This window comes from Veillonella tobetsuensis (assembly GCF_002959935.1).
GTDB classification, from domain to species: Bacteria; Bacillota; Negativicutes; order Veillonellales; family Veillonellaceae; genus Veillonella; species Veillonella tobetsuensis.
In genome coordinates this window covers 1-115,343 of record NZ_PPDF01000004.1, presented here as the reverse complement: position 1 = coordinate 115,343, position 115,343 = coordinate 1, and the positions used below count along the sequence as shown (strand labels likewise).

The 115,343-nt window shown below is 38.8% G+C and carries 103 protein-coding genes, 1 rRNA gene and 1 pseudogene (1 of these 105 running past the window's edge); 6 read left to right on the top strand and 99 right to left on the bottom strand.

The window, feature by feature from the left end:
- Both ffh and ylxM read right to left on the bottom strand, forming a co-directional pair.
- Positions 1–624: the start of a signal recognition particle protein gene (gene ffh / locus VTHSUH11_RS01725; RefSeq protein ID WP_105092415.1), read on the bottom strand. It extends 729 nt beyond the left edge of the window; the window shows 624 of its 1,353 coding nt (coding positions 1–624); the start codon lies at positions 622–624; the stop codon falls past the left edge of the window.
- 1 nt (position 625) lies between these two features.
- Positions 626–949: a YlxM family DNA-binding protein gene (ylxM, locus tag VTHSUH11_RS01720; protein WP_105092414.1), complete on the bottom strand. Its 324-nt coding sequence runs from the start codon at positions 947–949 to the stop codon at positions 626–628.
- Positions 950–1,231: 282 nt separating this feature from the next.
- On the opposite strand from ylxM, the gene VTHSUH11_RS01715 reads away from it, so the two are divergent.
- Complete coding sequence (locus tag VTHSUH11_RS01715) at positions 1,232–2,557, top strand: FAD-containing oxidoreductase (RefSeq protein WP_105092413.1); 1,326 nt, start codon at positions 1,232–1,234, stop codon at positions 2,555–2,557.
- 229 nt (positions 2,558–2,786) lie between these two features.
- Here VTHSUH11_RS01715 and VTHSUH11_RS01705 read toward each other — a convergent pair whose 3' ends face one another.
- Both VTHSUH11_RS01705 and VTHSUH11_RS01700 read right to left on the bottom strand, forming a co-directional pair.
- Positions 2,787–3,314, bottom strand: coding sequence for an ECF transporter S component (locus VTHSUH11_RS01705; protein WP_105092412.1), 528 nt, complete (start codon positions 3,312–3,314; stop codon positions 2,787–2,789).
- 169 nt (positions 3,315–3,483) lie between these two features.
- Positions 3,484–5,658, bottom strand: coding sequence for a heavy metal translocating P-type ATPase (locus VTHSUH11_RS01700; RefSeq protein ID WP_105092411.1), 2,175 nt, complete (start codon positions 5,656–5,658; stop codon positions 3,484–3,486).
- Between the two features lie 371 nt (positions 5,659–6,029).
- Between VTHSUH11_RS01700 and VTHSUH11_RS01695 the strand changes: the two genes are divergently transcribed.
- Positions 6,030–6,680, top strand: a complete 651-nt coding sequence (locus VTHSUH11_RS01695; protein ID WP_105092410.1) for a YigZ family protein — start codon at positions 6,030–6,032, stop codon at positions 6,678–6,680.
- 28 nt (positions 6,681–6,708) lie between these two features.
- Here VTHSUH11_RS01695 and VTHSUH11_RS01690 read toward each other — a convergent pair whose 3' ends face one another.
- Positions 6,709–6,897 (bottom strand): hypothetical protein, encoded by a 189-nt coding sequence (locus VTHSUH11_RS01690; RefSeq protein WP_005377902.1) that lies wholly within the window; start codon positions 6,895–6,897, stop codon positions 6,709–6,711.
- Positions 6,898–7,088: 191 nt separating this feature from the next.
- Here VTHSUH11_RS01690 and VTHSUH11_RS01685 point away from each other — a divergent pair, with 191 nt between their 5' ends.
- Positions 7,089–7,979, top strand: a complete 891-nt coding sequence (locus tag VTHSUH11_RS01685; RefSeq protein WP_059361741.1) for a LysR family transcriptional regulator — start codon at positions 7,089–7,091, stop codon at positions 7,977–7,979.
- A 93-nt stretch (positions 7,980–8,072) separates the two neighbouring features.
- Here the strand turns inward: VTHSUH11_RS01685 and VTHSUH11_RS01680 are convergent, their stop codons facing one another.
- The 61 genes from VTHSUH11_RS01680 to VTHSUH11_RS01380 form a co-directional block, all read right to left on the bottom strand.
- Entirely contained in the window at positions 8,073–9,020 is a 948-nt protein-coding gene (locus VTHSUH11_RS01680) for a dihydroorotate dehydrogenase (protein WP_105092409.1), read from the bottom strand.
- Entirely contained in the window at positions 9,020–9,787 is a 768-nt protein-coding gene (locus tag VTHSUH11_RS01675) for a dihydroorotate dehydrogenase electron transfer subunit (protein ID WP_059361737.1), read from the bottom strand. The genes VTHSUH11_RS01680 and VTHSUH11_RS01675 overlap by 1 nt, the downstream gene beginning before the upstream one ends.
- 4 nt (positions 9,788–9,791) lie before the next feature.
- Complete coding sequence (carB, locus tag VTHSUH11_RS01670; RefSeq protein WP_105092408.1) at positions 9,792–12,992, bottom strand: carbamoyl-phosphate synthase large subunit; 3,201 nt, start codon at positions 12,990–12,992, stop codon at positions 9,792–9,794.
- Between the two features lies 1 nt (position 12,993).
- Complete coding sequence (gene carA, locus VTHSUH11_RS01665) at positions 12,994–14,061, bottom strand: glutamine-hydrolyzing carbamoyl-phosphate synthase small subunit (RefSeq protein ID WP_105092407.1); 1,068 nt, start codon at positions 14,059–14,061, stop codon at positions 12,994–12,996.
- On the bottom strand, positions 14,061–15,347 hold the full coding sequence (locus VTHSUH11_RS01660) for a dihydroorotase (RefSeq protein ID WP_059361734.1): 1,287 nt from the start codon (positions 15,345–15,347) through the stop codon (positions 14,061–14,063). Before VTHSUH11_RS01660 ends, carA begins: the two co-directional genes overlap by 1 nt.
- Positions 15,331–16,281 carry an aspartate carbamoyltransferase catalytic subunit gene (locus tag VTHSUH11_RS01655; protein WP_059361733.1) on the bottom strand — a complete coding sequence of 317 codons (951 nt, stop codon included), beginning with the start codon at positions 16,279–16,281 and terminating at the stop codon, positions 15,331–15,333. Before VTHSUH11_RS01655 ends, VTHSUH11_RS01660 begins: the two co-directional genes overlap by 17 nt.
- A gap of 291 nt (positions 16,282–16,572) precedes the next feature.
- Positions 16,573–19,266: an ATPase gene (locus tag VTHSUH11_RS01650; protein WP_105092406.1), complete on the bottom strand. Its 2,694-nt coding sequence runs from the start codon at positions 19,264–19,266 to the stop codon at positions 16,573–16,575.
- Between the two features lie 2 nt (positions 19,267–19,268).
- Positions 19,269–20,216, bottom strand: coding sequence for a DNA-binding protein WhiA (gene whiA / locus VTHSUH11_RS01645; RefSeq protein ID WP_105092405.1), 948 nt, complete (start codon positions 20,214–20,216; stop codon positions 19,269–19,271).
- Positions 20,217–20,288: 72 nt separating this feature from the next.
- Positions 20,289–21,638 carry a gluconeogenesis factor YvcK family protein gene (locus VTHSUH11_RS01640; protein WP_059361729.1) on the bottom strand — a complete coding sequence of 450 codons (1,350 nt, stop codon included), beginning with the start codon at positions 21,636–21,638 and terminating at the stop codon, positions 20,289–20,291.
- 10 nt (positions 21,639–21,648) lie between these two features.
- The gene (gene rapZ / locus VTHSUH11_RS01635) at positions 21,649–22,560 is read right to left on the bottom strand and encodes an RNase adapter RapZ (protein ID WP_105092404.1); all 912 of its coding nucleotides are present in this window, start codon (positions 22,558–22,560) and stop codon (positions 21,649–21,651) included.
- 11 nt (positions 22,561–22,571) lie between these two features.
- Complete coding sequence (locus tag VTHSUH11_RS01630) at positions 22,572–23,384, bottom strand: Cof-type HAD-IIB family hydrolase (RefSeq protein WP_105092403.1); 813 nt, start codon at positions 23,382–23,384, stop codon at positions 22,572–22,574.
- Between the two features lie 120 nt (positions 23,385–23,504).
- Positions 23,505–24,794: an S-layer homology domain-containing protein gene (locus VTHSUH11_RS01625; protein ID WP_105092402.1), complete on the bottom strand. Its 1,290-nt coding sequence runs from the start codon at positions 24,792–24,794 to the stop codon at positions 23,505–23,507.
- Between the two features lie 318 nt (positions 24,795–25,112).
- Positions 25,113–26,345, bottom strand: a complete 1,233-nt coding sequence (locus VTHSUH11_RS01620) for an ISL3 family transposase (RefSeq protein ID WP_105092401.1) — start codon at positions 26,343–26,345, stop codon at positions 25,113–25,115.
- 186 nt (positions 26,346–26,531) lie between these two features.
- The gene (locus tag VTHSUH11_RS01615; protein WP_105092400.1) at positions 26,532–27,752 is read right to left on the bottom strand and encodes a putative porin; all 1,221 of its coding nucleotides are present in this window, start codon (positions 27,750–27,752) and stop codon (positions 26,532–26,534) included.
- 567 nt (positions 27,753–28,319) lie between these two features.
- A complete protein-coding gene (locus tag VTHSUH11_RS01610) occupies positions 28,320–29,582 on the bottom strand; it encodes an S-layer homology domain-containing protein (RefSeq protein WP_105092399.1) in 1,263 nt (420 codons plus the stop codon).
- 464 nt (positions 29,583–30,046) lie between these two features.
- A complete protein-coding gene (lepB, locus tag VTHSUH11_RS01605; RefSeq protein ID WP_059361720.1) occupies positions 30,047–30,619 on the bottom strand; it encodes a signal peptidase I in 573 nt (190 codons plus the stop codon).
- A 10-nt stretch (positions 30,620–30,629) separates the two neighbouring features.
- Positions 30,630–31,499 (bottom strand): YitT family protein, encoded by an 870-nt coding sequence (locus tag VTHSUH11_RS01600; RefSeq protein ID WP_105092398.1) that lies wholly within the window; start codon positions 31,497–31,499, stop codon positions 30,630–30,632.
- Entirely contained in the window at positions 31,492–32,016 is a 525-nt protein-coding gene (locus VTHSUH11_RS01595) for a RuvC family protein (RefSeq protein WP_105092397.1), read from the bottom strand. The genes VTHSUH11_RS01600 and VTHSUH11_RS01595 overlap by 8 nt, the downstream gene beginning before the upstream one ends.
- Before the next feature lie 97 nt (positions 32,017–32,113).
- Positions 32,114–33,322, bottom strand: a complete 1,209-nt coding sequence (locus VTHSUH11_RS01590) for a DUF3084 domain-containing protein (protein WP_105092396.1) — start codon at positions 33,320–33,322, stop codon at positions 32,114–32,116.
- A 47-nt stretch (positions 33,323–33,369) separates the two neighbouring features.
- Complete coding sequence (locus VTHSUH11_RS01585) at positions 33,370–34,461, bottom strand: LptF/LptG family permease (protein WP_059361716.1); 1,092 nt, start codon at positions 34,459–34,461, stop codon at positions 33,370–33,372.
- Between the two features lie 8 nt (positions 34,462–34,469).
- Positions 34,470–35,189 (bottom strand): LPS export ABC transporter ATP-binding protein, encoded by a 720-nt coding sequence (gene lptB, locus VTHSUH11_RS01580; RefSeq protein ID WP_105092395.1) that lies wholly within the window; start codon positions 35,187–35,189, stop codon positions 34,470–34,472.
- A gap of 13 nt (positions 35,190–35,202) precedes the next feature.
- Positions 35,203–35,922 carry an LptA/OstA family protein gene (locus VTHSUH11_RS01575; RefSeq protein ID WP_105092394.1) on the bottom strand — a complete coding sequence of 240 codons (720 nt, stop codon included), beginning with the start codon at positions 35,920–35,922 and terminating at the stop codon, positions 35,203–35,205.
- A gap of 15 nt (positions 35,923–35,937) precedes the next feature.
- The gene (gene lptC / locus VTHSUH11_RS01570; protein WP_059361713.1) at positions 35,938–36,477 is read right to left on the bottom strand and encodes an LPS export ABC transporter periplasmic protein LptC; all 540 of its coding nucleotides are present in this window, start codon (positions 36,475–36,477) and stop codon (positions 35,938–35,940) included.
- Positions 36,464–37,396, bottom strand: coding sequence for a lysophospholipid acyltransferase family protein (locus VTHSUH11_RS01565; RefSeq protein WP_105092393.1), 933 nt, complete (start codon positions 37,394–37,396; stop codon positions 36,464–36,466). Before VTHSUH11_RS01565 ends, lptC begins: the two co-directional genes overlap by 14 nt.
- A 14-nt stretch (positions 37,397–37,410) precedes the next feature.
- Positions 37,411–37,932: a KdsC family phosphatase gene (locus tag VTHSUH11_RS01560; protein WP_105092392.1), complete on the bottom strand. Its 522-nt coding sequence runs from the start codon at positions 37,930–37,932 to the stop codon at positions 37,411–37,413.
- Positions 37,932–38,903, bottom strand: coding sequence for a KpsF/GutQ family sugar-phosphate isomerase (locus VTHSUH11_RS01555; protein WP_105092391.1), 972 nt, complete (start codon positions 38,901–38,903; stop codon positions 37,932–37,934). Before VTHSUH11_RS01555 ends, VTHSUH11_RS01560 begins: the two co-directional genes overlap by 1 nt.
- Positions 38,904–38,915: 12 nt before the next feature.
- Positions 38,916–39,734 (bottom strand): 3-deoxy-8-phosphooctulonate synthase, encoded by an 819-nt coding sequence (gene kdsA, locus VTHSUH11_RS01550; protein WP_105092390.1) that lies wholly within the window; start codon positions 39,732–39,734, stop codon positions 38,916–38,918.
- Positions 39,735–40,466, bottom strand: a complete 732-nt coding sequence (gene kdsB, locus VTHSUH11_RS01545) for a 3-deoxy-manno-octulosonate cytidylyltransferase (RefSeq protein ID WP_105092389.1) — start codon at positions 40,464–40,466, stop codon at positions 39,735–39,737.
- 44 nt (positions 40,467–40,510) lie between these two features.
- Positions 40,511–41,623 carry a tetraacyldisaccharide 4'-kinase gene (gene lpxK / locus VTHSUH11_RS01540; protein WP_105092388.1) on the bottom strand — a complete coding sequence of 371 codons (1,113 nt, stop codon included), beginning with the start codon at positions 41,621–41,623 and terminating at the stop codon, positions 40,511–40,513.
- Positions 41,624–41,663: 40 nt separating this feature from the next.
- Positions 41,664–42,968 (bottom strand): 3-deoxy-D-manno-octulosonic acid transferase, encoded by a 1,305-nt coding sequence (locus VTHSUH11_RS01535; RefSeq protein ID WP_059361706.1) that lies wholly within the window; start codon positions 42,966–42,968, stop codon positions 41,664–41,666.
- Between the two features lie 2 nt (positions 42,969–42,970).
- Positions 42,971–44,701 carry an ABC transporter ATP-binding protein gene (locus VTHSUH11_RS01530; protein WP_059361705.1) on the bottom strand — a complete coding sequence of 577 codons (1,731 nt, stop codon included), beginning with the start codon at positions 44,699–44,701 and terminating at the stop codon, positions 42,971–42,973.
- Positions 44,694–45,836 (bottom strand): lipid-A-disaccharide synthase, encoded by a 1,143-nt coding sequence (gene lpxB / locus VTHSUH11_RS01525; RefSeq protein WP_105092387.1) that lies wholly within the window; start codon positions 45,834–45,836, stop codon positions 44,694–44,696. The genes VTHSUH11_RS01530 and lpxB overlap by 8 nt, the downstream gene beginning before the upstream one ends.
- The gene (locus VTHSUH11_RS01520) at positions 45,836–46,672 is read right to left on the bottom strand and encodes an LpxI family protein (protein ID WP_105092386.1); all 837 of its coding nucleotides are present in this window, start codon (positions 46,670–46,672) and stop codon (positions 45,836–45,838) included. Before VTHSUH11_RS01520 ends, lpxB begins: the two co-directional genes overlap by 1 nt.
- A 257-nt stretch (positions 46,673–46,929) precedes the next feature.
- Positions 46,930–47,742, bottom strand: a complete 813-nt coding sequence (gene lpxA / locus VTHSUH11_RS01515; RefSeq protein WP_082161450.1) for an acyl-ACP--UDP-N-acetylglucosamine O-acyltransferase — start codon at positions 47,740–47,742, stop codon at positions 46,930–46,932.
- A 21-nt stretch (positions 47,743–47,763) separates the two neighbouring features.
- Positions 47,764–48,189 carry a 3-hydroxyacyl-ACP dehydratase FabZ gene (gene fabZ / locus VTHSUH11_RS01510; protein WP_005376579.1) on the bottom strand — a complete coding sequence of 142 codons (426 nt, stop codon included), beginning with the start codon at positions 48,187–48,189 and terminating at the stop codon, positions 47,764–47,766.
- Positions 48,186–49,025, bottom strand: a complete 840-nt coding sequence (gene lpxC / locus VTHSUH11_RS01505) for a UDP-3-O-acyl-N-acetylglucosamine deacetylase (protein ID WP_105092385.1) — start codon at positions 49,023–49,025, stop codon at positions 48,186–48,188. The genes fabZ and lpxC overlap by 4 nt, the downstream gene beginning before the upstream one ends.
- A gap of 179 nt (positions 49,026–49,204) precedes the next feature.
- On the bottom strand, positions 49,205–50,107 hold the full coding sequence (locus VTHSUH11_RS01500) for a lysophospholipid acyltransferase family protein (protein ID WP_105092384.1): 903 nt from the start codon (positions 50,105–50,107) through the stop codon (positions 49,205–49,207).
- 7 nt (positions 50,108–50,114) lie between these two features.
- Positions 50,115–51,146, bottom strand: a complete 1,032-nt coding sequence (lpxD, locus tag VTHSUH11_RS01495; RefSeq protein ID WP_059361700.1) for a UDP-3-O-(3-hydroxymyristoyl)glucosamine N-acyltransferase — start codon at positions 51,144–51,146, stop codon at positions 50,115–50,117.
- Between the two features lie 26 nt (positions 51,147–51,172).
- Positions 51,173–51,685 carry an OmpH/Skp family outer membrane protein gene (locus tag VTHSUH11_RS01490; RefSeq protein WP_059361699.1) on the bottom strand — a complete coding sequence of 171 codons (513 nt, stop codon included), beginning with the start codon at positions 51,683–51,685 and terminating at the stop codon, positions 51,173–51,175.
- A gap of 10 nt (positions 51,686–51,695) precedes the next feature.
- Positions 51,696–52,664, bottom strand: coding sequence for a coiled-coil domain-containing protein (locus VTHSUH11_RS01485; protein ID WP_105092383.1), 969 nt, complete (start codon positions 52,662–52,664; stop codon positions 51,696–51,698).
- 36 nt (positions 52,665–52,700) lie between these two features.
- Entirely contained in the window at positions 52,701–53,183 is a 483-nt protein-coding gene (locus VTHSUH11_RS01480; RefSeq protein WP_059361697.1) for an OmpH/Skp family outer membrane protein, read from the bottom strand.
- A gap of 108 nt (positions 53,184–53,291) precedes the next feature.
- Positions 53,292–55,460 (bottom strand): BamA/OMP85 family outer membrane protein, encoded by a 2,169-nt coding sequence (locus VTHSUH11_RS01475; protein ID WP_105092382.1) that lies wholly within the window; start codon positions 55,458–55,460, stop codon positions 53,292–53,294.
- Between the two features lie 154 nt (positions 55,461–55,614).
- The gene (locus tag VTHSUH11_RS01470; protein ID WP_105092381.1) at positions 55,615–59,904 is read right to left on the bottom strand and encodes a translocation/assembly module TamB domain-containing protein; all 4,290 of its coding nucleotides are present in this window, start codon (positions 59,902–59,904) and stop codon (positions 55,615–55,617) included.
- Between the two features lie 167 nt (positions 59,905–60,071).
- The gene (locus tag VTHSUH11_RS01465; protein WP_105092380.1) at positions 60,072–61,538 is read right to left on the bottom strand and encodes a TolC family protein; all 1,467 of its coding nucleotides are present in this window, start codon (positions 61,536–61,538) and stop codon (positions 60,072–60,074) included.
- 26 nt (positions 61,539–61,564) lie between these two features.
- On the bottom strand, positions 61,565–62,824 hold the full coding sequence (locus VTHSUH11_RS01460; RefSeq protein ID WP_105092379.1) for an MlaD family protein: 1,260 nt from the start codon (positions 62,822–62,824) through the stop codon (positions 61,565–61,567).
- Entirely contained in the window at positions 62,824–63,582 is a 759-nt protein-coding gene (locus VTHSUH11_RS01455) for an ABC transporter ATP-binding protein (RefSeq protein ID WP_059361692.1), read from the bottom strand. The genes VTHSUH11_RS01460 and VTHSUH11_RS01455 overlap by 1 nt, the downstream gene beginning before the upstream one ends.
- A gap of 24 nt (positions 63,583–63,606) precedes the next feature.
- On the bottom strand, positions 63,607–64,368 hold the full coding sequence (locus VTHSUH11_RS01450) for an MlaE family ABC transporter permease (protein ID WP_105092378.1): 762 nt from the start codon (positions 64,366–64,368) through the stop codon (positions 63,607–63,609).
- A gap of 28 nt (positions 64,369–64,396) precedes the next feature.
- Positions 64,397–66,397, bottom strand: coding sequence for a SpoIVB peptidase S55 domain-containing protein (locus VTHSUH11_RS01445; protein ID WP_105092377.1), 2,001 nt, complete (start codon positions 66,395–66,397; stop codon positions 64,397–64,399).
- Positions 66,398–66,408: 11 nt separating this feature from the next.
- The gene (locus tag VTHSUH11_RS01440) at positions 66,409–66,693 is read right to left on the bottom strand and encodes a biotin/lipoyl-containing protein (RefSeq protein ID WP_059361689.1); all 285 of its coding nucleotides are present in this window, start codon (positions 66,691–66,693) and stop codon (positions 66,409–66,411) included.
- 85 nt (positions 66,694–66,778) lie between these two features.
- Entirely contained in the window at positions 66,779–68,119 is a 1,341-nt protein-coding gene (locus VTHSUH11_RS01435; protein ID WP_105092376.1) for a phosphodiester glycosidase family protein, read from the bottom strand.
- 182 nt (positions 68,120–68,301) lie between these two features.
- Complete coding sequence (mreB, locus tag VTHSUH11_RS01430) at positions 68,302–69,531, bottom strand: rod shape-determining protein (protein WP_105092375.1); 1,230 nt, start codon at positions 69,529–69,531, stop codon at positions 68,302–68,304.
- A 49-nt stretch (positions 69,532–69,580) separates the two neighbouring features.
- A complete protein-coding gene (murA, locus tag VTHSUH11_RS01425; RefSeq protein ID WP_105092374.1) occupies positions 69,581–70,846 on the bottom strand; it encodes a UDP-N-acetylglucosamine 1-carboxyvinyltransferase in 1,266 nt (421 codons plus the stop codon).
- Positions 70,847–71,029: 183 nt separating this feature from the next.
- Complete coding sequence (gene glpX, locus VTHSUH11_RS01420; protein ID WP_059361685.1) at positions 71,030–71,992, bottom strand: class II fructose-bisphosphatase; 963 nt, start codon at positions 71,990–71,992, stop codon at positions 71,030–71,032.
- A gap of 33 nt (positions 71,993–72,025) precedes the next feature.
- Positions 72,026–72,670: a fructose-6-phosphate aldolase gene (fsa, locus tag VTHSUH11_RS01415; protein WP_105092373.1), complete on the bottom strand. Its 645-nt coding sequence runs from the start codon at positions 72,668–72,670 to the stop codon at positions 72,026–72,028.
- A gap of 9 nt (positions 72,671–72,679) precedes the next feature.
- Complete coding sequence (gene serS / locus VTHSUH11_RS01410; RefSeq protein ID WP_059361683.1) at positions 72,680–73,960, bottom strand: serine--tRNA ligase; 1,281 nt, start codon at positions 73,958–73,960, stop codon at positions 72,680–72,682.
- Positions 73,961–74,032: 72 nt separating this feature from the next.
- Positions 74,033–74,986, bottom strand: coding sequence for a cation diffusion facilitator family transporter (locus tag VTHSUH11_RS01405; protein ID WP_059361682.1), 954 nt, complete (start codon positions 74,984–74,986; stop codon positions 74,033–74,035).
- 253 nt (positions 74,987–75,239) lie between these two features.
- Positions 75,240–76,757: a lysine--tRNA ligase gene (gene lysS, locus VTHSUH11_RS01400; protein ID WP_059361681.1), complete on the bottom strand. Its 1,518-nt coding sequence runs from the start codon at positions 76,755–76,757 to the stop codon at positions 75,240–75,242.
- A gap of 28 nt (positions 76,758–76,785) precedes the next feature.
- Positions 76,786–77,259: a transcription elongation factor GreA gene (gene greA, locus VTHSUH11_RS01395; protein WP_059361680.1), complete on the bottom strand. Its 474-nt coding sequence runs from the start codon at positions 77,257–77,259 to the stop codon at positions 76,786–76,788.
- Positions 77,260–77,354: 95 nt separating this feature from the next.
- A complete protein-coding gene (dusB, locus tag VTHSUH11_RS01390) occupies positions 77,355–78,365 on the bottom strand; it encodes a tRNA dihydrouridine synthase DusB (RefSeq protein WP_059361679.1) in 1,011 nt (336 codons plus the stop codon).
- A gap of 84 nt (positions 78,366–78,449) precedes the next feature.
- Positions 78,450–79,217 (bottom strand): type III pantothenate kinase, encoded by a 768-nt coding sequence (locus VTHSUH11_RS01385; protein ID WP_059361678.1) that lies wholly within the window; start codon positions 79,215–79,217, stop codon positions 78,450–78,452.
- Between the two features lie 9 nt (positions 79,218–79,226).
- Positions 79,227–80,201, bottom strand: coding sequence for a biotin--[acetyl-CoA-carboxylase] ligase (locus VTHSUH11_RS01380; protein WP_059361677.1), 975 nt, complete (start codon positions 80,199–80,201; stop codon positions 79,227–79,229).
- 226 nt (positions 80,202–80,427) lie between these two features.
- Here VTHSUH11_RS01380 and VTHSUH11_RS01375 point away from each other — a divergent pair, with 226 nt between their 5' ends.
- Positions 80,428–81,771: a threonine/serine exporter family protein gene (locus VTHSUH11_RS01375; RefSeq protein ID WP_059361676.1), complete on the top strand. Its 1,344-nt coding sequence runs from the start codon at positions 80,428–80,430 to the stop codon at positions 81,769–81,771.
- Positions 81,772–81,820: 49 nt separating this feature from the next.
- On the opposite strand, the gene ftsH is transcribed toward VTHSUH11_RS01375, so the two are convergent.
- The 22 genes from ftsH to VTHSUH11_RS01265 all read right to left on the bottom strand — a co-directional run bounded on the left by ftsH (position 81,821) and on the right by VTHSUH11_RS01265 (position 101,737).
- Positions 81,821–83,731, bottom strand: coding sequence for an ATP-dependent zinc metalloprotease FtsH (ftsH, locus tag VTHSUH11_RS01370; protein ID WP_105092372.1), 1,911 nt, complete (start codon positions 83,729–83,731; stop codon positions 81,821–81,823).
- A gap of 129 nt (positions 83,732–83,860) precedes the next feature.
- The gene (gene hpt / locus VTHSUH11_RS01365) at positions 83,861–84,403 is read right to left on the bottom strand and encodes a hypoxanthine phosphoribosyltransferase (RefSeq protein ID WP_059361674.1); all 543 of its coding nucleotides are present in this window, start codon (positions 84,401–84,403) and stop codon (positions 83,861–83,863) included.
- Positions 84,404–84,427: 24 nt separating this feature from the next.
- Positions 84,428–85,444: a tRNA lysidine(34) synthetase TilS gene (gene tilS / locus VTHSUH11_RS01360; protein WP_105092371.1), complete on the bottom strand. Its 1,017-nt coding sequence runs from the start codon at positions 85,442–85,444 to the stop codon at positions 84,428–84,430.
- Positions 85,425–86,327, bottom strand: a complete 903-nt coding sequence (locus VTHSUH11_RS01355) for a Ppx/GppA phosphatase family protein (protein WP_105092370.1) — start codon at positions 86,325–86,327, stop codon at positions 85,425–85,427. Before VTHSUH11_RS01355 ends, tilS begins: the two co-directional genes overlap by 20 nt.
- Positions 86,328–86,422: 95 nt before the next feature.
- Positions 86,423–86,824, bottom strand: a complete 402-nt coding sequence (locus tag VTHSUH11_RS01350; protein ID WP_005379830.1) for a S1 domain-containing RNA-binding protein — start codon at positions 86,822–86,824, stop codon at positions 86,423–86,425.
- 57 nt (positions 86,825–86,881) lie between these two features.
- Positions 86,882–87,208, bottom strand: coding sequence for an FtsB family cell division protein (locus VTHSUH11_RS01345; protein WP_005379832.1), 327 nt, complete (start codon positions 87,206–87,208; stop codon positions 86,882–86,884).
- Between the two features lie 124 nt (positions 87,209–87,332).
- Complete coding sequence (locus VTHSUH11_RS01340; protein ID WP_105092369.1) at positions 87,333–88,280, bottom strand: L-lactate dehydrogenase; 948 nt, start codon at positions 88,278–88,280, stop codon at positions 87,333–87,335.
- A gap of 88 nt (positions 88,281–88,368) precedes the next feature.
- Entirely contained in the window at positions 88,369–88,605 is a 237-nt protein-coding gene (locus tag VTHSUH11_RS01335; RefSeq protein WP_016476584.1) for a GlsB/YeaQ/YmgE family stress response membrane protein, read from the bottom strand.
- A 9-nt stretch (positions 88,606–88,614) separates the two neighbouring features.
- Positions 88,615–89,424 carry a hypothetical protein gene (locus VTHSUH11_RS01330; protein ID WP_105092368.1) on the bottom strand — a complete coding sequence of 270 codons (810 nt, stop codon included), beginning with the start codon at positions 89,422–89,424 and terminating at the stop codon, positions 88,615–88,617.
- Between the two features lie 29 nt (positions 89,425–89,453).
- Positions 89,454–89,924, bottom strand: a complete 471-nt coding sequence (folK, locus tag VTHSUH11_RS01325; RefSeq protein ID WP_105092367.1) for a 2-amino-4-hydroxy-6-hydroxymethyldihydropteridine diphosphokinase — start codon at positions 89,922–89,924, stop codon at positions 89,454–89,456.
- The gene (gene folB, locus VTHSUH11_RS01320) at positions 89,924–90,286 is read right to left on the bottom strand and encodes a dihydroneopterin aldolase (RefSeq protein WP_059361668.1); all 363 of its coding nucleotides are present in this window, start codon (positions 90,284–90,286) and stop codon (positions 89,924–89,926) included. The genes folK and folB overlap by 1 nt, the downstream gene beginning before the upstream one ends.
- 10 nt (positions 90,287–90,296) lie before the next feature.
- On the bottom strand, positions 90,297–91,130 hold the full coding sequence (gene folP, locus VTHSUH11_RS01315; protein WP_105092366.1) for a dihydropteroate synthase: 834 nt from the start codon (positions 91,128–91,130) through the stop codon (positions 90,297–90,299).
- Entirely contained in the window at positions 91,123–91,686 is a 564-nt protein-coding gene (gene folE, locus VTHSUH11_RS01310; protein WP_105092365.1) for a GTP cyclohydrolase I, read from the bottom strand. The genes folP and folE overlap by 8 nt, the downstream gene beginning before the upstream one ends.
- Before the next feature lie 8 nt (positions 91,687–91,694).
- Positions 91,695–93,251: an ABC-F family ATP-binding cassette domain-containing protein gene (locus tag VTHSUH11_RS01305; protein ID WP_105092364.1), complete on the bottom strand. Its 1,557-nt coding sequence runs from the start codon at positions 93,249–93,251 to the stop codon at positions 91,695–91,697.
- 101 nt (positions 93,252–93,352) lie between these two features.
- Positions 93,353–94,501 (bottom strand): amidohydrolase, encoded by a 1,149-nt coding sequence (locus tag VTHSUH11_RS01300; RefSeq protein WP_105092363.1) that lies wholly within the window; start codon positions 94,499–94,501, stop codon positions 93,353–93,355.
- A 31-nt stretch (positions 94,502–94,532) separates the two neighbouring features.
- The gene (locus VTHSUH11_RS01295; RefSeq protein WP_105092362.1) at positions 94,533–95,471 is read right to left on the bottom strand and encodes a S66 peptidase family protein; all 939 of its coding nucleotides are present in this window, start codon (positions 95,469–95,471) and stop codon (positions 94,533–94,535) included.
- A gap of 85 nt (positions 95,472–95,556) precedes the next feature.
- Positions 95,557–97,158, bottom strand: a complete 1,602-nt coding sequence (locus tag VTHSUH11_RS01290) for a peptide ABC transporter substrate-binding protein (protein ID WP_105092361.1) — start codon at positions 97,156–97,158, stop codon at positions 95,557–95,559.
- The gene (locus VTHSUH11_RS01285) at positions 97,155–97,973 is read right to left on the bottom strand and encodes a serine hydrolase (protein ID WP_244899960.1); all 819 of its coding nucleotides are present in this window, start codon (positions 97,971–97,973) and stop codon (positions 97,155–97,157) included. Before VTHSUH11_RS01285 ends, VTHSUH11_RS01290 begins: the two co-directional genes overlap by 4 nt.
- A gap of 8 nt (positions 97,974–97,981) precedes the next feature.
- Positions 97,982–98,929 carry an oligopeptide/dipeptide ABC transporter ATP-binding protein gene (locus tag VTHSUH11_RS01280; protein ID WP_105092359.1) on the bottom strand — a complete coding sequence of 316 codons (948 nt, stop codon included), beginning with the start codon at positions 98,927–98,929 and terminating at the stop codon, positions 97,982–97,984.
- A complete protein-coding gene (locus VTHSUH11_RS01275; protein WP_105092358.1) occupies positions 98,929–99,912 on the bottom strand; it encodes an ABC transporter ATP-binding protein in 984 nt (327 codons plus the stop codon). The genes VTHSUH11_RS01280 and VTHSUH11_RS01275 overlap by 1 nt, the downstream gene beginning before the upstream one ends.
- Complete coding sequence (locus VTHSUH11_RS01270; RefSeq protein ID WP_059361659.1) at positions 99,909–100,808, bottom strand: ABC transporter permease; 900 nt, start codon at positions 100,806–100,808, stop codon at positions 99,909–99,911. Before VTHSUH11_RS01270 ends, VTHSUH11_RS01275 begins: the two co-directional genes overlap by 4 nt.
- Positions 100,808–101,737 (bottom strand): ABC transporter permease, encoded by a 930-nt coding sequence (locus tag VTHSUH11_RS01265; RefSeq protein WP_059361658.1) that lies wholly within the window; start codon positions 101,735–101,737, stop codon positions 100,808–100,810. The genes VTHSUH11_RS01270 and VTHSUH11_RS01265 overlap by 1 nt, the downstream gene beginning before the upstream one ends.
- Before the next feature lie 248 nt (positions 101,738–101,985).
- On the opposite strand from VTHSUH11_RS01265, the gene VTHSUH11_RS01260 reads away from it, so the two are divergent.
- Both VTHSUH11_RS01260 and VTHSUH11_RS01255 read left to right on the top strand, forming a co-directional pair.
- Complete coding sequence (locus tag VTHSUH11_RS01260) at positions 101,986–102,822, top strand: pyridoxamine kinase (protein WP_105092357.1); 837 nt, start codon at positions 101,986–101,988, stop codon at positions 102,820–102,822.
- 66 nt (positions 102,823–102,888) lie between these two features.
- A complete protein-coding gene (locus VTHSUH11_RS01255; protein WP_105092356.1) occupies positions 102,889–103,479 on the top strand; it encodes a DUF805 domain-containing protein in 591 nt (196 codons plus the stop codon).
- Between the two features lie 50 nt (positions 103,480–103,529).
- Here VTHSUH11_RS01255 and VTHSUH11_RS01250 read toward each other — a convergent pair whose 3' ends face one another.
- The 11 genes and pseudogenes from VTHSUH11_RS01250 to rrf all read right to left on the bottom strand — a co-directional run bounded on the left by VTHSUH11_RS01250 (position 103,530) and on the right by rrf (position 115,334).
- Positions 103,530–104,699 (bottom strand): hypothetical protein, encoded by a 1,170-nt coding sequence (locus VTHSUH11_RS01250; protein ID WP_059361655.1) that lies wholly within the window; start codon positions 104,697–104,699, stop codon positions 103,530–103,532.
- Between the two features lie 124 nt (positions 104,700–104,823).
- Positions 104,824–108,366 (bottom strand): thiol reductant ABC exporter subunit CydD, encoded by a 3,543-nt coding sequence (gene cydD / locus VTHSUH11_RS01245; protein WP_105092355.1) that lies wholly within the window; start codon positions 108,364–108,366, stop codon positions 104,824–104,826.
- Between the two features lie 123 nt (positions 108,367–108,489).
- Positions 108,490–109,509: a cytochrome d ubiquinol oxidase subunit II gene (cydB, locus tag VTHSUH11_RS01240; protein ID WP_105092354.1), complete on the bottom strand. Its 1,020-nt coding sequence runs from the start codon at positions 109,507–109,509 to the stop codon at positions 108,490–108,492.
- Positions 109,500–110,888 (bottom strand): cytochrome ubiquinol oxidase subunit I, encoded by a 1,389-nt coding sequence (locus VTHSUH11_RS01235; protein ID WP_105092353.1) that lies wholly within the window; start codon positions 110,886–110,888, stop codon positions 109,500–109,502. Before VTHSUH11_RS01235 ends, cydB begins: the two co-directional genes overlap by 10 nt.
- A gap of 57 nt (positions 110,889–110,945) precedes the next feature.
- Positions 110,946–111,398, bottom strand: coding sequence for an RrF2 family transcriptional regulator (locus VTHSUH11_RS01230; protein ID WP_059361651.1), 453 nt, complete (start codon positions 111,396–111,398; stop codon positions 110,946–110,948).
- Positions 111,399–111,565: 167 nt separating this feature from the next.
- Positions 111,566–112,564: an inorganic phosphate transporter gene (locus tag VTHSUH11_RS01225; RefSeq protein ID WP_059361650.1), complete on the bottom strand. Its 999-nt coding sequence runs from the start codon at positions 112,562–112,564 to the stop codon at positions 111,566–111,568.
- Positions 112,557–113,186, bottom strand: a complete 630-nt coding sequence (locus VTHSUH11_RS01220; RefSeq protein ID WP_059361649.1) for a DUF47 domain-containing protein — start codon at positions 113,184–113,186, stop codon at positions 112,557–112,559. The genes VTHSUH11_RS01225 and VTHSUH11_RS01220 overlap by 8 nt, the downstream gene beginning before the upstream one ends.
- Before the next feature lie 78 nt (positions 113,187–113,264).
- Positions 113,265–113,759, bottom strand: coding sequence for a MogA/MoaB family molybdenum cofactor biosynthesis protein (locus VTHSUH11_RS01215; RefSeq protein ID WP_105092352.1), 495 nt, complete (start codon positions 113,757–113,759; stop codon positions 113,265–113,267).
- A gap of 8 nt (positions 113,760–113,767) precedes the next feature.
- Complete coding sequence (locus VTHSUH11_RS01210) at positions 113,768–114,619, bottom strand: polysaccharide deacetylase family protein (protein WP_059361647.1); 852 nt, start codon at positions 114,617–114,619, stop codon at positions 113,768–113,770.
- Positions 114,620–114,758: 139 nt separating this feature from the next.
- Positions 114,759–115,076, bottom strand: a pseudogene (locus VTHSUH11_RS01205) (ATP-binding cassette domain-containing protein); the annotation flags it as partial.
- Between the two features lie 141 nt (positions 115,077–115,217).
- Positions 115,218–115,334: ribosomal RNA gene (rrf, locus tag VTHSUH11_RS01200) — 5S ribosomal RNA — on the bottom strand.
- Between the last annotated feature and the right edge of the window lie 9 nt (positions 115,335–115,343).

Genomic DNA, 115,343 nt, shown 5'->3' with positions numbered 1-115,343 from the left:
GTTGGACAACTCGTCCATGAGGACTTCGTCTATAGCCAAACGACCTGCTGTATCGATGATAACTACATCCTTCAACATATGCGTGCTTTGCTCTACAGCGCGACGCGCAATATCTACTGGATTTGCACCAGGTGTTTCATCAGCAAATACAGGGATATCAATTTGTTTACCTACAACTTGCAATTGCTTAATCGCTGCTGGACGATATACGTCGGCGGCTACGAGCATCGGATGTTTACCTTGTTTACGAAGGTATACAGCCAATTTACCAGCCGTAGTCGTTTTACCAGCACCTTGTAAACCAACAAGCATAATAATTGTTGGAGGCTTACTGGAAATCATGATACGGCTTTGCGTACCACCTAGGAGCGCTGTCAACTCATCATTAACGATTTTAATAACCGTTTGAGCTGGGTTCAAGGATCCGAACACCTCTTCACCAAGGGCCTTTTCTTTAATGGATTTAACGAAATCCTTCGCCACCATAAAGTTTACGTCCGCTTCTAAGAGAGCAGTTCGTACCTGACGCAACGCAAGATTGACATCTTCTTCTGTAATTTTGCCTTTCCCTTTCAAGGATTTAAAGGCGTCTTGCAGTTTTTCTGACAAACTATCGAATGCCATATTATCCCTCCATTTGCGTCAATAATTGTTGTACCCGCGATTGTGAAAGCACATCCGCCGGCAACGTATCTTTTAATTCACTTATCACTTGTTCACGTGCCTCGTACTGAGCCACCAAGTGTAATTTAGATTCATAGTCATTCAAAATATGACGTGCACGCTGTAAATTATCATGTACAGCTTGCCTAGATACGCCAAGCTCCTCAGCAATTTCTCCAAGGGACATATCATCTTCGTGGTGAAATTGTAATGACATCCGTTGCTTATCCGTCAACAATGGCCCATAGAAATCAAGGAGTAAACTGATAAGTACTCGTTCTTCCATTTCGCCACCTCCATCACTGTCAAGTCATATTACTTTACATATACTACATCATATAAAAAGATGTGTCAAGCAGAAATACTTAACACTTCTTTTGATTGTTATATTCCATCTAACATATAACTCCATCTGCTATATAAAGGCATTAGTTAGTTATAAATACTGCTATATAAGATTTTATACACAAAAATGATAATAGTTTTTATATTTTAACTTTTATATCTGCTATAATGTGCTATAATGTAAATATCTAATATTTTCAATATAAATGATAGGAGGTATTTTATGAATACCAAACAATATGATCTTATCGTCCTAGGTTTCGGCAAAGCCGGTAAAACATTAGCAGCTAAATTTGGCTCCATGGGCAAAGCCGTAGCTATGATTGAAGAAAACCCACTTATGTATGGTGGCACATGTATTAATATTGCATGTATCCCAACTAAAACGATGATTATAGCCGCATCAAAAGGCTTATCTTACGATCAAGTATTAAACCAACGCGAGGTAGTTACATCTCGTTTACGCAATAAAAACTTCGGTATGTTAGATAACAATGAACATGTCGATGTATATACTGGACATGGTGAATTCATTAGTAATAAAGAAATCGCTGTCACAGCTGGAGAAGATAAAATCATCTTATCTGGTGAAATAATTATTATTAACACTGGTGCTGTAGCGATTAAGCCTAACATTGATGGCATCAGCACAGCAACAGGCTTCTATAACAGCACAGAAATCCAACAATTATCCCCTCAACCAAGTACACTAGGCGTTATCGGTGCTGGTCCTATCGGCCTTGAATTTGCCAGCCTATATGCTAAACTAGGTACAAAGGTAACAGTATTTAATATTGAATCTGGCATCTTAAAACGGGAGGAACCAATCGTACAAGAATTAGCTAACGAGTACTTGACTGAGCAAGGTATTACTATTCTTAACGATGTAACATTAAACTCTGTATCTAATGATGGCAATAAACCTGTTATTACTGCAAATGGTCAAAACTATACATTTGATGCTGTTTTATATGCTACAGGTCGCAAACCAAATACAGCTAACATCGGTTTAGAACATACAGATATCACTACTAACGAACATGGTGCTATCGTAGTGAATGATACGTGTGAAAGCTCCGTTTCTGGCGTATATGCAGTAGGCGATGTAAACGGTGGTCCTCAATTTACCTACATTTCTCTCGATGACTTCCGCATTGTATTTAGTGCACTTACAGGTAATGGCCAATACACATTAAAAGATCGCAAAAATATTCCTTACACAACATTCTTAACACCTCCACTCGCTCGTGTAGGTCTTACAGAAGAAGATGCTATCAACAAAGGCTATACAGTTAAAACTAAAGAAATGCTCGTAGCTACCATGCCAAGAGCTCATGTAAACGACTATTTAAAAGGTGCTTTTAAAATTGTAGTAAATGAAGAAAACAATTTAATCCTTGGTGCTACACTTTATTCTCAAGGTGCTGAAGAGTTGATTAATCTCATTAAAATGGCTATGGACAACAACATTCCATATACATACTTCAAAAATCAAATCTTCACACATCCTACCATGGCAGAAAACCTAAACGACCTTTGTAACTTTTAATGGTATAAACAAACTCAATAACAATTGATATATACTGAAAAATAAAAGGGCGCTCATTAGCTAATATATATGCTAATGAGCGCCCTTTAACTACAAGACAAATATCTAAACTGCCATAGGTAGGTTTTTCTGCGGCCGGAAGAAATTCTGCAGGCTTCGTATGAATATTAAACTTTTGAGCACCTATTATTAAGATAGTTCCATATAGCATCTGCAATTATTCTCTCTATTAGTTTTTTGTAAATAATCTACGTACTATCTTTTGTAGTTTTGGTGTTAACACAATAGCTACAATGATACCAGCCGCACTGGTAATCAAGGAGTATTGGATTTTGCTAGCTGCTACAGCCGCGCTGTTAAGAACAAACCACCAAGCAATGAAGTAACCAAAGGCAGTCCAAATAGCACCGATGATGAGAGCTACTAAAATACGACTAAAAGATGCTATCGGTTTATTGATAGATGGAGGCAAGTAACCTGCTGTCATACCACCTACAATAAGACCTGCAATACCTTTAATAAAGAAAGAAAATACAATATATTGCGTATGTCCACCAAAAAGATCAAATAATGCGGAACCAATAGCCGCACCTAAACCACCATATAAACCACCAAAGAGAATAGATGTGGTAAAGAGAGCAGCGGAACCTAAATGAACCATGGCCCCACCTGGTATTTCAATGCGAATCGTTGTCGCTACGGCACACAACGCAGCAATAAAACCGATATATACAATATCGCGAGTCTTTAATTTCATAATAAACTCCTTCCCGTTTCTTAAGAACTATACTCAGTATATCAGATGATAAGTACTATAAAAATACCGAATTTATAGGAATTAAAATATTAGCAATAAAAATGAAGAAATACAAAACAGCACCTATACCATGCTATAGGTGCTGTTCTATATTTTATCTCATATATAATTAGAGTTTAGCTCGTTTCAAGCGAAGGGAGTTACCCACAACTGTAACGGAACTGAATGCCATTGCTGTACCTGCAATCATAGGATTTAATGCACCAATGGCAGCCAATGGAATACCAATGCAGTTAAAGATCAATGCCCAGAATAGATTTTGTTTTATGTTGGTCATGGTCTTACGACTGAGGCGTACTGCTTGTACTAGTGTGTGTAAATCATTTCTTACAAGAACAATATCTGCGGCCTCTACGGCAATATCTGTACCACTACCGATAGCAAAACCAATATCTGCCGTTACAAGAGCTGGTGCATCATTGATACCATCACCAACCATGCCCACTACTAGACCTTTATCTTGCAATTCTTTTACCTTACTAGCTTTATCTTGAGGTAACACTTCAGCAATTACATGAGTAATGCCTGCTTGTTTTGCAATATATTGAGCTGTACGGCGATTATCACCAGTAAGCATCCACACATCGATACCTTGAGACTGTAATTCTTTTACCACCTCAATAGTTTCTGGACGTAATTCATCCTCTACAGCCCACAATGCACTGATGACGCCATCTACAGCGAGAACAGACACGGAAGCACCTTGTTCTTCAAAATGTTGAATATCATCTTGCACTTTAGATAAATCATAACCGAGTTCACTCATCCAACGGCTATGACCAAGTTGTACAGATACACCTTGATAAGCACCTTGCAAGCCTTTACCAGGCACATCACCAAAGCTTTCAAGTTCTACAGCTTTACCTTTATAACCATGATCTTCGCCATAATAAACCATGGCCTTTGCAATTGGATGCGATGTACCGCTTTCAAGGGCCATCATAAGGGACATATTTCTACTTTCATCACCATTATAGTTTTTGAAAGCCGTTACATCGAGAACACCTTGTGTAAGAGTGCCAGTTTTATCCATAACGATAGCATCGAGTTTACCGGCTTTTTCAAGATATTCCGCACTCTTAATAAGAACACCATGCTCCGCACCTAAGCCAGAGCCTACCATAATAGATGTTGGTGTAGCGAGGCCAAGCGCACAAGGACAAGCGATAACTAGAACAGCAGTCGCATTAATAAGGGCTACATTAATAGAATCTCCTACAATAAAGTACCACACGAGACCAGTTAGTACTGCAAGGCCAATAACAGTTGGTACAAAGTATTGAGCTACAATATCCGCAACACGTTGAATACTTGCTTTAGAAGTTTGCGCCTCTTCTACTACCTTGATGATTTGGGACAGCATTGTATCGGACCCAATACGCTTTGCTTCCATTGTGAAAGCACCGCTCAAGTTAATAGTCGCACCGATAACATCAGATCCCACTTGTTTTTCTACAGGCAAGCTTTCACCAGTAAGCATAGCCTCATCTACTGTAGAATAGCCGTCAGTAATTGTACCATCGACTGGGATTTTTTCGCCTGCTCGAACTTGTAAAATATCGCCGGCTACTACTTTAGAAGTAGGAATATCTACAAACTCACCGTCACGCAACACATGAGCCGTTGCAGGTTGTAAGGCAATCAACTTTTGAAGTGCTTCAGAGGTACGCCCTTTTGCAATTTCTTCTAAGAGTTTACCAAGAAGGATAAATGTAATAAGCCATGCAGAGGTTTCAAAGTAAATACCATGAGGACCAAGCTCTGGATGGAACTGCCAATTATAAATACTGAATAGATAAGCAACAGTCGTGCCCATTACAACGAGAACATCCATGGTAAGGGCACCATTCTTCACCGCACTCCACGCACTCTTATAGAACATAAGGCCCGGACCGAACTGAGCAATGGTAGCAAGAATGAACTCTACCCATACTGGCAAGGCTTGAATACCAAAGCGATGTAATGTCATGTTAATCATCATCGGTACAGCCATACAAGCTGCAATGATAAGACGCGTAATATGAGGTCTTAAATTAACCTTTTCTATTTCTTTCTTGGTTTCATCTGCTTCCGCAGCACCAAAGCCAATATTTGTAATGGCATCAATAATTTGTTGTGGTTGAACAGTGGAACCATCTTTAAATTCAACGCTGCCCTTACGTGTTAATAGATTCACCTTTACAGAGGCTACTCCATCAACTTTAGATACAACGTTCTCAACACGTTTTACACAGGCCGCGCAATGCATGCCTGTAATATCAAATTCTTGTTTTTTAGCGCTCATATATATACTTCTTTCTATATTATTTTAAAGACATCTCAATCAATACATTTATATAGGATAAAACATTATCAAAAGTATTCTTATATGTAACAATATATGAACACCTTTACATGAGTACCTATTCATGTATCTACACTCTATAGTAACATAAATTCTCAATACGTCAATATCCTACTAAAAATACAGGGTTATTTCTTTAAAACAAGGGAATTAATAAATTCATCATTTTCTTTATAAAGTCTATATTGGTTATGCATATATTATTAAACATTATTGCTCATAATCTATACATTACGTTTATAAATAGCTTATAATAAAGTGATGATGATGAATAAATAAAATAGTAGTAAAAAGAAAAAGGAGGTGAGAAAATGCCTGAAACACCTAGCCCTACTGTGGAATTCATATCTATTGCCAATGAATTTCGCCATGAGTACGTCGTAGAGAAATCTAGATTTATTACCACTGTATATCCATGTAGTACTGAAGAAGAAGCACAAGCTTTTATTGGCCGCATTAACAAAGAATTTTGGGATGCACGCCATAATTGTACGGCTTTTGCTTTGGGTCCAAAACAAGAGCAACAACGATCCTCTGATAATGGAGAACCATCGGGAACCGCTGGCAAGCCTATGCTTGAAGTGTTAAAAAAGACGGGAATTACCAATATTGCTGTTGTTGTAACACGCTATTTTGGCGGTATTAAATTAGGGGCTGGTGGATTAATCCGTGCATATTCTCACTCCGTTGCAGAAACATTGCGTCTTGCACCCAAGGAATTGCATACTATCCGGACAGAATTACAAACCACCATTGACTATGCATTATATGGTGCCGTAGAACGGCATCTACAAGATGCTCAACTACATTATGAGGCTTCATTTGGAGAACAAATTACGCTAACAATATTAGTAGTACCAAACGATGTGGAACGCATACAAAAAGAGCTCCAAGACATGAGTCATGGAGCTGCTACTTGTAATGTATTAGATGCTATCGAAGTGGTATTACCACTAGATTAAGTGTTCAATCACTTCGTACACTAACTAATTAGTTGCCATTATGAACTAAACCAGTAATGCCTTGGTTCATTTCATGACGTTTTTCAGTTGTCAATGGATGTGGCCATACGCGTTCTAATTGTTTTTTACGACTAACACCAGCATTATGTGCTGTCATTAATCTACGTGCTTCCCAATTACGAATTGCTTTACTTAATGTTCTTTTTACTACGCCCATAGTAGTACCTACACTTTCTTAGTCACTGATGCTATATCAAAAAATTTGATGAGATTATTAAAACTAATTTCAATCGTTTTACATCTCTTGATGTGTTTAGTATATATGACTTTTTACCAATAGTGAAATAACCATTCTTTTGATAGTTATAAATTTTAATTATCTTAATTTGTGTATAATAGGGAGATTTTATGGACACATCGTACTATCACAATTTTATAACTCTAGTTCAAACGGGTAATATGACACAAGCTGCTGAAATTCTCCACATTACACAACCAGCTTTAAGTAAGCAGCTAAAATATTTAGAAGCAGAGTTCGGTGCTCAGCTAATCAATATTAAGCGGGGACAACGTGGTTCCAATTTACAATTAACTGATGCGGGCAAGATTTTCTACGAGAAAGCACAGCAATTATGCTCTATTGAAGAATCTACCTACAATGCGGTACAGCAATTAAATTCACGAATTGAAGGTACATTACGTATTGCCACATCCGCCTCCCGTTCTACACCAATCGTACAGCAATATTTACCAGCATTCTCCATGAAGTATCCATCTGTACATTTTGAAATTTATGAAGGACTTATGACAAATGTGGTAAATCAACTCATTAATGGTAGTGCGGAAATCGGTATCGCTAATATTCAAATGGTAGATACAGATAAATTTGATATTCTATTAACTCAAGAGGAACATTTATATGCCCTATTTAGACGTGACGTATTCTGGACTGATCGTGAACATGATACAATCACTTGGGAAGATATCAAACAATGCCCTCTATCTTTATCTGGTGGCTCTGTAAGGATGATTATGCAATCCTCTTTAACTAATATGGAGTATCTCAATGTTACTGCTATTACAACCACAAAAACATCAGCTATCGAATGGGCATCTTCTGGTCGCACCGTTGCACTCGTTCCAATGGACGCTAAGGAAATGGTAAACCACAGAAAAATGTCACGTATTAAATTACCTGAGTTCTCTGGAGACTTTAAAAAAGCATTTATCACCCTAAAAGGACATGCACTCTCCCCTGTGGCTCAACAGTTTATAGATTTCTATAAAGCCTATGTGTAATACATTTACCAATAATAAAAACTTAACAATAGCATATACAAGAAAAAGAAGGAAATTGGCCACGCCAATTTCCTTCTTTTTCTATTTAGATATTTATTGATGCACTGCACCAACAATATCAATAATACTATTAAGATTGTGTGTTTCTACATATTCGCCCATTTCACGAGCAATACGAGAAATAGCTGTTGGATCTACCATTGTAGCAGTCCCAACTTGTACTGCTTGTGCACCAGCCATCATAAATTCGATAGCATCAATGCCACTCATGATACCACCAAGGCCAATAATAGGAATAGTAACCCCTTTATAGACTTGATGAACCATTCGTAATGCTACAGGTTTTACAGCTGGACCAGATAAGCCTCCGTACGTGTTCCCCAATAGAGGTTTACGACGATGGATATCGATAGCCATCCCTAACAAGGTGTTGATAAGACTTACCCCATTACCACCACCTGCTTCTACAGCCTTTGCGATTTCCACAATATCTGTTACATTTGGTGATAATTTTACGATAACAGGTTTATCAGTTACTTTACGAACCGCTTTAGTTACTTGTTCAACAACCTTTGGGTCTACGCCAAACGCCATGCCTTCACACTCCACATTTGGACAAGATACATTGACTTCAAGGCCTGCAATACCATCCACAGATAGTGTTTCTGCCATCCAAGCAAATTCCTCTACTGTACCAGCAGACATATTAGCTAGTAGCGGTACATCATATTTCTTAAGTTCTGGCAAAATATCCGTAACAAAATGCTCTGCCCCTGGATTCTCAAGACCAATACAGTTCAATACACCAGATGGCGTTTCTGCAATACGAGGGCCAGGATTACCATGGCGGCCCTTTGGTGTTAAGCCTTTTACGGAAATAGCACCTACTTCATTGCTAAGGTCTAAGTACCCCGCATATTCCGGACCATTACCAAAGGTGCCAGATGCAGCAATAATAGGATTTTTCATCTTAATGCCGCAGTAATCAACGGCAAGCTTTGGATTAGGAGTAACGGTGTTATTTAAATCGCGTTCACTCATTAAAAGAACACCTCCTCAGCAGGGAATACAGGACCATCCTTACAAATTTTATAGCGTTTACCCTCAGTACCATCACAAGCACAGCCTAAACAACCACCAGTACCACAGCCCATGCGTTCCTCTAAGGATACTTGGCAAGGTACATTGAGCTCTTTAGCAACTTGTGCAACCCCCTTCATCATAGGTGTTGGACCACAAGTCATAACGGAGGTAAACGTATTAGCATTAATTAGATTAGGCATAATAGCCGTAGGGAAGCCTTTTGTACCAACACTACCATCATCAGTAGTGATATGAACCTGTACAGGCGTATCTTTGAATAAATCTGCCCAGAAGGTTTCACTTTCATTTCTAAAACCTAGAATAACTTGCGCTTCTTCTCCATCTTGTAAATGAGAGGCAATACATAACATCGGTGCAATACCGACACCACCTCCAACGAGAAGCATGTTCCTAGATGTTACAAATGGTTCACCTAAAGGACCTAGACAATCTAATGTATCACCAGGTACGAGACGAGTCATAATCTCAGTCCCTTGACCTACGACACGATACAAAAGGGTAATAATACCCTTTCGAGCATCAAATCCAGCATAGCTGATAGGGCGACGCAATAGTGGAGACGTAGAGTCCGATACGCGAACATTACAAAACTGCCCTACCTTTGCTTCTGCTGATTGTTTTGGTGCGTGAACATCCATGATCCACACATCTGAGCCTATTTGCTCATTGCGAACGACTTCGCCCTGTTCTACATAGCCACTCATGGTATTACTCCAATTCAAAATCTTGTAATGCTTCTACACTGTAGTTTGCATTATTTTTACGATTTGCTACAACGCGCAATACTTCACGTGCTGTATCAAGGCTTGTTAAGCATGGTGTACCCATTTCAACAGCAAGACGACGCAATTGGAAACCTTCACGTTCAGGACGTTTACCAGCAGTCAATGTGTTGAGTACAAGGTCCACTTTATCTTGACGAATGTGATCAGCACAGTTGTCATCACCTTCAGAAATTTTGTTAACCACCTTGCAGTCAACGCCATGTTCTTTGAAGTATTTACCTGTACCACCAGTCGCTTCGATGTGATACCCCAATTCGATGAAGCCTTTTGCCAATTGGCTAGCTTCCTCTTTATCGCGGTCTGCCACAGTCATAAGGATTGTGCCATCTTCTGGGATACGCATGTTGGCACCGTTAATAGCTTTGAACAATGCTTCCGAGTATGTACGACCAATACCCATAACTTCACCAGTAGACTTCATTTCAGGTCCAAGAGCGATTTCTACAAGACCCATTTTAGAGAATGAGAATACAGGTGCTTTTACGGCTACATATGATTTATTAGGTACAAGACCTAATGGCAAGCCTAAATCTTTTAAGCTTTCACCAAGAGCAATGCGTGTGGCACATTCTACCATGTTAATGCCTGTAACCTTAGAAATGAATGGAACAGTACGACTAGAACGAGGGTTAACTTCGATTACATTAAGTTCACCATCAGCCACGATATATTGAATGTTAAGTACACCTTTTACATTGAGGCCAATTGCAATACGACGTGTATAATCTACGATTTGATCGATAATTTCTTGGCTTAAATGTTGTGCTGGATAAACCGCCATGGAGTCACCAGAGTGAACACCAGCGCGTTCGATTTGCTCCATGATGCCAGGGATACATACATCGGTACCATCGGAAATAGCATCAACCTCTACCTCCATACCAACCATGTATCTGTCGATAAGAACAGGATGTTCCTTGGATGCAACTACGGCTTCCTTCATATATACATCAAGTTCTTTATCATTATATACGATTTCCATCGCACGCCCCCCCAATACGTAGGAAGGGCGAACAATCAATGGATATTTCAAGGTTTTAGCGGCTTCTTGTGCTTCTTCATCAGAGGTTACAAGCGCACCTACTGGACGAGGGATACCAAGTTTTGCCAATAATTCGTCAAAGCGTTCACGGTCTTCTGCCATATCGATGCTATCTACAGAAGTACCGAGGATTTTTACGCCTCGCTCTGCTAATGGGCCCGCCAAGTTGATAGCTGTTTGACCACCAAATTGAGCAATAACGCCAGCTGGTTTTTCTTTATCAATGATTTCCATTACATCGTCCACTGTTAATGGTTCGAAGTACAAGGAATCTGAAATATCGAAGTCTGTGGACACTGTTTCTGGGTTATTATTGATCATAATGGATTGGTAACCCGCTTTGCGAAGAGCCCAAGAGGAATGTACGGAGCAGTAATCGAATTCAACGCCTTGACCGATACGGATAGGGCCAGAACCGAGTACGACAACAGATTTTTCACCGAGCGGTTTAACTTCATCTTCTTGCGCATACGCACTGTAGTAATACGGAGTTTTAGATTCGAATTCGGCAGCACACGTATCTACATATTTATATGTAGGAACAATATTCCATTCCTTGCGTTTTGCACGAACTTCTTCTACGGTTGTGTTTGCATAACGAGCAATAACAGAATCAGTAATAGAGTAGCGTTTTGCTTTACGTAATACTTCTTCAGTAATACCTTCTTCTGCCAATGCTTTCTCCACATTGATAATATTCTTGATTTTTTCAATAAAGAATTTGTCAATTTTTGTAATGTAGTGAATCTTCTCTACACTGATATCTTTACGAAGTGCTTCGGCTACAACATAAATACGTTCATCATCTACAAGATGTAAGCGTTCAATCAACTGCTCCATGGACTCATGAGCGATTTTCTTAAGTTCAATATGATCTAAACCAATTTCCAAAGAACGAATGGCTTTTAACAAAGAACCTTCCAAAGAACGGTCAATGGCCATAACTTCACCAGTCGCCTTCATTTGAGTGCCCAATGTGCGGTCCGCCAAATTGAATTTTTCGAATGGCCAGCGTGGGAACTTAGTTACCACATAATCAAGAGTAGGCTCGAAACATGCTTTAGTTTCGCCTGTTACAGCATTAGTAATTTGATCCAATGTCATGCCTACTGCGATTTTTGCCGCTACCTTCGCAATTGGATAACCAGTTGCTTTAGATGCCAATGCAGAAGAACGAGATACACGAGGGTTTACCTCGATAACGATATATTCATTGCTATCTGGATTCAATGCGTATTGTACGTTACAACCACCTTCAATTTTCAAATAGCGAATGATGTCCACAGATGCAGTACGCAGCATTTGGTATTGAATATCGTTCAATGTTTGACTTGGTGCCACTACGATGGAGTCCCCTGTATGTACGCCAACAGGATCGATATTTTCCATGTTACATACGATGATGCAGTTATCTGCACTATCGCGCATTACTTCATATTCAATTTCTTTCCAACCTGCCACAGAACGTTCCGCTAGGATTTGGTGAATTGGTGAAAGTTTCAAACCACGACGCGTGATTTCATACATTTCATCTTCGTTATGTGCAATACCACCACCAGTACCGCCCAATGTATAAGCAGGACGGATGATGATAGGATAGCCGATGCGATTTGCAAAGGCTACGGCTTCTTCAAGGTCATTGAAGATGTCAGATTCAGGAACTGGTTGATTGATTTCTTTCATCGCTTCCTTGAATAGTTCGCGGTCTTCTGCTTGTTTAATGGCTTCAAGAGTTGTACCAAGCAATTGAACGCCGTATTCCTCTAATACGCCTGCTTCGGACAATTGAACAGCCATATTAAGACCTACTTGACCTCCTAATGTCGCCAATAAACCCCAAGGGCGTTCTTTTTTGATTACTTCTGTTACGAATTCAAGGCTAATAGGTTCTACATATACGCGGTCTGCAATATCTGTATCAGTCATGATAGTAGCAGGATTAGAGTTAACCAATACTACCTTATAGCCTTCTTCACGAAGGGAACGGCACGCTTGTGTACCAGCATAGTCGAACTCTGCTGCTTGGCCGATAATAATTGGACCAGAACCAATTACGAGTACTTTTTTTGCTTCTGTGGTCATATTATTTTCCCTTTCTCATCAAGTCTTCAAATTCGTCGAATAAATATAAATTATCAGTAGGTCCAGGGGACGCTTCTGGGTGATATTGTACGGAGAAGATAGGCAATTCTTTATGGCGCATTCCTTCTACAGTGCCATCATTTACACTACGATGTGTAATTTCAATATAATCAGGCAAAGTAGTATCATCTACTGCAAAGCCATGATTTTGAGACGTAATGTATACGCGGCCTGTGCGAAGATCTTGTACAGGATGGTTAGAACCACGGTGACCAAACTTCAATTTAAACGTAGAACCACCGTACGCTTGTGCCAATACTTGGTGACCCATGCAGATACCAAAGATTGGTTTTTTACCAAACATTTTCTTCACTTCTTCTACAGCATAGCCAAGATCTTGAGGATCTCCAGGGCCATTAGATAAGAAGATACCATCAGGATTTACCGCTAATACCTCTTCAGCCTTAGAATCTGCTGGAAATACAGTCAAACGGCAACCTGCCGCTTCTAAGGAGCGAAGAATATTTTCTTTTACACCATAATCCATTACAGCAACGTGGAACTCTGCATTTTTATCGCCACGCATACCTTGCCATTTTGTAGTGACGCGCATAACTTGGTCTGTTGGCAAATCTTGTTTAAACAGTTTTTGAATATCTTCCATTGGATAATCAGCACGCACAAGTACGCCTTTCATAACACCATGGTTACGAAGGGTACGCGTAATGGCACGCGTATCTACATCATAGAGACATGGAATGCCGTGTAAACGAAGATATTCGCTAAATAAACCTTCATTTTGCCAGTTCGATGGGAAATCGCACAGTTCGCCTACGATAAAGCCCTTACAATAAGGTTTAGGACCTTGTGTAATAGCATTTAATGTACCATAGTTACCAACGAGTGGATATGTTAATGTAATAATTTGATCCGCATAGGATGGGTCAGTCAAGATTTCTTGATAGCCAGTCATGCCCGTGTTAAACACGACCTCACCCACCGTTGGAGCGCCGCCTAATAAGGAACCTTCAAATACGGAACCGTCTTCTAGTACTAATTTGCCTTTCATTATAGGACTACGCCCTCCTTCATAACGATGTTACCATCTACAACGGTAAGTTTTGCTTTACCAGTAACAGTCATACCATCAAATGGGCTAACTTTACCTTTTGTATAGAATTTATTTCTGTCTACAGTCCATTGTTCTGTAGTAGAGAATACTGTAATATCCGCAGCTTTACCTACTTCTAAAACACCTGCATCTAGACGCATTAGTTCAGCTGGACGAGTACTCATATAGTACACAACTTGGTCGATGCTGAGTTTATCTGGACCATAAGCATTTGTGATTACAGCTGCCAAGGATGTTTCAAGGCCACTAAAACCATTTGGTGCACAGCAGAACTCATGGTCTTTTTCTTCAAATGCATGAGGTGCATGGTCTGTAATAATCGCATCAATGGTGCCATCTTTCAAACCTTCTAACAATGCTTGGCGATGATCTTCGGAGCGAATTGGCGGCGCCATTTTAAAAGCTGGATTATAATCGCGTAAGTATTCATCAGTAAAAGATAAATGTTGACTTGTTACCTCACAAGTTACATTAAGGCCTTTCGCTTTTGCACGACGAACCATATCCACCGTATTTTTACTGCTTACGTGAGCAATATGGATATGACCACCTGTCATTTCAGCTAACATAATATCACGGGCTACCGCAACATCTTCCGCTACTGCTGGACGGCCGATAACACCCATTTCATAAGATACAAAGCCTTCATGCATATGACCATTTTTAGTTAAGCTAATATCTTCGGCATGATCGATAACCATTTTGTTGAACATGGACGAGTATTCCAAGGCACGGCGCATGAAAGCAGCACTTTCTACATAGTGCCCATCATCAGAGTAAGCCACAACACCTGCTTCCGCCATATCGCCAAGCTCTGCTAATTCTTTACCTTCCAAGTTCTTTGAAACGGCACCGATAAATTCAACCTTAACTACGCCAGTAAGTTCAGCTTGTTTTTTCAAACCTCTTACAAGAGCTGCATTATCTACAACGGGATTTGTATTGGCCATTGTTACAACGCGCGTAAAACCACCAGCAGCAGCCGCTTGTGTACCAGAATGAAAATCTTCTTTAGCCTCTTGACCGGGTTCACGTAAATGTGTGTGAATATCGATAAGACCAGGCGCTACGATAAGACCTGTAGCATCATATACTTCAGCACCATCTGCACTTAAATTTTGACCGATGGCTGCAATTTTACCATCTTTCACGAGAACGTCTGCTACTTCATGTTGTTGTTTTGCCGGATTGACTACCGTACCATTTTTAATAAGCAAGCTCACTACCGTCACCTCCATGAATTGTTAAGTACAATACAGCCATACGAACGGATACGCCATTGCGTACTTGTTCTTGAATTACAGATTGATCCCAATAGGCTACATCTGGTGAAATTTCAAGACCGCGGTTCATTGGACCTGGATGCATAACCATAACATCGTCTTTTGCAAGACTTAATACGTCTTTATTGATACCAAAAATGCGTGCATATTCACGATTTGTTGGATATAGTGCGGAATGAATACGTTCTAATTGAATGCGAAGCACATTGACAACATCTGCATCTTTCACAGCTTCACGCACATCGTGATGAATGGTAACACCCATTTTTTCAAGCTCAGGATAGAGCATGGTACGTGGACCTGCTAAATGTACATCAGCCCCCATTTTAGTAAGACCATAAATATCGGATCGAGCTACACGACTATGCATAATATCGCCAACGATTACAACCTTTTTACCTTCTAAAGAGCCTTTGCGTTCAATAATGGAGAACATGTCGAGCAATGCTTGTGTTGGATGTTCATGGGCACCATCGCCAGCATTGATAATGATAGGGTCAACGGCTTTTGTCGCATAGAGTGGCGCACCTTCTGCACTACTACGCATAACAATCGCATCAGTTCCCATATAGGATAATGTTAATAGTGTATCGCGGAAGCTTTCACCCTTACCCATAGAAGATCCACTTGGAGTAATGTTGATTACATCAGCCCCTAAATATTTACCTGCTAGTTCAAAAGAACTACGCGTACGTGTACTAGGTTCCATGAATAGATTGATGATTGCCTTACCTTTTAAGTAAGGGATTTTTTTGTCGTCAGACAAAACAACCTTTTTCATCTTCTTCGCTACATCGAGAATCAATTTAATTTCTTCTGGTGTAGCATGTTGTAACCCTAACAAATGTTTGCCATGCAAGCTCACTTGTCCCATGATTGCCTCCTAACTCACTTAACAAAAAAGACCTTCTGCCCAGGGCAAAAGGTCGAATAGTTTGCACAAAGAAGCCCTTGAGGGCGCTTCAACTATATGTCCTTTATTAGCCTCTCTGGACCAATTTAAAAGGTGTTTTGTAATGCTACAGTATCTCGTACTGCTCAATGCATTTATCTCTTATCATTGTACTGAAATTACCGACGAAAGTCAATGTAATTCCAATGAAGAAACACAAATAGGATGTGCCGAGGGACATCCTATTTATATAGTAAAACTAGTTGCGCACTCTTAGTTTCGTCTTCTTGTCAATTGCTCGATAGATACTGCGTCTTGTGCATTATCTTGCTCTTGATCAACATTTGTATTTACATCATCTAGCTCTGAAAAACTACGACGTTTACCACCTTGTGCAGCAATACGTGCTGCTTCTCGCTCTTCTGCAATTTTTTGGCGAGCAATTTCCGCATTGCGCTTAGCGATAATTTGTCGTTGTGCTGCTAAGCGAATTTCTTCAGCTCGTTGTGCTGCCTTCTTCTGAGCTTCTCGTTGAATTTCAGCACGACGGCGCGCTTCTTTAGCTTGAGCTTGCGCGATTTCATATTCACGATATCGTTTTTCTGCCAACTGACGAGCTTCTTCCGCTTTTCTTGCTGCTTCCGCTTGTTCCTTAGCAATGCGTTCCCGTTCAGCTTTACGTGCCGCTTCTGCGATACGATTTTCTTCACGGATACGCGCTTCCTCAGCAAGTCTAGCTGCTTCTGCGATACGTTCTGCTTCAGCACGTCTTGCAGCCTCTGCCTTACGTATTTCTTCTGCAATTCTAGCGTCTTCTGCTTTACGCATTTCTTCTGCACGTTTCGCCTCTGCCGCAATACGACGTTCTTCAGCCTTACGCGACTCTTCTTGCGCTTTGGCAATAGCTGCTAGGCGCTCTTCCTCAGCTTTACGGGCTGCTTCTTGACGTGCCATTTCAACTTTACGCAATGCTTCTTGACGAGCTTCCTCTGCTTTTCTAGCCTCTTCTGCACGTTTAACCTCTGCAGCAATACGCTCTGCTTCTGCTTTTGCTTCTGCTGCTTTCCGTTTTTCTTCCGCTTTACGAGCCGCCTCTTGTCGAGCTGCTTCGGCTTTACGAGCAGCTTCTTGTCGCTCTGCTTCAGTCTTAGCCGCCTGTTCTGCAGCTTTACGTTCTGCTTCAATACGTGCAGCTTCTGCTCGTTGTTCTGCTGCAATGCGCTCTTCTTCAGCCTTACGCTGCGCTTCTAAGCGTTGTGCTTCTAGTTTTGCTGCATATTCTTGTGCTTTCTTCTCCGCTGCTTCTCGAGCCGCTTGTTCTCGCTGAGCCTTTTCTCGAGCTGCTTGTTCTGCAGCAATACGTTGTTGTTCCGCTTTGGCTGCCGCAATACGAGCATCCTCTTTAGCCTTTGCCTCTGCTGCCAAGCGTGCTGCTTCAGCTCTAGCCGCATCATCCTTAGCCTTTTGCTCTGCTGCTATGCGTGCAGCTTCGGCTTTATCAGCATCATCCTTCGCTTTTTGTTCAGCTAACTGGCGTTCTGCTTCTGCTTTAGCTCTTGCTTTTTCAGCAGCTGCATCAGCCTTAGCTTTAATTTTAGCTTGCTCCTCAGCCTCACGTTTATCCAGTTCTGCTTGTCTTGCTTGTGCGGCCTTATGAGCTGCTGCGGCTTTTTCAGCAGCCAATTTAGCTTGTTCTGCCAATTGGTGCGCTTGTTCTTCTTTTTGAGCTTTTGCAGCTACATATTTTTCTTCTATAGCCACTTTTTTAGCTGCTTCCGCTGCTTCTTTTTGAGCTTCCGCCTCTAATGCACGTTGACCCGCTTCATTAGTAGCTAGTACACGTGCATATTGCGGATTGGCTAACGCTTCAGGCACGAGTAAAAAACGAACTGGTAAATTCGATGCCCCAGCAGGCATGAATTCAATGGTTAATGTATCACCACCATAATAGTTACCCATGTAACGAGAATCCATTACCGTATTGTGTCCTAATGCCATCAATCCATCATCACCACCAACGTGATAGGTCATGCTTTCACTAGGCACCTTTTGCCAACGTCGTTGTGCTTTCACCGTAAAGGAACCAGAATAGCCGCCACCTAAAGGGTTAAAGTACAGACGGAATGGATCTTCTCCACTCGTAGGGATTTTTACAGTATAGGAAATGCCGTAGTTACCAGAATCCTTTACATAAGCCTTATTATCCATTTCATCGACGCCTTCTACGAAGCGGTCTTCTCTATCATTACCCAATTCCACATACGCGCCGCCTAAGGTCGTGTTGTATTCTTTAGAAACAGCCATTTTTCTTTCAGCACCGGTGAAAGTACCACGCAATCGCACATGGTCAATAGGCAAATTGTTTACCCAGTATGACGCTTCAATAGAGTTAAGACTCATAGGAATCATCATAACCCGTGCAAATACAGGCGCACTAGTCTGCAAATCTACAATACCTGTAAATAGTGCATCCTTTGGAATTGGTGTATGCTCCAAATCGGTAAACACCAATTGACGACTCTTTGGAGGCATTACAAAAGAGTAGAGTTGTCTATCCGATAAAGGTTGCTCTAACTCCTTCCGCGATAAATCACGCCCGGCCGCAAAATAGTCAGGTGTAGCAATGGATTTCAATTCACGAAAAATAGCAATACCATTCGGCGCATCACCTGTATTCTCCAGTACGATAGCAATCTTATGAGGCTCTGCCATTTCATTTACATGATAGAAATAGATACGTCCTTTACCATTTATACTGCCCGCGCTAAGGACACCACCTACAGGCCCAACGTACTCAGGACTATCAGATAACAGTAACGTATCCTTCTGAGCCTCAAGCTGCGCAGGTAACGGTGTAAACGAGAAATATCCTATGGAGTTAAAATCTATATCGCTTGCAGCATGACCTGTCAATGCGCCCATAACGGCTAACATAGTCGCTAGCTTGTATGTTTTCTTACATAACATAATTAAACCTCTTCCAGCCCCATAGGATCATATGTAAGGGCCAATGCTTCTAACTTTTTTAAACGATGGCCAATACCCGATTTTGACAAGGAACCATTCATCATTTCTTCTAATTCTTTTAAACTAGCTTCTGGGTTTTCCCAACGTAATCTAGCAACAACTTTTAATTTATCTGGCAATGCATCGATACCAATATGTTCATCTAAAATACGGATAGCCTTTACTTGACGCACAGCCGCATCAACTGTTTTCTGTAAATTTGCCGTTTCACAGTTTACTTGCCGATTAATCTGATTGCGCACAGTTTTCATAATACGTACATTTTCAAATTCCATCAATGCCGATTGAGCACCCATGATTTGCAAACAATTTGTAACAGCATCTCCTTCTTTCAGGTATACCACATACTCCTCTTTACGCTCCGTCAGCCCTGCATGAATATGAAATAATCTTAAAACATATATAATTTCTCGCGCAAAGGACTCATTGCCGGTCATAAATTCAAGATGATAATCACTTTGCGGTTTATTAACAGACCCACCACCTAAAAAAGCGCCACGTAAAAACGCTCGACGTGCCTCCATCGAGTTTAGCCACTTTCGCGGTAACTGTTCTGTAACGGGCCACAAAGCCAAATCCTCTAAAGCACTACGCCCCTCTTGAGATGGGTCGACCGTTAATGTATACATATTCTTCTTACGCAAATTTAGACCTTGTCGAACTAAAACATGTGTAGGCAATTCATATTGTCGTTTTAAAATACCAAGCAAACGTCTAGCCACCGCATTATTAGCAGTGGCTAGGCGTACACCAATCGCTCCATTCATACCGAGTAATAAGGAACCACCCATGCGCAATAAACAAGATGCTTCTATTTTCATGGCCACATCGGTATCCGTTTCAGGCTCATAGGCACATAATTCATTTTTCACATCTTCTGCAAAAGACATAGAGACTCCTTTCCTTAACTTATGGAACTAATATTTTGTAATCTTATATAATGACAAACTACAACAGTAGACCTAGTGATCGGCACGACGCAAGTAATATTCTAATACTCTTGGTTCCATATCAGATTTCATAGCATAGATGATATCCATAAGAACCTTACCCAAACGCTCAGGATCATGAACAGCAGGTTTTTCTTGGCTGATTAATGTAGCACGAACCGTACGTATCCCCATTTCTTGCAATCGCTTAGAATCAATTGCCATTGGTTCAGAACCCACGGCGCTATATTGTTCTACCATTTGAATTGGCAGCGGACCATCATTAGCAAGAACGGTATCTACAATACCAACTCCACTATGGTCAATAATAGCTTGTACATGATCGGCCAAGGAATAGCCCGACGTTTCACCAGGTTGTGTCATAACATTAGCAATATAAATTTTATTGGCTTTACTAGCACGTACATGGTCCGCAATCTTATCAGTCAATAGATTTGGTATGATACTCGTATAGAGACTGCCAGGCCCCAAGATAATAACATCAGCCTCATCAATGGCTTGTAGCGCTGCACCTTCTGGTTTTGGCAAGGCCGGTGTACTAAACACGCGCTTGATTGGTTGTCCTGAATGAGGAATATTACTTTCACCATTAACGATAGTACCATCTACCAATTCAGCACTTAATTGAATAAATTCTGTGGAGGACGGAATAACGCGACCACGAACGCGCAACAATTTACTTGCCGCTTCGAGGGCCTCCTCTACATCGCCATCATAAACCTGTGCCAAAGCGGTAATAAAGAGATTACCAAAGCTATGACCAGATAACTCATTATCCCCATCAAATCGATAGCGGAACAAATTTTCCATTACACCTTCTTGTTCAGCAAGAGCTACAAGACAGTTGCGCAAGTCTCCAGGAGCAATCATTTTAAAATCTTCGCGTAAACGACCAGATGAACCACCATCATCGGCAACTGTAACGATGGCGGACAAATTAGATGTATGATCTTTCAACCCACGCAACAAATTAGATAAACCGGTACCACCGCCTATTACAACAATTTTAGGACCTTTATCGAGGCGAATATTTTGAAAAATAATATCCGACACCTTGCTAGACGGATCTGGTAAAACGGCACGAATAATAGTTTTAATAACCTTACTTGTACCAAGTAGTATCAATAAGGCTGCGATAACAATTAAAATAGTACCTACCAAAATTAGTACATTGTAATTATAATATCCCGTTAAGGAATAGGAATAGGCAAGAACTATATCCTCTATATAGGATAACCATTGATAGTTAAACAATAGTGAAATGCCTATGATTAATAAGCCTACCCCTAAGCTATAGAGAGCAAGCCAACGCTTAATATTAAGGCCCGGAATTAGCCACCGGAACCAACGTTTTCGTAACATAAAAACCCCTTTAATCCCCTAGATCTGCTTGATGTGGATTAAAATCTTCTTCCACATTGTTTTTCATCATATCTCGATGTTCAACAGTGACACGATAGCCTTTTTCTAATAAATGAGCATACAAAGCCTCTGCCATTGCTACGGAACGGTGCATCCCCCCAGTGCAGCCTACAGCAACAATAAACTGAGCCTTTCCTTCTTTTTCATAATTAGGAACCAGGAAATCTAAGGTATCAAAATAGTGTTTCTTAAATTCATCCGTCACTTTAAAAGAATGAATATAATCATTTACAACTTGTACACGCCCTGTTTTATGACGGAATTCTGGAATGTAGAATGGGTTCGGCAAAAAACGAACATCCCAAATCATGTCTGCATCTAAAGGCAATCCATATTTAAAACCAAAGCTTACCACCGTTACAGTCATGCCATGTTTTTCTGCAACTTGAGTAAATCGTTTTTTCAAATACTCCTTTAGATTTGCCGTTTTCATATCTGTCGTATCGATAATATAATCTGCTTTATGGCGCACAGAATCGAGGATTTGCCGTTCCTTTTTTAGGCCCGTTGTGAGACGGCCGCTAGGTGCCAATGGATGACTGCGACGAGATTCTTTATAACGGCGAATCAATGTTTCATCGCTAGCATCCATGAATACGATTTCATAATCAACCTTCATCTCTTTCAAGTTATCTAGAGATGTAGACAAGGCTTCAAAAAATTCTCCGCCCCGAATATCTACTACGAGGGCCACGCGATTTGTACGATCCCCCCCTTGGCGACAAATTTCACTCAATTTAGGAATCAATACAGGCGGAATATTATCTATGCAGAGATATCCCATATCTTCTAATGCCTGTAATACCTGTGTTTTTCCAGCACCAGACATACCAGTTACGATTAATAAACGAAATGCTTCCATACCTTACTCCATTATAATAAATGTTCTTCAATCCAACGAGCCACACCATCATCATTATGATGACCACATACCTCACGAGACACTAATTTCGCATGCTCCACTGCATTATTAACAGCAACCGCATAACCAGTCTTCGATAACATAGATATATCATTTTCTGCATTACCAAAAGAAACGATATGCTCCATACCAATGCCATATTGGCGCGCTAACTGTTCTAGTGCATCACCTTTAGACACATGGCGGGCAATGATTTCTAGAAAATCCTTTTGACTGCGAACCAAGGTAACCTCATCGCCAACAAGAGGTGTTAAAGAAGCTATGATTTTATCAATATTTTCTACCCTATCAATGGCAATTAATTTATTCGGTTCCTGTGAAAGTTCATACAAGGAATCACCTAGGAACTCAGCCTTTGCACCAGTTTGAGCCTCATACAAATCCGATTGCCAATTCCGATGATGACACAACAATCTATCATCTATATAAGATTGAATATGCCAATCATATTCTCGAGCTAATTGTAAAATACGCTGTACCGCTGCTCGAGGTACAGTGCGTTCAAACACCTTGTGTGCCGTTTCTAATTCCTGTATTAGCCCACCAGAAAATAATATCATCGGTACATTCCCCAGATTAAGAGACATACCTACTGGTTTTGCCGTTTGATACATGCGCCCTGTGGCAAGGGTTATACGAATACCTTTCTCTTGCAGTCGATGCAGTACATCCTTTGTGTACTCTGACACAGTATTATCACTGCGTAGTAAGGTCTCATCACAATCGATAGCCACCATTTGAATATGAGAAAAAGAAGGATCCATAGTTACCTCCTTTAAATAGAAATTATAATACTCTTTATTATACCATTTATCATAGAAATATATAAATTTTACACAAAAAAGAGACTCCAAAAGGAATCTCTTTTTATATTGACTATCAAATTAGAATTGGTAATTAAGATCAACACGGTAGAAATTAGGTTGATCTTTACCATTATCTTTATATTCTTTCCAATTGAAACCGTAGTAAGCAGTTAAGCCCACATTGTCTTGTAATGCATAGTCAGCAGTTGCCATCCAACCTTTATAACCAGCAGTATAAATATGATCCCAAGTAGTATCTAGGATTGGAGCATCTTCTTTTTGATTAAAGTATTGAGCTTTTACATCCCAAGTACCTTGTTTAGCTTGGTCATAATTACCATAACCAATTCCTGCAACCCATGCTTGAGAGTTTTTAATGTTGGATGTTCTCAACCATTCACCACCGACCCAAACTTTGTGGAGCTTAACATCTGCATTAAAACCGTAGATGTTTTTGTAAGCTACGCCAATGCCACCAGGAGCAAATGGAGTAGTAGAATGGTCTCCACCATTTATACGAGTGTAGAAACCACCTAAGTTAACGTGCTTATTAGGTTGACTATTCAAATTCAATACAACAAGTGGAGGGTTTCCTTTAGTGTCTTTACCTTCTAATTTACCAGAAACACCATAACCATAAGCTGCTTGAAGATTAATTTTTTCATTGCCTGCATTAAATTGAACACCGTCAAAGGTACCATCAAATGCCAAACCAGCACCCATCATTTGACCAAAACGACCGGCTTTAATGGATACGCGTTCTCCAAATTTGTGGTTAACATATGCACGATCAAAATTAACACCTGTATAACTATAAGTATCAGCATCACCAAATTCATAGTCTCCAGTAACTACACGGACTACTGCATCTGTGCAATCATTCACTTTTGCATTGAATTGTAAGCGTGCACGACCATCGAATTGGGATGATTTACTATAGTCACCATAATAATTAGCATAGATACCATCTTTATTTTGAGATCCTAAAAAACGAAGGCGCATATCACCAGTAACTTTTACATTACCAACGCGATCTTCCAAACGAGCTACACGAACGCCCAAGTTATTCAATTCGTTGGAGAATTCGTCAGCCAAACGGTTAATCATAGCTTGTTGTTCAGCGTTAGCACGGTCTTGGTTAGCCATAGCTTTAGCGATCATTTGAGCCATTTCAAAGCGAGTGATATCGTTTTGGCCTTTGAAAGTGCCATCTGGATAACCATTAACGATACCAGATGCTGCCAATTGTGATACTGCTTGGTATGCCCAAGAGTCAGGAGTTACATCGGAGAATGGGTTAGCTGCGAAAGCTGTAGTTACACCCAATACTGCTGTTGCTGCAAAGATTGCGGCGAATTGTTTTTTCATAGTTAAATACCTTTCTCTAACAATAAAATTATTTTCAAAACGCGATGTACAATTCACTCCTTATTCTAGAATTGGAATTCTTTGAGAGTTTCCTTGTTTCCTTCCCATAATCCTTAGCTAGCTTTAAGTTTATTTCATACATCAAAACTCACTATTGTGACAGTAACATGAAGTAACTATTGTGATAGTAACATGAAGTAGCTATCATGTAAACTCTTTTTCTTACTTTATATAGATTATTTCAAATGTTTAACAAAGATAGATTATACCAATGAATTCTAGAGACAAAAAAGGGCTCTCTGTCAAATGTTGGGGTGTTCACCCTACGAGCCTTCTTTGGCACCAATCATATGTATGGTTGGTGCCATTCTTTTTGCTCAAAAGTAGAATACGTACTCTAAATCTACCAAAGTGGCGAAGTCCATAGCTTATTCGTTTTAATACCTTAATCTTGTTGTTAGTTCCTTCTGTGTATCCATTAGAATATGGAAGTAAGAATGCATTAGTTAATTGAGTCATCCATGCAGGAAACGATGTAAAGAAGTTATTAAATTCTTTCAAACCAGATGCTTTCACTAATTCTAACCAATGCTTTAAATGTGTAGCTATCCCTTGTTTACCATAGGTTGAAAAGATTTTTCTAAAAGATAGTTTTAAAGCATATGCTTTTCGTAAATCTTCAGAAATTCGAAGTATTTCACAGAGCTTAATGTGTTCAACTTCCGTTAAATGATCTGGATGTTTCATTAGCACACGTCGATTCTGTTTTAACATACGTGAATAAGCAGCCAGTTTATGTTGCTCACGTTTTCTAACTCGCTCTACCGCCCAATCCACAAGTCGACACACATGGTATCGATCACAGATAATATGCGCATGTGGAAATAGCGCCTCCATGATGCGTTTAAACTGTATGGACATATCCATTACAATAAACTTAACTTGTACGCGATCTTTATGTTTAAATGATGCAAAATAGCGGATTAATGCTTGCGTATCACGTTTCGGTAAAATGTCTAATATTTCATGTGTATCTGGATTGGTTAAATTGACTTGGTATTGATGACCTTCCGCATTTCCTTTGAATTCATCAATACCAATAACAGTAGGTAATGTTTTAGGCTTAGGTATAGTAATCATAGAGCAATAGCGTAATACTGTAGTAATAGATGTATCACACTCGTTAGCGATAGCAGTATAGGTTACACTTTCAGTAAGTTTATCAAATAACAAATTAATATTGGTTATACTTAGTTGCATATGTTTTCGTACAAATGGATTGTTCTCGGAAAAAGAGTGCTTACAATAAGGGCAAATATATCGACGTTGTCTGTATTTTCCAATTAATGGTCCTCGTTGTACTTTTCCAAATTTTACCGTACGTATACGGTAATCTTTAATACGCTCTGTAGTTTCTCCGCATTTTGGGCAAATATGTGGTGTTACCGGTAATTCTATGTCAAAAATAAATGTTCCGTCCAATTCGTAGCTGTTTGTAATAAACTCTTGTTTTACATTATGTAAAAATTCAGTATAATCAGTAGTAGGCATATAAGCTCACATCCTTTCTTTAGGACTTTGACACTTTTATTGTAAAGTATGTGAGTCTTGTATGCTTATTTTTTGCAAAAAAAATAATGTTGGAAGTGACACCGTAGTGGTGTCACCCCAACATTTATTATAGAGCCAAAAAAAGAGACCCCCGAAGGAGTCTCTTTCATATGAGTAACTATCAAATTAGAATTTGTAGTTAAGGTCTGCACGGTAGAAGTCGTGTTTATCAGTACCGTTTTGAGTTTTCCAGTCGAAACCGTAGTAAGCAGTTAAACCAACATTGTTTTGCAATGCATAGTCAACAGTTGCTAACCAACCTTTGGAATCAGCTTTGTATTTTTGAGTCCAAGTTGTGTCAAAAATTGGAGCATTTTCTTTTTGGTTGAAGTATTGAGCTTTTACGTCCCAAGTACCTTGTTTTTTGATGTTGTAGTTGCCAAAGCCAACGCCTGCAGTCCAAGCTTGGGATTTTTCTACGTTAGAAGCTTTCAACCATTCGCCACCAACCCAAACTTTGTCGAAGTTAGCATCAGCGTTGAAACCGTAGATATTTTTGTATTGGTGACCATTGATTGCATCTTCACCGTTTACACGAGTGTAGAAACCACCAGCGTTAACGTGTTTACCAACTTTGCCATTCAAGTTCAATACAACTAATTCAGGATTTTTGTTAGTTGCTTGATCGAACGCACCGGATACACCATAGCCATAAGCTGCTTGGAAGTTGATTTTTTCGTTACCAGCGTTGAATTGAGCACCATCGAAATCGCCATCAAATGCTAAACCAGCACCGAATGCTTGACCGAAACGACCAGCTTTAACGGATACGCGTTCACCGAATTTATGGTTAACATATGCACGGTCGAATTTAACTGTTGTATCAGCTGTATTAGCATCAGCATTACCGAATTGGAAGTTGTCAGTAGTCAAACGAACAACTGCATCAGTACGATCGTTTACTTTTGCGTTGAATTGCAAACGTGCACGAGCGTCGAATGTAGAGGATTCATGTTCAGCATCACGGTAACGAAGACGAGCATCACCAGTAACTTTTACGTTACCAACGCGGTCTTCCAAACGAGCTACACGAACGCCCAAGTTGTTCAATTCGTTGGAGAATTCATCAGCCAAACGGTTGATCATAGCTTGTTGTTCAGCGTTAGCACGGTCTTGGTTAGCCATAGCTTTAGCTACCATTTGAGCCATTTCGTAACGAGTGATGTCATTTTGGCCTTTGAAAGTGCCATCTGGGTAACCGTTAACGATACCAGATGCTGCCAATTGGGATACTGCTTGGTATGCCCAAGAATCAGGAGTTACGTCGGAGAATGGGTTAGCTGCGAAAGCTGTAGTTACACCCAATACTGCTGTTGCTGCAAAGATTGCTGCGAATTGTTTTTTCATAGTTGAATTCCTTCTTTCTGAAAAATAAGAATAAAATTGTTTTTCAAGTTACGATTCACAATTCATTCTAATTTCTAGATTTAGAATTCTCTTGGGAGTGTCCACGTTTCCTCGCCATAATTCTTCATCGAGATTTCAGTATGTCTTGCTCATCGCCTCTTGTTGCCATGATATTAGCACGAAGTATTTTTGATGTAAACCCTTTTTTCTCACTTACATTCTCATTTATCATAAATTTATTTTCATACCCATAAAAAACTTAGATTTTATCTATACATTTTGTATATTCTAAAAATCAATTTTTTTTACACTTTTATTCAATTTTTATTCTAATGAGATTTATTCTCATCGGAACTATTAATTTTTACTAATTAATTATATAGTTATTAATCTTTTTATCTAATCATATCTGTCTATTGCGTCATTTTATCCTCATACTACATATAGCATTTCTCTAATTTTACATACAAAAAGAGCCCTCTCAAGGAGGGCTCCCTTTATATATACTATTATATGTTCTTTAAGAGAGGGTTTTCAAAATAGTGTTATATATTTTTTTACTACTCATTAGAATTTGTAGTTAAGTTCTGCACGGTAGAAGTCGGATAAATCGTTACCGCTTTGGTCTTTAGAATTGAAACCATAACCAGCGCTTAAACCAACATTATCTTGTACAGCATAGTCAACTGTTGCCATGTAACCTTTGTAGCCATTGTTTGTGTTAGTCAAGTCATATGCTTGATCCCAAGTGGAGCTTACGATAGGTGCATTAGCTTTTTGGTTGAAGTATTGACCTTTCACATCCCAAGTCCCTTTTTTAGCGATGTCGTAATTACCATAACCTACACCAGCTGTCCAAGCTTGAGAGTTAGAAACATCGGAAGCTTTCAACCATTCACCGCCAACCCATACTTTATCTTTATGGAAGTCCGCATTGAAGCCATATACGTTTTGGTGATCATTTGCTACGGTAGCACCATTGTGATTTAAGTTGCCACTAGATAATCTGGAGTAGAAACCACCAACGGAGGATTCTTGACCAATTTTACCTTTAACACCTACATAGGATACAGATGGGTTATCAGATTTAGCATTGTCTGCTGCAGCACCTTCCATCATATAACCATAAGCACCTTGTACTTGGATTTTATCGTTACCAACATTCAATTGAGCACCATCGAATGTATCATCGTACATTAAGCCGCCACCAATTGTTTGATTGAAACGACCAGCTTTAGCGGATACGCTTTGACCAAATTTGTGATCTACATAAGCACGATCGATTTTTGCAGTTGTACCGTTTGTGGAATCACCAAATTCATAGCCACCTTTAACACGAACTACCGCTTCAGTCTTATCATTTACCTTAGCGTTGAATTGAACACGAGCTCGACCATCGGTTAAGGATTTGCTACCGTCCTTATATACGCCTTTATCTTCAGAGCCTTGGTAACGGATACGAGCATCACCAGTAACTTTTACATTACCTACACGGTCTTCTAATTTAGAAACGCGAACGCCCAAGTTGTTTAATTCGTTGGAGAATTCATCAGCCAAACGATTGATCATCGCTTGTTGTTCTGCATTTGCACGATCTTGGTTAGCCATTGCTTTAGCTACCATTTGTGCCATTTCGTAACGAGTAATATCATTTTGACCTTTGAAAGTACCATCTGGGTAACCATTAACGATGCCAGCAGATGCTAATTGAGATACTGCTTGGTATGCCCAAGAATCAGGAGTTACATCGGAGAAAGGGTTTGCAGCGAATGCTGTAGTTACACCTAAAACTGCTGTTGCTGCTAATACTGTTGCAAATTGTTTTTTCATAATAGATTCCTTCTTTCTGATAATGTCTTTTTATTAAGACTTAGAAAAAATATATATTATCAGAAGACTTTACATCTTGTTATGATTTATATAAGAACATCATGTAGAGTATCCACGTTTCCTCTTCTTCTATTCTTGTATATCACCACAACTTGTTGTGTTGTCTTTCTGTGATGTCAATATACAACTCTCTCCAAAATTTGTAAAGCATTTTATACAATTAAATATGATGAAATTTCTTTCATGAAATATTTTAACTAATAAAACCCAGCATTTATCTATATTTCTTAAAATTATATTGTATGAAATTTCATTTTATATATCTAAAAAAGAATTTATTTAACCACTAATTCTCTTGACAATTAATTATTTTTACTTATTTATAACGAATAGTTTAATTATAAAATAAAATAAGACCTATTCCATGAATAGATCTTATTGTTGGATTTATGTTTTATATAACATTAAAGAGCATACTCTACAAAGCCTAGCACATGATCCACAGGTACGGAACCAATGAATCGACTATCACTAGAATGGTTTCGGTTATCCCCCATGACAAACACATGACCTTCCGGTACCACTACAGGTGTAGAACGACTATAATTCATAGTTGTATCCTTTGTATATGGCTCTTGTAATTGCTCACCATTACGCCATACATGGCCGTCTTTAAATTCTAATGTATCACCAGGTCTACCAATGACGCGTTTTACCCATACGTCATTAGTTTGAGCTGATTTATCGATTACACTTACATAGTTCATTAATGGCTCTTTTACATCATCAACCCATGTGCGTTCACGGTTAACACGGCTATCGATGATAACAATTTGACCATAATCAGGCATATCACGCATAATATGTTGCCATTTAGTAACGATTAAGTATTGACCATTATGAAGTGTATCATCCATCGATTCGCCAGATACACGTGTTGGTTGTACGAGAAAAATATGGATTACCATGGCAATAACCAAAGCCAACACAATAGCATATATCCAGTCTAACGTTTCTTTTACAAATTTATTATTCATTAGAACCCCCTTAATGACCATTCTTATTAAAACGGCCACCAAATACATCATGCACGTCTTGAATCGTTATAAAAGCCGATGGATCGACTTCATATACGGTATCCTTTAATCGTGTGATTTCTAAACGCGTTACTACGGAATAGAGAACGTGCTTAGGTGTTTTTAAATAGCCACCCTCACCATATAAAATCGTTACCCCTCTGTTCAATTTAGCATTCAATGCATCTGTAATTTTTTTAGAATTATCTGCATCTGTAATAATCATAACACCCTTGGATTCCTCAAGGCCTGTAATCGTTACATCAATCATTTTATATGCAATAAAATAGGCCACCAAAGAATACATAGCACTATCCCAACTATATACGAAACCTGCTGCACCTAAGATAACTAAATTCATGGCCATTACGATTTCACCAACAGAAAAGGTGGTGCGTTTATCAAATATAATGGCTACAATTTCAGAGCCATCAAGACAGCCACCATTTCGTATAATTAGGCCCACACCAATACCGAGAATTATCCCCCCAAAGATGGCCCCCAGAAAAGGATTTGTCGTTATCGGTGTAAAATCATGGGCAAATTTTGAAAATATAGCCATCCAGACGATGGAAAACAGTGTAGATATAGTAAAGGTCTTGCCATTAATACGATAGCCTACATACAGAAATGGTATATTAAGCAAAACTACAAATATACTAAATGATATACCAGAAAGCTCAGCTGCCATCAAGGATATACCAACCACACCACCATCGATAATATTATTAGGTACTAAAAACAGATCAAGACCAATTGTATAAATCAATGCCCCTATGATCATCCAAACACATCTCAGCAGTATACTAGACCAATGTGTTTTTTTTACGACATCACTCATTCGTATCTCCTTCATTATATAATTTTTTAAAAGCTGCTAATCGTTTAGCCTCTAATTCTTGCAAATTTTCTTCCTTTTTAACCTCTAGTACAGGCTGCTCTTTAAGCTGCTTTGTATAACGCATGCCGATGACATAGGCCGTTAAATCATCAACTGGTTCAGGAGGAAATTGCATCCCTTTTGGTACGAATCTACGCCAACCAGTAGGTGGATTATATTGCCAATACAATTTACGTGCATCTTCCGTACTATGCGATTCATCAATTAAGCTGGTTGTAATTTTGTGGTTGCGACCAATTTGTTGGATTGATGGATACAAATGCTTATGATTAGTCCCATTGCCACATACGATATGATTGATGCCACGATATGTGCTTACTAAACTTTCAAAAGAGCTATTAAACGTTTTAGTTTCAATAATCGTGCGATGTATTAATTCACCGGCTTGTGAAAGTATAGCCACACCTGTCTTTTCATTCCCTGGATCGATAGCGGCTATATACGATATATTATTCATACTATTGTCCTCATTCCTCAATACAATAGTTATATTTTATCACAAAATAAAAGACCTATGTATTAAATATTAATACATAGATCTTTTCATATAGAAACTAATTTGATTTTATGAGTTTACCTGTATCTGTAACTTGAGTAATGCGCAGTTTAATGTGTACTGGACCTGATGAATAGGTATCACCATCTGCATAAGCCTCTACATGCACTTTGCCATGCATCATGCTGATACGTCGAATAGCAGTAAATAACTCATCACCAGGTATCGTCCCTATATCTCCTGATAAGGAATCAGGAATTACCCCTTTCATCTTAGCTTGTTCATTAACTTGCTTTAGGAATCTAAGCATATTAACTTGAGCATTACTACCACCATCAATAACGGCTGTAGAAATTACATCACCTGATTTATAGATAAATTGTTGCGGATATACCTGGATTGTAGCAACGGCAGACTCACCAGAAATAATATTACCAGCAGCAACTACTTGAATAACCATAGGGGTTTTAGCCTCTTCCACTTTAGAGATGGCTACCTCAACATTTTGACGATCCACATAGACAACAGTTTCACCGTGATCTTCAACGCCTAGTCGACGTAATACTAGCTTATTGGTGTCTTCAATAATATTATTAACCGCCTCACGTGCATCGTTATGATTCAAACCATTGCGAACAACAGCTTGCGTCAATAATTGATCTACTTGGAATAAAATAGTACCTTCACGTAGATGAATAATACCAGTTTTCAACTCTTCTTGTGTTTTTTGCAATTCAGCAATATGTTTTTCCATGCTAGCACGAGTAGCCTCTAAAGCAGCTAGTTTTTTAGATGCTGCATCATAGGAAGCTTGCAACGCAGATAATTCTGCTTCTGTAGCATATTTAGCGGCTTCTGCATCGGCTAATTCTTGACGGCTTTGCTCTACCTCTTTACGAATCTCTTCGATTTCGGCCATACGATCAGCTAATTCCTTCTTATTAGCTTCTAATAAGGCTTTACCACGCTCAAGCTCCGCATTTTTAGCAGCCACCTCTGCAGTTAAACGATTCATATCGGCTCGCAACTGATCCATCCCAAAAAGGGCAGTTCGCACACTTTGCGATGTAATCGTAAGAACCCCAACCGTAGTAGCCGCAACAAGAAGCCCCGTCACAATAGTTACGATAATTGAAGTATGCTTAGGTCTCAATCCAAAGAGGGACATCTTGCGTTTGCCAACTTTTGTTCCTAATTTATCCCCCATATAGGCAATGAGTCCGCCCATAATAGCTATAATAAAGAGAATTTTTAAACCTACAAGCATGACGCCCTCCTTTCTTTATTGATTAACACCCTAATGACATATAATCTTTATCGAGATACACGCCAATTCAAATATAAACCTGCGACAATCCCCAATACATCAGGAATCATGGCTGCCATCCAAGTCGGTAAAGCACCACCCTTACCAAGCGCGCCAGCAAAGGTCATGACACCATAGTAAATGAAGATAATCAAAATACTGATACCAAAACCAATGGATGAGCTAGACCTTTGTTTTTGCAATCCCAATGGGGCCCCTACAAGAGCAAACACAAAGCTGGCCAATGGAATTGTAAAGCGTTGATACATTTCCATTTCTAATTTGCTGGTATTTGTATATGCCGCTTTGTACGCCTTAATTTGATGACGCAACTCCTTAATAGTTAGTTCTTCTGGTTTACGACGATCTTGTTGTACTTCACTAGGGCTAGACTTAATTGGCAAAACTTGCTCTTTAAATCGCATAGTCCGCTCTACACCTTCACCAGCAGATACATCATAGATAATACCATTATGCATTACCCACACTTGACCATTCCACTCAGCATTTTCAGCATTCTCTACTTGTTGCAATTCGCCTTTATCATTGAATTGCTGTACTGTAATCATGCTAAGTTGTTTGCTTTCACTATCGTAGTGTTTAGCATACATTAAGGTGCTAAGATTATCACCATTCATAGATTTTAACACAATATGGCTTTGTGTTTGTGGTGTCGCATTTTTCATGATTTCTTCGCGTACTATGGTTTGATACATATTATTTGTACGAGGTACTACAAATTCATTAAATGCAACGGCCCCAATAGAAATAACCAATGCCAAAATATATACGGGCATAGCTAATCGCAAGAAACTAAGACCACCAGCACGCATAACGACGATTTCACTAGTGCTACTTAGTCTGCTGAAAGCCATTAATGAACCTAGTAATACAGACATAGGAAATGTCAATAAAATAATACTCGGCATCGCCAAGAAGAACGCCTTCATAACGAGCAATAACGGTGCACCGTATTCTGTTATATATTGAGCAATACGAAATAGTGTGCCTGTACCAACAAAAATACTGGTAAAGGCAAATACCCCGAATAGGAATGGACCTACAAAGGCTTTTAAAATATATCTATCTAATAAGCGCATGGTCCCTCCTATAATTTAAAATTGTTACCCAAATAATGTTCACGAGCGATTGGATCATTAGCAATTTCTTCAGGAGTACCTTCCAAAAGAATCTTACCACTGCTAAGGATATACGCCTTATCAACAATGCCCAATGTTTCACGCACATTATGGTCTGTAATCAGAATCCCAATTCCTCGTTTTTTTACATGCAAAATAATTTGCTGAATATCGGCTACCGCAATTGGGTCTACACCCGCAAAAGGTTCATCGAGTAAGATAAAATTAGGCTCTAATGCTAAGCAACGGGCGATTTCAACACGACGACGCTCACCACCGGACAACTGCATGCCTTTTCGTTCACGAACATGACCAATATTAAATTCATCAATTAGGGAATTTACAATCGTATCAATTTCATCACTTGTTTTAGTTGTCATTTCCAACATGGCACGAATATTTTCCTCTACCGTCATAGCTCTAAAAATAGATGCCTCTTGTGGTAAATAGCCAATACCTTCCGCTGCACGTTTATACATTGGCAACATAGTGATGTCTTTGCCATCAACTGTAATAATACCTGATGTCGGTTTTTCGATGCCTACAATCATATAGAACGATGTAGTCTTACCTGCCCCATTAGGACCGAGCAAACCTACGACTTGCCCTTTTTCAACATGAAGACTAACACCGTCTACCACATTTCGGCCATCGAATGTTTTGACTAGGTTTTTAGTTTCTATATACATATATTAATCCTTATTAGTTAGGTGAGATAACTAATGTACTACGTCCGCCTAATGTTTCCGCAGAGTTATCATTCAAGTACAATTTCAACTCAGGTGCATTCAACACATTGCCATTTTGTACAGCATGTGCAGAACCAGTAAGCAATACAACACCGTCATTTTGATTAGGTGTTTGAGTGTAAGTAGCACGATCAGCAGAGCCAGATACATTACGATTTGGATTATTAAATGTTACATCACCTTGTGCTACAGCGCGGATTTCTTTCAACCAACCTTCTACTTGATTACCTGTTAATGTAGTGCCTTCTGCAATTAATCTTGCATTACCTAGCACTTTACCATATTCAGTATCAGAGTTGTATTCAACAGAATCACCAAAAATTTGACGATCATCCCGTTGCAAATGAACATCACCGGTAGCACTAAATTGATTATCATTGATACTGTGTACAGATTGGGCGGACATAGCCATATTACTGCCAATCAAGGAAACACCCCCATCGAGAGATGCTTCTCTAGTTTTAGTATTATACCAACCATTTGCGCCAGTTATCGTTTTATCTTGTTGTGTAATAACAACATTGCCGGATGCTTCAGCACGGCCCGTATTACCATCATAAGATAATGTATCTGCACTAATTGTTAAAGGCCCTTCATTAGCAGCCCAAGCTGTAACAGATAATAACATCATCGCTGAAATAACAGCTAAGCCCATATATTGTTTCTTATTCATCGCAATTCCTCAACTTTACTTTTTCGTTAATTTAGCATGGCCAGTTGCTTTGATTTGTTTTAAAGACATATTGCCTTCTAGCTTGTCACCAACCAATGTAATATCTTTTGAGTCATATGTAAAAGCAGTTTTTGAAGTAAGTAACTTTGTCTTATTATCAAAATGTAATGCATCAGTTTTAAAGCTAGCGCCTTCAGTATTAGATGCTGTAACACCACCATCAACATCTAGCGAGTTGTGATCCCCAGATAATACAGCATGAGGTGCTGTAATTGTTGTCGTCACATCATCCTGATAGAAAAGGCCCTTTAAATTAGTAAGTACAATTGATTTTGAACGCGGGTCATACTCTATTTTTTCAGCAGATAAGGCCCACACCAACTTACCATCCTTCTCCTCTTGTAGCTCTGCCCCTTGGAAGTTAACCAATTGACCTGTAGCCGTTGTTTTCGGAGAATTTGAATCGCCAGAATCATGTAAAATATACGCGATAAGACCAATGAGAGCAATGACGATAGCTGCGACAATAGCAATCATTTTTTTATTGTTTTTCATGCGCCCTCTCCCTTATCTCTAATTTCTTATCGTAATCAACGATCTCGCTCATCTTAGTCATCCAACGATGCTGGAACCAAATCCATTCATCTGGATGTTCACGGATAAAGTCCTCTGTAACACGTACACATTCTTCTGTAAGAGTGTACATATCTACATCATCATCACCGCTATGTTTGTAATGTAATGGTGGCAATATATGAACTATATGCCCACCTTCGGGTTTACGGGAAGCAAAAATTGGAACCACTGGAGAGTCAAATTTTTTTGCAAATGTAGCAGGCCCTACAACAGCCGATGAGGGTTGTCCTAGGAACGGTACTGGTAAACCATGAATATAGCCATCTTGGTCAGCCAAAAAGCCTAAAAGCTTTTTCCTTTTCAAGGCTTTAGCAGCTGATACAATTTCATTACCACCACTGGCAAAGACATCAAGCCCCACCATTTCACGATACTCATTCATAAAACGCGTGAATTGTGCATTAGGTTGTTTCTTTACGATAGTCGTAGAGGGATACCCATAAGACGCTAAAGCCGCTCCCATCCATTCCCAGTTACCTACATGACCTGTAAGAACAATAACGCCTTTATCTTCTTTAATAGCATTATCTAAATACTCTATACCACGCATTTCAATATGCTCATTAATAAATTTCTTTGTTAAGTTTGGCATGTATAAAATTTCCATGACGCTACGGCCAAGGTTCTTAAAGAGTTTTTCAATTAAAGCCTCAGCCTGCTCATCATTCATATTCATACCAATTTTAATATTTTTAATGCCTCTTAGCTTTTGCTTCTTCGCAATGATTCCATACAATGGACCTAAGCTAGCACCTATGAGCAAAATGAGCTTATACGGCAAACGACATACGAGCCAACTAATACCCTTTACTACGTGGTATTGCCATTCATTATTCATTCTGCTCACCTCCTTTATTGCCCATGATTATGAGCCTCCACAGTATAGTCTTGTACAACTGAATCCCACATATTTTGTGATTTTAAGATATATTCAACGGCATCTCGTACAGCACCAGAGCCGCCATTATAGTTCGATACAAATTGAGCAACTCGCTTTACCTCAGGTGCCGCATTTTGTGGTGCCATTGGTAATCCCACAAGAGATAGAGCCCCTAAGTCATTCAAGTCATCACCCATATAGGCAATGTTTTCTAATTCAATGTGATGGCTTTCACAAAGAGAGCGCAATGCGTTCGTTTTATTGGCATGCCCCATCAACAAGGCATCGAATTTCAATTCTTTAGCACGTCGTTCTACCATAGGAGATACACGAGCAGTGATAATAGCAAGAGAAAGGCCTGCTTTATGGGCAGCCGCTAATCCTAACCCATCCTTTGCAGAAAATTCTTTGACCTCTTCCCCATTTGATGTATAGATTAGTTTTCCATCAGTCAATACGCCATCTACATCGAGAATAATCCACTTAATATCCATTACACAATGCCTCTACGAAGTAAATCTGTAATATGAACGATGCCTAAAGCATGACCGCCTGCATCCACTACAGGCAATACGGTAATTGGACGTGGTTGATTCTTTTCCATTACATGAAGAGCTTCAGCAGCTAATTTATCCTTCGTAATGGTGCGTGGCATATTAGTCATCATATCTTCCACAGGCCATTCAAGGAAATTACTACCAGAATCAAGGCCACGACGTACATCACCATCAGTTACAAGGCCGATTAAGTGACCTTCTTCATCCACAACACTTGTAGCACCAAGACCTTTTTCAGTCATGACAAATAGAGCATCACGAACTGTTGCCCCTTTATGCACAACCGGATTATCATCGCCACCATGCATGATATTTTCTACAGTCAATAGCAAACGTCTACCAAGAGAACCACCTGGATGGAAAACAGCAAAGTTTTCCGGAGTAAAATGATGACGTTCTAATAAGCATACAGCCAAAGCATCGCCTAATGCTAATGCTACAGTCGTACTTGTAGTTGGTGCCAATCCAAGTGGACACGCTTCACGCTCAACTTGAGCCAATAAAACCACATCAGAATTTTTAGCCAATGTGGATTCTGGTTTTCCTACGACGCAAATTAATTTAGCACCGATGCGGCGTAAGGACGGTAAAATACTAATAATTTCACCGGTTTCTCCGCTATTAGAAAAGGCTAGTACCACATCATCTTCAGTAATCATACCTAGATCACCGTGAACCCCTTCCCCTGGGTGCATAAATAATGCAGGTGTACCGGTACTTGCTAATGTAGCTGCAATCTTGCGTCCAATATGACCAGATTTGCCCATACCAGTACATACCACACGACCTTTACATGCAAGAATCATATTAACAGCATTTACAAAACTTTGATCTAATGTTGTTATTAACTGTTCGATCGCTTGTGCTTCCTCATGAAGCACTTGAGCTGCCTGTTCTAAAATTTCCAATACAATCGCCCCTTATCGTTTTACGATTTTATCAATAGCTACTAAATCTTTTAGTAAACCTTCAAATTGATTTAAGTACACCATATTTGGACCATCAGAAAGAGCTTCCTCTGGATTATCGTGCACTTCAAAGAATAAACCGTCTACCCCACTAGCAACAGCTGCTCGCGCTAAATTTGGCACGAACTCACGATTACCACTAGATTTCGTACCAGCCCCACCTGGTAATTGAACGCTATGTGTAGCATCAAAAATCACTGGATAATCAAAGGATCGCATAATAGGGAATGATCTCATATCTACAACAAGATTATTATAGCCAAAGCTAAAGCCACGTTCTGTAAGCATGAGATTTTCATTGCCGGACTCCTTCATTTTATTAAGGACATTTTCCATATCCTTTGGAGCCATAAATTGGCCTTTTTTAACATTCACACATTTTCCTGTTTTAGCAGCACCATATACTAAATCTGTTTGGCGGCATAAGAATGCAGGAATTTGTAAAATATCTAATACCTCAGCAGCAGGTTCAATTTGTTCAATAGAGTGAATATCGCTAACGACCGGAACATTTAACTCTTTTTTGATAGATGCTAAAATTTTTAGACCTTCTTCTAAGCCTGGACCACGGAAAGAATTGAAGCTAGAGCGATTAGCTTTGTCAAAAGAAGCCTTAAATACATATGGAACACCAAGGCGTTCGCAGATAGCCTTAGCCTCTTTACCGATGGCTAAGGTACGGTCATAATCTTCGATTACACAAGGACCGGCTAATACAAACAGACCTTTACCGCCACCAATTGTCATATTGCCAACTTGTACTGTTTTCATTTATTTCTCCTCTTGCTCGAATATAGCATTTACACGAGCCAAGTCTTCTGGTGTATCAACACCGACAAATCGTTTATCTGTAGTAATAACGCGAATAGCAAATCCATTTTCTAACGCTCTTAATTGTTCTAACGATTCTGTTTGTTCCGCTGCAGTTGGTTCCATTTTTGCATAGTCTAATAAAAACTGACGACGATATGCATATATGCCAATATGTTTTAACGGAGTATTTACAAAATCATGTCGTGGATACGGAATCAAGGAGCGCGAAAAATACATTGCATCATTTCGCTTATTTAAAATAACCTTAACAGCAGAAGGTTCATCATATTCTTCTTCTAATAAAGGGGTGGCTACTGTAGCCATTTGGAGTACGTCATCAGATTCAAAGAGTTCTGCCAATTGATCGATTAAATTAGCATCGATCATTGGTTCATCACCTTGTACGTTAATGATAACATCTAAATCTGTATATTGTTGTGCTACCTCAGCTAGTCGATCAGTTCCTGTTGGATGATTAGCATCCGTCATAACCACTGTACCACCAAAGGATTGCACCGCATCATACACACGTTGATCATCGGTAGCTACAATGAATACCTCTGGTTTTTTAGCATTTGTTACGCGTTCATATACACGTTGAATCATAGGTTTACCTGCGATATCTGCCAATGGTTTACCTGGCAATCGCGTCGAGCCAAACCGAGCTGGAATCACGCAACCAATCTTCACAATAAAACCCCTTTTCTTTTATTTGCGTATCTTATTATTATACACTAAATCTCTAAATTTTCTATGAATTCTTGCTTTCCGGAAAGGAACTCAATCCCTATAGATAGCACGAATACAGGCATTTTTAAGTCTTCAATTGCATGCAATTGACTTAATTTAACCGCATCTTTTTCGGTTATCATGATAGCCTGAGCCTTATGCGCAAAAGCTTGCGTCCAAATATCAACAATATCATCATCTGTAAAGTCATGATGATCACCAAAACCCATGGTATGAACTACATTATAGCCACAACCTTCCAATGTTTTGGTAAATGATTGAGGATTGCCAATACCACTTACAGCCATAATAGAAAGATCATTATAATTATCGACCGGACTTCCTTCAGCACCATTAGCCCATTCATCAAGTGTATAGACAGCACATGGTTTGTGCACCGTCTCATACACAGGCTTTTGAGGTGTTATCTTAGCCAAACGTTTTTTCAGAGCGGATACCATTCCTGGATCTACTTGATCTACCTTTGTGAGAACGATGATACTAGCCCGTTCAAGGCCTTGTAAAGGTTCTCTTAGTAAACCTCTAGGCAATACATGCTCGTATCCAAATGGATTAGATGCATCGATTAAAACGATATCCTTATCCCGATAAAGAGCACGATGTTGAAAGCCATCATCCATCACGAGATAATCAGCACCTAATTCATCAATCGCTATATGTGCAGAATCTACGCGTTTACGCCCAATGATAACACTCGATTTTGGTAACACCTTAGCCAATAACCAAGCCTCATCGCCACTTTCTTCTGGCTCTACTAAAATGGAACCATGTTTAGAAATGATTATATTTTGGCTATTATCTTTAGCTCTATAGCCGCGACTCAATACGGTTGGATGAAAACCTTTCTGACCTAAAATATCACATATAAGTCTAACCATTGGGGTTTTACCAGTACCACCAGCCGTTATATTGCCTACACTAATTACAGGTACTGATACCTTTTCAACGCCTTTATGAGCATCAAATTTCGAATTCCGCATGGTAACAGCTTTTTCGTAGCCTTTACTGAGCAAGGCCAACCCAGATCTAGCTATATCACCAAGAATTGATTGATCTTCTCCACACATAATTTTCTTAAACATATCTTCACAATTCATAGTAGGCACCTCCCTCCGTATAGATTATTATAAATTCCTATTACGGAATAATATGATGTGATTCAAATAATTGACGTAGTTCCTGTGTATTACGACGTGTAGCCCCACGATTTTCACTAATTATATCAAGACAATTTTGTCCCATTTCTTCCGCTAACTCAGGATGTTTACAAAGATGCAAAATCATTTTAGTCAAACCTTTTTGATTCTTAACCTGCTTACATGCATTTCTCGAACTTAGGAGATTGAATATTTCCTTAAAGTTAAACATATGAGGACCAACAATAATTGGTTTGCCATGAGCAGCTGGTTCAAGAATATTATGACCACCTGTTTTTACAAGTGAACCACCTACGAAAATGATGTCCCCTAAGCTATATAAACGACCTAATTCACCAATCGTATCGAGTACAACAACAGGAATTTCCTTATGAACAGGTTCTGTCATATCACTTCGACAAATCGATTCTAAACCATAGCGTTTTGCTAATGATTGTACATCATGACCTCTATATATCTCACGAGGTGCAATTAACAATCTTGCATGAGGATACTCCACTAACACTTGTTTAAATGAATCAAACAGTGCTTCCTCTTCACCCTTATGTGTACTACCAGCAACAATAATCGGATGATTATGACCAAAACCAAACTCATCTAGTAAAACTTGTTTTTCCTCAGCAGATACAGTTGCATAGGTTTGATCATATTTCATATTACCTGTAACGGTAATCTCATCAGGATTGGCGCCGAGCCGAGATATATATTCCGCATCGAAGCTAGACTGCATGCAGAATCGTTCAATAGAACTCAACATTTCACGGGTGAAAGCACTAATATAGCGGTAGCGCTTCATACTGCGGTCGGAAATACGTCCATTCACCATCATAACAGGAATCTTTTCAGACTCAGCGATGCGCAAGAAGTTTGGCCATATCTCGGTTTCCACCAACAGTATAGTAATAGGTTTTATGATATGCAAAATTTTTCGTGTTAAATACGGTAGATCTAAAGGGAAGAAAATAATACCTTCAGCCTCCGGAATAATCCGATGTGCCATCGCATGACCTGTAGCAGTAACAACAGATACAACTACAACAGCTTCTGGAAATTCTCGTTTAACCTCTTTTACCAATGGACTTGTCGCAACAATTTCTCCTACAGATGCAGCATGAATCCATATAGCACGACGCCCTTCTATTTTTTTCAATAGTGTTGCAGGCATATATCCTGCACTTTGTTTTATACGCTCATAAAAGCCTTCTTCAAAAGCAAGGCGATATAAGATGACCGGTATAAGGCCAATCCAATAGAATATGAGCAATACGTTATATATCCAGTACATGTTTATCCTTTATTAGAGAACTGAACGGAATAAAGATGGTTATATAAACCACCTTCCAAGGCTAACAATTCTTGGTGTGTCCCTTTTTCTACCAATTTGCCTTGATTTAACACAACGATTTGATGCGCATTTTGTACAGTGCTTAGGCGATGAGCAATTACGAATGCTGTACGCCCTTCCATTAAGCGATCCAGTGCTTCTTGTACAAGTTTTTCACTTTCTGTATCAAGTGCCGATGTGGCTTCATCGAGAATCAGAATCTTAGGATTTTTCAAAATAGCTCGTGCAATAGCAACGCGTTGACGTTGACCACCAGATAGAGAGCTTCCTCGTTCACCTACGATAGTATCTAGACCATCTGGCATCTTATCAACAAATTCTAAGACATTTGCTGCTTTAGCTGCTTCATAAACTTCTTCTTCAGTGGCATCTAAGCGGCCATACAAGATATTTTCTTTTATGGATGCGTTAAATAAAACGGTTTCTTGCGGTACTAAACCAATTTGGTTACGCAATGAAGCAAAGGTTACATCTTTAATATCCGTACCATCGATGGTAATAGAGCCGCCAGTAACATCATAGAATCGAGGCAACAAATTGGCTAATGTTGTTTTACCAGCACCAGATGGGCCTACCAAGGCAACACTTTCACCAGCCTTAACGGATAAATTAAAATCACATAACGCCATTTTTTCACCATCATAGGAAAAATCGACATGTTGAAATTCCACATCCCCTTTAATATCTGGTAAAGTAATTGCATTTTCTTTTTCTACTACATCAGCCTTTGTATCGAGAATATCAAATACGCGATCAGCTGCAGCCAATGCTTTTTGAATGTTTCCATACACTTGACTCAAACGCTTAACAGGGTTTGATAAATTAATAGCATAAATTAAGAACGCAATCAAAGAACCTGCTGTAATCGTGCCTGTAACTACGGAATAGCCACCATACCAAAGAATTACAGCCACTGCAATCGCTGCAGAGAACTCAACCATTGGACTTAATAAACTCGTCAATTTAGTAGCTTTAATTACAGCATCAAAGTTACGCTGATTTTCAACTTCAAAACGATTAATCTCAAAGCCTTCACGAGCAAATGATTTCACAACGCGAATAGCAGAAATAACCTCTTGTAGGAGAGCTGTAATATCAGCTATACGTCCTTGCACATCATGTCCTGCTAAACGTAATCTTTTACCAAATACATTGATTATAATCAATACCATTGGAACTGTTATAAATGTAACCAAAGTCAATTTCCAATCGATTAACAACATGGAAACCAAAGAACCAATTAAGGTTACAGATTCCGTGATGAGAGAAATCAAATTATCTACCACAGCCGATTGCAATGCAGCTACGTCATTTGTGAGATTACTCATGATAACGCCCGTTTTACGACGGTCGAAATATGACAAAGACAATCGTTGTAGATGTTTAAAGATTGCTTCACGCACATCGATAATAACCCGTTGGCCAATATAAGACATATTGTAGGTTTGACCATATGTAGCAAAGCCACGAATTAAAAATATCAAAATGATGGCCCCTACGATGAGATTTAGCATAAACATATTTTTATCTTGCAATACTTGGTCCACCACATTTTTAATGAGCCAAGGTACTACTAAATATGCTGCAGCAGCCACAATCATGCAAAAGACAGCAAATATCATTCGCTTATAATAGGGTCTCACAAAGTACAACAAACGTGAGTAACTATTCATTAATTCTCTCCTTACCTAAGTCGTAAATCAATTGAGCCACGCGATTGACAGCTCCCGACTCACCTAGTTTTTCCTTTACGCCACGCAATTCTGTGCGCATACTTTGGTTTATATGTAAATCATCTAACAAAGGTAACACTGTGTTTACTATAGCATCGACAGAAACATCGCCTTGTAGTAGTTCAGGTATGACTTCCTTCCCTGCCACAATATTTGGTAAACCTACATGTGTAATATTTACGACCATTTTACCAATACCATATGTAATAGGTGACACCTTATACAACAATACTGTAGGCAACTCCATCATAGCCGTTTCTAAAGTAGCCGTCCCCGATGCAGCTAAACATACATCACAGATTTGCATTAAATCATAAGTATGATTCTCTGTGATTGTTACAGGAACCTTTCGTTCCTTGATAAAAGCCTCTAATTCACTACGGTCAATCGTATGTGCACGAGGTAAAAAGAACTGAACATCTTCATGGGACTGCATTAAGCATTCTCCACTTTCAAGCATCACATCTAATAGTGATAGCACCTCTTGTTTACGACTACCAGGCATCAATAAAATACGTTTAGCTTCAGGTCGAGCCCCAAAATATTCCATGGCTTCTGCTTTAGTCATTGTAGGATGCACAATATCTACTAATGGATGACCTACAAATTCTACATCACAATTAAACTTGCGGTATGCTTCAGCTTCAAAAGGAAAAATTGAAGCTACCTTTGTAACAAACTTCTTAATTGTCTTACCACGACTACTGTGCCATGCCCAAATTGTAGGAGCTATATAGTATAGCACAGGGATTCCCAATTGATGAGCTACCTCGGCCAACTTCATATTAAAACCCGGATAATCAATACAAACCAGAACATCTGGTTTTTCTTTTATCATGATTTCCTTTAAAAAGCTCCGTAATTTAAAGAACTTTGGTAATGATTTTATGATTTCTACAATACCAATAACGCCAAGATTTTTAATATCATAAACGATACGAACACCGGCTTGTTCCATCAAGGTGCCGCCCATACCGAACATTTCGACACTGGAATCGAGTTGTGAAAGCGCTTTGGCTACGCTAGCGCCGTGGGTATCACCGGACGCTTCGCCAGCAGAAAACATAATTTTCATCATTGATCCTTTCTAGCATCTACAAATGCTTGGTCTACAGCACAAATTACAATGTTATGGCGATTTGCCATATCGAGTACGTTTGATTGTTGTACAAATATCGTTTTTTCAGCCTCTACGGCAAGAACCTTACACCCACTGTCAATCATAGACATCAATGTTTTAATACCAACAGCAGGAACATCGAAACGAACATCTTGATTTGGTTTTTCTGTTTTCACAACAACAGCCTCTCCTCTACCAAGTTCTCCACCTCTAAGGATGCATTTATCTGTCCCCTCTATTGCTTCAATAGCCATGGCTGCCTTATTCTTTACTACAACGGTTTGCCCAATATCAAGAGCCCCCATATGCTTTGCTAATTCAAAACCAAAGCATATATCTTGCCACTGTTCTTCTGTTGGTTGTTGTTTTGTTAATACCCCCACCTTTGGCATAAAAGGTTTCATATATACCGTTTGATCTAGTACGGTAAATCCTTCCCGCTCAATCTCATCAACAATGGCGAGCATAATCGTATCATCTTTACGATTTTTCAACCGTTTAAGTACGCCTAATGTTTTTAAATCTGGAAATGTTAAACCTTTATATAAAATTTCCTTTGTTACCTTGCCAAGCATGGTTATTTCCGTAACACCCTCTTTTTTTAGGGTCTTAAAGATCTTACCCAGCTTAGCTACGCCAATATGGTAAAAGACATCTGCTTCTTGTTCTAATATTGGATCAGTATCCGGCACAACACCGATGACTACTACTTGATGCCCCAACATATGAGCAGCACGCATGAACTCAACAGGTAAAACGCCAATACCTGCAATTAAACCTACCTTTGCCACGACTATACCTCCTATGTGAAGCCGCAAACGGTCCACAACAATTCTCTAAATCATTTATTGTAAGTATATTTTTTAAGACACACTCATATACAATATATTGTACTATAAATCACGTATTTTTACTATAATTTCAGTGTATTTCTAGCTTTTAAAATACAGTATTTTCCTATCTTTCCCCCTTAAAACCGACCTTTAAAAAGAGTATAAAATAACACAAAAAAACTCTACATTATATAATCATAATGTAGAGTTTCTTATTAATCGCGTCGCGTACGCATGATGCCACGATCAGCATTGCGCAAGAAACGTAATAGATTTTCAATTTCCACAGAGGAATCGAGCTGCATTTCCATTTCTTCGATTGCTCTAGACAAACTAAATCCAGAGCGATAAATGATACGGAATGCTTGTTTCAAGTTACGACGCACCTCTTCTGAAATACCTGCACGAGATAGCCCCACAGAATTCAAGCCAATAACGCGAGCTGGCTGACCATCTGCAATGACATAAGGCGGAATATCTTGTACAACTTTAGCCATACCACCAACCATTGCATTACGCCCAATTTTAACAAATTGATGAACACCAGCAAGACCACCTATAACAACGCGGTCTTCAACGATAGCATGACCTGCTAAACCTGCACAGTTACTCATAATTACATTGTTCCCCACAATACAATTATGGGCTACATGCGTACATGCTTGTAATAAACAATTATTGCCTACGCGAGTTTCTTCGCCTTCTCCAGTCGCACGACTAATCGTAACACATTCACGGATAACCGTTTCATCACCAATATAGCAATAACTCTTTTCGCCTTTAAATTTTAAATCTTGCGGTTCTAAACCAATAGATGCGCCCGGATAAATCTCACAGCGTTTACCTATAGTCGTCCAACCACCAATAACAACATTCGCACCAATCTGAGTGCCATCCCCTATTTCTACATTTTCCCCAATGACGGCACCAGGACCAATGATAACATCTTTACCCAGTTTAGCATTCGGATGCACTATGGCAGTGTTATGAATGTTGGATTCCGCATTTTCCATGCCTACAACTATCACTATAATCACTCCTTAAGTCTATTATACGAGGGCAAACATGTATTCACCGCTAGCACAAAGTTTATCGCCTACATAAGCGCGACCTTCAACCTTACCCATACGGCCTTTAATCTTTACGATGTCAACTTCCATACGTACAACATCACCAGGTTTTACAGGATGACGGAAACGAACCTTATCAATACCTGTAAACATAGGTGTTAATCCACGATTTTCTTCCGGATACAATAGTGCAATCCCACCCACTTGAGCAATTGCTTCAGTTAGCAATACGCCTGGCATAACCGGATTGCCTGGGAAATGACCTTGAAAGAATAATTCATTAAATGTAGCATTTTTAATACCCACAGCACGTTTCATCGGTTCTAATTCGATAATACGATCCACCAAAAGCATAGGATAACGATGTGGTAAAATTTCTAAAATATCTTCGTGGTTAAGAATCATTGCTGTGTCTCCCTTATTTCTTCCATTATACTACGAGCCAAACGAGAATTAAGCTCATGGCTCGATTTCAACGCAATTACATGCCCCTCAATAGGACCTAACAAGTATAAGTCTCCTATGACATCAAGAGCTTTATGACGTACCAATTCATCATCAAAACGAGGCACTGATAAGCAAGTTTCATCATCATACACAAGTGCATTATCAGTACTACCACCCTTAGCTAATCCCATCGCCTTCAATTGATCTAATTCCTTTAGAAAACCTATGGTTCTAGCTGAACCAATATGTTCTTTGAAGTAATCAGGTGTTACATCAAAATCACAATGTTGTGTTCCTAGTAATGGATGTGGATTAATAGATGTAAAGGTAACTCGATATCCATCATAAGGTACAATAAGAATAAACCTATCCCCATCATACACTGAGTGACTCCGCATAACCTTATACACACGACGCTCAGCTTGTTGCTGCTCAATCCCCGCTTGAAGAATTAAATCAACAAATACTGCACTACTCCCGTCACCTACAGGAGGTTCTGGTGAGTCCATTTCAATAAAACAGTTATCAATATTCATAGCACTGAATGCGGCCATTACATGCTCAACGGTAAAAACCTTTGCTTCCCCATTTTCCAAAGTAGTAGCGCGCATAGTGTTCGTCACATTATTAATGTGTGCTCGTACAGAAGGGTTTCCCTCAATATCAGAGCGCACAAACACAATTCCTGTATTTTCAGGTGCTGGTTTAAAAACCATGGTTACAGGCTCTCCGCTATGAAGGCCAATTCCCTTATATGAAACAGCCTGTTTAATTGTTTGTTGTGGCTTACTCATAAGATTGTCCTTTCATAATCTAATTCCATGTTTACTATACACCATACTGTATTATACCCTATTTGCATAGCTGTTACAAGAATATAAGACCACTTATCAACTAAGAGAGCACAAAAATTCGGCGTTGCAAATCTTTATTAAAAAACATCTGCAACGCCGATTATACTTTTTATATTTTTTTAATGAAATACATCTGGAGGAGTTTCTATTTTTTCACCATAATATCGGCGAGTCCATTTCCAACGATTGTGTAACCAGAACCAATCTTCCGGATAACGTCGAATGTAATCCTCAATAAATTCATTGAGCATAATCGTTGTAACTGCAATATCTCGCTTTTTATCATCTGTTTTTTCAACATATAAAGGTTGATGCACTTCGATTTCATGCTTACCAGAATATGGACTATAATGCATGGTAACAAAAATGATAGGCACCTCCTGCATGCGCCCTAAAACAGCGGGGCCATCTGCAGTAAGTGTTTCATACCCAAAAAACGGTACCAACACACCGTCTTCACCGGGATCCTGATCCATAATCAACCCTAAGAAGGCTCCATTTTTTAAAGCTTTCACCATATCGCGTACACTAGTTTTGTACATCACATGTTGATGCATAATTTCGCGATATTCATTGATAAACTTATCCGCATCACCATTCTGCTTCATAGCCACCGAAATAAGAGGATACCCTTCAGACGCTAATACGCCACCAAGTAGCTCCCAGTTGCCACTATGAACAGCTGCCAAAATAGCACCTTTGCCATCAGCCAAAGCTTCATCGAGTATTTCACGATTTATAAAAGTAACCATATCTCGATAATCGCCATCTTTGATTTCAGGGTAGCGTAATACGTCTATAATCATACGACCAAAACGTGTCGTACTTGCCTTGGCAATACGTTTTGCTTCTACTGGATCATCAGTGATTTTACAAAATAAAATCTGACCGATAGCTAACCGCTTTCGCTTTGGTGGAACAACAAGCCATGCAATTTCACCAAGTAATGCACCTATAGCATATTGTATACTATGCGGCAACATACAAATAAATGCACTGAATAACTTCATAAACCTATACATAGATGTATTAGCTCTCCTTAAGCTGCGCTTTTAAAGCATCGATTTCTTTCTGCAACTGTTTTACAGTTTTTACCATCTCTGGCAAACGATGTTCATATGCAGACAGTTTTAACCATTCCTTATGAGGACGCATTGGATAGCCAGCCATAACTGCATCCGCTGGTACATTACCAGTAATGCCAGTTTTACCAGCAAATTTTGCATTATCACCAATTGTAATATGACCTGTACAACCAGTTTGTCCTGCAAAAATTACATTATTACCACATTTTGTACTACCTGCAATGCCAACTTGTGCAATGAGGAAACAGTTTTCACCAATTTCAACATTATGACCTAAGTGAACTAAATTATCGATTTTAGTACCTTTACGAACAAGTGTAGATCCCATTGTAGCATTATCAATAGTCGTACAAGAGCCAATCTCTACATCGTCTTCTAAAATAACATTTCCCACTTGTGGAATATGTGTATGAACACCATTTTCAGTAGCAAATCCAAAGCCTTCACCACCGATTACAGCTTTCGCGCGTAATACAACGCGATTGCCTAGCACACAATTTTCATGAACGATGGCACCGGCATAAATATCACAATCATTACCAATACGAGTATTATGACCAATATAAACGTACGGACGAATTGTTACATTATCACCAATTACAGCATTATCATTGATTACACAATAAGCACCTATAGCAACATTATTCCCCAATGTAACATTTTCTCCAATAATCGCTGTAGGATGTACCTCACGAGGCACTATTACAGGTGGATGGAATAATTGTAACACCTGCGCAAATGCGGCTTTTGCATTATCTACAATGATTTGTGGCATCGGTGCATTAGTCACTTCGGCTTCGAGAATGATAGCACCCGCCTTACATAAATGAATATGTTCTACGTATTCGCCAATAGCAAAGGTAATAGATTGTGGAGCAGCTTGTTCAAAACCACGAGTTTCTGTAATAACAACAGAATCATCACCGATTACCTTACCACCGATCAATTGTGCTAGCTCTCGTATAGTCTTTTCCACGATTAAGTCCCCCCAAGTATTAATGACTATTGTGCTGTTGCTGCTTCAGCTGGTTGAGCTTGTTGAGTTTCACCTTGCTGAGCGTCTTGTGCGTTCACTTCTGCTTCAGCGGCTTTAATATCCTCATCAGATGCTTTCCCCATTTTATTAATTAAATCATCGGTTACATCTACGCCACCACCAATAACTGCACCTTTAAGTAGTACTACATCTAATTTTTTTTCTTTTGCTAATTCATTGACTTGTTGATCCACATATTGTTTCAACTCTTGAGTTTTAGATGCACTGAAAGCATCAAAATCTTGCTTTGCTTCAGTCATAACTTGCAATTTAGCTTCTGCATCAGCAGCATCAACCTTAGCTTGTAGTTCTTTGCCTTTTGCATTGATTTCTTTATTAATTTCAATAGACTTAGATGTTTGCGTCATAATTTTTTGAGAATCTACATAGCCGATGTTGTTGCCACCACAGCCACCGATAATTGGTAGTGCCATAATCATTGTAGCACCTAAAATTAAAGATTTTACTTTTTTATTCATCATATACTCCTTACTGAACCCGATACGATGCTTTGACAGCATCCGTTATATCAAGTCCCTTGATATTTCCACCATGATCAATCAAAACGAGATCTAAATGACGTTCCTGAGCAATAATAGCAACACGCATACGCACATCCTCTAAAATCGCTTCATGCAGTGCATTTACTTCTGCCTCTTTATCTGACAATTTTTTAGCCCAACTATCATTCCACTCTTGAGGAACTGGCAATTTATTAGATGACACAATAGCCTTTGCTTGATTTTGCATCATTGTATCACGTTTTTTAGCTAATTCAGCCTGTACAGACTCTGCATACTGCTTTAATTCTCGTTCCCCCGCATCACGGATAGGTTTTAATTCTGCATCTACTTTAGATCGTATCGAATCTAGATCAAAATTTGACGGTTTGCGTTGAGCCAATAACTCTTGAAGACGGTTTTCTATTTTAGCTTTTTGACTTAGTGCAGCCTCTTTTTGAGCCTCATCAATAAAAATCCGACTTTCAAAAGCATATAACTGCAATTGCAAGTTTACGATTTCCAAGTCATAACCCTTGTTAGAATACTTAAGTTCTTCCATATATTTCTTAACTAACTCAGCCCGTTTTGCATCGAGCTGTGCATTAAGTTGATTTTGTTTCGTTGCAATACGTGTTTGCAATTCCACATTCAATGCGTCCGACAAAGTTGTATCTAGAGACAATGATTTTAGTTGTTCTTCCTGCATCTCAGATTTAGTGTTTAATGCCTCTTGTTCCAAAGCATATTGAGTCCTTAATTGTTCTAACTCTTGCTTTGCAAGCTTATAATCTTCATAAGACGGATTAAACTCTAATACATCTTCAATTTGTACCACCCCAATAGACGGTCCATTCGAAGATTGTCGATTAGTAATAAATCCATAGGCTCCATACATTGCAATCAGTGCAGCTACTAAAAACAGAAATAATCCTATGTACCGTTTTTTTAGCCCCATACTGCTCACCCTTATCCGATTACTACTGTATCGTTATTATTTTGCATCTGATGCAAGTTTCTTAAGTACTTGATCTGTAATATCTACGCCACCATAAAGAACAGCTTCTTTAGGAAGAACAACGGATAAACCTTTAGCATCACCAACAGATTTAGCAGCTTCCATTGTTTTATTAGCCATCTGTTTATTCATTTCTTCCATTTTCTTTTCTACATTAGCTTGTGCTTCTTGTTTGATTTTTGCTTTAGTCGCATCATCTTGAGCGGCATCTACCTTTGCTTGCATATCAGCTGCTACTTGACTGCGATAATCAGTAAATTCCTTTGCGGCCTTCACATATACAGGATTTTCCGGATTATCTAATCGACTCATGTCGATAATACCAACATTACTAGCAGCGCTGCTGCCTGGTGTGGCCATTTGTGTATACGCCAATGCACCAATACCAATAATAAAAACTGCAGCAATAACAATAGAGAATATTTTCACATTCGTCTTGTTATTCATCATTCTCATCATAATGAACATTCCTCATTTCTGTTAATGTAAGCACTACGAGTGCCATAATAGAGATATTGGTGAAAGCCCCCTCTAAGGAAGGTGCTTTCACCATAATATGTCTCAATATTAGAATTGTGTACCAAAACTGAAGTGGAATTTCTTCTTATCTTTACCAACACCATAGTCAAGTTTAACTGGACCGATTGGTGTAGTAATACGAACACCGGCACCAACGCCATAGTTGAAGCTCTTAGTGTTTTTATACCATGGAACATTTGGTGCATCCCATGCATCACCGATATCTGTAAATAATGCGCCACTTACCTTTTTAACGATAGGGAAGCGGAATTCCAATGTCGCATTATACATATTCTTACCGCGGAATTGATCATCTTCATAACCACGTAATGTATCTGCGCCACCTAATGTGAATAATTGGCTATAAGGTGCATCACCTTGGATAAAGCCACCACGTGCGCGGAATGCTAATACATTTTTGGAACCGATTTTTTTGTATGCACGCATTTCAGCTGTGAATTTATAGAAATCAAAGTCACCGCCTAAGCCATGACCAGCCCATTGTGCAGTGTAGGAAATACGACGACCACGAGTTGGTTCATAAATGTTATCACGGGAATCGTATACCTTTTGCCATGTAATGGAGTTAATAGTACCAAAGTTTTTACCAACATAATTCATACCTTTGAAATCAATACCATTATTTGGTACATAAGTACCATCCATATCATAGCGATACAAGCTGTTAGAATTTTCATCAGGATCAAATCTATAAGTATCCTTGCGAGATTCTAATGTTAAGTAATCACGTGTATATTCACCTGTTTGACGACCAAAGGAGATATTGAAGCCTCTAGATTTTTTATTGTATTCTGCAACTTCACTACCATCACTGTTGTAATCAGTATATTCGTCTTCACGGTTGAAGAAGGAGAAACCAAGAGATGTGCCTCTATGGTCAATCCAAGGTTTCAAGTAAGAAACTTGATAGTTTTTATATTTTTTCTTACCACCGATTTCCCAATGAACTTTGAATTTGTCTCCAGTACCACGAAGGTTTTCTTCACCAAACTCAATGATACCCATCAAGCCATCAGCTTTAGAGTAACCAGCACCTAATGTAATAGTACCAGTTTTATGTTCTAATACGTCGATTTCGATGATTACATTGTTAGGATTTTTATCACCTGGCAACATACGTACGTTTACATCATCAAAGAAACCTAAGTTATATACGCGTTCTACGGAACGACGCACCAAGAATTTATTGAATGGTTTACCAGTTTTTTGTACGAATTCACGAGTAATAACCTTATCGCGAGTTTTTTTGTTACCTGCTGGTACAATCGCTTCAACAATGCCTTCTACGATATGAACATGAATCATGCCATTATCATCTACAGCAATGCCATCTACATGAGCTAACATATAGCCATCACGAGCATAAGCTGCATTAATACCTTGAATTTTTTGACCTACATATACGGAGTTCATGATTTGACCTTCAGGAATCGCCATATAGTTAGTCAATACTTGAGATGTATAAACGGAATTACCTTCGAATACAACGCCGCTTACTACAGGATTAGTTACAACAGCAAAGTCGATTTTTACGCCTTCTGGAACCGTTGTGAAGATAGGATTAACTTCAGAAAGATAACCACTATTACCCAAGCTTTGTATATCTTTAAAAACGCCATCAACAGAAACAGCATCGCCTACTCTTTCAGAAAGCAAGGTCATTAATTGAGCAGCATACTCAGGAGATACGCCAGAAACAGAAAGCCCTGTAATTGTTTTACCTACATATGGATTTACAGTTTCTGCACTAGCAGATGAAACAAATTGTGCTTCAATAGATGTCACAGCTTGTGCTTGACCATTTTCAGCAACCTTATCCAAATCTGTACCGGCTGTTGTTTTGGATATCATTTTAACTTGTTTATCATCAGTCTTTAACGCTGCATTATTAACAGTTACAGTACCATCGGAACCTTGTACTACGGTACCATCAGAAGATAATGTAGTATCACCACGAGCTGCTAAAATAGCCGCATCAGTATCATCTTGTGTATTAGCACCTTTTTCAGTACCTGCATTATATACAGCTGCTTTTGTTGTTGTATCTTCAGTAGTCGCTGCATCTGCAGTAGTGGATGCATTCATAACTGGTGTATAGCCCGTTTGCACTTCCGCAGCAAAAACACTGCCAGTACCCATAACGGCAGTCAACACGGATGCTGCGAGCATACGTTTATAGGCTTTGCTTGTTAACATAAAATCCTCCTAAACTATCCCTCTTAAAGAGTATTAAATCTTTATTATTATATCATATAATACTGGGAATTAGTACTACTATAATTCAATTTTATGAAATTAAAATGACTATAATGAAGGCCCTTATTAAGTTTCTCCATTATAGTCATCATTGTTAAAACTCGCGTGTCCAACGACCACCAATGTATGTACTACCCTGTGATGTATGCCAAGCATTAAATTTAACACTTCGTCTTAACGAATATTCAATACCATATTTGTTTTGCTTATTATTGATTCCCTGTGTATAGGTAATCATCGTTCTTGGCAATACATACTTGCCAATTTCAATGTTATAATTTCCCGCAGTTTCCTTACTAGTCGGTTCATTAGGATCAATCGATCCTGTTGTAATATTCACACGATCTAGGCCCAATACATTTTGCACTGCATCTTGTACATAGCCAAAAGCAAACATTTGCGCACTAGCCACAGCCAAAGCATTCGCATCTTCATTTGTAATAGTACTACTATTCGAAGGCTCGCCACGACCAAAGGTTAACATGGAAATGATTTGTTTCCGTGATAGTGCTGGTTCTGACTTAAGCGTTAAGTCCATATGGTCCACAGTGCCTTTTACACCCAGGCTAATATTATAGTTCCCCACATTTGTATCGGCTTCAATTTGAAGCATCGGCAAGTAAGACCCTGTTGCAAAGGTAGCGGTCCCCTTATTAATATCAAAAGTATGACTTAGATATTTAAAGGTACCACTCACTACATTAAACTGACCACTAGCAGAAGGTTCGAAAACAGAGCCTCCAAAATGAACATCTCCTTTAATTTGCATATTATACAAGGTTTTGTCATAGAGACGCACATTTTTACCAGCGTGAACATTAACATCAATCCCTATATTACGAGTACTTTCACTAGACTCAAGAGCCAATGGAATCTTAAATTTAATATTCTCTAAATTTAAATTCCCCATAAGTGTTGGAATTCCATCTTTTTCTGATATGTAGAGTTCACCGTTTAAAGGTCCATCAACATATTCATTCGCTATATTAAGTCCTTCTAACTGAGCCGCCATACGATAGCTAGTCATCGTATGTCCTGTCCAGTTAATCTTAGCCGCTAACCCTGCAGAACCTTTCCCCATAGATATACGAGACTGGAAGTCACCTTGTTGACCTGAGAAAATCAAATCGCCATCAATATTTTTAATATCATTGCCAAGGCTCTTAATCTTCATGGTACCGTTTCGAACAGATACAGTACCATACGCCTGTGGTTGGTCTAGAGTTCCGGTTATATGAACGACACCTTTCAGCGCACCTGTTGCATCTTGAACAGTATCAGTAACGAGTGGGATAACAGCCATACCTGCTTCATTAAAATCAACAGTCATATCCATAGCTTTAGAATCATTAGCATCAAGATATCCTGTAGTATATAAAGCAGCTAGCGGGATTCTTCCATAAACACTTAGCTTATAATCCCCTTTTGCACCTTGAATACGTTGGACATTGATAACATGATCTTGCATGGTAGCCAATACAAAGCCTTGATCTATGTCAATCCCATTATAAGATCCGTTCGCTAAACTTGCAGAGAGTTCAACCTTAGGATTTTTCGTAGCTCCTGTCATATTAATAACGCCTGTAACGGAACCAGTAGCTTTAATATCCTTACCGATAAGAGGCAAGAATGGCTTGATATCAACATCGCGAACAGCAATTTGTAAATCTGCATCGCCATCCAAATCAATTGTACCGCCCGCTGCAACAAGACCATCATCAACAGGTAACTTTAATGTACGAATTTTAAATTTACGATTTTCTAAAGCTACATCAACTTTTGCATCTCCTACCACTTTGTCATCTATAGATACATTGTTGATAGAACCTACTACATTAATGTTCGGATTATTATAAGTACCACCTAAATCAACGGTTCCGCTCAAAGAACCATCTAATGTATCTACTGGTTTACCAAGTAATGCCAAAAGATTGGATACACGACCATTGGTAATTTGCAAAGTTCCGAAAAGACGCTTATCCCCTACGAGCGACATACCTGCCCGTGCCATATATCGGCCACCATTTTCTTCATCAAAACCAAAGTTTTCTAAATTGATAACGGTCTTATCCGCATAAATCGTGCCATCTACATTGCTAATCCCCTCTCCATTAATTACGAGCAGATTAGAAGTTACAGTTCCATTAAAATTAGGATTATATAAGGAACCGCCAATATGGCCTTTTGCTTGTACATAACCTTTCACATTATAATCTGTATTAACTAACAAGCGACCTACATCTATATCCTTACCGTTTAAATTAATATCTAAGACTGACTCTGATGCGGTGCCAGAGCCACGAATAACAGCACCATAACCTTGAACGGTAAAGTTTGATAGAGTAAGTACCTTATCTTTTAATGTATAGTCAAAATTAGCGTCACTAATTAATTTGCCATTATACGAACCATCATATAAACGAGAATGACCTTGAATGTATGGATTATCTAAGGTGCCGTGAATATCATTTTCAGATTCAAACCAGCCTGTAATCGGTATATTGCTAAATGGCCTAATAAGATTTTCTATGCGAACGGCCTTTGCACGGGCACGCATAGATAAAGCTTTAGATTTCAAATTCAAAGTACCATTAACTGTGAAAGCACCATCGCCATCACCAATAGAGGCATCTTGCAAATCTAAAACATGGTCTTTTATTGTAAAGCCCGCATTAATCGAGTTCAAACGACTGCCATCATAAATTATTTCAGGACTAGTAATGCGCCCCTCTACCGATACATTATCTATATCTCCAGTTACAAGTGCATGGCCCGTAAGCGTGCCAGCTAAATCATTTCCAATAAAACCATTAAAGCTAGTTACATCAATGGAATCTGCGGATAAAGATAAATTTAACTGATTTCCTTCTATAGTGCCATAGCCACTAATCTTACCATTTCCCATATCACCAACAACAGCCACATCAGTGTGATTGCCGGACTTACGGAACGTAGCCTGCGCTGAGTCCACTGCAACACCACTGGAAACGATATTAGAACCTCTAACATCGCCTTCTATAACAGTAATAATGCTATTTTTACCATTAACAAGAACTCTACCATTCATCACACCAGATACAGGATACGATAAATTCTGTGTAAATGAAGCAATTTCTGCATCGTGAATGGTGCTATCCACAAAAAAATCACCACTATCAAAATTATATTGACCCTTAGCTTTTACACTACCGCGACCAACATATAATGTAGCATCACGGATATCTAATGTACTATCATAATAAGCAATATTTGCATCTCCACTATCAATATGGTAGTCCCCATAAGAAAAACCACTACTCTTAATAGTGCCAGACACATAAGGGTCAACACTAGTACCACCAATATGAACACGTCCGCCAACAGTACCACTAATTTGATTTTCCGTGAAAGCCTCTAATGCTACAGAATCTGCTACAGCGTTAAGATTTAATCCTACTTCATCATCTAATGTCACCAAACCGTTAAGTTTTACAGCTTGATTGTTTACATTCCATTTACTTTGGCTGATTAAGATATTTTTATTTTGGAAAAATATACGTCCATTCCCTTCGGTAATCGTATACGTAGATGCTCCATCTTTATAGGATCCGTTAACACCATCAAATGAGAGGTTTCCCGCCATCGTATAGGCCCCATCTCGCCCTTTAATTTGGGTTTTCACATCATGCAATATACCCTTAGATATAGATATATTTTTCTTTATTGGCACAAGATTCATAAAGCCAGAGATATCAACCATATCCGCTTGTACGAAAAGATCAAAATCCTCTGTTTTATTCATATCTACAGAACCATTAAGAGCAAAGGAATGATTATCAAGCAAACCATTCAAAGCCCCTTTTGACATACCATCTAAATTCAACGCAACATTGCCATCCAATTTTGTAAGTCTATGTACATTACCATCCTTAAATCGAATGATACCTGTAGCATCATTAACAACAATGTTCCCATCAAAGGATTTCTTATTACCCTTAGGCGTCGACACAACCAAAGAATTTACATTCCAAGTTCCATCGGCTAATTGCCATACGTGAACCTCAGGTCGTTCCATAGTAATTGTGGACACGATAGCGGATCCCTGAGAAGACCCTTGTAGAATAGATGGTATTGATATCCATTTCAAAGACACTGCCATTGTTGGAACGGTTGCGACCAAATGATTTTGTTCATCTCGAACTGTAACATTCTGTAGTTCCACATCTCCATTCCATGCTATATGCATAGATTCGTATTGGATGGTGCCTCTTACTGTTTTATGTAGTTGTTCCTGTACCATGGGTGCTACATATTGTTGTGCAATAGGATTGATTGTCGTAGTCACTCCTGCTACGCCCAGACCTAAAACAGCTGCACCAATAAGGCACCATTTTTTCCTTGTCATAGGAAACCCCACACCTAAAAAAATACGATAATTTATACATCAATCTTACCATAAACAATAATATTACAATAGTATATGATGCATAAATTTTATGAAATATAAATATCTTAAATGTCTATATCCATAAAAAATGACGACTGCCTAAGCAATCGCCATTCTTTTGAGTTTTATTTTTTTGCACTAGCACTTAAAGCTGCTAGTTGTGCTTCTGCACCACTATTAGCGATAATAACTGCACCTTGACCAACTGGAGTATCAACAGGGACACCTGTAGCTTGTTCAAGAGCAGAAACACTTACATTATAGCTATAAAGAGCATCAACATAATTATTACGTGCTTGTGTTAATTTTAATTCCGCATCAAGTACATCAAGGTTAGTGCCTACCCCTGCTCTATAACGAAGTAATGCAATACGGAAGTTTTCTTGTCCTTCATTAACAGCAGTTTGTGTACTTTGAATTGTTTGTTCTGCAGTGCGTAAATTTAAATAAGCCTGTTGCACTGCAAGATTTACCTTATCTACAGTTGCCAAATTAGCTTCTTTAGCTTTTTCTAAATCTGCATAAGCACCTTTGATTTTATTTTGTGTAGCACCACCATCCCAGAGTTTCCAAGTTGCAGATGCACTGACATGCCAGGATTTAACATCGGTACCAAAGTACCCATTTAGATCAGTATAACCTCGGCCAGCTTCTACACCTATCGTTGGTAAGTAACCAGATTTTGCAGCTTTTAAGTTTTCTTCTGCCGCCTTAACTGTCATAGCAGATTGAACTAATGCAGAACGATGAAGCATCGCATACGCTTTAGCTTGTTCTAAAGACACATCGTATGGTTTATATTGTAAACTTTCTTCTGCCGTAGTAATAGCTGTTTGTACAGGATATGCAATCACTTGATTCAAGCTAGCTTCTGCTAAATCAGCTGCATTCATAGCTTTTACAAGACTAGTTTGAGCATCTGCCAAGCTTGTATCTGCGCCTAATACATCAGAATTCGCTACTAAACCCACATTATATTGAGCTTTAACATTATCTACATGACCTTGATAATCCTTAACAGCTTGTCTTGCTACAGCAGTCTTATTACGATACATAATCAAGGAGTAATAAGCATTAATAGCATCGTATTTAGCTTGTTGTAAAGATTCTTCATATGCAGCACCAGCGCCTTCACGCGTATATCTAGAAGCATCAATACTAGCATCTAAAGACGGACTAAATACAGGCGCAGAAATCGTAAAGTTATGATTACCATTTTTACTACTACCTGCATCGCCACCAGAGCGTTTGCCGCCCCAACTATAGGCAAGAGATGGATTTTTACTAGCAGCAGCTGTACTTACGGCTGCTTTTGCTGCCTGATAGCTCCACATAGTTTGCTTAGCAGTACGATTGTTCGCCAATGCTAAATCAACAGTACTTTCTTCATTTAAAGAAATAGAGGATTCATAGCGTTGTGCATCTTGTACTGATTTTTGGGCTAATTGTTTTTGAGTTAATTGAATGGCTTCTTTTTGAAGTTTAGTGAGTTTATCACCGTTATTGACAGATGTAGAAACAACGTCACTTGCGAATGCACCTGTTGTAGCCATAGATAATATTACGGCTAAAGAAAAGGCCTTCTTATTCATACGTATACCTCCACACAATATGTGTTTTAAAAGACTTGTTTAATACCAAAATAGGTGCCACCATTGGAAGAACCAAATGGACGTGTCATCTGCACAACACCATATGTATTATTATGTAAGCGTATATCAGAGCGAAGTCGATATTTAGGATGATTTAAGTCATACATAGCAGCAGATATAGCAAAAGGCCCACGAGGATTATAGTCTATGCCAAATCCGAGCTTGCTTTCAAAAATACCACCTCGTACTAACCATTTAGAAGCAAAATATTTGCCACCATTTAGATCAAATTTAGTGTCATCGCCAATATTGGAAAGTCCAAACTCGCCCATTCCTTTGTCTGTGTAAATACGGGCACGACCATTGACACGAACTTCATCTTTGTTTGTATTATAAAGCAAATCCACCGAAGGTTCTACTTTAATAGATGACTTTTTTTCAGCTGTATTTACCTCCGAGCCACTATATGTTGCATCGGATTGATATGCCTTACCACCCATCAATTTATTGACACGCGCAGAAATTTGCGCCGTATTATGCAACGTTTCTTTTAAATTCTCTTGTGCTTTAGAATCTGTAACAGTGCCTTCCATAGAGCGAGCCATATTATCTACACGCTCTGTAGTTTGTTTTATATTTGTTAGAATTTGACGCATATCCTCCCCAGCATTGCCATCGGCATTGAATTGTTGAGCCGCTTGGTTTAACTGAGCTGTTACATCCGCCATATTCTGTGTCATTGCTACCGCATTATCAGCCATAATAGCTGTAGATTGCAAAGAATGCTTTAACGCATCTTGCGTTTTAGGGTCTCCAATTATATTGTTGATGGATTGTAGCATTTGCTCTGTACCGTCCATTAATTTTTGAGCACTTTGCATGGCTTGGTCCATCGCATCAACGCCTTCACCCTTAACAGAATCTCCATTTTGTAAATATACAGTAGATTTACCTGGTGAGATTTGAATATACTTATCGCCTAAAAATCCGTCAGATCCCAAGGTAAACCTTGAGTCACTTGGTATTTGTGTCTTCTCATCGATTTTCATCTTTACCACAACGCCAGAAGGAGTAATCTCGATATCGGAAACGCTACCGATAGCAACACCGGAAAATTTAACCTGATTACCATTCTTTAGACCATTTACCTGAGCAAAATCCCCTGTTATTGTCATTTGTGGTTTTGTAAATATATCAACGCGCCCTACAAATAGGATGCCCATTATAAACAACACAATCCCTACAATTGTGAAAGCCCCTACTTTAGCTTCCGTCGTCCACTTCATTATATGTCTCTCCTTGTTACGATATCAATAGCCTCCGCTTCACCATGAATAAATTGTTGCACCTTAGGATTAGGTGAATGTTTAAAGTCCTCTGTTTTTGATACCTCAATAAACTGTCCTTTATCAAGTAATGCTATGCGATCAGCTACATAAAAAGCCGATTGCATATCATGGGTGACAACAATAGATGTACATCCTAAACGTTCTTGCATACCTCGTATAAGCATGCTAATTGTACCAGATGTAATAGGATCTAAGCCTGATGATGGCTCATCATACAAGATAAGCGTTGGGTCAAGGGCAATCGCACGAGCTAGGCTGACGCGCTTTTTCATCCCCCCTGATAACTCATTAGGCATATAGGATTCATATCCGCTTAGCCCAACCCATCCGAGTCTTTCACTAACAATTCGCATAATTTCATCATCACTTAATGTCGTATGCTCTCTGAGACCAAAAGCTACATTCTCGCCTACCGACATAGAGTCAAAAAGTGCGGAATATTGAAATACCATGCCCATCTTCTGGCGTACCTTATTAAATTCTTCCTCTGATAATGTAGTGACATCTACACCATCAACAATAATTTGGCCTGATGTTGGTCGTTGTAAACCTATGAGTAGACGCAATAGGGTACTTTTACCACTACCACTACCGCCTAAAATAACGAGTGTTTCTCCATCTTGAATAGTTAAATTTACAGAATCTAATATCACCCGTGTATCATATGCTACAACTACATCACGTAATTCAATCATATAGCCCTCGTTTGAGATAATCGATTAAAAGAGTAGTGTCGATAGAAAATAGTTTAATACAAACACCAATATGATACTAGTCACAACAGAACTAGTAGTAGAAAAACCTACCGCCTCTGCCCCCATCTTGGTATGCATCCCCTTGTAAGCACCTACAAGAGCAATAACCGCCCCAAAAACACTAGATTTAATTAAGCCTAATGTAAAATCAGAAACAGTTGAAAAAATCTGTATCGAATCTAAATATGTAGCAGGGGCTAACCCTTTTATAGCTGTAGCTACAAAATACCCCCCTGCAATACCAATTGCAACACCGTAAAAGGCAAGGATTGGCACCATAATCATACAAGCTACAACACGGGGTACCACTAGGTAGCCGATTGGATCTACAGCCATAACACGCAATGCATCGATTTGTTCTGTTACCTTCATGGTTCCAATCTCTGCTGTAATAGCTGCCCCCACACGACCAGCTAATACAACACCTACAAGAATTGGTCCTAGTTCACGTCCCATAGCTACCGCCATAAGACCACCAACCGTACTTTGTGCTCCATATGTAATAAGAACATCAGTAATTTGTAGTGTCATTACACCGCCGGCAAATAACAAGGTAAGACTAATGATAGGCAATGAATCTACACCTAAATGAGCCATTTGCTGTAGAACATGCCATATATTAAGCATTTTTAATTGTTTTATGGTTTGCCATATAAGTAACATGGCCGTTCCCACATTAGATAGCCCCGTTATCACATTACGGCCTATCGACTCAAGCCAATTCACAACAGTCCCCCTTTCTTATTTTTAATTCCTATGCCTCTTGTTCTGATGAATCATTAGCAGGTTTGTCTGTAGATGGTTTATTACTAGATGGATCTTCCTTTGAAGGTTTTTCTTTCGCTGGTTTATCCTTTGTAGATTGAGAAGATTTAGTAGTTTTTTTATTACTTTGATCTTCTAATTCCAACTTATGTTCCATCTTAACTTGTTCTTTAGCGCGTTTAGCCAGTGCTTTATCACGATCTTTAACGCTCATAACATGAATAGTAAATTGACCATCACCTTGCACGATATACTCTGTGTCTACAGCAGTTTTATCGTTTTTCTTATCATCATCCTTGCCATCCCCAAGGTCTTCGTTATCTTTTTTCTTTTTAACGTCTCCCGGACTTGGCTTATCTTCAACACCTTGAAGTTTTGCCTTTTTCACGGATTTAGTAGACGCTTCTTCGTTGACAAGGCTAATGCCATCTTCCAAAATCTCTACAACGATCTGATTATTTGTATCTGTCTTTTGTAATTCATCAAACAAATCATCAAAATCTTTGTAAACTTTTAAACGACGCAATATTTCATCGGTTAAATTGTATTTTTGTTTTTCCAAAATATATGGTAGTGGGATTTCACCGCCACCACGAACCTCTAAGGTGTATTTACCGAGTGGTTGATCTTTTGGTACCACAAAGAATACCTCTTTGTTAATTTTTTCCCCACGATAAGGTTCCAATGTAACATCAACTACTATTGTATCACCAGGTGATACGATGGTCGATGATGCTGATGCATCTACCAGTTTCGCGGTTTTCTTATCTTGTGTAATCTCTGTTTCAACATTAATATCTGTGATTTCATAGTTAATAAAACGGTTATTCATAAGTACATCGATAACATTGTAAAATTCATCAACAGTTTTTTCACTAATCGAGTCAGAACTATAGAACATATTCGTCCGCGTTAATGGCTTTTGTTCCTTATTTTTTGGTGTAATGGTATAGGTAATTTTAGCAGTCCCTTCACCACTACGATCCAAGGTTTTATTCAGCATATTATATAATGCTGTAGCCGCCAAGGTAGGGGTCATCTCTTTATCTTCAATGACCTTTACATTAGAGCGCTTATCGCGTCCCATGTCGATATCCTTAAGATGGAAACGTACAGGAATACCGCTTGAAATAGTTCCTGAAACACCAGCGATACCTGCACCACGATCCTCTGTAACAGTGCCCACTTCACGACCCATAGAACCTAGTTTAAAAGCAGATTCATAACTTTTAACAACGGTAAAAATACTTGCATTATGCATAAAGTAATTAGCAGAACCATGCTTTAAAAACGGATGACCAAAGGCCACCATCTGTTTTCCATCAACATAGGTAACAGTGCCAATAGCCCCTAATTTTAAATCGCCATCAACGAGTAATGCTGCTACAGAGCCACCAGCTTCTAATGGTTTTTCAATATCATCACTACTAGAGCTAGCAGTGTCATAGGTCTCATAATTATATTGTGGCAATTTGGATTTAAAATAATCCATAGCCATCTTATCAAAGCCATATGCCATCAATGGTGTTTTCATGGGAATTAATTGTTTATCAGACCATGTGTTAGTCAAATTCTTTTCGTATGGTATATTCCATAATTTCACCATATCTTCAATAGGTGTAATCATGCCGATTGTGCCATCAGCAAAGCCCCAACCATACGCTACGGCACCTACGAGTTTCCCATTTATATATACTGGACTACCACTCATACCATGTGCAATACCTCCAGTCTGTTCCATAACAGGACCAGAGAATTTTGCTAAAATCAAATGTCCCGATGGGCCTTTATCCTTCATGACCCCTAATACCTTGACATCAAAGTTAGATATGGTATCCCCTACTATTACTGTTTTTGCTATACCTTCCATACCAGTCTGTACATCTTGAACAGGCATAAAATCTACTGCCTGTGCGGATGATAGAGCACTACAGAAGAAAAGCGCCAGTATCGTTTTTCTATACCGACGCCAAGAATGAGAAAACTTCATTCCTATCTCCTTTATTTGCTTTCTACAGTGACAACGACTTGATCACGAGAAATATCCGAACCTACTGTGACATCAACTGCAGTCACAGTGCCATTCACTGTGGATTTAGCTGCTGCCATAGGACCTGCCAATGTTTCTACAGTCACTAGTGTTTGACCTTCTGTAACAGAAGTTCCAACAGCAACAGTAGAGGCAACTTTACCTGTTAATACACTTTGGTATGATACAGGGGCCGCCATTACAGAAGTAACGCCCAAAGCTGTTAACGCAGCGAAGGCTAATAAGATCTTTTTCATAACGATCCCTCCTTTTACAATAGAATACATAAAATTATTATACTAAATTTAACTATTTTTTTCAAACAAAATTGCATGCAACTCATTATTTAATAATCAAAATTTTTTCATAAGCTGTCGGTGTTTCCTTTTCCTTATGAACATAATGACCATCAACGTTAATATCAACACTACCTTGGTTAGATAATTCAAATCCATTAATAGCACCTAAGGATTTAAGTAAATCTGCCCCTTCCTCCAAAGTGACACCTACAGAAGACGCATTCTGTTTATCTACAGTAGTTACTACAAGCTTTTCATCCTTTGTGGTTCCAATAAAACTGCGTCGACTATTAGTCGAACTGTCAGATCCCACATAATGATCATTATACAAAATTAATGTACCACCTTCGACCATAGCTCCACCAGCCGTATCAACCTTTGCCAACTCCGATCTAGGTTGTAAAGTAACAGGAGTTCCTACCTTTAAAGCTTTTAAAGAAGGAATAGCCTCTCCATGAGCGGACAGAACAAATTGATTCGTACCTAATATGGAATTCCCTGTACCAACCTTCAATATCTTGCCTGCACTAACCGTTACTTCATAACCAAAGTCATTTGTTTTTGTACTTTTACCATAACTTGGTGTATACAAGGTCAACGCATTATTCCTACGCGGACCATTGACAGCAGTAATCACCAGCGTAGTTTTTGGAGTTTTCGCCTGTAACAAAGGCTTTTTCTCTTCTATAAAATAGCCTCTACTTGGGGTATAACGAAGGACCCCTACCGACTGAATTCGACTTAAATCTACTTCCCCATTAGCACTAACAGAATAAGGTTGATTAAAGCTTTTGCCAGGTAGAGTCAAACCTACAGAAGCAATATGAGGCTGTGAAATAGCATCCAAAGTCTTACCGCCGGATACGGAGGATACAACCATTGGCGCATCACTATTTACAGTCATTGCATAAGCTTGTATCAGACCTTCCTTAACAGAGGTTTTAATATTTGCAGTCTGAATCGACGAGCCTACATGTTTGGTTGTTTTCTGACTATAATCTGAGAATATATCTACTACCAAACGATTTGGATTCGCTAGTGTAAAGGCATGATAATTAACGGCTTGATTGGCGGCTAACTTGACTTGCAATCCATTATTCGTATTCTGAAATGACATGCTTTTCAACATGCCAGCCTTATTTGTTGTACGCTCTGCAGCAGTTGAAATTTTATTAGTAGTATTAGCTAAATTCAATGTAACCGTATTTTGACTAGCATTGTAGGACTTAGTCCAGGACAATGGTAATTCAGACATATCAAAGACGATACGACTGGTTCCATCATAATCCGATACGCGAACACCGGTTAAATCCGCAGCATAAGCTGTCAAGCACGTAGTTGTCATAATCGATGCTGCTATAGCAGCAATTTTAAGGCGCACCATAATTGAACTCCTTTATGATATTTAATGACGATTAGCCTTCTCATGTAAATCATAATCTTATTGATGAAAGCTACTCTATTACTCATTATTAATTTTATACAATCTATTTATTGTAGTATACACTATTTTCCAAAAGAATACAAAGAAAGCCGAGGTTTTTATCATCCTCGGCTTAATTTATACTATTGTAATTCTTCTAATGTATCACTCAATGTCGACATCTCATCCAGTGTTTTAGCAACACCTTTAATTACAGCATATCTAGGCATTTCAACTAAATATGCGGCAATGCCGATAGAGCGAGAAATTACGCGATCTAAACCACTAATTAACGCTCCACCACCGGTAAGAATAATACCATGATCAGCTATAGCTGCCACTAATTCAGGAGGCGTTTTTTCCAAAATAGATTTGATTTCCTCTAAAATACTCATAACCTGAGATTCTAAGGCACGTTGTATCTCTAATGAGTGAAGCGTCACTATTTTAGGCAAACCAGTAATGGCATCACGGCCCCTAATTTCTACCTCTCGCTCCTCTGAGCGTCGGTCTACCGTTCCAGCAGAAATTTTAGTTTCTTCAGCTGTCAACGCCCCAATAACAAGTTTTTTCTTTCGTCGTACATATTGAATAATGGCTTCATTAAACGAATCTCCACCTATACGTAAAGACTCACTCACTACAACCCCTGTATCACATAATACAGCAATATCAGTAGTACCACCACCAATATCAACTACCATAGCCCCTACATGGTCTGCCTCATTGAGATTTGTCCCCATTGCAGCCGCGAGGGGTTCTTCAATAAGAACGGTCTTCTTAGCGCCAGTGCGTAAAAGAGCCTCTAAAATCGCTCGTTTTTCAACAGGCGTAATTCCCGATGGCACACAAACAACGATACGTGTTTTCATAAGCCGTGATGCTGGAACTACGGAACGGATAAAATACTTTAACATGAATTCCGTCATATCGTAATCTGCAATAACCCCCGCTTGAACCGGTCGTATCACTTCAATCCCAGTCGGTGTCCTACCAATCATACGCTGAGCATTTTCTCCTACGGCCAACACATCACCGGTGCGCGTATCTTTAGCCACACAAGAAGGTTCATCTAAAACTAGCCCTTTTCCTTTAACATAGATAAGCACATTAGCTGTCCCTAAATCGATGCCTAAATCAAAGGTAAGGGATCGACCAAATTTAGATACTGTGGAGCCCACATTTTTAGGCGAAACAATACGTTTTAACGTCATGGCTGGCGTTGTTTTAGCAATAGGTTTAGTCCGCTTTTGACGACGTTCCTTACGACGTATTTCGGTTACCTTCACCATGGCCGCACGAGAGGTACGCTCTACAATAGTTTCGTTCTTACCATTCGTATCATTCTCTTGATTGCGACGCAAAGCCGGCACTTGTTTTCGCCGGCTTCGTTTCTTCGTATTCAGTTTTGGCCTTTTGTTCTTATTCGTTAACCCGAACAATATCGGCACCTAACCTTTTCAATTTACCCACTAAATCATCGTAACCGCGGTCAATATGATGCAAACGGCCTATTTCTGTTGTACCTTCTGCTGCAAGACCTGCACAAACCAACGCAGCCCCTGCACGTAAATCTGTAGCATTTACAACGGCACCATGCAATGATGGCATACCTTCAACGATAGCTTGTCGGTTATCAATATCGATATGAGCCCCCATCTTGCGTAACTCAGCAACATGCATAAAACGGTTTTCAAACACTGTTTCAGTCACGGTACTTGTGCCTTCTGCAATTGTAGTAAACGCCATGAATTGAGCTTGCATATCTGTAGGGAATCCAGGATATGGCAATGTTTTAATATCCACCGCTTTTAATCCTTTACCGGTACTGATAACACGAATACCTTCAATGTCTTCTTTAACAGTAACGCCTGCTTCTTTTAACTTAGCAACCACTGGTTTTAAATGTTCAGGCAATGCGTTTTCTACAAATACATCACCACCGGCCATAGCCGCTGCAATTAAATACGTACCAGCTTCAATACGATCTGGAATAACAGTATGAATAGCTCCATGCAAGGATTCTACCCCTTCAATGCGAATTACATTAGTACCTGCACCGCGAATATTAGCGCCCATCGCATTTAAGAATGTTGCTAAATCAACGATTTCTGGTTCTTCTGCAGCATTTTCAATAACGGTTTTACCCTTTGCCATAGAGGCAGCCATAATTACGTTTTCCGTAGCGCCTACACTTGGAAAGTCTAAGTAAATTTGAGTGCCTGTAAGGCCTTCTGGAGCATGAGCATATACATAGTCTTCAGTAATTTCAATTTTTGCACCCAATGCTTCAAATGCTTTCAAATGAAGATCGATAGGACGTGCACCAATAGCACAACCACCAGGCATGGATATTTTAGCTTCGCCTTTACGCGCCAATAATGGTCCCATCACAAGAAAAGAAGCTCTCATTTTACGAACTAATTCGTAAGGTGCTTCTGTAGCTGTCAACATAGAGGCATCGAAGATAATTTCATCATCAGCTTCGTTCCGAGTAATCTTAACCCCCAATGATTCAATTACTTGAGAAATCGTGCCAACATCTTCTAAATTTGGAATTTCCAATAATTTACTTGGTGTTGATGCCAATAAAGTAGCTGCAATAATAGGCAACACCGCATTTTTCGCACTACTAACACGCACGCGACCATTCAGCTGATTACCGCCTTGAATAACGAGCTTTTCCAAAAGAATTCCTCCTACATATCCTATATTAGAAAGGTTGTAACAATTCACAACCCTATTCGTCACACTGTTATATACTAACGATTATTATACTATTTTTTAGGCTTTCTCATCAAGTAAAACCCCCTAAGATTATCAATATAGTCTTAGGGGTTCTAAGTTACTCTACTAGTAAAAGTAATAGAATTAACGAGCTTTTAATGTTTTTAATTTATCATCCATATGAATCGTATCAAGGAAACGTACAGTCCCCGTTTTGGAGCGCATCACAATAGTATGAGTGCGAGCGCCACCTGGGAAGTATTGAATTGGATTTAACAAGTTACCGCGCGTAATGGCAGTCGCTGCAAAAATTACATCATCACTTTTTACTAGATCATCTAATGTCAATACTTGATTTACATCAGCAATACCCATTTCATGGCAACGACGAATTTCTTCATCAGTTTCTGGTTTTAAGCGAGCTTGCATATCGCCGCCTACACATTTAAGTGCTGCAGCCGCCAATACACCTTCTGGTGCACCGCCAGTACCAACAACCATGTGTACACCAGAACCTTCAATACAACATTCCATAGCTGGATTCACATCACCATCAGAAATAAGCATGATACGAGCACCTAAATCACGAGCTTCTTGCATCAAACCATAATGGCGTTCGCGATCAAGCATAACCAAGTTGATTTCTTCAACCTTACGGTCCATTTTCGTAGCTACATTTTTAATATTTTCAGTCAACGACTTGGTAATATCAATAGCACCAGCACCGCGTGGACCTACGCAGATTTTTTCCATATACATATCAGGGGCATGTAATAAACCACCTTTTTCAGCGATAGCCATAACTGCGATAGCACCATTTTGACCTTTAGCAATCAAATTAGTACCTTCAATTGGATCTACTGCAATATCTACTTCTGGACCGCCTGCACCAACATGTTCACCAATATATAACATAGGAGCTTCGTCGATTTCACCTTCACCGATAACAACGGTACCGGAAATACGAACAGAATCAAATGCTTGACGCATTGCATCAACAGCTAAGCCATCGGCTTCGTCTTTTTGTCCACGACCTAACAAACGACCACTACGAAGTGCAGCTGCTTCAACTACACGAGCAAATTCTAAAGATAAAGTACGATCCATTTTAGGGCCTCCTTAAAAAGATGTTTATATTACTTATTGATTAGCTTGTTTCCAATCAGCCATGAATTTTTCCAATCCCGCATCAGTTAATGGATGTTTCATAGCTTGTAACAACACTTTATATGGCACTGTTGCAATATGGGCACCAGCTTTCGCACATTGTAAAATATGCAATGGTGTACGTACGCTAGCAGCGATAATTTCTGTATTGATACCATGAATAGCAAAAATATCAGCAATATCTTGTATCAACGTCAATCCATCCATGCTAATATCATCGATACGACCTACAAAAGGGCTCACAAATGTAGCACCAGCGCGAGCCGCCAATAATGCTTGATTAGCAGAAAAAATCAATGTTACATTTGTCTTAATACATTCTTTTGAAAGCACTGCAACGGCTTTTAAGCCTTCTGGAGTCATTGGAATTTTAACAACCACATTAGAGCCCAGTTTTACAAGCTCATGTGCTTCTTCAATCATACCCGGTGCATCACTAGCAATGACCTCTGCACTTACAGGGCCCTCTACAAAATCCGCAATTTCTTTAATTACTTGTTTTAAATCGCGTTTAGCTTTCACAATTAGGGATGGGTTTGTCGTTACCCCGTCGATAAAGCCATAAGAGTAAGCATCTTTAATTTCACTAAATTCGGCTGTATCTATAAAGAATTTCATGGGACCTCCTTATTTGGCAGGCGTAATTTTTTCTACGCCGCCCATGTATGGAACCAACACCTTAGGAATCACAACGGAACCATCTGGTTGTTGATTATTTTCCAAAATTGCTGCTACGGTACGACCCACTGCAAGGCCAGAACCATTCAATGTATGAACAAATTCAGGTTTACCTTTAGGTCCACGACGGAATTTAATATTTGCACGACGAGCTTGGAAGTCCGTCATATTGGAACAAGAAGAAATTTCTCTATATTTATTTTGTGCAGGCATCCATACCTCAACGTCATACGTTTTAGCAGAACCAAAGCCCATATCGCCTGTACACAATGTAATAACGCGGAATGGCAATTCTAATAGACGTAATACCTCTTCTGCATTATCAGTTAATGTTTCCAATTCATTAAAGGAATCCTCTGGTTTTGAAAGTTTAACCATTTCAACCTTGTTAAATTGGTGTTGTCGAATTAAGCCACGTGTATCACGACCTGCAGAGCCAGCTTCTGCACGGAAACATGCTGTAAATGCTGTGTAATATTTTGGCAATTCGTCTTCACTTAAGATTTCACCACTATGGTAGTTTGTCAATGTAACCTCTGCTGTCGGAATCAAGAAGTACTCTGTATCCTCAACATGATACATATCTTCAGCAAATTTAGGCAATTGACCTGTACCTGTCAAAGTTTCACGAGTAACCATATAGGGCGTCATCATTTCTGTGTAACCTTGTTTATCAACATGGAGGTCAACCATAAAATTAATAAGAGCACGTTCTAAGCGCGCACCTAGGCCTTTATATACGGTAAAGCGTGCCCCAGACATTTTTACAGCTCGGTTAAAGTCAAGAATATCTAATTCTTCACCAATATCCCAATGTGCTTTTGGTTCAAAATCAAATTGACGTGGTTCGCCCCATTTACGTTGTTCTACGTTTTCATCTTCATCAGCACCAACAGGAACAGATGCGTCACACATATTCGGTAACATCAACGCTACATTACGCAAAGATTCCTCTACTTCACGAATGCGGCCATCCAACTCAGAAATTTCATCGCCAACGCGTTTCATTTCAGCAATTTTTTCATCTGCATTTTCTTTGTTGCGTTTTAATTGGCTGATTTCTTCTGTAACAGAGTTACGCAATGCCTTTAATTCTTCTACTTGTTGAATTAATTGTTTGCGTTCATCATATGCATCTACAAAAGTATCAATATCACCTTTTGTATGACGATTGTCTAAATTTTGTTTTACTAGCTCGAGATTTTCTCGGACAAATTTTAAATCTAACATAGTATCAGCCTCTTTTATTATGTCGTATAATTTAGTATTTTAATACATTTAAGTATACCATAAAATATAGTATTAATCATCATCTTCTTCATCGAGAAGATAATCTTTAGCCATCCATTTACGAGTACCTGTAAAGGAAATAGTCACCCATTTTTCTGTAGGATTACCGCCTAGCTCTCCATCAATTTCGTTTCGAATTGCATCTAGTTCTGCAATTGTTTGGTAAGGAAAATTCTTTGGTACCAAAATATCGATCTCAATAATACGTGAGTTACCATAAGCTTGCACACTAGTTACATAATCTTTAAATGAATATTTTTCCATGAATCGATCCATAATCTCTTGCACTTCATCATGCAATGATGATGGGGCCCAACCCAAAACTTGTTTTGTAGAAGGTATAAGAATCTTAATAACTGACGGAATCATTTGCAATGCTAATACGATTAAAACGATAGGGTCAATATAAACAGCCCAATAGCTATACGCTGTCTCCTCTAACAAAAGAGCAGCCACAAAACTGATGAGAATAGCCGCCTCTAGCCATGCATCAACGGACCAACTAACATTATCAAACTTGATTAGATTTGATTGTAAGCTTTTATTAATACGATGTACGTAAAAATAATAAGCTGTATCAGCTATAGTAAAGAAAATAGCATAATAAATGGCAATGCCAAAATCAACATGGCGACCGCCATTGAGTAAATCTCCTATACCACTAATCAATGCGTATAATACGATTAGTAGTATAAAGAAACCTTCAACAACGAGTACGAGAGGCTCAAATTGCCAATACCCAAATTGGAAACGCTTGCTAGTTTCACGCGCTACCAACTTGGCTGTCATAAGCATCATTATTTTAATAATTACATCAATAAATGAGAATATACCATCTAATAGTACGGCACTAGAACCAGTAATTACGCCCATAATAGTACCACTAATGGCCACCAACAACATTAATGCAACGGATTGCTTTAATAATCGTTGCTCTATTGAACGCCTTGCAGCTAATATATCCATAATTATCCCCTTATATACCTATATTATTTTATTATACTCTAATAAGGAATGTTTTTAAAATCACAGAAAAAAGCCCTCAACCATGGTTCTATAATAAATGTTGGGGTGACACCGTAATGGTGTCACCCCAACATTTATTATAGAACCGTTATTAAACATGTATAAGCTTAATTACTCTTGGTTTTAATATTTTGCATGAGTCTTAACTTAAATACGATTTCATCGTTTTCGGTTGTACTACTTACATCATATATTATTCTTCAATATTTTCAGAATTTTGTGCAGAAGATACTTCTGGTTTCATCAATGGGAATAACAATACATCGCGGATAGATGCAGAGTCTGTTAAAAACATAACAAGACGGTCAATACCAATACCTAAACCAGCTGTTGGTGGTAAACCGTATTCAAGAGCATTGACAAAATCTTCATCCATACGATGAGCTTCATCATCGCCAGCTTCACGTTCTTTCAATTGATCCAAGAAACGTTGTTTTTGGTCAATTGGGTCATTCAACTCGGAGAAGCCATTTGCTAACTCGCGGCCGTAGATAAATGCTTCAAAACGTTCTGTAGCCAATGGATTTTCACGACTTGCTTTAGCAAGAGGGGAAATTTCTTTTGGATGACCATATACAATAGTTGGTTGAATCAAGTTTTCTTCTACATAATCTTCGAAACAAGCATTCAAGATTTTACCAATACCATCACTATCTGCATATTCTACATTTAAACGATCTGCAATAGCGCGTGCTTCTTCTACTGTAGTCACTGCATCAAAGTCTTCACCAGTATATTTTTTTACACCTTCAGACATGGTGATGCGGTTCCAAGGTGGTGTTAAATTAATTTCTGTACCTTGGTATGTGATTTCTTGTGTGCCAAGTACTTCTTGAGCACAATAGGATACAAGATTTTCAGTTAAACGAATAGAATCTTCTACATCGCCATATGCTTGATAGGATTCAATAGTAGTAAATTCAGGATTGTGACGATTATCGATACCTTCGTTACGGAAACAACGGTTCATTTCGAACACGCGGTCCATACCACCAACGATTAAACGTTTAAGGTACAATTCAGGTGCAATACGCATATAGATATCAATATCAAGCGCATTGTGATGTGTAATGAACGGACGAGCCGCAGCACCACCAGGGATAGCATGCATCATAGGAGTTTCAACCTCCATGAAGCCATCACGCATCATGTACTCACGAATTTTTGCAACAATTTGGGATCGTTTTACAAATGTATCGCGTACTTCTGGATTTACGATTAAATCTACATAACGTTGACGATAACGAAGTTCTGTATCTTTAAGACCATGCCATTTTTCTGGTAATGGACGCAAGGATTTAGATAAAAGTGTCAATTTACTTACTTTGATAGTAATTTCACCTTTTTGAGTTCTAAATACATGGCCTTCAATACCTACGATATCGCCGATATCAAGCATTTTTACATATTTGTAATTTTCCTCGCCTAATGCATCTTTACGGAAATACACTTGGATATCTCCGGATTTATCACGAATATTCGCAAATGCAGTCTTACCATGAGAACGGATTGTCATTAGACGGCCCGCAATCACTGTAGGTTGGTCTTCATAGTTCAAGAAGTCATCTTTAATATCTTTTGCATGATCTTTAACAACAAAACGTTGGCCAAAGGGATAGATGCCATCAGCTTCATATTCAGCCAATTTGTCGCGGCGAATTTGCATTTGATCATTTAATTCTTCTTGTACATTTTTAATTTCTTCACTCATGTTATCGCCTCTTCGTTGGAAATGTAAATTATTGAATTGCTAACACTTTAAAAGTAACAGGGCCATCTGGTGTGGAAACCTCTACTTCATCACCCTGGCGTTTACCCAAAATAGCTTTGCCTACAGGGGATTCATTGGAAATACGATTGTTGAAAGGATCCGCTTCAGAGGAACCAACAATAACATATTCTAATTCGTCATTATACATAGTATCTAAAACAGTAACCTTGCTACCAACAGATACAACATCACCCTTAACGGATTCATCGATGATTTTTGCAGTGTTAATTTTATTTTCTAATTCAGAAATATGACCTTCAATGAAAGCTTGTTCATTTTTAGCATCATCATATTCAGAGTTTTCACTAATGTCGCCATATTCAATAGCGGTTTTAATACGTTGTGACACCTCGATACGGCGCACAGATTTATAATATGCTAATTCATCCTCAAGTTTTTTCAAACCTTCGGCTGTAAGTAATGTTTCTTTTACGTCTGCCATGGATTCTCCCATTCTTTCTACATATAAATAATAGAAAAAGTGTCATAGTACGATGACACCTTATCTTGCATCTTTAAATTTTCTAATCAATTATACTAAGAACCCCTGTTTTTGTCAATGCGAGCCCAATGCTCTAACAGTTCTCGGTATTTTAAAAGCTCAATTCTAAAGCTTTGAGGTGTATGAATTGTATTTACTCGATTTCGCCAATACGCAGATTCAGGCATGCCCTTCATATACCACCCTGCATGTGTCCGTATTTCTTTTACGCCAAGGGTCTCACCCTTATACCGACATAACAGTTCAAAGTGCTGAAGCAACATATCCACTCGCTCTACATACGTAGGTGCGGGACTACTTTCACCAGTAGTTAAATACTGATTAATACGCTCAAAAATCCATGGATTCCCTTGTGCACCTCGTCCAATCATCACCGCATCACAGCCAGTTTCTTGTATCATATTAAAAGCATCTTCAGGTGTCCAAATATCGCCATTGCCAATAACAGGAATAGATAGTTCCTCTTTCACAGCTTTAATATAGGACCAATCTGCATGCCCCATATACATTTGTTCCCGAGTTCGACCGTGAACAGCCACGGCTGCAACACCAGTACTTTCAATGCGTTTAGCAAAATCAACTACATTAATATGCTCCGCATCCCAACCGATTCGCATTTTTACCGTAACAGGTTTATCTACGGCTTTTACAGCAGCCTCAGCCACACGAGCAGCCAGATCTGGAGTTTTCATTAACGCAGAACCATCACCGCTAGAAACGACCTTTTTAACAGGACATCCCATGTTGATATCTACAATATCTGCACCAGCATCTGCTACCACCTTCGCGCCCAATGCTATTGCTTCTGGATTTGAACCAAAAATCTGCATTGATACGGGATGTTCAACTTCTTCCATACGCAACAATTCATGAGTGCGTTCATTTTTATATTTTATGCCCATAGCACTAACCATCTCGGTACAAACCATGGATGCGCCATGTTCTTTGGCTAATAATCGGTATGCAATATCACTAACCCCTGCCATAGGTGCTAAAATAGCCTTACCATGAATGGGTACATTACCAATAGCCCATGTTTCTTTCATTATGATTCACCTAATAAAACAGGTACAGCCTAAGCCGTACCTGTTATGTACACTATAATTACAACTAACTCTATTATAGTACCATTATTTATTTCGTTCGTAAATGAGGCGAAGACCTTCTAGAGTAAGCATCGGTTCTACATGATCAATGCAGTCGGTAGCACTACTAATAAGTTGTGCCAAACCGCCTGTTGCTACAACTGTTACATCGCCGCCCATTTCGGCTTTCATACGAGACACCAAGCCCTCTACTTGCCCAACATAGCCATAAAACATACCAGATTGCATGGAGGATACGGTATTACGATTAATCACCTGTCCAGGATCCTTTACTTCAATACGCGGTAATTTGGCAGCTCGTTGGAATAGTGCCTCTGCTGAAATTGTTACCCCTGGTGTAATAACACCTCCAATATAATCACCATTACCTAAGACTGCACAATAGGTTGTAGCAGTACCAAAATCAATGATAATTAATGGGCCTTTATATACTGCATTAGCTGCTACTGCATTTACAATGCGGTCAGCCCCTACTTCGCGCGGATTATCATATTTAATAGCAATACCTGTTTTTGTACCAGGTCCTACGATAATTGGATTTACATTAAAATAACGTAAACATACCCGTTCAAGCGTAGGCATCATCGGAGGTACTACAGAGGAAATTATGATATCCGTAATATCCTTTGCATTAACCTTGCGATCATGAAAAAATAGATTCATCATCAACATGCCATATTCGTCCGTGGTTCGCACGCGATCCGTAGAAATTCTCCAGTGTCCCACAAGATCCTTATCGTCATATACACCGAGAACAATATTGGTGTTTCCCACATCAATTACTAATAACATGCATTCCTCCTATTTTCGTGGCCGTATAGAAACGTCACCAGCAACAACCCTCTTAATATCCCCTGTGGATGTTTTTACCAATAAATTACCATCATTATCAATATCAGTAGCCACCCCTTCATATGTATTACCTGGCGCTCTAACCTCAATTTCTTGATTTAAAGTTACACTTAACTTACGCCACTCATTCAAAGTATCATCAAATCCGCTATCCAACACTTCGTAATATTGATGCTCTAATTCTTCTAAGATGATTTTGAAAGCTTCTGTCCGTTCGATTTCGATTCCTTCCATCAAGAGTGATGTAGCAATTTGTTTAATTTCTTCAGGTAATTCCTCTTGTTTAATTTTAATATTAACACCAATCCCCATCACAATATGAGAAATCTCTTCCATTGATCCGGACATTTCTGTTAAGATACCTACCAATTTACGACCATTGACCAAAATATCATTAGGCCATTTAATACCCGCATCTGTAAGCCCCATTTTATGAAAGGCTTTTGTCAATGCTACAGCAGCCATCAATGTACATTTAGGAGCCTCAGCAGGAGGAAAGTCAGGACGTAGAATAAGACTAAACCAGAGACCTTTTCCAAACGGAGAATACCAACCACGAGACAAACGACCTCGTCCTGCAGCTTGTTCCTCTGTAACAACAACAGTACCTTCCTCGGCACCTTGTTGTGCTAATCGACGAGCCTCTAAATTAGTAGACTCAGTAGTATCCATATATACATATCGTTTACCAAATACATCGGTATTTAATATTTGTTTCATTGCTAATGGGCTTAACAAATCCGGCTCCTCCAACAAACGATATCCACGCTTTGTATAGGACTCAATTTTATAGCCCTTTTGTCGTAGTGCTTTTATATGCTTCCAAATGGCAGTCCGAGACACATGACATGCCTCTGACATATCTTGCCCCGATACAAAACCGCCTTGATTCTGTCGTAAAAATTCTAATACTTCATCACGCATAATAAGGCCCCCTTCTCATGTCGGTTTACAATTCGATTGTACAAGTGGACCCCTGAAAATGCAAGTGTTATTTATCAATTTTATAAATAATCATTCAAAAAAATGCAAGTTATTTGATTTTTAATACCCCCTAAGGTAGACAAATAGATTTATGAATGATATTATAATCCATTAATAGTATAATGAATATACTATGATAATTCTAAGGAGTATCTATGGAGTATCTATGAAACAGTTCACATTAGCTGAGAAAAACGAAGTCTTAGAAACACCTTTTATTCATATCCATCGAAAACTAGATGTCTTATTGAGTATTGGAAAACTATTGATGGAGTCGGGTGCTGATACGGGACGCATAACCTCAGAAATTTTAAGGGCTGCCACATTTATGGGCATACCTCATGAATATCTTAATATACATATTAGTTATACCACTATTATGATTAATATCTTCCACGAAGAACGATCTATTACGGTATTCAGAAAAACACCGAGTCACATTCCTAATATGGCTATGATTAATGCCGTTTCTAAATTAACGTGGAGAGCTTTCGAGCGTCACTATTCATTGACTACCTATGAAATGTTGATAACGAAACTTCCACATGCAATCTCTGTGTATCCTAATTGGATAAAAGGTATTGCTTGCGCACTAGGTTCATCTGGGTTAGCATTCTTATTTAGCGGCGATATTATTGCATTACTAGTTACATTTATCTGTTCATTATGTGGATATTTTACGCGTAGCTTATCTCACAAACTAGGTTTTAATGAATATATGAGTATAGCCTTAGGTTCATTTACAGCCATGTTTATAGCTTACGGTTTCTACCTCCATATTGAACTAGGTTCACTGTTATATGTACTCGTTTGTTGTACCTTATTTATGATTCCTGGTGTACCTCTAATCAATTCTGTTGTGGACACTATTAACAATCATATTTTATCAGGTATAACAAGGGCGATTCGTACACTTCTCATCGTAGGTAGCATGACACTTGGTATGGCAATGGCCCTTTATTTTAGTCCTGTACCTGCCTTTAGTTTTGTAGATATTAAACCTCATGTATTCACTATTGAACAAATGATCGGTGCATTTATGGCCGCTGCATCCTTTGCAGTCCTCTTCAATGCGCCTATACGTTCATTATTCTATATTGGATTGGGCGGTGTCGTCTGCGTCAGTGTACGAAATCTCGTACTTGTACATTATGGATTTTCTCTTCCTGGTGCCACCTTCATAGGTGCAGCTACAATGAGTATTATTTTTCTTAAATTATCCTCTTGGCTTCGAACCTCAGGACCGGTATTGGTTGTCCCATCCGCCATTGCACTCATGCCAGGTATTTTATTATATCGATTCCTATTTGATATATTACACATCAACAAGTTAAATGAATCAGGATTATTGTATATGGCTCAAAACGGTACTACTGGTGTACTCTGTATCGTAGCTATTGCCGTTGGTGTAGCAATTCCAAATGTACTAGCTCAAAAATATCTACAACGCCAAAAAGAAATACGCATCCAAGAACTCATGGCCACACGCCATGCTTCTGACGGACAATAAAAGAGGCTACCTTGCGATTCACCGCAAGGTAGCCTCTTTTGATTATCTATTAAGATTGTACATCAGATTCAGTAGAATCAATTTTTGTTTCATTCATAAATTCAGGTGCACTAGTAACTGCTTCCACGGACTCTACGTTTGTATCTTCTGTTTCGACAGGAGCCTTAGTAGTACCGTATTTATGAAGGTTTTCAACTGCTGTTGAATCAATTGTTTCTTCTTCTAATAAGGCATTGGCCATGTTATGTAAGAAATCCATATTGTCTGTTAACAATTTTTCTACATCACGATATGCTTCATCTACAATCTGATGAACCTCAACATCGATTTTACTTGCCACTTCTTCACTGAAGTTGCGTTCATGACCGATATTTTTTCCAAGGAATACTTGTTCTTGTTGTTCACCAAATACGATTGGTCCCAATGTATCACTCATGCCCCAACGCATTACCATGGAGCGCGCTGTACTTGTTACAGTTTGTAAGTCCCCAGATGCACCAGTACTAATATCACCTAGTACAAGAGCCTCTGCAATACGACCACCTAAAGAAACGCGTATATCAGCTAATAATTGAGCTTTTGTTTTATAATCATGTTCCTCCTTAGGTAACATCATTGTATATCCACCGGCATAGCCACGAGGAATAATCGTTACCTTATGAACAGGATTTGCATGTGGCAACAAATGTGCCACAATAGCATGACCAGATTCATGATAAGCAGTCAATTTGCGATCTTTTTCGCTAACAATATGACTACGGCGTTCTGGTCCCATGCTAACCTTTTCACTAGCTTCTTCTAGTTCAGCCATAGTGATGATTTTTTTATTTAAGCGAGCTGCCAATAAGGCTGCTTCATTCAACAAATTGCTCAAGTCAGCACCGGTAAAACCAGGTGTCTTTTTCGCAATTGTTTTTAAGTCCACATCATCGGCCATCGGTTTATTGCGTGCATGAACCTTAAGAATTGCTTCACGACCGCGAAGATCTGGTCGGCCAACAACAACTTGTCTATCAAAGCGACCTGGACGCAACAACGCGGGATCTAAAATATCTGGTCTATTGGTTGCAGCAAGGGTAATAATACCTTCATTGGCACTAAAGCCATCCATTTCTACGAGCAATTGGTTTAATGTTTGTTCACGTTCATCGTGACCACCACCAAGGCCCGCACCACGTTGACGGCCTACCGCATCAATTTCATCAATAAAAATGATACATGGTGCATTCTTTTTCGCTTGACCAAAGAGGTCACGCACACGAGATGCGCCGACACCGACAAACATTTCTACGAAATCTGAACCGGAAATGGTAAAGAATGGAACACCAGCTTCGCCAGCTACAGCCTTTGCTAACAAAGTCTTCCCTGTACCTGGAGGTCCTGCTAATAATACCCCTTTAGGAATAGTAGCACCAATGCTTGTAAATTTACCTGGATCCTTCAAGAATTCTACGACCTCAGTCAATTCTTGTTTTGCCTCTTCGGCACCAGCTACATCGTTAAATTTAACCTTTACATTTCCGTCGCCCATCATCTTAGCACGGCTTTTGCCAAAGTTCATCACGCGACCGCCACCACCTTGGGTTTGTTGCATGATGAAAAAGAATACAACCACTAGGATAATAATTGGAATAGCAGAACCTAATAGGCTTACCCACCAAGAAGGTTGTTCTGGTGGTGCTGCTGTAATTTCAACACCATTATCTGTCAAGGTTTTAATCAATGTATCATCAGATGGTGCATAGGATACAAAATCCGTACCATTTTTTAATTTCCCCTTGATACCATGGTCATTTGTTATCGTTACAGACTCAACCTTTTTTTGTTGTACCTGTTGTACAAAACCGGTATAACTCATTTCGGCTTTATTATTGTTTTGCCCTGCAAGTGAATCTATAGCGAAAACGGCAATTGCAATGATAAGTAAGTAAAGGACGAGTTTTTTACTAAATTGACTCAAAAAATTACTCCTTTCACATGTAATGTATAATCTATTTAATTTAAATGCATAATGATATGCATTATTATATTATACCATAAAAGGCGAACAAACACTCGCCATTATTTAGGTTTAACATATATTTGTCATTTATTGATAAACTGATTCTTTCAAAATACCAATATACGGTAATTGACGATATCGTTCAGCATAGTCTAAACCATAACCAACAACAAAATAGTCTGGCACAGTAAAGCCTACATAATCGACATCAACGTCCATTTTACGACGTTCTGGCTTATTAAGAAGCGCCACAAGACGAACACTCTTAGCACCGCGTGCTTTTAAATTATCTAATAAATAGTGAAGTGTCGTACCAGTATCTACAATATCCTCTACGACTAATACATGCTTGCCTTCTACGGAACGATCCAAATCTTTTAAAATTCGCACTACACCAGTACTGGTTGTGCCATCTCCATAGCTAGAACAAGAAATAAAATCAAAGGATACATCTACGGTGTTATCGATAGTACGTGCTAAATCAGTAAAGAAAACAATAGCACCCTTCAATACACCTACAAGTACAACAGAATCGTTTGCGTAATCTTTGCTGATGGTAGCGCCTAATTCACGAATACGAGACGCTAATTGTTCTTGAGTATATAAAATCTCTTTTACATCTTGATGCATATAAAAGACCTCCCGGCTCTATATCTAATGTTCGCAATATACATGTATTGTATCACATTGTGCGTTAATTGTAACTTTTTGAATGGTGAAAGTTTTGGGTTCTCCTGATTTCACAATATGCTCTAGTTGCTCTTGATGTAACAAGGACAGTGACACACTAGTAATCATCAACTGCCACAGTCTACGTTGCATAGCTAGTGGCAATGCTCTCATAGCACGTCGTGACACAGTATATCCATATGGAGTCAGCATCACTAGTTGTGAAAATAAACGTCTACTTTCACCATATATATAAGCCTCATCAACATGAGCAATATTTCCTAGTCGACATAGTGCATCTACTACATTGGGATTTATTGTTTGTAAGACAGGAATCACTTCATGGCGTATGCGATTACGATTATATTGTACATCCTCATTAGAACCGTCTATACAATAAACAATTCTCTGTAATTGAGCATATTCCAATATTTCAGATTTTGTCACTTCTAATAATGGTCGAACAACGGGAACCGTATAATCATGACTCACCACAATCATTCCTGTAAGGCCTTTAATCCCCGTTCCACGCAGTATATGTGCCAAAATAGTTTCCGCTTGATCATCCTTATGATGAGCGGTAACGATATAATCATAGCCTTCACGTTCTGCTAATTGATTAAACCACGCATAACGCTCATAACGACCAATGGTCTCTACAGACTCTTTTCGCGCCCTAGCTATAGCAGGAACATCCCTTTTTATCCCCCAGAAAGGTATATTTCTCGCCTTACAATAGTTTTCCACTAGCTGTAATTCACTAGCACCTTCACTGCGAATGCAATGATCTATAGTTGTAACGCCGATAGTCCACTGGGCTTTCCTATGATAATTTAAATATTGCAATACATCTAGCAAGACCATAGAATCTGGACCACCGGAGCAAGCAATCAAAACACGTGCTTCCTTAGGAAATAAATTAGCATCTTTTAAGGTTTTATTAACAGTTCTATGTAGTTGTTTAATTACTTTTGGAGTAGTTTTACTGTGTTGGCTCATCATGACCTTCAAACAATTCTTGTTGCAATGCTTCCATCCCATCTTGTTCACTCACAAAAATATGAGGAACCTCATAAGCATCCATAAATGATGTTAGTATTTCTGCACCACTTACAATAATATCTGCACGCCCAGGCTGTAGTCCTGGTACATGTAAACGTTCATCACGACTCATGTAACGCAATTGTAAAATAATGCCTTCCACACACTCTCTTGATAATTTATGACCTTGAATCTTATGACCATCATATTCTGTCATTTTTAAATCAATAGCTGCCAAGGTTGTAATAGTACCACCTATGCCAATAAAGTCACCAAAGGTGCCCTCTATCATCATAGGGTCCCATAAGAATCTAGTTTCTTCCCATACTCGTTGTGGGCCTTCATCTGAAAGTGGGCGAAGACGTACTGCTCCAACAGGGTACGAACGACTCCAATAGATGCTATCTTTAGAACCGAGTGCCAACTCAGTACTACCACCGCCAATATCAATGGTTGCATAATGTAATCCGTCAGCTAAACGATCTTGTAAAGCGCCTTTAAATCCATAAACTGCTTCTTCATCACCACTTAAGATACGATACGTCATGGAGCAATATGTCATGGCTTGCTCCATAAACGCAATGCCATTTGATGCTTCTCGAACGGCACTCGTTGCAAATGCAAGACAATGGTCTACGCCATAATCTTTCGCTAGAGTGGCTATTTCAGAAAACGCTTTATAAGATGCATCCATCGATTCTGTCGTTAACGATCCATCTTCATTTCGTTTGCCTAATCGCGTTGTCCATAACCGCTTTGGTTCGTTATGCCATTGACCATCTATATAAGTTCCTAGTAATAATCGAATAGAATTAGAACCTACATCGATAATAGCAGCTTTCATAGCCGCCCCTCCTTATTATCCCTCTATTAATTACCCACTATAATTACAATTTTAAAGTATATGCACAAAGAGATGGCCGAAACCATCTCTTTATTTTAATCGCGACGACCGCCACGGCCACCACGTTTACCTTCTGTATTACGTTTTAAATCATGTAATCGCTCGTTGCTATCACGCAAGAATGATTTCATCTTTGCCTCAAAAGACTCTGCACTTTGTCGACTTTGTACACGGCGCTCTGGACGGCGTTCCTCTACTTGTGGTTTTTCTTGAGTTTGACGAATGGAAAGACCAATTTTACTACCATCTACAGATAAGACCTTTACCTTCACTGCATCTTGTACTTTTAGTACATCGTTAATATCCTCTACATAGCCATGAGCTACTTCTGAAATATGAACTAAACCTGTTTGTTTATCACCTAAATCGATAAAAGCACCAAACTTTGTAATACCGGAAACTGTACCGTTTAAAACGCTACCAACTTCGATTGCCATGCAACCTCCTAATAAAACCTCAAAATATAAACTAAAACTACACCAATGATGACAAGATCATTTTACATATGGCACTTCACCCGGTTTAACGAGGCCTAATTGCTCACGTGCTACATTTTCAATATTCTTAGGATCTTGTAGCTTTGCTTTTTCTTGTTCTAATTCATCATTTCTTTGTTGCAATTCTTGCAATTGTTGTTCAATATGTTGTTTTTCTTGATATATAGCTACTAAGCGATATGCTTGTCCAAGTAAAAGCATAACCATTACTGCAACTGCAATGCGTTTCACCCACATAATGACAATCTTACGATCTTCAGCGCGTCGATTTCGTTGCACCCGTCTACGCTTTATCGGTTTTTCACGATGTTCAGATTGTTTCATGCAGCGCCCCCAAAAATAGTATTAACTATATACATAATAACAAATTATACCACAGAACCCCTAGGAAATTATAGGTAGAAAATTGTATAAAAGTAGATTTATTTTGAAATATATTTAAGATACATTACATAGTTTCTGCTTTTTTTGCATATTCTCTAATAACCGCACAGGATTTCTTAAATAAAGCCAATTCATCCTCTGTCATTTGTAATTCAAGAACATCTTCTATGCCATCCTTGCCAATGACAGCAGGTGTGGATGCAAAAACGCCTGTTTCCCCGTATTGACCATCTAAATAACAAGAACATGGCAATACTTTTTTCTCATCATGGAATACAGAGCGAATTAACTCTGTGGTGGCACTTGCTATACCAAATTCCGTAGAGCCTTTGCCTGCCAACACATGATATCCACCAATTTTAACATCATCTAAAACTTGTTTATGATCTAGTTCTGGAAATCTATGAGGCAATTCTTTTTGCAATTCTACTAACGGCTTGCCTTGTACATACACATGGGACCATGGCACCATAGCACTTGCGCCATGCTCACCCATGCAATAAGCAGTAATAGTTCGATTGCTAATATCGAATATATGAGCTAACTCTTTTTGCAATCTTGCAGAATCTAGCGCTGTACCTGACGAAATAATGCGCTTTGGATTCCAATCTAAATGTTTACATAAATACGTAGCCACTACATCTGCTGGATTAGATATAGAAATAATAAAGCCCTTAAATCTAGATGCTTTAATTCGAGGAATAACATCCTTTAGCACTGCGATTGTATCACCAAGGCTTTCTAGTCGATCTTGATATAAATTAGGTAGTGGACCCGCACTAAAAACAAGAATATCACAATCACCACATTCTTCAATCGGACCAGATGTAGCCGTTACACGATGAGGGATATAACTAACCGCATCATTAACATCCATAGCCTGTGCTTTAGCTTTCTTTTCATCAATATCTATCATATATAACTCATCAACTTCGCCTTGCAAAGCTAAAGAAAAGGCTACATGCGAGCCTACATGTCCAGTTCCGATAATACCTACTTTACGTAATTTCATAAAGGCCTCCTCAATACCATTTAGTTTATAAATAATTGAAAGGACTATTATAGCCACTTACTATAATAGTCCTTTTTTAAATATATTGTTAGTCCCTTCCAAAAAAGAAACTCACTACAGCAATAACGATAACTGCACCTACGATAGAAGGAATTAAAGCCATACCAGCAAGACTTGGACCCCATGTACCAAGTAAAGCTTGACCCACAGAGGCCCCAACTAAACCTGCTACAACACGAAGAATAATTCCCATGCTTTTCGCTTTCTTAGTAATACGTCCTGCTACGAAACCAATAAAACCACCTACGATAATAGACCAAAGCATGTGTACCTCCTACTGATGTACATCAATTAATTCCAGAGGAAATAGATTTTGTTCCTGTACATCAATTTTATTCTTTTCTAAATATTGTTTACGTAAATTCCACAAAATAGATAAGTCATCTGGTTCTATCTTATTTAATGCATAAATCCGTATAAATTGTGATCCATAATGACCTTTCAAGCTATCAGGAACACCTTTCGTACCCTCTCCTAGAATACGAGTGTTAAAGTATCCCTGAATTTCTTGTTTTGACCGATCAATAATGATAAATCCAGAGCCATCTAAAATATATAATTTTGAATCACCTTGCTTAAGAGACTTTACATTATTAGTAATAAAAAATTTCTTATCTAAATCGATGAGCGAAGATTCATAACCAGATTGGTAATAAGGCTTTATATAATGAGCTCCTTTATCAGTAGCATTGAGCAAATCTGAAAAGTTACGTTGTTCATCAGCAGAAAAATCTTGAAAGTTCGCTACAGTTTCTACGTGACGTACACCTTTATGATAATTTTTTAATTGCCCTGGCTCAATATGGTTACCTTTAAATTGGATTGCATTGAGACGAATAGTATTTTCTTTTACATTATAAATACCATAGCCTTCATAGCCTAAAAAGTATACGTCATCACCGATTTGTTTCATTCCTAATATACGTTTAGATATAACTGCATCATTTGATATAACCATCAAAGTATGCTGTTCAGGATCTACCTTAACAGACTTTACATCATTATTAACCATCGACATCGCCCAATAAGATAACCCCATTAGAAGAATGGCAATAAAGATAAATCCCAGTCGTTTTGCATTCATCTTAACCCCTTATGAATACACATCTTATATTATTTCTTTAGTGTTTGAATCCTATCACCTATGGATTCCCCATTATATGTAAACGCTTTATCTAGCTCCATCAAGGGCTCTAAAACAAATAGTCTATCCCAAAAATAGGGATGAGGAATCACTAATCGAGCATCATTGATATACATACACGCACCATCATCCGATAGGGCATATACAATATCCAAATCAAGTGTTCTTGGTCCCCAATGAATATCCCTCTTACGTTGAGCCTCACATTCTAATGACTGTAAGACATCGAGTAAATCGTGAGGTTCTAATGAGCTAGATACACGCCAAACAGCGTTTAAAAACACATCTTGCTCTGTATAGCCCCAAGGTTCTGTCTCCATAACGGAGGAACTAGTAATCCTATGAACTTGAGGATGTATTGAAAGCGAATCATATGCGCCCATAATAAACTGACGGCGATTCCCTATATTAGAACCTACACTAATATAGTATGTGTACATTAAATTTGACCTCGAGTCGTTACAACCTCTACATAATCTAATACACCGGCAATAGGTACCGATGGTTTGCGAACGGCTACGCTTAAACCAATAATTCCTTGAAAATGTTGGTAGAGTGAATCTGCAATTAATGCCCCAATATGTTCAAGTAAATTGCAACTTTCACCAGTCATAATAGAGGCCACCATATCATAAACCTCAACATAATTGATGGAGTCCTCCAAAACATCGGTTTGACCAGGCTTTGTTAAATCAGTTTTAATCTCCACATCTACGAAGAAGCGTTGCCCTTGAGATTTTTCAGACTCTAAATTACCATGATATCCGTAAAAAGCCATGTTTTTTAATACGATCTTATCCATAGTAAACCCCTTATTCGCCGCGAAGTAGACCATCCGCTACAACAAGAGCACGTTTATGCATTAATACATTGTGCACACGAACCATATCAACACCTTGGAAAACTCCTGTAATACAAGCTGCTACAGTACCTTCATCACGTTCTTCTGGAGGAAGTCCACCAAGCATGGAGCCAATAAAGCGCTTTCGACTAGGTGCTAACAATACAGGGTATTCATAAGCTGTAATTTCACCTAAACGTTGTAAAACCTCAATATTTTGTTCCTCTGTTTTCCCGAAACCAATACCTGGATCAAGCCAAATATTTTGTGGTTGTACTCCTTCTTTTAAAGCTTTATCAACAGCAGAGAAGAAATAGGCTTTCATATCTTCAATGATATCATCGTAATTTGTATCATTGCTGTTGTGCATAATGATAATCGGCACGCGATGTTTTGCAGCTACGGCCGCCATATCTGGATCATAATGTAATCCCCATACATCATTTAAAATATGCGCTCCTTTAGAGAATGCATAATCAGCCGTTTTAGCGTGATACGTATCAATGGATACAGGTACAGTAGATGCCTCTAATACAGGATCAATCAATACACTAAGGCGTTCAATTTCTTCATCTGCTGTCAATGGTGTACATCCAGGTCGCGTTGATTCAACACCTAAATCAATCACATCAGCCCCGTCAAGAATCATTTGACGAGTCCACTCTGCCGCTGATTCGGGTGTATTATGCAATCCACCATCAGAGAAAGAGTCTGGCGTACCATTTAAAATCCCCATAATCAATGTATGGTCAAATAAGCGTAATGATTTTCCATCACTCCAAGTATATTGTCTACGTTTATACATTTGTGCCTCCTAACATAGCCAATGCTTCGTCTCGCAAAGATCCAGCCTCCCTTAATAAGCCTCTGCTTTCTATGGTTACCACTTGCGAGCCTTGTTGCAAAGTCCCCTTCACCAACATACATAATTGTGTCGCTTTAAGACGTACAAAAACACCTTCTGCCGATAAATCTCGTTCGATAGCATCAGCTATTTCCCGAGTCAATCGTTCTTGTAATTGTGGTTTTCTACTTAATACCGTTATTACATCATTAAACTTACTTAAGCCAGCTACACAACCACTATGTGGTTGATATATTACATCTACAGTGCCAAAAAATGGCAATAGATGATGTTCACACATGGAGTAGAACGGAATGTCTGTAACAGCTACTAAGCCATTATAATCCGTAGAAAACAGCTCTCCCCATAACTCCTTTGTATCTTTACCTACACCAGAAAATAGCTCTTCATATAATTCGGCTACACGGATTGGTGTTTTTTCTAATTCTGGCGCCTTTGTATCAACGGATAGAGCGCGCAAAAACTGTTCTATCCCTTCTTTAGCAAGTTGATTCATAGGCCCTCCTAAACGATTTTCGTTGTCCAATCCTCTATATTCCAAATATCGGTGATCCAACTTTCATAAAATTCTGGTTCATGGCTGACGAGAACAATGGTGCCTTTAAAGTCACGCAACGCTCGTGCTAATTCATCTTTTGCGTGTATGTCTAAATGATTTGTCGGTTCATCAAGAACGAGAACATTGTATTTTTTCTGCATTAATTTACAGAGTCTTACCTTCGCATTTTCACCACCGGATAAAACGCGCATTTGAGATGTAATATGTTCATTTGACAAACCGCAACGCGCCAGTGCTGCACGAACCTCCGCATTTGTCATAGCGGGGTATTCATTCCAAATATAGTCTAATGCAGTTTCCGAGTTAGATGGTGCATCCTCTTGAGCAAAATAACCAACCTCAAGGAAATCACCTTTTGTTAATTCACCACTCACCGGTTTTAATAAACCTAAAATAGTCTTTAATAAGGTTGTTTTCCCTAAACCATTGACACCGCGAATGGCAATTTTTTTATTGCGTTCAATTTGAAAGTCCACCGGTCTAGCTAACGGTTCATCATAGCCAATTTCAAGTCCAAAGGCTTCAACAATAAAACGACTAGGTGTACGGCCTTCTTTAAATCCAAAAGATGGTTTGATATACTCCTTTGGTTTTTCAAGAATTTCCATTTTTTCTAATCGTTTAGCACGAGAATTTGCCATACCGCGGGTAGCTACACGCGCCTTATTGCGTTGAATAAAATCCTCCATACGTTCAATTTCTTGCTGTTGGCGCTCATAAGCCTTGCGAGCCTGGGCCTTCTGAACCTCATAGGCGGCTTGGAACTGATGATAATCCCCAGTATATCGAGTAAGGACAGCCTGTTCAATATGGTAGATTACATTGACCACAGAGTTTAAAAACTCCATATCATGAGAAATTAAGATAAAAGCATTCTCGTAATTTTGTAAATAGTTTTGCAACCAATGAATATGTTCTACATCCAAATAGTTCGTCGGTTCGTCTAGTAGTAATATGGTCGGTTTTTCAAGTAATAGTTTAGTCAGCAAAACCTTTGTACGTTGACCACCACTTAGCTCAGATACATCTCGTTCTAAACCAATATCCATAAGGCCCAGTCCTTGTGCGGTTCTTTCAATAACCGCATCAATCTCGTAGAACCCACGTTGCTCTAGAATTTCTTGCCATTCACCAACTTGCTCTAAGAGACGATTCATTTCATCTTCTGAAACATCCCCCATTTTACTATACGCATCGTTGATATTCTCTTCCATAATGTATAAATCATCAAAAGCACGTTGCAATACATTACGAATGGTCATGCCCTTTTCAAGGACCGCATGTTGATCTAAATAGCCCACGGTCACTTGATTGGACCACTCAATTTTACCTTCATCAGGAGGCAGTTTTCCTGTAATGATATTTAAAAACGTAGACTTACCTTCACCATTCGCACCAATCAAGCCTACATGCTCGCCCTTTAACAGTCGGAACGATGCATCATCTAATATTTGTCGTGCCCCAAAGCCATGCGTTACATGGGATACCGTTAATACACTCATCATCTATCTCCATCGGAATAAAAGCCGTCTTGCTTAAGACGGCTTAGTTCACACTAATTAATATATTTATTGTACCTTGATTACACTAAATATGTCAAAATTTACGCTTCTAATGCTTCCGCATAACGCAAGGCAACAATAGCCATAATCTTAGCCCCCTTAATAGCTTGGTTCAATCCATACTCAGAACCTGCTGCACAAGCAAATTCAGGCGTATGTGCTTCTAGATGATTGCCAATCGTCAATGTCGGTTGAGCCGTTGGCACTTCATAAGAAACATTGCCTACATCCGTGCTGCCATCTGCCTCGTCTGGTGGTAATTGGCGTGGGCTTTCACCAAACTCAGTCATCACCTCATCAAACAAGGATAATAAACGTTCATCTTGCCTCATATCCTTAAATAAAGGTTCATAATGATGCATATCCACGGTAGCACCATAGCTTGTAGCAATACGATTAGCCTCTGCTTTAATAGCTGGTAAAATAATATCTTCTAAATCAGATACAGTAGCGCCACGCACTGTCATTCGTAATGTAGCCTTATCGGTCACTACATTAGGCGCGGTGCCAGCTTGTGTAAAGACAGCGCCTACTATAGCCCCTTTAGGAAAGGTATTAGTTTTCATTTGTTTAATAGATTGATATAGATCAACCGCACAGTCTAATGCATTGATACCAGAATCAGTTAATGATGCAATATGGCAGGATCTACCACGAAAAGTAACCTCTAATGGATGCGTTGCCAATGACGTCCCACCCACTTCATTTTCACCGCCTGGATGTATGATCAAAGCCCCATCATAGCCATTAAATAAGCCTTCTTCAGCCATATATACCTTACCGCCAATTGTTTCCTCTGCAGGACAACCAAAAAAGGTTGTCCCCCATGTCTCGCGTGATGTTTGACTAAAGGCAATAGCGGCCCCCATGCTCATAATAGCAATCAAATTATGACCACAACCGTGACCCAATTCTGGCAAAGCATCATATTCACCTAAAAAAGCTATTTTATGTAAACGATTTGTACCAATATCACATCTCATGGCAGTGCGTAACTCTAAACGTTCTGTTAGACCTACGGTCGTATCAAAACCATTGTCCATCATATATTGACTAATTTTGTCTACAGCCAGTACCTCTTGTTGCCCCAGTTCTGGATTATTATGTAAAAATAGGGAAATCGATTTCAACTCATCTTGCATACCGTCAATTATGGTACACGCTTGAGCCTCCCTTTCCTTTAAATTCATAGATTTTTCCTCATGCATCTTATGATTTATGTTACTTTGTATAAGGCGATAATACAATTGTATTAGAAATATATCGAAAATGAACATGCCCCCCTAGAGGCAATGTTTGATGTGGCGTACCATGCCCCGTTGGTACATAACATACAAATGGATCTGGTAAATGACGCTTGCGATTCTCTTCCATATATCGCAATACTTCATAACCGATGTCATAATCTGCTTCATCCTCATCGCCTTCACAGTCTGTAAAGGTACCAAGCATCAATCCTTTTATGCGGCTTAACAAACCGGATAGTCGCCACTGTTGTAGTATACGATCTAATTTGTATGGAGCTTCGCCTATATCCTCTAAAAATAAAATCGTGTCCTCTATGCTATCATCCTCTAAAAAATAAGGTGTGCCACATAACATGGAAAGCATTGTCATATTGCCGCCACGCAAGATGCCCTCCCCTAATTCTGTACCAATAGCCCCTCTCGGTGGCTCCGGTAATGGCTCAATAACACGCAAACGCCCCTCTAACGCTTCAAATAGATGGGCTATATCCTGCGTCCGTGCCTTTGTAAAATCTACACCCATCGGTCCATGATAGGTAACGAGACGACTATATCGGTTAATAGCCATATGTAATGCTGTACAGTCGCTATAGCCTATAAAAGGTTTTCCGTATTTACGTATAGCATCATAATCAATGCAATCTACGTATCGCATCGTTCCATAGCCACCTCGTAAAGCTAACACCGCATCACAAGGCGCCTTAGTCATCATCCATTCAAATTCTTCCGATTGTTCCTCCGGACTGCCTCCATACAGGCCAGTACGATAACAGGATTCCCCAAATATAATGTTATAACCATGTTCACTACATATCTGTTGTATCGTGTTCAAGGATTCGTCACTGCTACTAGCAGGTGCTATACATCCAATGGTCATTCCCCTTTTTAAACACGTTGGATATTTCCACTCCATAAGCCCTCACAAAATATATCACTATTCACTCAGGTGAATATAAGCATACAAAAAAGACGTACTGTTTGTACGTCTTTAGTGTATCTTATTTATATGCTTTTTTAAAGTCTACTTGACCAAGTACAGTCCAGAAATAATTTTGAATCGTTCCATTAGAAACATATGGTTGCGTTGTAAAATACAACGGCATAACTAAGGACTCATCAAAAATCATTTGTTCCGCCTTATGCATCAACGCATCCCGTCTTGCACCATCTGGAGTGCTACGAATTTGAGCAATTAACTCATTATAATCTTCATTATGGTACTGACTGTCATTATCCTCTGCGGAGAACACTTCCAAGAAGTTTTGTGGATCACCATAATCTGCAACCCAAGATGCACGAGCCACTTGGTATTTACCAGCCTCACGATTAGCAAGGAATACCTTTGTCTCTTGATTTTGCAAGCGCACATCAGCGCCAAATGCTTTGTGCCAAGTTGCTTGAATAGCTTCTGCAATTGCTTTATGCATTTCGCTAGTATTATACAAAATCGTAATTGGTGGTAATGGGTGCTTCGCATCGTAACCAGCCTTTTTTATGAGTTCCTTTGCTTGCTCTACATCTTCATACACAAGATAACTACCGGTTTCACGGAAATCCTCTGTACCATTGCTTTCAAGCATGCCATATGGAACAAATGCATAAGCTTCTTCCTTACCACCTTTTACGATGTTCTTTACAATTTCCTTCCGGTCAATGACCATGGAGAATGCTTTACGTACATCAGGATTGGTAAAAGGTTCTGCTTTCACATTAAATAGGTAATAATAGTTACCAAGCATAGGGCCTATGTGCAATAAACCAGCTTCTTCTAACCGTTGTTGATCTGCTACAGGAGGTTCTACCATCATGTCCGCTTCGCCACCTTCGACAAGGGTGAGGCGTGTACTTTGAGATTCACTAATCGGCCAATTCATCGTTTTTGTTACAACTTCATCAGCATCCCAATAGTGTTCATTTTTTACAAAATTCATTTCCCCATTATGTTGCCAGCCCAATAGCTTAAATGGACCATTAGAAACTAGTGTTTCTGCATCATTAGCCCAATTTTCATTTGCCTCTATAACCTTTTTATTAACAGGGTAATACCCATGAGATGCTAACAATTTTAAGAAATATGCAGTTGGTTGTTCTAAGGTAACCACCAGTGTATCATCATCGATTGCCTCTACACCAACATCATCTCTATCTGCTTTTTCATTATTGAAAGCTTCCCCATTTTTAAGCACATATAACATATATGCACTATCAGCACCGGTGCTTGGATCCAACGTTCTTTTCCAAGCATATTCAAAGTCATGTGCTGTTAAAGGCTCTCCATTCGACCATTTCAAATTAGGTCGTAAATGGAATGTATATCGTGTGCCATCATCTGACACGGTCCAACTCTTAGCTAGTGCAGCCTCTGGTTCGCCTTTATCATCTAAACGAACTAAACCATCGAACAACTGTAACTGAACGGTTGCCTCTGGCGAGGTACTAGACTTAGCCGGATCTAATGTTGATGGTTCTTGCTCCAATACATATCGTATGGTATGCTCATCAACAATCTTAGGCCCACTTGTATACCCAAAGACAAGTAATAGTATACTTGCTCCAAAGGCTAATACCACGAGCTTAAGCAAAGTACGTTTATCCATCATGGTAATGCATCCTCTACAAATTCTTTCATAATGAGCCCCATTTGAGCTCCTAATTGTTTTGCTACATCATTGCGTAAACGGCTCATCAACAATACAAAACAAAAGTCCCCATTCATCGTTTCTATAATACCCGCATCATGCTCAACACAATCTAGTGATCCCGTTTTATGATGGAATACCACATCTTCGCCCCAATGAAATGGCAAAATATCTCTATATTGCTGACGACCTAAAATATTCCACATCTCATGACCATATACGTTCTGACGCAATTCATATATATGGTGTAATAATTTAGCCATATCTAAAGCGGTAATATAGTTTTCCCGATTTTCTTCTACAGCCTTAAAGTCCATCATCATACGATTGATTTCAAAATGCTCTAGTCCTATTTGCTCTGCACGAGCATTAATATATGCCATACCTAATGCCTGAATTAATAAATTAGTGGCCCAATTATCACTGAGTACCATCATTAGTCGGCAAAGTTCTAAATAACTAAAGCTGTGATTACCTACCAATTCCATCAAAGCACCAGCACCTTCAACACGAGGGCTACGGCTCAATGCAATTGTATCATTAATATCTAACTGCTCTTGGGCCGCTAAATGAAATACATATTCTAAAATCAATGTTTTTACCATACTTGCACCAGTATGGATTTGTGTTTCCTTAGAGGAAGCAACTATTGTGGCTTCTTCCCCCTCATTAAGACGCGTCACCATATACGATACTATAGCATCAGAAGGTAACGTTGCTAACAAAGCCGATAATTGTGTTTCTAAGGATTTCCCGACGATTAACTTTTCCATCATTTACCCCATTATATATGCCAACATGCAATTCTTCGATCTGCCCATTTACGAAGTGGTGGTCGTTCTTCAAGACATCTACGATCAACCTCTGGACAACGGTCACTAAATAAGCACCCCTTAGGTGGATGCAATGGGCTTGCCGGTTCACCACGCAATGGCGCCCCGATTGGAGCTCGTGGTACAACTTGTCCTACCATCGTCGTAAGCGCTTTAGAATATGGATGTTGTGGGAACTCATAAATATCAAGAGCAGGCCCCTCTTCCATGACAGCACCTAAGTACATAACCACCATGCGATGACTAATATAACGTACCATTGGTAGATCATGAGAGATAAAGAGGTATGAAATACCATGCAATGCTTGTAAACGCTCCAATAAGGTCATAATTTGCACCTGAATGGACACATCTAATGCAGAAATTGGCTCATCTAGAATAATGCATTTCGGTTGCATAATAAGAGCTCGTGCAATGCCAATTCTTTGACGCTGCCCACCGGAAAGTTCATGAGCATAACGTTCGCCAAAGGCCATATCCAAGCCAACCTGTTCCAACACCTCTTTAACGCGAATGACACGATCACGAGGCATATAATTAGGATTTAACTCTAATGGTTCTTCTAAGATTGTATTAATTTTTAGTCTCGGATTAAGAGATGCATAAGGATTTTGAAATACCATTTGCATCATATCTCTCGTTGTATCTCGTTGTACATAAGGATCAACTTGACGACCATTCATGTAAATAGAACCCGATGTGGCTTGATGAATACCCATCAAAGTATATCCAAATGTAGATTTACCACATCCTGACTCGCCAACAATCCCCAAGGTTTCCCCCTCAGCCTGATAAAGGCTGACCCCTTGTAATGCATGTACCGTTTGTTTCGGTCTAAACAATCCGCCAGAAAGGGTAAAATTTTTAACGAGATTGTCTGTTTCCCAAATATATCCCATTAAAGTCCCTCCAACTTCGCTAACCAACATGTATACTCATGATTATTACCGATATTTGATACCATAGGTATACGCTTTCCACATATGCGCATTGCCCATTTGCAACGCGGATTAAATGCACAGCCCCGCGGAAGATCATATAAATCAGGCGGTTGTCCATCAATAGCCGTCAATTCACCATGCCATTTACCTTGAGGCAAGGACATCAGCAAACCAATTGTATAAGGATGGCGTGGATCATTAAATAAATCCTCAACAGTTGCGGACTCTACACATTTCCCCGCATACATAACCATAACACGGTCACATAATTGTGCTATAACACGTAAGTTATGAGAAATAAATATAATACCTATACCAGCTTCTACAGCTAAGGTCTGCATAAGGCGTAAAATTTGCGCCTCTGTGGTTGTATCCAATGCAGTTGTTGGCTCATCACAAATCAAGATTTTAGGGCGTCCTGCTACAGCCATAGCAATGCATACACGCTGACGCATACCACCGCTCAACTCATGGGGATATTGGGTCAATCGTTTTTCAGGTGTTGATAAGCCCATTTTTTTCAATAAGTCTAAGGCTATAGCCTTTTCATCATAATCATCACCATAAGCATTGCTACGATGAATGACTTCATAAATTTGTTCCCCAATTGTTAAAATTGGATTTAATGCGGTCATAGGATCCTGAAACACCATGGCTACAGTTGTACCACGCATTTCATTCCAATCTTCTTCCTCATATTCTTGACAATTTTCACCATCAATTTCAAATTTTTCTGATTTTATTTTAGTTCGACCTTCCGGTAATAATCCCATCAAAGAATTAACCATAACCGATTTACCGCATCCAGATTCACCTACAACACCTAGAATTTCACCTTTTCTAAGCATAATATCTTGATTGCGAATCACCCGCAAAGGTCCTCTAAATGTATCAATAGTAATGGATAGATTACGCACATCTACTAATATATCGTTCATCATCTATCCCCTTCCTTTGGATCAAATACATTGCGCAAACCATCCCCTAAGAATACGAATCCAAGCATAGTAATGCTAATTGCCAATGCTGGGAAAATCAATTGGAATGGATATGATCTCATACTGCTAATTCCATCAGATGCCAAAACGCCCCAACTAGCCATCGGTGCATTTACGCCAAGGCCAATGAAACTCAAAAAAGCTTCTGTAAAAATAGCATCGGGAATGGCCAATGTTAGTGTAATAATAATAGGTCCCACACAGTTTGGCAAAATGTGGCGCCACAAAATACGCCATTTAGGAATCCCCATGGTCTCTGCGGCAATAATATATTCTTCTTCTCGAACTTTCACAATTTGACTGCGCACAATACGAGCCATATTAAGCCAGTATGCAATACCTAATGCAATAAAAATCGACGTTAAGCCAGGCCCAATGACAACCATTAACAAAATAACGTAGAGCAACAATGGAATGCCATATAATACATCTACAATAGCCATCATAATACGATCGACTTTGCCGCCAAAATACCCTGCAATACCGCCATAAACAACACCAATCACCAGGTTTAATAGTGCTGCTACAATACCAATTGTTAAAGAAATACGCGCACCATACATAACGCGAGTATATATGTCACGTCCCAACGTATCGGTACCAAACCAATGTGATAAACTCGGACTTTGATTAGCATCAATCAAAGATTGATCTGCGTAAGTATATGGTGAGATTATAGGGCCCAAGATAGCCAGTACGATCATAACAGCAATAATCCCTGCACCAATTACAGCTAAGCGGTTTACCTTAAATCGTTGCCACCAATTAGGTCTCACAATAAAGGACGATTCTCGAATATGCGTATCGCGTTCAATAGGTAAAAAATCTTCTCTATCCATTACGCACGCTCCTTCTCTGTTGTTACCCGAGGATCGATAATCGGATAAATCATATCAACTATAATATTTAATACTACTATTAATGTACTATAAAATACGGTAACACCAAGAATAACAGTGTAATCACGATTATAAATAGATGTTACAAAATATTGACCTAAGCCAGGAATGGCAAAAATGGTTTCAACAATGAAACTGCCTGTTAAAAGGCCTGCTGCCAATGGTCCAATATAGGTGATGACAGGTAAAATAGCATTTCCCAAAGCATGGCTAAATAAAATAGTCCATGAACCAAGCCCTTTAGCACGAGCGGTACGTATATATTCCTGTTGATATACATCAAGCAGCCCACTACGTGTTAATCGTGCAATAAAAGCCATAGGCTGAGCCGCTAATGTAAGTACTGGTAAAATCATGTACGATGGTCCACGCCATAACGCCACGGGTAATAAACCCATTTCAAAGCCCACTACATACACCAAAACTGCACCTATGATAAATGTTGGTACAGAAATGCCTAATGTGGAAATAAATGTAATCGCATAATCAATCATTCCATTAGGCCTCATAGCACTAATAGCACCTGCCGCAATGCCACCAACAACAGCTACACACAGTGCAAGTAAACCTAATTGAGCGGAAATAGGGAATGCTTCACCAATGATGTCATTAACAGAACGACCTTCATACTTATAAGATGGACCTAAATCACCAGTAACAATACTGCCAATATAATCAGTATATTGTTTCCATAATGGATCGTCCAAATGATACTTTGCCTCTATACTTGCTTTTACTTGAGGTGGTAATTTTTTCTCACTTGTGAAAGGTCCACCAGGTATAGCATGCATTAAAACGAAGGTAATACTGATAATTACCCATAGTATTACGAGAGCGCTACCTATGCGCCGTAAAACATACCTCGCCATTCTAATCTCCTCCATACAATAAAATTTCTATTTTATTATACTATATTTTGTATCAAAATTTAAAGGTGAATCACAATTATTGTAATAAAAATTTTATTTTTTATTTATTTCTTTTACATTTCATCTATTTGATACTCATCTATTCTTCACATTATATCATGTAAAAATAGTGCTTTCTATAATACCTCTTGATTTACAGGTTTTAAGGAATACAGTACAATACAAGCATACTATATTGGGAGGTTTCTATGACAACAATACCAAGAATATTAACAATACAAGATATGAGCTCCATTGGCCGTTGCTCTTTAACAGTAATGTTACCTATCATCAGCGCACTTCAATGCCAAGCTGTACCTTTGGCAACAGCCGTATTGAGTAATCATTTAGAATATCCATATTTTGAAATTGTCGATTTATCAGATCATCTAACGGCCTTTATGGATTGTTGGGAAAAAAATAACATCGATTTTAACGCTATTGTCAGTGGTTTTTTAGCCTCACCTGAACAAATCTATCTCGTAGAGGAAGCAATTAATCGATTTGGCAAAGATAAAATGGTAATTGTCGATCCTGCTATGGCAGATGATGGGCGGCTCTACTCCATTTACACACCAGAAATGGTGAAAGCCATGCGTCATCTTATTTCTAGAGCCTATATCGTTAAACCAAATTATACCGAAGCCTGCTTTTTATTAGATAAACCATATTCTACAAATCCTATTTCAAATGATGAATTACAGGATATGTGTAGAAAACTTTATCAATTAGGACCAGAACTGGTCATCATGACCAGCGTTCCATCTGAAACACATGCTACCATTGCAGTCTACGAGGGAACCATTGATAAAGTATCAACCTACTCTATTCCCCTTATCCCTGTAAAAGCAACAGGAACTGGTGATATTTTTACATCTGTCCTATCTGGAGCCATTATGCGAGGCTATTCTGTACACGAAGCAGCTCAATTAGCTATGAACTTTACAACAAAATCAATTCAAGCTACGGTGGATACTGTAAAATCTATGAAGCATGGCATAGCTTTTGAACTAGTATTACCAGAATTAACTAAATTGTCCAAATAGGCCGTTCATGATATACTAAAACACATAGAAAATATACTATATGTTTATTTTTAAAAAGGGGATTTCATGGATTTATTATATCCAGTTCTACGAACTGTACTAATTTGCTTAGTAGGTTTTGGCATAGCTTATCAGGGAAGACGCATGGGCTATACTATATTTAATCTATATGGGCGATTTAATAGACTACAATTTTTTATACTCTTTATGGGATTAATGGGACTTTTCTATGCCGTAGACGTCATCGAAGCTCGTTTATTTGACTATATCGTTACACTCCCAGCATATTGGGCTACACGTATCTTGATAGGATTACTTCAAGCACTGCTCTTTCCACTTGGTTGTGTCCTATTCACAAGACGTATCCACGATATTGGCTTTAATGGCTGGGCAGGTATCTTATGGGCTTCCATTATCATTTTTATCAATACCTATATAGCCGTATCGCCATTAAACTATTTATTAGACCTATTTGTATGGATTATTGGATTCCTATTCTGGGTTTTACCAGGTCAACCGGAACCGAATAAATACGGATACCCTCCATTCATGCATCAAGAACCATTACATTCGCAAGAGCACTTTGAACCGCAACCACCAACTCCCGCCGAACAAGAGGTGAGAAAAAAGGTTCGTAAACGACGTAAAAAACGATAACACAAAAGGCTGAGCCTCTGGGCTCAGCCTTTTCGTTTTGCATTATATAGTTAGTTCATCAACAACATTAATTCAATTAATGTACAACCGATATAGGCAATAATAAACTTAACCTTTTGCTTTCTAGCACGATCATCATCAGCAATTTTCAAACGATTAGCAAGAAAACGTTTATCCCGTATTTGTAATAATAATTGCTTAATCCGTTCCTGACTTTGAGACGCCACACATTCATCACAATCTGTTGTCAAAGAAGCTTGCTGCATAAAAATCCTACGATGCAACTTACGCAACTGAATTTTAATATTATTATGTACAAATGCACTTTGCCATTGTTTTCGAGAATCCACATACATATACACATATCTCGGAATATTCATCACCAAGAAGGATATGATAAAAATCCCTAAAGAGATTAAGAAATACGTAGAAAATGAAAACTCTAAGGTTTCTGTAGGCAAATAGTGATGAAGAATAAGAAATGTAATCCATACGCCAATTGGCAGCAATAGTACCGCTGCAATATCAATAGATCTAACCCAACTTGTACGGGTAGGCACATCAGGAACAGTAAACGTATCTACCGGGTCATGAAATGCATAATAGTCTAATTGCAATACAGACTGACCTGTTTTAGGATTCCCTAATAGAATAGGGCCTCCACTCCCTACATGACGTTCAGGTAATGGAATAAATTTCTTAATTCTAGAAGTAGGAACTAAATCAAATTGAATAATTCCTTTTTTTTCAAACCGTACGGTTGACCCCTGATTGCCCATAGCAATAGGATTAAAAAAGATGCCAAATAAACTGAGGCACCAATTGCCTAAAAGGTGGAGAATCGAGTTTAAAATAAACCCACCTGTATCTATATTAGCGGTATCTAACCGTATAGCAAAGGAAGATGAATAGTCATCAAACCACACATCTTCAATGGTAAATTCCACATTAATCACATTCCCCCATTTTGTAATAATGGAGAGGAACACTTGATTATTAGGTTCAAATTCAAAGGTTACAGAATATAATAACCAGTGATTTCGAAGCGCAGCACGGAGCATTCGATTAACCATATCTTCTTCAATATAAAGAATACGATGATCAAATAATTCTCGCTCCACAGGTGCAGTTATAAGCGTTGTATCCTGTTCAATAATAGGCGAACGTTCATTTAATGCGTCATCCACCAAAGCTCGTAACTTGGTGAAGATTTTTGTCATAGTCGCTCCAATTTATGCACACTACACATTAATTATATCCCTTAAACAGTATAATTATATCATAAAATACACATTTTATCGAGATTGATACATAGATACAAATCAAATTCTCTTCAAACAACACTTAAACACTTGCCATAGTCAGTCTACAATATTCGTAGAAATGCCCTTTCAATGCAATTAATTCAGCAAAGGTACCATCCTCTACAATTTGGCCTTTTTCCATAAATATAATGCGATCCATCAATTCTAACCCTTCCAACTGATGGGTAATATATAAAACGGTCTTTTCTTTTGTGAATGTAATAATATCATTATGTAACTTTCGTTTCGTTACTTGATCCAATCCTTCCAATGGTTCATCGAGGAGTACAAACTCAGGATTTCTCAAAAATAATCGAGCTAACGCAACACGCTGACGCTCGCCACCACTAAGACCAATACCACCGCTACCAACAACGGTTTTTAAGCCATTAGGCAAACGATTAACTACGTCCTCCAATGCCGCACGTTCTACAACAGTCCGAACCTCTTCCAAATTAGCTTTGGGATTGGCAAGGCGAATATTATCCTCTAGTGTAGCATGAAAAATATAGGTATCTTGTGTAATAGAACCCATTCTATTACGCCAAGAATCAACGGATACATGCTTTAATTCATCCTCACCGATAGTAATGCGCCCATTATAATCATATAATCGCTCCAATAGAGAAAATAGTGTTGTTTTTCCTGAACCACTAGCACCAACAATAGCTATGGTTTGACCTTTTTCTATACTCAATGTTAGGTCCTTATAGATAGGCAAAATACCATCATAACTAAAGTTAACATCCATAAAAGCAACATCTTTCATAGAGTCAACCGCAATATGACCTTCATCTCTTACAGGTATTGGAGTATTCTTAATCTGTAAAAGGCGTCGCACAGCTACTAAACTTTCATAACCATGATGAAAGGATACAATCATAGGCTGTAACGCTTCAAACCAAGCCTGTATGCCTATTGCGCATACTACAACCATAACACTCGCCCACGGCCCCGATAGGACCTCACTGGCCAATATAGCAGCCATAATAACTACTATTTGTACAATTCCAAGAAACATGGTAGTCCCTAGATTCATGCCCTTTGAAATACGATGCTTATGATATTCTACATCATCAATAGCCGCACGCATTCGATTCATAATGAGAGATTCATTACGATAGCTGATGATATCCTCCATGCTTTCTAAGGCATCACTTAAAGTTGCTTTAAAGCGCCCTTGAACCTGACTAATAGAGTCTAATGATGAGCGATGGTACCGATAAACTGCATACGGTATAACAATACCGGTCACCAATGCAGCGGTCCATACGAGGACAGATACCCTAGCATCTACAAGACTAACACCATAGGATACCAATATGGTCAAAAGAATCGCTGCCACGGGAGGGATTAATGTGCGCAAATAAAAAAACTGTAGTACTTCAATATCCGCCATTATACGTCCTAACATATCACCAGCCCCCCAACGGTGAAAGATAGCAGGTGCTAATGGTTCTAAATATTTGTAAAACCATACACGCAATCCATACAATCCTTGAAAGGCCATTCTATGAGATGTGTATCGCTCAAAATAACGACATACGGCTCTGCTAATTCCAAAAAATCGAACCCCTACGATAGCAAGACTCAAATATGTAATCCCAGGTTGTAATGCAGCAGATGCAAGAAGCCACGAAGATACACTTAATAATCCAACATTCATAAATACAGTTAAAAAAGTGAATATCAGCGCAAGTACTAAAGACCATCTTGCAGGCTTTAACACGGAGAACAATAATTTCCAAGCTTCTATATCATTATTAGTAGGCTGATTAGCACCATCCAGTTCTGTTAGATGTTTTATACTAATACGTTCTGGCTCAACAGTTTCAGAGCGTTTCAAAGTATCAGCTAGGCCCTCATTCGCATCCATTACGAAGGCCCCTGTACCAGCCTCTACAAGTGCTTTGAAATATCCATTGTAAGCTAGTAATTCTTCATAGGTTCCATGCTCAATAATCTTTCCTAATCGCAATACATATAGTTTAGAAGCCCATTGCATCGTTTGAATGCGATGACCTACAAGAATAACGATTTTATCCTTCATCAATCGTTGCAAAGCGCGACTAATTTGAGACTCCGTTTTTACATCTAAATGAGATGTCACTTCGTCTAATATGAGAACTTGACCACCATGTAAAAAAGCACGTGCCAATGCAATCCGTTGTAGCTCGCCCCCACTAAGACCTATACCGCCTTCACCAATGACAAAATCTAAACCTTTTTCATGAATTACATCTTGTAATTCAGCTAGATGGGAGGCCGCTAGAATATCCTCATCACTTACGGCTTGCCCAAAAGCAATATTATCTCGCAATGTACCATTCATAACATGTGGCTTTTGAGAAACATAAGTAACCTGTGCACGCCACCAATCCATGGAACATGTGGAAAGATCCGTGTCATTAATATATACACTATGAGGTGGCGCTTCTAAAAAGGCGCCTATAATATGTGCAATAGTTGATTTCCCAGCACCACTTTCACCAACAAGCATAATAGGTTTATTTCGATGTACCTCTAATTCGATATGTCTAACCCCATTATTCGTTCCCTTATAAGTATAAGTAAGATTCTGTACAGAAATGGTATGAATATTTTCATTTACAACTTGAGTCCCCCCTTTTGGTAAGGTAAGAGGTAAATTCATAAAAGCGTCAAATTTAGCAAGTGCTGTTTTACCTGACATTCCTGTATGAAAGGCTGCGCCCAGTTGTCTAAAAGGAGTATAAAACTCAGGTGCTAATAGTAAAATGAAAAAGGCCGAAAAGAAATTTAAGCCCCCTTCTAATAATGTTAAACCAAGTGAAACAGCAATAATTGCCGTACTGATGGTACTTACTAATTCCAATACAAGAGCAGATAAAAACGCTACCCGTAATACACGTAATGTAGAGTCTTTAAATTCATTGGATAAGCGACTAATGACCTGTATTTGATCCTTGGCACGACCAAATACTTTTAATGTAGTAATCCCTTTCAACACATCTAAAAAATGACCTGATAATAAACTCATCCGTTCCCATTGTTCTTGATTCATCTTCTCCGCTTGTTTACCAATAAGAATCATAAACAGCGGAATTAATGGTACTGTACCAACAAGGATGGCCCCAATAGTAGGCATTGTATCGATAATAGCAATCCCCATAACGAGAGGCGTAATAATTGCATATAACATTTGTGGAATATAGTTAGATACATATGCATCTATTTGCTCTAAACCATCAGTAATGAGGTGAATCATATCCCCTTGTGATTCACCACGCTGCGTACCTAGCTTAAAAAGACGATTAAGCGCCTCTTTTCTCAAAATAGATTTTACAGTATGTCCTAAACTAGAAGATAAATACTCCTGCAAATATGAAAAAACTAATCGTAATACAATCATTATTGAAAGCCATATAACGGTATATGTTTCATCCACCAACGAGTGATCAAGAAATATAAAATTATTAATCAATATAGCAAAAAACCAAGCTTGTCCTACTATGGTGAGACTTTGTAAGATACTAGTGATAATAAGTGCCAACAATACACTCTTTTTTCCCTTAATGACCCGAAGTGCCGTTTTTTGTATCATGTCTATCCCCTTTAAATCTAATTTTATCAATATTACATTCATCTTACCATAAAAATGAGGCGTGCCGCTATAGCACGCCTCATAAAAGGAGTCATACTTTCACTAATTGTAAAAGTATTCGTATTAATAATGTAAGTCTTTTTCCGTTACACGGTGACGGAAAATCCAATATACCCAGATTTGGTATGCCAAAACGATTGGCACGAATACAGCTGCAACAGCAGTCATCAAAGCTAATGTATATTCAGAGGAAGACGTATTTGTAATCGTCAAGCTCCAAGCTGGGTTCAAGGAAGAAACCATGATACGTGGGAATAGCCCTGCGAAGTATGTTGCAGTAATCAAGATAATGGAAAGGGAGCTAAATAGGAAACCCCATTTTGTATTACGAGTACGTGTTGCGCCCCAAGAAATTAGGAAGCATACAACAGCAAGTGCACAGAAAACAATGGCTAAAGTAGAATTGTACAAATCAGTGCATACATAAGATGTAATAATCAATGCAATCACACCAATTGCTGTAGGTACACCAGTCACAAGAGCTGCTGCACGAGCACGTTCAGATACAGGGCCAGCTGTTTTCAAGGATGTAAACAAGCCACCATGGTATGTAAATACCAAAATGAAGGCTACACCACATAATACAGTGTAAGGGCTAAGCAAATCCCAGAATGTACCAACATAAGTCATTGTTTCATCAATAGGAGTACCTTGAATCAAGTTACCTACTGTTACGCCCCACAATAATGCAGGTACGATGGAACCGATGAAAATACAGTAATCAAATACTTTACGCCATGTGCGATTTGGGCTCTTAGAACGGAATTCAAAGGCAACGCCACGCATAATAAGTACAGCAAGCATCAAGAACAATGCCATGTAGAAACCACTAAATAATGTAGCATATACATGTGGGAAGGATGCAAATAATGCACCACCAGCAGTAATCATCCATACTTCATTACCATCCCAAATAGGACCTAATGCATTAATCATTTGACGACGTTCAACGTCAGTTTTACCAATGACTGGTAGAAGAATACCCGTACCATAGTCAAAGCCTTCTAATAAGAAGAAACCTGCGAACAATACACAAAGCAAGATGAACCAGATCACATTAAGGTTATTCATAATTAGTTCCATAATCTTGCCTCCTCTTTTTCTTCTACATGATAAATTGTTTGACCATCAGGACCTTTTTTGATGTGTTCTACAGCTAAATAAATCGCTGCAATCGCTGCTAAGATATAAATAACTGTGAAACCAATGATAGTGGTCAAAATTTCAGGTGCTGTAACAGATTTAGAAGCACCAGAAGCAGTCAATTGTAAACCATATACAAGCCATGGTTGACGACCGGCTTCAGCTACAAACCAACCTGTGGATTGTGCGATATAAGGCAATGGTAACATCCAGAAAATAACCTTTAAGAATGTTTTATTTTCTACAAGTTTGTCTTTAGCGTTTAACACTAAGCCAAGGAATGCTACTAACAACATAATAGAACCAGTTGCTACCATGATGCGGAATGTCCAGAAAATACTAGGTACATCTGGAATATAATTACCAGGACCATATTGAGCTTCGGATTTAGCTTGTAAATCTTTAATACCTTCTACCTTACCAGATGTAAAGGAATTTTGTGTTAAGAAGGATAAACCACCAGGAATTTCAATAGCACCTGTATTTTTTTGTGCTTTTGTATCAATATTCGCTACTAAAGAGAATGGAGCTGGATCTTGAGTTTCCCAAAGTGCTTCCATAGCAGCCATCTTCATAGGTTGTTCTTTAGTAATGTATTGACCTTGGTGATGGCCGGCTAAAGCGCCTAAAGTACCAGCAATTAAGGTAATTACCATCCCCCATTTTACAGAGGTTTTATAGAAATCAACATTGCTCTTACGAATCAAGTGCCATGCGCTGATAGCCATAATAATGACACCTGCTGTCATGGAACCATTTAATACAATATGAGCAAATTGACCAGGTACATAACCATTAGAAACGATAGCTAAGAAGTTATCCATTTCTGCACGGCCATTACGGATTACATAGCCTACAGGATGTTGCATAAAAGAATTTGCTACAAGAATCCAGAATGCGGATAAATTAGTACCTAATGCAACAAGTGTAGCCACAAGTGCATGTGTTTTTTTGGATAAACGATCCCAACCGAAAATCCAAACGCCCATAAATGTAGATTCCAAGAAAAATGCCATTAATGCTTCAAGGGCAAGTGGGGCACCAAAAATATCACCCATAAAACGAGAATATTCAGCCCAGTTCATACCAAAATGGAACTCTTGAACGATACCTGTTACTACACCCATAGCAAAGTTAATTAAGAATAATTTACCCCAGAATTTTGCCATTTTTTTGTAAACTTCTTTACCGGTGCTTACATAGGTCCATTCTAAAATAGCTACGATAACCGTCATCCCCAATGTAAACGGTACAAATAGCCAGTGATAGATAGATGTTAGCGCGAACTGTAATCGTGCTAAATCCAGTGCTTCAAACATGTCTTTTCCTCCTTAGAATTGACTCAAAAATATACACTTGATGAATGTCTTACATCATTACGCATGAGATACATAAGGATTTATGGTCTCTAAAATCTCTTTTTCTCGTGCAGCTAATTTATCAAAAGTTACACTTGTCATCTGTTTCACAAGTTCAGCTTGAATAACAGACATGGCTTCATTAACTGCACACTGGCCCATACATGCTTTAGAGCAAGAACCAACATCATACAAACAACGTTGTAAATACGTATCCCCCTCAACGGCTCTAATCACATCGAGCATGGAAATATCTTTAGGCTCACGATTTAATGCAAATCCACCATCCACCCCGCGGAATGATTTCATGATTCCTGCGGCAATTAGGCTGCGCATTATTTTAAGCAAAAAACGTTCTGGGATCATTTCTTGCTCAGCCAATACACCGCCTGTCACCTTCTGTCCAGATGGTAACATTGCCATGTGTAAAATCATGCGAAACGCATAGTCCGTGGCTTGATTTAGTTTCATAAGCACTCCTTTTCCAAAACAACGTCTACGTATTACCACTTTTAGTATATACGATACAAAACAATACTGCAATGGTATTGTTTTGTAAAAAAGTAAATTTTATCACAAAAAAGGACCATTAGTATATTACTAATAGTCCTTCTCATTTATATATGTAGTTTATAAAATCATCCAAAAAGTAGATGCCCTATTTCATAAGCAATTGCTGCAACAATACCAGATAATGGAATTGTTACAAACCACGCCAATACCATAGATCTTGCTACCCCCCAGTTAACAGCTTTCAAACGTTTAGAGGAACCAACGCCTAGCAAGGAACCACTTACAACGTGTGTAGTACTTACAGGTAAATGTAAGAATGTAGCTGTAAAAATAGTGATGGCAGAGTTTAAGTCAGCAGCGAAACCATTAATAGTTTCCAATTTGAAAATTTTAGTCCCCATAGTAGAGATGATTTTCCAACCGCCTACTGCTGTCCCCATGGCCATAGCCGTAGCACAACAAAGTTTAACCCATAATGGTACATCTAATGTATCGATAAAGCCACCGCTAAGTAATGTTAAGGTAATAATCCCCATCGCCTTTTGCGCATCATTAGAACCATGAGAAAAGGCCATCATGATGGCAGATACAATTTGCATGGATCTAAATCGATCATTCAATGTAATTGGAGAAAATCTACCAAAGATAAGCAACAATACTTTCATCACAATATAGCCACCAATCATGGCTACAATGGGAGATAAAATGAGGGATAAGAAGATTTTTAAGATACCAGCCTCATTTAACGCATCAAAGCCTACAGACCAACCTACGGCACCGATGATACCACCGATAAGTGCATGGGATGAGGAACTAGGAATTCCCCAATACCAGGTTAAAAGGTTCCACGTTATAGCACCTATAAGGGCTGCAGAAATGATACCACTATTGATTAGAGATGCAGACATGACGATGTCACCACCGATAGTCTTAGCAACACCAGTACTAACCATGGCCCCCAAGAAATTGAGTGCCGCAGTCATCATAATTGCCTTTTTAGGCTCAATAGCACGGGTCGAAACAGATGTAGCAATGGCGTTCGCCGTATCGTGGAAGCCATTGATGTAGTCAAATGCTAGGGCTAGAAATACGACTAGCCAAACTAAGTAATGTGACTCAAGCATACTTCAATACTACCCGGCGGAATGTACCAACCAAATCTTCGCAACCATCGATTACATCCTCCATGGCGCTAAGGATTTCCTTCCATTTGATAATTTCAATAGGATCTGTACACTCAGTAAAGAGTTTAGCCATTTCTTCGTGGTAAATATTATCCGCTTCAGACTCAAGTTTCAACACTTGGTGTACACGGCCTTCTACCTTTACATGGTCCTTTTTAAGGCTACCCATATAACCAATAGATTTATTAATATGCTTAACGCATTTAACAACGATTTCACTCATGCGAATGGCACCATCACTAGGTTTACCTACATGATACATAACCATTTTATCCATGATTTCTTTGATATTATCAAGTGTTGTATCTAATTGATCAATCAACAATTGGATATCTTCACGGTCCATCGGTGTAATGAATGTTTTACGCAAACGATCAACCGTTTCATTAACTAATTCATCCGCAGCTTTTTCCTTTGTATCAATTTCCAAGAATGCTTCTTCTTTAGAAACTTCGCCTTTGAAAACGCGTTCCATCATTTCCGCACTTTCATAGGTAAGTTCAGCATGATTTTCTAAAATACTAAAAAACTTTTCTTCTTTTCCTTTTAATTTAAAAGCCATGGAGATCCTCCTGATACAGTACTGTTAGCCTCTATAATTATAATACAATTATAGCATAGTAAATCAGTGCGTGCCTATCTATTTATTGATTTCTCGCACCAAATGAGGCATTTCTGGAATAATTAATTTACTCATGCCAAGAGTAACAGCTCCCACCGAACCAGGAATAGAAAAAATTAATGTATTCGAATTTACACCTGCCTCTGCACGAGATGCAATAGCTTTGGTACCAATATCCTCCGTAAAAGAAAGGTATCTAAAAATTTCGCCAAAACCTGGTATTGATTTTTCAAATAAAGAATTTACGGCCTCAATAGTTACATCACGCATCGCAATTCCTGTGCCACCTGTTGAAATGACTACGTCAATTTCTTCATCATTGCACCAAGGAATAATAGCCTTACGAATTTCATCATAATCATCAATTACAATTTTACGAACTACTACATTATGATTTGCAGCTTCTAGTAATTCTTGAACCTTATTTCCACCCTTGTCAGTTTCCATTGTTCGTGTATCAGAAACGGTTAATACCGCCACGTTCAGTGGTCTTTCTATAATTTCTTGAGACATATATCCTCCTAGAATAATAGCATCAAATTAGCCAATGTCGTAAATCCATTATCGCGTAATGTATCGCGCAATTGCCATGTATAGGCGATAAATGGTGCGCAATGAAGGCGTAACCAAAATGATAAATATGGTGTATCACCTTGAAAAATGGCTAATCTTGGTAATGCATAGAGATTATCACTTGGCTTTACTGTTCCCGGTGTCACTGTGAAAGCCATTTTAAATCCACTTTCACTAGTTATACGTTGAATTTCAGCATTATTAAAGCCCCCTGGATAAGCCAAATACTTAATAGGTTTTCCCATAAAACCTTCCAGTGTATCCTTACCACCTTTAATTTCATCTACCCAGGTGGATGGATCTACAAAAGTTAACATCCGATGATGGTTAGTATGACTTTCTACAGTAAAGCCATGGGCATTCATAACTTGTAATTGATTTGCAGATACAAATCGGTCTGTATTAATAGCATCACTAATCATAAAAATAGTAGCTTGCATATTGTAGGACTGTAAAATTGGTAACACATCCTCATAATTGTCTATATAACCATCATCAAAGGTAATAACAATTGGTTTTTCTGGTAATTCTTTTCCTTCAGTTATATACGCATATAAATCATCTAAGCTAATCGTATGATATCCTTCTTTATGTAAATATTCCATTTGCTTAGTAAATTCAGCAACATCAAGTGTCAATGCAGAATGATACTTGTCATTTACTTGGTGATAATTTAAAACAGGAACACCATAGATTTTGTAATTTGATGACAAACAATACATACTTCCTAACGTAATAAATAGCACCGCTATACAAGCGATAATTACATATAATATACGTTTACATACGACTAACAGCATAATTAAGAACCTTCTTACTTCATTTAACATTTATATTTCATACTCTTTGAGAATAACATACTCAACCTTTTGTTTCAATAAAAATCCCCTTATAGGTCATTCAAAATTTATATAAATAGCCTATAAGGGGATTCATTAATTATGTATTCAAGAAATCTTCGCTAAGCCCTACTAGCTCAAGTAGCTTAATGCATTCTGCATTAACATCAATGGTCTCACCAGTGCGACGTTTTAATACAATAAACGATTCATTGATAATATCGCGTACTGTAAAACGCGTATTCACAGAGGTCGTGTAATCTTGGAATACTACGGCCAAAGTACCTGATTCTAAAGCGTCTTTACTATTATATAAATCAAGACCATCAATCTCCATTGAACCTTTAAAGGGCTTTAACAAGGAGCACATAACAGGGCCCAATGTACTTTTACCACTACCAGACTCACCGAGAATACCGAGGCATTTCCCTTATTCAATACGATAACCTCATCAGCAATATGAGAAATAACACTCACATCATGAGTAATGTAGGCTTAGCTAGTCGAAGACTAGCAAAAAGAAAAAGGCCTACCTTTAGGTAGACCTTTTCTTTTAGTCAATCAGCGACTTCCTATCCTCCCAGGCCGTCTCCAGCCAAGTACTTTCGGCGTTTATGAGCTTAACTACTGTGTTCGAGATGGGAACAGGTGGACCCTCATAGCTATCGCCACTGAATCTGTCAGA

Coding starts and splice junctions, on each gene's coding strand:
- ylxM (WP_105092414.1), bottom strand. CDS start 949: ATGGAAGAACGAGTACTTATCAGTTTACTCCTTGATTTCTATGGGCCA.
- VTHSUH11_RS01715 (WP_105092413.1), top strand. CDS start 1,232: ATGAATACCAAACAATATGATCTTATCGTCCTAGGTTTCGGCAAAGCC.
- VTHSUH11_RS01705 (WP_105092412.1), bottom strand. CDS start 3,314: ATGAAATTAAAGACTCGCGATATTGTATATATCGGTTTTATTGCTGCG.
- VTHSUH11_RS01700 (WP_105092411.1), bottom strand. CDS start 5,658: ATGAGCGCTAAAAAACAAGAATTTGATATTACAGGCATGCATTGCGCG.
- VTHSUH11_RS01695 (WP_105092410.1), top strand. CDS start 6,030: ATGCCTGAAACACCTAGCCCTACTGTGGAATTCATATCTATTGCCAAT.
- VTHSUH11_RS01690 (WP_005377902.1), bottom strand. CDS start 6,897: ATGGGCGTAGTAAAAAGAACATTAAGTAAAGCAATTCGTAATTGGGAA.
- VTHSUH11_RS01685 (WP_059361741.1), top strand. CDS start 7,089: ATGGACACATCGTACTATCACAATTTTATAACTCTAGTTCAAACGGGT.
- VTHSUH11_RS01680 (WP_105092409.1), bottom strand. CDS start 9,020: ATGAGTGAACGCGATTTAAATAACACCGTTACTCCTAATCCAAAGCTT.
- VTHSUH11_RS01675 (WP_059361737.1), bottom strand. CDS start 9,787: ATGAGTGGCTATGTAGAACAGGGCGAAGTCGTTCGCAATGAGCAAATA.
- carB (WP_105092408.1), bottom strand. CDS start 12,992: ATGACCACAGAAGCAAAAAAAGTACTCGTAATTGGTTCTGGTCCAATT.
- carA (WP_105092407.1), bottom strand. CDS start 14,061: ATGAAAGGCAAATTAGTACTAGAAGACGGTTCCGTATTTGAAGGTTCC.
- VTHSUH11_RS01655 (WP_059361733.1), bottom strand. CDS start 16,281: ATGGGACAAGTGAGCTTGCATGGCAAACATTTGTTAGGGTTACAACAT.
- VTHSUH11_RS01650 (WP_105092406.1), bottom strand. CDS start 19,266: ATGTTATGTAAGAAAACATACAAGCTAGCGACTATGTTAGCCGTTATG.
- whiA (WP_105092405.1), bottom strand. CDS start 20,216: ATGTCTTTTGCAGAAGATGTGAAAAATGAATTATGTGCCTATGAGCCT.
- VTHSUH11_RS01640 (WP_059361729.1), bottom strand. CDS start 21,638: ATGTTACGAAAACGTTGGTTCCGGTGGCTAATTCCGGGCCTTAATATT.
- rapZ (WP_105092404.1), bottom strand. CDS start 22,560: ATGGAAGCATTTCGTTTATTAATCGTAACTGGTATGTCTGGTGCTGGA.
- VTHSUH11_RS01630 (WP_105092403.1), bottom strand. CDS start 23,384: ATGGATCCTTCTTTTTCTCATATTCAAATGGTGGCTATCGATTGTGAT.
- VTHSUH11_RS01625 (WP_105092402.1), bottom strand. CDS start 24,794: ATGAAAAAACAATTCGCCGCAATCTTTGCAGCAACAGCAGTATTGGGT.
- VTHSUH11_RS01620 (WP_105092401.1), bottom strand. CDS start 26,345: ATGCCTACTACTGATTATACTGAATTTTTACATAATGTAAAACAAGAG.
- VTHSUH11_RS01615 (WP_105092400.1), bottom strand. CDS start 27,752: ATGAAAAAACAATTCGCAGCAATCTTTGCAGCAACAGCAGTATTGGGT.
- VTHSUH11_RS01610 (WP_105092399.1), bottom strand. CDS start 29,582: ATGAAAAAACAATTTGCAACAGTATTAGCAGCAACAGCAGTTTTAGGT.
- lepB (WP_059361720.1), bottom strand. CDS start 30,619: ATGAATAATAAATTTGTAAAAGAAACGTTAGACTGGATATATGCTATT.
- VTHSUH11_RS01600 (WP_105092398.1), bottom strand. CDS start 31,499: ATGAGTGATGTCGTAAAAAAAACACATTGGTCTAGTATACTGCTGAGA.
- VTHSUH11_RS01595 (WP_105092397.1), bottom strand. CDS start 32,016: ATGAATAATATATCGTATATAGCCGCTATCGATCCAGGGAATGAAAAG.
- VTHSUH11_RS01590 (WP_105092396.1), bottom strand. CDS start 33,322: ATGCTTGTAGGTTTAAAAATTCTCTTTATTATAGCTATTATGGGCGGA.
- VTHSUH11_RS01585 (WP_059361716.1), bottom strand. CDS start 34,461: ATGCGCTTATTAGATAGATATATTTTAAAAGCCTTTGTAGGTCCATTC.
- lptB (WP_105092395.1), bottom strand. CDS start 35,189: ATGTATATAGAAACTAAAAACCTAGTCAAAACATTCGATGGCCGAAAT.
- VTHSUH11_RS01575 (WP_105092394.1), bottom strand. CDS start 35,922: ATGAATAAGAAACAATATATGGGCTTAGCTGTTATTTCAGCGATGATG.
- lptC (WP_059361713.1), bottom strand. CDS start 36,477: ATGAAAAACAATAAAAAAATGATTGCTATTGTCGCAGCTATCGTCATT.
- VTHSUH11_RS01565 (WP_105092393.1), bottom strand. CDS start 37,396: ATGAATAATGAATGGCAATACCACGTAGTAAAGGGTATTAGTTGGCTC.
- VTHSUH11_RS01560 (WP_105092392.1), bottom strand. CDS start 37,932: ATGGATATTAAGTGGATTATTCTCGATGTAGATGGCGTATTGACTGAT.
- kdsA (WP_105092390.1), bottom strand. CDS start 39,734: ATGAAAACAGTACAAGTTGGCAATATGACAATTGGTGGCGGTAAAGGT.
- lpxK (WP_105092388.1), bottom strand. CDS start 41,623: ATGAATTGTGAAGATATGTTTAAGAAAATTATGTGTGGAGAAGATCAA.
- VTHSUH11_RS01535 (WP_059361706.1), bottom strand. CDS start 42,968: ATGTACTGGATATATAACGTATTGCTCATATTCTATTGGATTGGCCTT.
- VTHSUH11_RS01530 (WP_059361705.1), bottom strand. CDS start 44,701: ATGAATAGTTACTCACGTTTGTTGTACTTTGTGAGACCCTATTATAAG.
- lpxB (WP_105092387.1), bottom strand. CDS start 45,836: ATGAAAATTATGTTTTCTGCTGGCGAAGCGTCCGGTGATACCCACGGC.
- fabZ (WP_005376579.1), bottom strand. CDS start 48,189: ATGATTCTTAACCACGAAGATATTTTAGAAATTTTACCACATCGTTAT.
- lpxC (WP_105092385.1), bottom strand. CDS start 49,025: ATGAGTAAGCCACAACAAACAATTAAACAGGCTGTTTCATATAAGGGA.
- VTHSUH11_RS01500 (WP_105092384.1), bottom strand. CDS start 50,107: ATGTATAGGTTTATGAAGTTATTCAGTGCATTTATTTGTATGTTGCCG.
- VTHSUH11_RS01490 (WP_059361699.1), bottom strand. CDS start 51,685: ATGAATAAAAAAGTAAAATCTTTAATTTTAGGTGCTACAATGATTATG.
- VTHSUH11_RS01485 (WP_105092383.1), bottom strand. CDS start 52,664: ATGGGGCTAAAAAAACGGTACATAGGATTATTTCTGTTTTTAGTAGCT.
- VTHSUH11_RS01480 (WP_059361697.1), bottom strand. CDS start 53,183: ATGATGAGAATGATGAATAACAAGACGAATGTGAAAATATTCTCTATT.
- VTHSUH11_RS01475 (WP_105092382.1), bottom strand. CDS start 55,460: ATGTTAACAAGCAAAGCCTATAAACGTATGCTCGCAGCATCCGTGTTG.
- VTHSUH11_RS01470 (WP_105092381.1), bottom strand. CDS start 59,904: ATGACAAGGAAAAAATGGTGCCTTATTGGTGCAGCTGTTTTAGGTCTG.
- VTHSUH11_RS01465 (WP_105092380.1), bottom strand. CDS start 61,538: ATGAATAAGAAGGCCTTTTCTTTAGCCGTAATATTATCTATGGCTACA.
- VTHSUH11_RS01460 (WP_105092379.1), bottom strand. CDS start 62,824: ATGAAGTGGACGACGGAAGCTAAAGTAGGGGCTTTCACAATTGTAGGG.
- VTHSUH11_RS01455 (WP_059361692.1), bottom strand. CDS start 63,582: ATGATTGAATTACGTGATGTAGTTGTAGCATATGATACACGGGTGATA.
- VTHSUH11_RS01445 (WP_105092377.1), bottom strand. CDS start 66,397: ATGAAGTTTTCTCATTCTTGGCGTCGGTATAGAAAAACGATACTGGCG.
- VTHSUH11_RS01440 (WP_059361689.1), bottom strand. CDS start 66,693: ATGAAAAAGATCTTATTAGCCTTCGCTGCGTTAACAGCTTTGGGCGTT.
- VTHSUH11_RS01435 (WP_105092376.1), bottom strand. CDS start 68,119: ATGGTGCGCCTTAAAATTGCTGCTATAGCAGCATCGATTATGACAACT.
- glpX (WP_059361685.1), bottom strand. CDS start 71,992: ATGGATCGTACTTTATCTTTAGAATTTGCTCGTGTAGTTGAAGCAGCT.
- fsa (WP_105092373.1), bottom strand. CDS start 72,670: ATGAAATTCTTTATAGATACAGCCGAATTTAGTGAAATTAAAGATGCT.
- serS (WP_059361683.1), bottom strand. CDS start 73,960: ATGTTAGATTTAAAATTTGTCCGAGAAAATCTCGAGCTAGTAAAACAA.
- VTHSUH11_RS01405 (WP_059361682.1), bottom strand. CDS start 74,986: ATGGATATATTAGCTGCAAGGCGTTCAATAGAGCAACGATTATTAAAG.
- lysS (WP_059361681.1), bottom strand. CDS start 76,757: ATGAGTGAAGAAATTAAAAATGTACAAGAAGAATTAAATGATCAAATG.
- greA (WP_059361680.1), bottom strand. CDS start 77,259: ATGGCAGACGTAAAAGAAACATTACTTACAGCCGAAGGTTTGAAAAAA.
- dusB (WP_059361679.1), bottom strand. CDS start 78,365: ATGAAAGAAACATGGGCTATTGGTAATGTACCCATTCATGGTAAGGCT.
- VTHSUH11_RS01385 (WP_059361678.1), bottom strand. CDS start 79,217: ATGTTATTAGTAATTGATGTGGGAAACACCAATATTGTTCTCGGTGTA.
- VTHSUH11_RS01380 (WP_059361677.1), bottom strand. CDS start 80,201: ATGCGTGATGAAGTATTAGAATTTTTACGACAGAATCAAGGCGGTTTT.
- VTHSUH11_RS01375 (WP_059361676.1), top strand. CDS start 80,428: ATGAAACAGTTCACATTAGCTGAGAAAAACGAAGTCTTAGAAACACCT.
- hpt (WP_059361674.1), bottom strand. CDS start 84,403: ATGCATCAAGATGTAAAAGAGATTTTATATACTCAAGAACAATTAGCG.
- tilS (WP_105092371.1), bottom strand. CDS start 85,444: ATGATGAGCCAACACAGTAAAACTACTCCAAAAGTAATTAAACAACTA.
- VTHSUH11_RS01355 (WP_105092370.1), bottom strand. CDS start 86,327: ATGAAAGCTGCTATTATCGATGTAGGTTCTAATTCTATTCGATTATTA.
- VTHSUH11_RS01350 (WP_005379830.1), bottom strand. CDS start 86,824: ATGGCAATCGAAGTTGGTAGCGTTTTAAACGGTACAGTTTCCGGTATT.
- VTHSUH11_RS01345 (WP_005379832.1), bottom strand. CDS start 87,208: ATGAAACAATCTGAACATCGTGAAAAACCGATAAAGCGTAGACGGGTG.
- VTHSUH11_RS01340 (WP_105092369.1), bottom strand. CDS start 88,280: ATGAAATTACGTAAAGTAGGTATTATCGGAACTGGACATGTAGGCTCG.
- VTHSUH11_RS01335 (WP_016476584.1), bottom strand. CDS start 88,605: ATGCTTTGGTCTATTATCGTAGGTGGTTTTATTGGTTTCGTAGCAGGA.
- VTHSUH11_RS01330 (WP_105092368.1), bottom strand. CDS start 89,424: ATGAATGCAAAACGACTGGGATTTATCTTTATTGCCATTCTTCTAATG.
- folK (WP_105092367.1), bottom strand. CDS start 89,924: ATGTACACATACTATATTAGTGTAGGTTCTAATATAGGGAATCGCCGT.
- folB (WP_059361668.1), bottom strand. CDS start 90,286: ATGGATAAGATCGTATTAAAAAACATGGCTTTTTACGGATATCATGGT.
- folP (WP_105092366.1), bottom strand. CDS start 91,130: ATGTATAAACGTAGACAATATACTTGGAGTGATGGAAAATCATTACGC.
- folE (WP_105092365.1), bottom strand. CDS start 91,686: ATGAATCAACTTGCTAAAGAAGGGATAGAACAGTTTTTGCGCGCTCTA.
- VTHSUH11_RS01305 (WP_105092364.1), bottom strand. CDS start 93,251: ATGAGTGTATTAACGGTATCCCATGTAACGCATGGCTTTGGGGCACGA.
- VTHSUH11_RS01300 (WP_105092363.1), bottom strand. CDS start 94,501: ATGAATTTAAAGGAAAGGGAGGCTCAAGCGTGTACCATAATTGACGGT.
- VTHSUH11_RS01295 (WP_105092362.1), bottom strand. CDS start 95,471: ATGGAGTGGAAATATCCAACGTGTTTAAAAAGGGGAATGACCATTGGA.
- VTHSUH11_RS01290 (WP_105092361.1), bottom strand. CDS start 97,158: ATGATGGATAAACGTACTTTGCTTAAGCTCGTGGTATTAGCCTTTGGA.
- VTHSUH11_RS01285 (WP_244899960.1), bottom strand. CDS start 97,973: ATGATGGAAAAGTTAATCGTCGGGAAATCCTTAGAAACACAATTATCG.
- VTHSUH11_RS01280 (WP_105092359.1), bottom strand. CDS start 98,929: ATGGGATATATTTGGGAAACAGACAATCTCGTTAAAAATTTTACCCTT.
- VTHSUH11_RS01275 (WP_105092358.1), bottom strand. CDS start 99,912: ATGATGAACGATATATTAGTAGATGTGCGTAATCTATCCATTACTATT.
- VTHSUH11_RS01270 (WP_059361659.1), bottom strand. CDS start 100,808: ATGGATAGAGAAGATTTTTTACCTATTGAACGCGATACGCATATTCGA.
- VTHSUH11_RS01265 (WP_059361658.1), bottom strand. CDS start 101,737: ATGGCGAGGTATGTTTTACGGCGCATAGGTAGCGCTCTCGTAATACTA.
- VTHSUH11_RS01260 (WP_105092357.1), top strand. CDS start 101,986: ATGACAACAATACCAAGAATATTAACAATACAAGATATGAGCTCCATT.
- VTHSUH11_RS01255 (WP_105092356.1), top strand. CDS start 102,889: ATGGATTTATTATATCCAGTTCTACGAACTGTACTAATTTGCTTAGTA.
- VTHSUH11_RS01250 (WP_059361655.1), bottom strand. CDS start 104,699: ATGACAAAAATCTTCACCAAGTTACGAGCTTTGGTGGATGACGCATTA.
- cydD (WP_105092355.1), bottom strand. CDS start 108,366: ATGATACAAAAAACGGCACTTCGGGTCATTAAGGGAAAAAAGAGTGTA.
- cydB (WP_105092354.1), bottom strand. CDS start 109,509: ATGGAACTAATTATGAATAACCTTAATGTGATCTGGTTCATCTTGCTT.
- VTHSUH11_RS01235 (WP_105092353.1), bottom strand. CDS start 110,888: ATGTTTGAAGCACTGGATTTAGCACGATTACAGTTCGCGCTAACATCT.
- VTHSUH11_RS01230 (WP_059361651.1), bottom strand. CDS start 111,398: ATGAAACTAAATCAAGCCACGGACTATGCGTTTCGCATGATTTTACAC.
- VTHSUH11_RS01225 (WP_059361650.1), bottom strand. CDS start 112,564: ATGCTTGAGTCACATTACTTAGTTTGGCTAGTCGTATTTCTAGCCCTA.
- VTHSUH11_RS01220 (WP_059361649.1), bottom strand. CDS start 113,186: ATGGCTTTTAAATTAAAAGGAAAAGAAGAAAAGTTTTTTAGTATTTTA.
- VTHSUH11_RS01215 (WP_105092352.1), bottom strand. CDS start 113,759: ATGTCTCAAGAAATTATAGAAAGACCACTGAACGTGGCGGTATTAACC.
- VTHSUH11_RS01210 (WP_059361647.1), bottom strand. CDS start 114,619: ATGCTGTTAGTCGTATGTAAACGTATATTATATGTAATTATCGCTTGT.